Genomic DNA, 115,343 nt, shown 5'->3' on the forward strand with positions numbered 1-115,343 from the left:
GATCAGGCTGCCGCGCGAGGCCGCCGGGCCGATCGCGCCGCTCGCGCACCAGATCGCCGTCACCGAGCTGCTGCTGGTCGCCGTGGCGGCCCGCCTCGCTCCCGCCGGACGCCTGGCCGACCTCGACGCGCTCACCGAGATGTTGTGAACCGCTTGTAGAAGAAGGGCGAGGCTGATCGTCGCGACCAGGGCGCCGCCGACGTCGCGGCCCCTCAGACCATCAGCCCGTCCCGGCGACCACCGCGGCCTGCTCGCGCCACCAGCCGGCCGCCTCCTCCAGCCCGAACGGCTCCACGAACCCCCACCGAGGCCCGCTCGGCACTTCCATCCGGTCACAGCACTAGCGTCGGGCTTTCGCCGGGGCGATGGACGATCTGGCGCTCGTAGGGGTTGGTTCGTCGCCGCTGTTGTGGGTGCGTTGGGTGATGGCGCGTTCGAGGCCGTCGAGGAGGGCGAGGAGGCCGAATTCGCGGGTGGTGGTGGTTGAGGGGATGGCCACGGTGGTGGCCAGCAGCGGGAAGCGGCTGGCGTTGAGGAGTAGCAGGTCACGCATGATGGGGGCGGCGCTGCCGTCCGTCCAGGTCTGAGTGCCTTGGGTGGCGGCCGGGTGGGTGGCGCGGATGTGGTGGGACACCATCATGACGGCGTCGAGTCGTTCGCGTTCGGTCAGGGGGGTGTCGGTGAGGGCGCTGAGGGCTGTTTCGGTCCATGCGGTCTCACGTGGGCCCATGACGCGGTCGCCCACGGTGATCGACGGCAGCCAGGGGTGGCGCCGCCAGACGGTGGACAGTCCGCGGGCGTACTCCTCCAGCCTGGCCCGCCAGCCGGCCGCCCCGCTCAGGTCGGGGGGTGTGCCGACCGCCGCCTCGATCATGATGGCCATCAGCTCCGCCTTGCCGTTGACGTAGCGGTACAGGGCCATCTTGGTGAGGCCGAGCTCGGCGGCGATGCGGTGCATGGAGACCGCCTCCAGGCCCTCGGCATCGGCGACCTTGACGGCGGTGTCGGCCAGCCGGGCGAGGTCGAAGGCGGGCCTGGGGCCTCTGTTGCGCGGCCTGCGCAGGCCCCACAACAGTTCGGCCAGTGTCCTCGGATCCTCGTTGACCGCCACGTCGCCTCCCGCTTGCCATCCGCCAAAACTGTCTCTACCGTACACAGTGTTCTGGGGACACAGTTAACTCCGGCCCCGGGCGCAGGCTGTGGCCGAGGGGCCACGCCGTGAACCAAGGAGTGGGCCATGTCCAAATCAGTGCTCGACATGTCGATGTCCCTCGACGGGTACATCGCCGATCCCAACGACTTCCTCGGCGGCGACGATGGCGAGCGGCTGCACAAGTGGGCCGACTCGGACCAGCATCCCGGGCCGGTCAAGCAGTTCCAGGACGAATGGAACGGGGCTGGTGCGATCCTCGCGGGACGGCGGACCGCTGAGCTCATGGACCACTGGGGCGGCTCTCACGGCGGTCTGCCGATCTTCGTCCCCAGCCACCGGCCGCCCGGCCCGGCCGCCAGGTGGGGCTATCCGCTGGTGACCTACGTGAACGACGGGATCGAAAGCGCGATGGCGCAGGCGAAGGCCGCCGCCGGGGAACGGGACGTCCAGATTCGTGGCGGCGCGTACACGGTGCAGCAGGCCCTCCAGGCCGGGGTGCTGGATGAAGTGCAGATCCATCACATCCCAGTACTCCTGGGCGCAGGGCGCCGGTTGTTCGACCTCCTGCCGTCGGAGATCGAGTTGGAGATCATTCAGGTGATCGACACCCCAGAGGCCACCCACATCCGCTACCGCGTCCGCCGTTGAGCCGATCGGCCACGGACCGGGCTCATGGAGATCTGGGTGGCGTTGTATGTGTCGGATCCGGGTCGACGTAGACCACAGACCGGACCGGCGGCGGCCGCCCAGGTTGCGGCCCGCCTGGGTTTCGCCCGTCTGACCCAGCATCGTGGCCACGCCTTTGGTCGGAGTGGATGTGTCCTGCACCCCGGCCCATGCCGTAGGCGTTCTGCGGCACGAACCTGACCGGGCAGGGCAGGACACGGGTGGCGGGTCCCAGTGGGGGTTGTCGGGCACGTCGCCCTTGCCGTCATGCGGGGCGGTGGTCGCGATCGCGTGCACCTCGCCGCCCAGGAGTCGGACAGGACGGGCCGCGCGGCCACCCCCGTCGCGGCGGCCGAGCCCCATGGGTCAGCCGCCAGGTAAGACAGACGTGACATTTCATGCGGGCGGCGCTTCAATGGCTCGATTATGGACGATGCCGAAATGGCGGCGGAGCGGGTGATCTCGCCCGTCCTCGTCGGCCGGGACGCGGAGCTGCGGCGGCTGCGGGCGGCGGTGCGGCGTCCTCCGGCCGTCGTCATGATCGAGGGCGAGGCCGGCATCGGCAAGACGCGGCTGGTCAGCGAACTGGCCGCCGAACTGCGTGACCGGCCGCCGCCCGCCGCCGAGCCGCCTGATCGGCCGCCGCTCGTCGGCGGGTGCCCGCAGATTCGGGAGCCGTTCCCGCTCGGGCCCGTGATCGAGGCGTTGCGCGGCGCGGCCGGGAGGTTGCCCGAGGGCGGCCTGTCGCCGGTGACCGGCGCGCTGCGCCCGCTGCTGCCCGAGCTCGCCGCCGTCCTCCCGGTCGAGCCCGGCCCGCTGGACGACCCCGCCGGGCTGCGGCATCGCGTGTTCCGCGGGCTCGCGGAGCTACTCGCCGCGCTCGGCCGGGTCGTCCTGGTGCTGGAGGATCTGCACTGGGCCGACGAGCAGACGGTCGAGTTCCTCGGCTACCTGCTCGCCGACCCGCCGCCCGGGCTCGTCCTCGTGCTCACGTTCCGCGGCGAGGAGGCTGGTCCCGGTCTGCGGGCGCTCACCGCGCGGTTACGTCCTGAGCTCGCCCATGCCCACCTCGTGCTGGCCCCGCTGGACGCCGCCCGGACGAACGAGCTGACGGCCTCGATCCTGGGCACCGCGCAGGTGTCGGACGAGTTCGCCGCCTACCTGTGCGAGCGTACGTCGGGCCTGCCGTACGCCATCCAGGAGCTGGTCGCGCTGCTGCGGACCCGCGGCGTTCTGGTCCAGCGCGGTACCAGGTGGGCGCGCAAGACGCTCGACGAGCTCGGCGTACCGGCCGGGGTGCGGGACTCCGTACTGGAACGGTTGCGCGGCCTGAGCGCGAACGCGCAGGCGGTGGCGGAGGCCGCGGCGGTGCTGCGGGTGGCCGTGCCGGTGCCCGATCTCGTGGCCACCTGCCGCGTGCCGGAGCAGGACGCCCACGAGGGCCTGGACGAGCTCCTCGACCGCGGCCTGTTCGCCGAGCACGCCGGCACGGCGGGCTTCAGGCACGCGCTGGCCGTCCAGGCGGTGTACGGGAGCATCCCGCTGCCCAGGCGCCAGGACCTGCACGCCCGCGCGGCCAAGGCGGTGGCGCGGCAGAATCCCACGCCGCTCGGCCAGATCGCCCACCACCACCGTCACGCCGGCCGGCACGACGCGTGGGTGGACGCCGCGGAGAAGGCGGCCGACCAGGCCGTGGCCCTCGCCAACGACGCGGAGGCCGAACGCCTGCTGGAGGCGGTCCTGCGGCACGCGCCCCTCGACCCGGAACGCGAGGGCAGGCTCGCGGCGAAACTGGGCTGGGCGGGCGGTTACGCGCTGGGCGCCGACGAGCTCATCGGCCTGCTGCGCGCCGCCGCCGCCCGCCAGCCGCCCGGACCGGTGCGCGGCGAGCTGAACTACCTCATCGGGCTGAAGCTGGAGGCCGGGGGCGCCGCGCCGGAGCTCACCCGCGGGGCCATGATCGAGGCGGTCGCCGATCTCGCCGACCGCCCGGTGCTGGCCGCCTACGCGATGGTGGGCCTGGGCATGCCGAGAACCCCTGGTGTCCCGCTCGCCGAGCACCTGCGCTGGCTCGACCTGGCGCTCGAACGGCTGCCCGAGATCGCGGAGCCCGAGCGGCGCATCTCCGTGCTCGGCAAGGTCGCCATGGTGCTGACCCTCGTCGGCGACCCGCGCGGGGCGAGCCTGACCGCGCAGGTCGTGGCGCGGACCGGCGGCCGTCCGACGAACCGGTGGGAGGTGGTGGCCTACGACTCGATCGGCGAGGTCGCCTGCCTGGCCGGGCATCACGACACCGCGTACCGCCTGCTGGACGCCGCGCTGGCCGAGGCGGCCGAGCACGACGTCACCGGCCTGATCGAGTCCAGGTGCCGGTTGAACCTGGCGGCTCTGGCGTACTGTCGGGGTTCCTGGGACGGCGTGGCGGACGAGCTCGAAGCGTTGCGGGTGCGTTTCGCCGACCTGCCCAGTTACCGGCTCACCGCGGACACCGTGTCCGGCTGCCTGGCCCTCGCGCGCGGGCGGGCCGACGCCGCGCGGCTCGACGACCTGGTGCGCGCGAACCTGGAGACGGGCGCGGCCGACGTGCTCGCACTGCCGGTGAGCGCGCTGCTGCGGCTGGCCGTCGCACAGGACCGGGCCGGGGAGGCCGTGGCGCGTACCGGCGAGGCGTTCTCGTTGTGGGCGGCCAAGGGGTTGTGGCCGGTGGCCGTTCGGGCGGTTCCCGCGCTGGTCGAAGCCCTGGTGGGGCTGGGCAGGGTCGAGGAGGCCGGGGAGCTGGTGTCACGTCTCGAAGGCGAGCTCGCCGCGCTGGACGCGCCGCTCGCGCGGGCGGCGCTCGGCCATGCGTGGGGCTTCCTGTCCGCCGACGCCGTGCGCTTCATGGACGCGGCGGCGTCGTACGAACGGCTGGGGGCGCCGTACGAGGCGGCGCAGGCGCGCGAGCACGCGGCCGGGCTGCTGCTCACCGCCGGTGACGAGCGGGGGGCGTCGATGCTGGAGGCCGCCCTGCACGCGTACGGCGGGCTCGGCGCCGCCTGGGACCTCGACCGGGCGGGCCGGCTGAGCAGGCGCTGGGGCCTGCCCGTACCGGCCCGGCATCGCGGCGGCCCGCGCGGTTACGGGTCCGCGCTCTCCCCCAGGGAGGACGCGGTGGCCAGGCTGGCCGCCACCGGCCTGACCAACAAGGAGATCGCCAAGGAGCTGTTCCTGTCGGCCAAGACCGTGGACAAGCACCTGGGGTCGGCCATGCGCAAGCTGGGCCTGCGCTCCCGCGCGGGGCTGGCGCACCGCCTCGACGCCTGACTATTGGGGTGTTTGCCCCATAGGTAGCCATCTGTCGCTCCTGTGACGCTAGGCGCATGCCCGAAGAGCCCGATCCGAAGGACGAGCAGGACACACCCGAGCCCGAGGCCGAACCCGAGGCCGAACTCGAAGAGGGCTGGGTCGACGCATGAGGAGAGAGGCAGAACCCCCGATGCCAACCACCAGGAGGCGGCCGTGGCCGCGCGTGTCAGCGGGCGCGGCCGTAGCGGCACTGGCCACGGGCCTGCTCACCCCGGCGACGGCCCTCGCCGCGCCTGATGAGGGCGGCCCAGGCGTCGTCACGCTCCCCGGCGCCGCGGGCGGCGAATGGAACCTCACCCTGATCACCGGCGACACCGTCCGCCTCACCAGGGACGGCGACGGACGCTACACCGCGACCCCCGAGGCCGTCCGCCGCCCCGACGGTCACACCCCGTTGTTCCGCAGCGAGGCCGGCCCGGAGGGGATCTTCGTGATCCCGGACGACGCCCAGCCCGCCCTCGACGCGGGCGTCCTGGACCTCAAACTGTTCGACGTCCGCTACCTGGCCGAGAACGGCTACGCCGACGGCACGGCCGACCGCCTGCCGCTGATCGTCCAGTACCAGGGCGCCCAGAAGAGCACCGCCCGCGCCCTGCCCGACAGCACCGCCACCCGGTCGCTGCCGAGCATCCACGGCGCCGCGCTCACGGTCGACAAGGCGAAGGCGGACGACTTCTGGGCCACCCTGCGCGACTCGGCCAGTGGCAGGACGAAGCTGGCCGGCGGCGTCGGCAAGGTCTGGCTGGACGCCAAGGTCAAGGCGGACCTGGCCGAGAGCGTGCCGCTGATCGGCGCCCCCGAGGCGTGGCAGGCCGGCTTCGACGGCTCGGGCACGACGGTCGCCGTGCTGGACACCGGCGTCGACGCCACCCACCCCGACCTGGCCGGCCGGATCGCCGACAGCCGCAGCTTCGTCGAGGGCCAGGAGGTGACCGACCACCACGGCCACGGCACCCACGTCGCCGCGACCGTGGGGGGCTCGGGCGCGGGCTCGGACGGCACGCGCAAGGGCGTCGCCCCCGGCGCCCGGCTCGTCATCGGCAAGGTGCTGGGCGACTCGGGCTCGGGCGACACCTCCGACATCATCGCCGGCATGGAGTGGGCCGCCACCGAGAAGAAGGCGAAGATCGTCTCGATGAGCCTCGGCGGCAACCCCACCGACGGCACCGACCCGCTGTCCCAGTCCGTCAACGACCTGAGCGCCTCGACGGGCGCGCTGTTCGTGGTCGCCGCGGGCAACGACGGCCCCGGCAAGGAGACGATCGGCGCGCCCGGCGCCGCCGCGTCCGCGCTGACGGTCGCCGCCACCGACAAGTCCGACCGGCTCGCGAGCTTCTCCAGCCGCGGGCCGAGGGCCGTGGACGGCGCGCTCAAGCCGGACATCGCCGCCCCGGGCGTGGGCATCGTCGCCGCCCGCGCCGCCGGGACCTCGCTGGGCACCCCGGTCGACGCCCTCTACACCAGCCTGAACGGCACCTCGATGGCGACCCCGCACGTCGCGGGCGCGGCCGCGCTGCTGGCCCAGGCACATCCGTCCTGGGACGGCCGGCGGCTCAAGGCGGCGCTGATGTCGACCGCCAAGGACGCCGGATACTCCGCCTACGAGCAGGGCGCCGGCCGCGTCGACGTGGCCAGGGCCGTCTCCCAGACCGTCGTCTCCACCACCCCGAACCTGGACTACGGCGTCATCCCCGTAGACGTGAACGACACCGTGGACAAGACCGTCACCTACGCCAACGACGGCGCCGCCGAGGTGACGCTGACCCTCGCCGCCGCACTGGGCGAGGCCAAGGACGCGTTGACGTTCAGCGCCCCGTCGGTCACCGTCCCGGCGGGCGGCACCGCGTCCGTCACCGTCACCCTGCGCCCGGACGGCCTGCCCAAGGGCGGCCACACCGGCGCCGTGGTCGCCACGGGCCCGTCCGGTACGCACGTCACGACCCCGGTCGGACTGCGCCGAGGGCCCAAGAAGGTGCCGCTGACCGTGCACCTCATCGACAGGTACGGCAACCCGCCCTCGCCGATGGTGACCTGGGTGGCCGCGAGCGCGGTCGACGTCCCCGACACCTACGGCGTCAGCTCGGGCGAATTCGTCAGCGACGGCGTCTACCGCTACATGGTCGAGCCGGGCACCTACAGCGTCCAGGCCGGCGTCCAGCACAACACGACCGACAGCGGGCCTCCCCCGGTCGCCCAGCTGTACGACCCCGAGGTGGTCGTGCCGGAGGAGGGCGCCGAGATCACCCTCGACGCCCGCGAAGCCGTGCTGCTGCGCGTCAGGACGCCCAAGCCGATCGACTGGCGGCACGCCAGAGGCACCATCTCCTTCCTGCGCACAGCCTGGGACGGCACCTCGCTGTCGTCCGGGAGCATGGGCGCCCTGGGCATGAACGACTGGTACATCAGCCCCACCAAGAAGGTCACCAAGGGGAAGCTGCTGTTCTCGATGCAGGCCACGGCCGCCAACCCGCAACTGGCCGTGCGCGCCGTGTCCCCGCGGAAGTACGCGATCGACGCCAGAACCTATGAGTACTTCGACCGTGGGCTGAGCCTCGACCTCGGCTGGGACATCCCGTTCCCGGCCGGCACCCGCCGCTACGACCTCGCGTACGTCGGCGGTGGCGCGAACCCGCAGGGCGACCTGCGCGGCAAGCTCGCGCTGATGACGATCGACCCCGATGACACCTGCCTCATCGAACTCGAGCGCCTCCAGGCGCTGAAGGCCGCGGGCGCCGCCGGGGTCGTGCTCTTCGCCAACCGCGTGTACCCCGGCTGCTCGATCCCCACCTGGCCCGGCGGGGACGAAAAGCCGGAACTGCCGGTGGTCCAGATCTTCAAGGCCGTCGGCGACCGGCTCCGCGCCCAGCTCGCGGACGGCCCGGTCACGCTGGAGATCGCCAGCCACCCGATCATCGACTACACCTACCAGCTCCTGGAGTACGCGGACGGCAGGGTTCCCGACCCCGACTACCGCTTCACCGACAGCCGCCTGCGGGCCGTGGACACCGCGTACCACACGCCGATGAGCCTCGACGACCAGATGGAGATCTGGCACAGCCGCAAGCCGCTGGAGCGGGTCACGTTCTCGACGGCCTTCCACTTCGCCGCCCCCTCCAGGCGGATCGAGTACTTCAGCCTGTCCGGCGCGGACACGCTGCGCGAGGGGACCGTCAGCGGCACCGGCACGAAGACCTGGGGACTGGCGACGACGATCGAGAAGCCCGGCAGGGAGACCAGGCGCTGGGGCACCGGCCCGGCCACCCCGGGCGGCATGGTGATCCCGGAGGTCCCCGGCGTCGAGCAGAAGGTCTTGTGCGTGATGTGCCGGCGCGGCGACACGTTCCTGCCCGCCTACACCTTCGTGACCGGCGACGGGCGGCTGGCCATGACCGGCGGCAGCGTCAACACCAACGCGAAGCTGTTCAGGGACGGCAAGGAGGTCCCGCGCGTCGCCGGCGCCGCGTTCCCGATGTTCACGTTGCCCAAGGAGGAGGGCGTCTACCGGCTCGAACAGAGCGGCTCGGGCTCCGTCAACGCCTGGACCTTCCGCTCCAGGGCCCGCGACGAGGACACCGTCCCGCCCACGACCGCCTGCCACCCGACCATGGGCTCGTCCGGTTCGTGCAACCCGCAGCCGCTGGTGTTCGTCGGCTACGACCTGCGTGACACCCAGGCCCTGGACACCTCCGTACGGGCCGGTGGCCGGCACACGTTCCAGATCGACGTGACCCACTCCCCGTCGGCCGAGCGGATGCCGTCCGTCGCGGGGCTGAAGCTGGCCTACAGCACAGACGACGGCCAGACCTGGAAGGACGCCAAGGTCCGCCGGGTACGTTCCGGCGTCTACACCACCACACTCACCTACCCCGCCCTCGCGGATACGAAGGGCGCCGTAACCCTCAAGGCCGAAGCCTGGGACACCGAAGGCAACAAGGTCGAACAGACCACCACCCGCGCTTTCCCCCTGCGCTGACACCTGGACCCGAATCCGTGCCCGCCACCCACCCAGGGCGGCGGGCACCCGCCTGACTGCAGCCGATACGGGTCGTTACTCTTCGCGGCAGACAGTAGTCATATGCCGCAGGACATCGCATCTCGTACCGGAGCGGCGGGTGACGCGGACCTCGGTCCTCAACGACTTCGACCTTCCACACCACCCGAGCAAGATCTGCTCGCGCGGCCTGATCGGCCACAGCGGGACGGCGGGACAGGCTCGCCGGCGTCCTCCACGAGTACCCACACGCCGCTTGACCAGCACGGATGGAGATATCGGCGGGCGGCGATTCTGAGCTGGTCTTGCGCAAGCCTGGCGCCGAGGACGATCGGGTGAGACCAGGCCGGGCGCTCATGCCCGAAGGTCGAGCGTTGACCGTGTCCAGAGGCTGAGATCGCTGCTGGTGGCAACGGCGAGGGTGAGGCCGGACGGCGAGAATCCGGCGGCGCGGAAGATGGAGTAGTCGGCATGGAAGATGTGCCACCAGCCTTGTCCCGGCGGATCCCTGTAGATGTCGCCGCCCGCGGAGAGCAGGACGCGGGCGTTCGGCCATTCGGGGCTGACGACGTCGAGGCACCAGCCGTCCGGGGTGGTGCTGTGCAGGCCGCCGCCGAAGAGGCCGGCAATGTGCACCCGGCTGCCCGCGACAGGCCCGAGACCGGGGCAGGTGAGGTCCGGGGAGGCGTCAGGGGTGCTGTTGTCGGGGTCGGGATCACGGTCCCGCGAGACCTTCTCGCCGGTGACCGCGTCGAAGAGCCCGTGGCCGTCGCTGGAGACGACCATGACCAGATCTCGTCTGCTCTCCGGATGGACGGCGAAGCCGATGCCCAGCAGGCCGCCGATGGGGGTCCTGTCGCCCGACACTGGCCGCCAGGGGGCCGGGGCCTGAACGACAGGAGCAGCCAGAACTTGGTCGCGCAGCTGTTGCTGATACTTCGAGATCACCGCAGGCGCGCTTCAGGTGTTGGCGGCGCCTTGGTGGAGGGTGCCGGTGGCCGGTCGGCCAGGGTGGTCCGGCAGAGGGCGCGCAGGTCGCCGAAGGCCTGCAGGAGGTGCGCGTCCAGGCTCTGCGAGGAATCGTCGATCCAGGCCTGGGCCGCTTGGTGGAAGGTGGCCCACCCGATCTGAGCGGCCAGGCGGGCCGACCGGTCGGCGACACCGCGCTGCCGCAGCGCTTCGGCCACGGCTTCGGCGATCGACGCGGCCTTGGCCAGGTCCCGCTCGCGCAGTGCCGGCGTCGCCGCGATGACCTGCAGGCGTGGTTCGGCGAAGGAGCGGTTGCCCTCAAGGAGGTGCTCGACCTTGCGGAAGGCGTGGAGCAGCAGGTCGAGCGGCTGGAGACCGTCGGGCGCCTCCGCCACCGCCTGCACCAGGGACGCGCGCAGGTCGGCTTCGCCGTCGAAGAGCACCTCGCGTTTGTCGGGGAAGTGCCGGAAGAACGTGCGTTCGTTGAGGCCGGCCCGGGCGGCGATCTCGGCCGTGGTGGTCCGGTCGAACCCGCGTTCCCGGTACAGCTCCAGAGCCGCCTGCTGCAGGCGGCGGCGCGCTTCTGCTCCGCTGCGTGGCACGCTCCGCAGGATACCGCATACGTCAGTGACTGACGCTACTTGACGCCAGTCACTGGCGCTACCTACAGTCAACGGCTGGCGCTACGTAGTGCCAGTAACTGGCGTTAAGGGAGAGGGTCTCATGCATGTCTTCGTCACCGGCGGTTCCGGCCAGACCGGCCCCGCCGTCGTCACCGAGCTCATCGCGGCCGGTCACACCGTCACCGCTCTGGCGCGCTCGGACGCCGCGGCCGCCCGGCTGGCCTCGCTCGGGGCCACCCCCCACCGCGGCTCCCTGGACGACCTCGACAGCCTGCGCAGCGGCGCCGCGGCCGCCGACGGAGTCCTGCACATGGCCTACGGCGGCGACTTCTCCGATCTCGACGACATGATGAGGCGCGACCGGACGGCGATCGAGACGCTCGGCCGGCCGCTGGAACACTCGGGCAGGCCGCTCGTCGTCACCTCGGGCACCCTGGTCATGCCCGCCGGCCGGGAGAGCACCGAGCAGGACGAGCCCGACGCCGCCGGGATCGCCGCCTTCCGCCTCGCTGGGGAGCGCGCCTGCCTGGACTTCGCCACCAGGCAAGTACGCGCCGCCGTGGTGCGCCTGGCTCCCACCGTCCACGGTCCCGAAGATCATGGATTCATCCCCATGCTCATCGCCACCGCGCGGAAGACCGGCGTATCCGCCTACGTGGGAGACGGCACCAACCGGTGGCCCGCGGTGCACCGGCTCGACGCGGCGGTCCTGTTCCGCCTGGCGCTGGAGCAGGCGCCCGCGGGCAGCGTCCTGCACGGGGTGGCCGAAAGCGGCGTCACCTTGCGGAGCATCGCCGAGGTGATCGCCCGGGGCCTGGGGGTGCCTGCGGTCTCGCTGACGCCCGCCGAGGCCGCCACGCACTTCGTCAGCCCGTTCATGGCCCTCGCGTACGGGTTCGACGGGCCTGTCTCCAGTTTCCGCACGCAGGAGCTGCTCGGCTGGTCACCCGTACACCCGACCCTGCTCGAAGACCTGGAGCACGGCGACTACCTGAGGTCCCCGCAACACTGAGGAGATCGCTGCGGCACGGCACCCGCTGGAACGGCGCGCGCCCGGTGTCATGGTCGCGCCACAGAACGGACCGGCAGGTCAGGGCGTCGGGCCGGGCCTCGCGGCGGGGCCGTGCACGGTCCTCCCGGTCATCACCCAGGGCGCCAAGCAGGCGCGGCATTGGCGGAGTCACTGACCTGGAAGAACCCCGTTGTGCGTGTCTGGATTCGCGCAAGGCTCTGACGCTGGGGGCTTCTTGCCTGCTTGCCTCTACGAGATTGGGTTCACACGGAATGGACCTGCCTCTACTGTGAACGAGGTGGGCGAGGATGTGAACGAGGCGCTTGGTGTGTTGGCGCTCCTCGGGGGTGTGCTGCTGCTTGTTCTGCTGGTGTCCGGTGACTCCGAAGCCAAGCCGGGCGCTAACGAAGTCGACCCGGCCGTGAAGCGGCGGCGGTGGGAAGTGCGGGTCCAGGGGGCACGCCGCCTCCTGGAGGTCTGCCTCAACAACGCCGCCCACGGGGAAAAGCACTACCAGGAGGCTGAGAGGCGCCTTGCCACTCCTGGTTCGGAGAGCCTCGCGGCCATGGAGATCGAAAAGGCCTGCATCTACAGGCACTGGCGGGCGCTGCTGCACCTGGCGGTGATCCGCGCCATGGAGATGAAGGCTCAAGAGGCGATATGGGCGTTCGACAAGGCCGTCCTGATGGTGAACCCCGCGGGGATCGAGCCCGACGACTTCCGGCCCAAGATGGTGGGGATGGCTCTGGTCTGGCTGGAGGTCCGCCCGGGGCTGGCCAAGGTGTGGGAGGACTCTGTTGGGCGGAGACATCCTGGCCTGTCCGGCTCGCAGCTGCGCGCCAAAGCCGTCGAAGAGATCATCGAGACGGTCCCGCCCTTGAAACCATGACGCCCTCGCAGGGCTGCCCGCAGGCCGGGCGGGTTCTTGCCGCTGCCCGGCGCCGCTCACTACGTCGCGTCCAAGGCCGTCCTCGAACAACTCACCCGCAGCTGGGGCGCTGGAACTGGCCGGCGACGGCATCCGCGTCAACGCCCCGGGCCCACCGAGAGCCAGGCTCTGACGCCGCCGACCTACCCGACACCGTCGTCAAGAACCGCGGCGTCGGCGATGCGCTGACGGTGGTTGCGACGGGCTGCACTTGTTGCGCGCCTCGTTGCGGTATGCCGCCCGCCAGCACCGGGACGCCCTCGCCACAGCGCTCAAGCCGGTCTACACCGCGCCAACCGAGGCGGCTGCGCGCGCCCAAGTGCGTCTGTATGGCGATCACGAGCCTGGACCCGACCGGCAAGGGGCGCAAACGCTGGATCCCCCGCTGGAAAAGCCGGCCTGAACGCCTTCGCCATCACCTTCGACGGCCGCCTGCCCTCACGCTCTACTCTCCGTGTGCTCGATCCAGCCCGTGTTCCGGCCTGACAGATGGCACTTGATCATCTCGGCATATCGCTCAATAATGATCGTTTTCCCGCGCGATCGGAGAGCGACCATGGAGACCCCCGCCGCGGGTGGCAAGGACGCGCAGCGTCGCCGTTCAGTACTGACCGGAGCCGCGCTACTCGCGCTGGGTATCGCTGCGGGCGTCGCCCTGAGCACGGCGGGTCTCGTGCCTGCGGTGCTCCGGCCCAAGCCGGCCGCGCCAACCTCCTCGTCCAGCGGCTCGCCCCGCCCCGCGACCAGCGAGGCGCGCCTGAGCCTGCCCGCCGTTCGTGGCGCCACGGCAATCACGCTTCCTGATCAGGTTGAGGGCATGACGCTGCGTCACATGTTCGACGACACCGTCGAGGACGGCTTCGCCGTCTTCCTCCAGGGCCTGAGGAACAGAGGCTACGCGGTCAGCAAATCGGTCAGCGGCCTCTACGTTCTCCCCCGCCCCTCGTCCGGGCAGCCTCCGCTCACCTCCCCGGTGAGCCTCTTGGCGGCCGAATCCAAGGATTTGAACCCGGACGCGATCTTCAAAGAGTGGTTGATGCCGTCGTTCGGCAAGACCGCCAGGAAGTCGGAGACGCTCAATCCTTGGCCCTACGAGGGACAGACGATGTGCTGGCTCACCACGACGTACTTCTGCGCCTGGGCCGACCGGACATCATTCGGCGTGGTTATCTTCAACGCGACGGCAGAAATGACCACGCGAGCCCATGAGCACTTCGCCGCGATCCGAGCCGCCATCGAGCGACCGGTGCATCCGCAGTGAGCCGGTGAACTACAGCGATCAACGGCAAACCCGTGGCCCGAACCCCGGTCGCCCCAGCAGAGGGAAGCGTGTACGGGGAGATGATCCGCTGTTCTCCTTCCCCTGGCGCGCCTCACCATACGAACGCGTTCGCCGTACTGCGGTTGCTCCCCGTGGGCCTCGACGAGGAAGGACACTCCTGCGTGGCAGATCACCGTCCTCGAACGTCGGCTCGGCGCTGACACCGACGCAGCCCGCCGAAGCGCCTGCTCACCCTCGAAAGACCAGCCCCGCTGGTGCTTCCGAGGGCGCAGCCGTCACCAACAGCAACCACGCAAGCACCTCGGCGCAACCATCGTGCCTGCGGCAAGCACCTCAGCCCGAGCTCTGCATGATCACGCAGCCATGCGAAACCAGGTCTGTCCCCACATGGTCCCCAGGAGAACGCGGAAAGGCCGCGCCGACCGTGTTCAGGAGCTTCTGGATCTCCGAGCCGCTGACGTGGCCGGGTGACGCGGTGAGGGCGTCGCCGGCCACCAGGGCCTGCGATCATGAAGCACTGCGGTCCGGGTCAGGAGACCATGTCAAGGTCGTGGACGTGCCGTCGGGGAAGCCGATGACGACCTCGCGGGCGGAGACGTCCACGGTGATCGCGTCGCGGAGGGCGGCCGGGTGCACGGCGTCGCCGGAGAGCACGACCAGCGAGACGTGCAGGCCGGGCTCGTCGGCGTGCAGGCACGGGACGGCAGAGTGCGGGCCGAACGCGTTGGACTCGACCTCGCGCTCGACGCTCGCCCGCCGCCAGCCGTACAGGGCGACGATCGCGGAGGTGAGGCCGTCCGCGCGGCGCGCCATCGCCCATCCGCGCCCGGTCGCCACGGTCGGCGGCACGTCCCCGGCCACGGCGAACCCACCTTCACGCACGCCGCCCTCGCCGCTGCCCTCGCCGCCGGCGATCTCGTGGACGCGGAGCTCCCAGGGGCCGCGGACGACCGAGGTGCTGGTGACGAGCGCGCCGCCCGCGGTCCGATGGGAGGAGGAGGCGGTGGCGTCCGCGCACGTCAGCGGCGTGATCGCGGTACGGCGCGAGGGGATGCCGCCGGGCCCGACCAGCGCGAGGTGGTTGTCGAGATCGCGGGCCCAGGCGTGCTCGGCCGCCTCGGGGGCGGTGCGGGTGGAGTAGGCGAGCTTGGCGTAGTGCGGGTCGTCGGGCGGCGCGCCGTGGTCGCTGCCGTGGTTGAGCAGGCGGACGATCCCGTCGTGCCGGGTGCCGTGCAGGAGCAGCCCGGCGGCGGGGACGGCCGCGACGACGTCGTGCTCGTCGATGGGCAGCGGCTGCTCGCGCTCGGTCCACACCGGGTGGTCCGGCGGCAGCAACAGCCCGAGGAACCCCTTCGACGCCCAGTACGGCGACGCGGGCCCCGAGTACGCCTGCGTCACCGGCAGGAACGGCTCGTACCAGCCGAGGGAGAGCAGCCCGTCGGGGCCCGGCACGCCGCGCTCGGCGAAGTGGCGCGCCACGGAGGAGGCGAGCTTCCTGGTCTGGCCCGGCGCGAGCGGGGTGGCGCCGGTGAGCGCGCCCAGCCAGACGGGCGCGAGGGCGGCGAAGCGGTAGGTGAGCGAGCGGCCGTGATGGACGGGCGCGCCGTCCGCACCGAAGAAATGCTGATATGTCGTGAGGAATTCGTGCAGGCGGCTCGTGTACACGCCGGCCCGCTCCGCGTCGCCCGACATGCGGGTCCACAGCAGCGGGTACAGGTGCAGCGCCCAGCCGCAGTAGTAGTCGAAGTTGCGCGAGCCGCCGTCGGTGTACCAGCCGTCGCCGGCGTACCAGTCCTCGATGCGGTCCAGGCCGCGGTCGATCTCCCGCTGCTCGTACGGCCCGCCCACCGACTTCAGGAACTCCTCCGTCACCGTCTGGAACAACATCCAGTTGTTGTCCCAGGTGCGCTTGCCGACGAAGCCGCCGAGCCAGTGGGCGACCCGGTCCCGTACGCCGTCGTCGAGCCGGTCCCACAGCCACGGCCGGGTCTCGTGCAGCGCGACCGCGATCGAGGCGGCCTCCACCATCTGCTGCGAGCAGTCGGTCAGCTCGGGCCACGCCTCGCCGCTGCCGGGGTCGGTGCCCGCCGCGAGGCCCCTGGCGTACCGCTCGGCGAGGTCGGGGACGTCGCCCGCCGCGCCCGCGAGGCGGAACGCGGCGAGCAGGAACGTGCGCGCGAACCCCTCCAGCCCGTCGAGCGCCACGCCCGACCAGCTCGCCCGGCCCGGCAGCCGGATCTGCGCGAAACCTGGGGAGGCGTACGGCGTCACCGCCCCGAGCAGCCGGTCGGCGAGAGCCTCCCAGTGCGCGCGGGTCCAGCCGGTGCGCGAGGAGAGCACGCGGTCGGTCGGCGGCAGCGACAGGTACGGAGGGATCAACGCTCAGCCTTTCTTGCCGACGGCGAGGACGGCGGTGTGGGACCGGCCTCGGGAGCCGGCCAGATCGACGGTGACGGAGGGCCGCTCGCCCGTCGTGACCGAGACGGTGTCGTCGGCCCTGACCAGGGCGTGCGCGGGATGGGGAAGCACGAGCGTCACCGCCGCCACGGTACGCCCCGGGTCGGAGACCGCCACGGTCGTCCGTCCCGCCGCCCGCCGGACCAGGACCGCGCAGGGAGCCGAGGCCGACACCCCACCCGCCTCCCCCGCCGCCCAGAACGTGGCCGCGAACAGCTCGCCGCCGCCCGCCGAGCGCCCGTGCGCGCGCACCGCCTGCACGGTCGTGGTGTTGGCCAGGATCTCGGCCCGGTCGAAGTCGCGCGTCCGATCGGGCGTGGCGCCCGGGAGCATGACCCAGGCGTAGTCCGCGCCGGACGGGCTGATCCCGTGGTCGAGCCAGAGGGTGGTGTAGTCGCAGGTCACGGTGGCGTCCGTGCCCTGCGTGCTCGCGCCGTCGTTGATCGACCGCCAGGTGTCGGTACGGCGCTCGGTGAGCGAGCGCGGCCGGTGGCCGGACGGGAAGACGTACCCGGCGACGCCTTCGAGGTGCGCCCAGCCGTCGCCGGTGGTGAGCGGGGCGGAGGTGCGCCGGTTCTCCACGACCGTCTCGATCACCCGGCCGTCGGCGCTGGTGATCCCGGCGCCGAGACAGACGACGGCGTCGTCGAGGCACACCCAGGTCTTGCGGGCGGTGAGCGTGGTCCCCACGGCCATCAGGTCGAGCGCGGCGACGCCGTACCCGTCCGCGGTGGCGCCGCCCGCCCAGGCGTTCTTCGGGCGGAACGTGCCGGTGCCGCCGGAGGAGACGGCCGGGTCGCGCGGGCGGGTGTCGACGGTGGTCCCGGCGAGCCGGTGGGAGTCGACCGTGGGCCAGTAGCCGTCGCTGTAGTGGCCGGCGTCGAGGTAGAGGTACGTCGCGCCGTCGCCCTGGTACCAGGCCCGGTAGTTCTCGCCGTTGCCGCACTCGTACAGGGCGATCCGCTTCGACGACAGGCTGATCGCGTACGACCAGCCGGGACGGCGGTGCACGACGCGGTCCATGTCGGCGAACACGTGGTGGCCGCTCGGCCGGGGCGCGGCGGCGACCGCGTCGTCGGCGAGCACGGCGACGGCCCTCGCGGTGGCCGCGACGTCCGCGCCCTCCAGGAACCGGCCGCGCGCGATCCACCCCTTGGCCAGCTCGCGGAACCGCGCCGCGGACGGCTCTCCCGCGCCGGCCGCCAGGCGCAGGATCGCGTCCACGGTGTCGCGGCCCGAGTCGTGGTCCCGGTTGAACTGCCGCGACACCGCCCGCCCGCGCACGCTGTCCATCATCAGCCCGTCGTGGATCCACGGCGCGTACGTGCGCTCCACCGCGTCCAGCACGACCCGCACCGCCGGATCGTCCACCTGCCAGGCGCTCCCGCCGAGCAGGCCGAGGATCGCGCTCACCGACTGGAGCAGGACGACGCCGTACGAGCCGGTGTAGGCCACGACGTCGTGCTGGACGAACGAGCCGTCCTCGTAGTAGCCGTCGCCGGAGGTGACGTAGCCGAACAGGGTGTGCCTGCCGCCGTCGCGCCGGTCGGACAGGCCGTCGCGGGCGAGCGCGATCTTGTCCGAGCTCTCGCCGACGATGCCGCGCAGGGCCACGATGAGCGCCTTGTCGGCCCGGTTCGCGCCGGTCTCGGCGAAGTTCGTGAGGTTCGTCCGGCGGTCGGGGTTCGGGCAGAAGCGGTCCACGGCGCGGATCCAGGCGGCCCGCCGTCCCGCGTCGACGGCGTCGTGCATGAGCACGCAGGTGTCCATCAGCGCGCGCGGGGCGCCGATCTCCCAGTGCCACCAGTTGCCGGTCTCGCGCTTGCCCTCGTTGTAGGCGCGCTCGTAGAGGAAGTCCAGGCCGCCGATGATCTGCGCGGCCAGGGTCTCGTCGGCGTACAGGGCCGAGCCGCGGCTCGCCCAGGCGGTGGCGAGCGCGCGCAGGCGCTGGTGGCTGGTCGCGATGTCGCCGGACACGCCGGTCAGCGGGAGGTCCGGCCACAGGTGCGTACGTCCGGGAGCCAGGTTCATCGACGTCCGGTACGCCGAGGCGGCCGCGTCCAGGCGGGCCAGCGGCGCGGCGAAGGCCGGGTCGCGGGGGTCGAGGTCGCCGCCCGTGATCAGCTCGGCCGCCTTGGCCCGGAGCGCGGCGAAGTCGGCGGGACCCGCCGGTACGTCCGCCCCCGAGGCCGCTGTGCGGCGGACGGTTCCGGCCCAGGCCGGGGTCGCGGTGAGCAGGGGCGCGGCGGCGACGGCGCCGAGGAAGGCGCGGCGGCTGGTCATCGCTCGCTCAGCCGGGTCAGGTCGGCGTCCGGCGCGGGCAGGCCGAGCGCGGCCAGTTCGGCGTACCCGCTCTCCGGGATCGGGAACGCCCACGCGCGCAGGAACCCGGACAGGTCGCGTCCGGCGACGCGGCTGAAGTACAGGGCCATCAGCGTGAAGCGCCGCGCCGAGTCCCCCGAGGACGACGGCGGCGTCTCCTCCCTGACCAGCCGGTGCACCCTGGGGTAGAAGTCGTCGCCGAACCCGAGTTCGAGCTGCCGGAACGGCACCAGCTTCTCGAACGCCCCGAGCCCGGCGTAGTCGGCGACCGGCAGCTTGGCGAGCGCCGTCTCGTAGGCGTTGTTGGTCACCAGGTTGGACGGCATGCCGAAGTGCCGCTGCACGGCCAGGCTGTAGATGTTGACCGTGACCTCGGTGAGCTCGCCCGGCCGCCAGGCCATCTGCTGGTGCTGGTGGCCGAGCTCGTGGTAGACGCCCCAGCCGGTGGTCCGCACCTTGTCGGGCAGGAGCAGGCGGGTCGTGGCGTACGCGTCGTAGTAGGCGGTGTAGGCGTGGGTGGCGTACGCGGTGGACTTGGGGCCGTATTCGGGGCGTACGTTGACCAGGTGCCGGCCGAGCGGGGTCGGGGCGTGCAGCGGGGCGGAGCCGTCCAGGCCGGAGATCGCCGCCTCGACGTCCTCGACCTGCTCCAGCAGGGTCATGAGCTGGGCGTGGTCCTGGTCGCGCACCTGGAGGAAGGTCTCGCGCCGGACGGTCACGATCATCTGCGGCGAGACCAGCTCGACGAAGGGCGCCTGGGTGAACGCGTCCACCTGCGCCTGGAACTCGGCCTCCGTGGTGCCCTCGGGCGCGAACACGGGCGCGGCGAAGGCCGGGCGGCCCTGCCACGCCGCCCGCGTCGCCAGCGCGGGGTCGCCGCAGCCGCTGCTCGGCGCCAGCACGTACGTCGGCGCCGGGACGCCCTCCGGCCCGAACCGCACGACCGCGTTCGCCCTGCGGTCACCGGTGAACGACAGATACACCATGCCGCCGCCCGCGTCGGTGACCGTGTTGACGCCCTCGGTGAGCGGGTGGGCGCGCGGGTACCGGTAGGCGGTGTCGGGGTTGGTGTCGGGGGCGCCGACGTGCAGGGTGGGCCGGGGGCCGTCGGGGGCGCGTACCTCCAGGGTGAGGGGGCGTCCGGGCGGCAGGTACAGGCCGGTCGGCACGAACTCGGTCGTACGGAAGACGGTCTGCATGCGCAGCCGCTCCGCCTCCGCCGCCGGCCGCCCCCGCAGCACCACGGCCCTACGCGCCCCGGGCACCGCGACCCGCCGCACCTCGGCGGCCGCGCCCTGGGGGGCGCCCAGCAACGCCACACCCCCAGCCGCGGCCAACCCCACGACCACGCCCCTGCGGGAAAGCCCCCCAGCGGGGAACGGGCCGGAAGCCCGCCCGGGGGCCGCCGGGGCAGGGCGGGCGGACGTGCCGTCGGGGTTCGCCGGGGCGAGGCGAGCGGGCGTCCCATCGAGGGACGCGGCGACGGGACCGGCGCAGGCCCGGTCAAGGGGCGCCGGGGCAGGACGGGCGGAACCCCCGTCGAAGGACGGCGAGGCGGGACGGGCGGAGGTCCCGTCAGGGGGTGTGGGGGTGGGGCGGGCAGAGGACATGGGGGGCTCCTAGTCGGTGAGCGTCGAGGGGTCGGCGGCGGGGGCCGGGAGGCCGAGGGCGGCGACCCGGGCCAGGTACTCGGCGGTCAGCGGCGCGCCCCAGCGGGTCCAGAAACCCGACAGGTCGGCCCCCGCGATCCGCGAGGTGTAGATCGCGAGGTAGCCCCACCGCTTGGCGGACTCGGTGTAGTCGGAGGCCGGGCGTTCCGCGCGGACCAGCCGGTGCAGGCGCGGGTGGAAGTCCTCGCCGAAGGCCAGTTCGAGCTGCCGGAACGGCACGAGCTTCTCGTACGCCCCCAGCTTCCGGAAGTCGGCCGCGGGCAGCTTGGCCAGCGCGCTCTGGTACGGCGTGAGCCCCGTCCTGGCGTCGGGCCTGGTGAGGTTGGACGGCTGCGCCAGCGTGCGCTGCGCGGCCAGCGCGTAGACGTTGACCGTCACCTCGGTCAGGTCCTCCGGCTTGTAGGCCATCTGCTGGTGCTGGTGCCCGAGCTCGTGGTAGACGCCCCAGCCCCGGGTGCGCAGCCCGTCCACGGCGATGAGCCGGTCGAGGTAGGTGCGCGGGTAGGCGGTCCAGCCGTGGGTGGCGTACGCGCCGGCGCCCGTGGGCATGCGCGGGGCCTCGACGAGGTGGAAGGGCAGCGGGGAACGTTCGGCGGCGGACAGGCCGGAGATCGCGGCGTGCGAGGCGATGACCGTCTCCAGGAGCCGGAGCAGTTCCCCGTGGTCCTGGTCGCGCCAGGCGAGCATGCCGTCGCGGGTGATCGTGACGATGGCGTGCGGCGAGACCAGCTCGGCCTGCGGTGCGGCGGTCAGCGTGTCGAGCTGGGACTGGAACTCGGCCTCGGTGCTCTCCCCCAGCGTGAACGTCGGCACGCGCACCCCGCCCGACAGGAACTTGACCCTGGCGCGCTGCCCGTCGCCGGTCAGCGCCAGGTAGACGAGCCCGCCGCCGGGGTCGGTCACGGTGGTGACGCCCTCGGTGAGCCGGTAGGCGCGCGGGTTCTTGTACGCGACGTCGGCGTGGGTGTCGGGTGCGCCGACGTACAGGGTGGGCAGCACCCCGTCGGGGGCGGTCACCTCGACGGCCATCGGGGTGCCGGCGGGCAGGTGGACGCGGGTGGGGTGGAACTCGGTGGTCCTGAGCGCCTGCTGGAGCCGGAGGCGTTCGCCCTCGGCCGCGGGCCTGGCCCTGAGCGTCACGGTGTGCCGCGCCTCCTGGCCGGCCGTGCGCGCCAGGGCCGGGCGGGAGCCGAGCAGGGCCGCGCCCGTCACCGCTCCGGCCGCGCCGAGGGAGGTGCCGAGAAAGGTTCTGCGTGTGAGGGGGGTCATGGCAGGGATTGTGTAAGCGCTTACTATGCCGGTCAAGGGCTTACTAGAGCTTTCTGCGGCTTTCTATCCCTGCTCCACGCCACAATCCGAAGCCATGATCAGTAAGCGCTTCCTACGGCAGCGGCGCGACCGAGGCCCTGACCACGATGCTCGTGCCGACCTTGGCCATCGTCTGCACGGGCGAGAGGTAGTCGTCGTCGTCCCCGACGTCGAGGCCGAGGCGTACGGCCTGGCGGCCCAGCTCCTCCAGCGGGATGCGCACGGTCGTCAGCTGCGGCCGCAGCTCCTGCGCGATCGGCACGTCGTCGTAGCCCACCACCGAGACCGCCTCCGGCACCGGCACGCCCGCGAGCTCCAGCCCCTGCATCGCGCCCGCCGCGACCGTGTCGTTGGCGCAGAACAGCGCCGTGAAGTCGAGCTTGTCGGCCAGCAGCGCGCGGATCCTGTCGTAGCCGAACCTGCGGTTGAGCTGCCCGAGGTGGATCAGCCCCTTGTCGTAGGGCAGGCCGCGGAAGGCGAGCGCGCGCCGGTGGCCGGCGAGCCGCGCGACGGTCGTGGACAGGCTCGGCGGCCCGCCCAGGAAGGCGATCTTCCGGTGCCCCTGCGTGATGAGGTGGTCCGTGATCGCGAAGGCGCCGCCCTCGTTGTCGTACTCGACGACCCGGGTCGGCACGTCGTCGCCGAGCGACGGCCGGCCGCACAGCACCAGCGTGGAGCCGCTGGCATGCAGCGCGCGGGCCCGGCGGGCGACCTGGGCGGCGTAGGCGCGGTCCTCGTACGCGCCGCCGACCAGGATGACGGCGTCGGCCCGCTGCTCGTGCAGCAGGTCGATGAGCGCGAGCTCCTTCTCGTGGCTGCCGTGGGTGCAGCAGACCATGCACAGGCGGCCGTGCCTGGTGGCCTCGCGCTCGACCCCCCGGGCGATGTAGGCGTAGAAGGGGTCGATCACGTCGTTGATGATGATCCCGACGGTCCTGTTGGTGGCTCCGGCCAGGGCGCGGGCGTGGGCGTTGGCGACGTAGCCCAGCTCGGCGATGGCCCGCTCGACCCGCTGGCGCGTGACCGCCGAGACCGGGTAGTTGCCGTTGATCACCCGGGACACGGTCGCGCTGGAGACGCCCGCGCGCTTCGCCACGTCGGCCATCGTCGCCAGGCTCGGCTCGGTCACCGGCACCTCCTCGCTGTCGATCATGCCATTCGGTCGAGCTCGCCGCGATCGATCTCGTGCAGCAGCGGCAGCCCGGCGGCGTAGCGGGCGATCTCCCCGAGCGTGGACTCGGCCAGCCTGCCGAGCTCGTTGCCCTGCGCGCCCGCCAGATGGGGGGTCACGAACGCGTTGGGCAGGTCGAACAGCGGATGGCCGGCCGGGAGCGGCTCGGGGTCGCTGACGTCAAGTATCGCGTCGAGCCGGCCGCTGCGTACCTCCTTGACCAGCGCGTCGGTGTCGACCAGGCCGCCGCGGGCGGTGTTGACGACGACGGCGCCGTCGCGGAGCATCGACAGCCGCCTGGCGTCGAGCATGCGGCGGGTCTCGCGGGTCTCGGGGGCGTGCAGGCTGACCACGTGCGACCGCCTGACCAGGGTGTCGAGGTCGACGGCCGTGCCGCCGAGCTCGGCGATCCCGGCGGGGTCGGCGTACGGGTCGTAGACCAGCACGTCGGCGTCGAGGCCGCCGAGGAGCCCCATGACGCGCCGGCCGATCCTGGACAGCCCGACCAGGCCGACCGTGATGCCGCGGGTGCCGAGCCAGGGCAGGCCGGAGAAGTCGCGCCGGGTGCCGCGCTCCCGGTAGCGGCGGGCCAGGGTGAAGGCCCGCTTGGCGCCGAAGACGATGGCGGCGAAGGTGAACTCGGCGACGGGCACCGCGTTGGCGTCGGCCGCGCTGCAGACCCGGACGCCGCGTTCCAGGACGGCCGGGTCGAGGAAGGTCTTGACCGTGCCCGCCGCGTGCGCGACGAGGCGCAGGCCGGGGGCGCGATCGAGCAGCCCGGCGTCGATCTTCGGGCAGCCCCAGCCGGTCACCAGGACCTCGGCCCCGGCCAGCGCGCGCAGGGCGTCCGGCGAGCCGACCTCGTGCAGCACCTGGTCGTGGAGCTCGGTCAGCTCACCGAGGCGGCGCAGGGCCCCGTGCCCGAACACCTCCTCGCGCACCCCAGGCGCCATCGCCAGCACGGCGCGCGGTCTCGGCCGGGTGTGCGGAGGTCTCACCGGCGCCTCTTGTCTGCCCACGTCCATCTCCCGATAGTAAGCGCGTTCTACGCACTGCTGCGGCACGCTAGGGCTTCACCTGCGCAAAGGTCAAGGAGTCTGGCGGAGAACGGCACGACTTCCAGCCAGGGGCTTGACGAAGCATGAAAGCGCTTACTAGCTTCCTCGCCAACTGGAAGGACCCAGCGCATGACCGCTACCCTCGACGCCCCCCGTGCCGGGACAGCGTCGTCGTCCGGCGAGAGGCCGCGCAGGCTCTCGCTGTGGCGGCGCCTCCGGCGCGACCGGGTGATGCTCCTGCTGACGCTGCCCGGGCTGATCTATTTCCTGGTCTTCCACTACGGGCCGCTGTTCGGCTACGTGGTCGCGTTCAAGGACTATCAGCCCTACATCGGCTTCATCGACAGCGCCTGGGTGGGGCTGCGGAACTTCGCCACCGTCTTCGGCGACCCCGGCGTCTGGAACGCCCTCGGCAACACCCTCAAGATCACCCTCACCCAGCTCGTGCTCTTCTTCCCCGCACCGATCGCCCTCGCACTGCTGCTCAACAGCGTGGTCAGCGACAGGGTGCGCAGGTTCGTGCAGAGCGTGGTCTACCTGCCGCACTTCATCGGCTGGGTGATCATCGTCTCGGTGTTCCAGCAGATCCTCGGCGGCGCGGGCGCGCTGCCGAACTTCCTGCAGAGCGCCGGCCTGCCGCGCTACGACATGATGACCGATCCCGACGTCTTCCCGCTGCTGGTGACGTTGCAGGTGATCTGGAAGGACGCCGGCTGGGCGACGATCATCTTCCTCGCCGCCCTGCTCGCCATCAACCAGGACCTGTACGAGGCCGCCGCCATGGACGGCGCGGGCCGCTGGCGCCGCCTGTGGCACGTCACGCTGCCCGGCATCACGCCGATCATCGTCCTGCTGCTGATCCTCAACCTCGGCAGCATCCTGTCCGTCGGCTTCGAGCAGATCCTGCTCCAGCGCGACAACGTCGGCCCCGAGGCGGGCGAGGTGCTGGACACGTTCGTCTACTTCAACGGCGTCAAGGACGGCCAGTGGGGGCCCGCGGCCGCGGTCGGCCTGGTCAAGACCATCGTCGGCACCGCGATGGTGCTCGGCGCGAACAAGGTGGCCCACCTGTTCGGCCACGAGGGGGTGTACCGCGGTGGCGACAAGTAGCCGGCCGGCCTGGATGGAGCGGCCCTCCACGCCCGGCCTGATCCTCAAGGGCGCGATCCTCACCGCGGTCGTCCTGCTGGTGGCCTACCCCTTCGTCGGTGTCATCGGCACCAGCCTGTCGGCCGAGTCCGACATCGCGCGGGCGGGCGGGTTCGTGCTGGTCCCGTCCGCGCCGAGCCTGGCGGCGTACTCGACGATCCTCAGCGGCGGGGTGGTGACGCGGGCGCTGCTGGTCAGCGTGCTGGTGACGGCCGTCGGCACGCTCGCCAGCATGCTCGCCACCATCGGCATGGCGTACGGGCTGAGCCGCCGCGAGGTGACCGGCTCGCGCTGGATCCTGATGGTCGCCCTGCTGACCATGCTCTTCAACCCGGGCCTGATCGCCAACTTCCTGCTGGTCAAGCAGGTCGGCCTGATCGACTCGTTCGGCGCGCTGATCCTGCCGAGCCTGGTGAGCGCGTTCAACCTGGTCGTGCTGCGCTCGTTCTTCATGGGGCTGCCGCGCGAGCTGCTGGAGAGCGCCCGCATCGACGGCGCGGGCGACTTCGGCATCCTCGTACGGATCGTGCTGCCGCTGTCGAAGGCGGTGCTCGCGGTGATCTCGCTGTTCTACGCCGTCGGCTACTGGAACGCCTTCTTCAACGCCCTGCTCTACCTCGACGACTCCGACAAGTTCCCGCTCCCGCTGATCCTGCGCACGTTCGTCCTGCAGGGCCGTTCGATGGAGACCGTGACGGCCGCCGAGGCGCCGGCGCCCGTGCAGGCGGTCCAGATGGCCGTGCTCGTGGTGGCGATCGTGCCCATCCTGCTCGTCTACCCCTTCCTGCAGCGCTACTTCACCAAGGGCGTGCTCACCGGCGCCGTCAAAGGCTGACCCCCCAACCCCCCAAGGAAGATCCCATGAGAGAAAGCGTCTCGCGCCGAGGTTTCCTCCGGCTCGGCGCCGCCACGGCGGCGGGTGTCGTCGCCTCCTCCGCCCTCGCGGCCTGCGGTGGCGGGTCCGCCGCGCCCGCCGCCAAGGCGCAGGGGCTGACCATCAAGCTGCCGACGTACACCCCGCCGGCCGGCACGCTCACCCCCGACCTGCCCGGCAGCCCCACGGGCGTGCCCGAGGGCTACTTCACCTATCCGGACAAGCTGTTCAGGGCCGTCGCCAAGCCGCCGATGTCGGGCGGGACCGTGAAGATCGCGGTGCAGACGTTCCTGCCGCCGCCGCCCGGCCGCGCGGAGAACCCGGCGTGGCAGGAGGTGGAGAAGCGGCTCGGCGGGACGGCCGACGTGCAGGCGGTCTCGTCCGACGACTGGCCGACGAAGTTCAACACGATGGTCGCGGGCGGCACGTTGCCCGACATGTTCACCTACATCCAGTCGCAGGGGGTGAACAACCTGCCCGCGTTCGCGGCCAGCCAGTGCACCGACCTGACGGCGCTGCTCGGCGGGGACGCGGTCAAGGAGTACCCGAACCTGGCGGCGATCCCGCAGGTGTTCTGGAAGCAGGGCATCGTCGGCGGCAAGCTGTACGGCATCCCCATCCCGCGCAACATGGTCGGCGGGCTCGGCTTCTACCGGGCCGACATGTTCGCGAAGGCGGGCGTCACCGACCTGGCGCAGGTCTCCGACATGGACCGCCTGTTCGAGCTGCTCAAGGAGGTGACCAGGCCCAAGGACAACCAATGGGGCGTGCTCACCATGGTCGGCGGCGTGTACGGCCTGTCCATCTTCTCGCAGCTGTTCGGCGCCCCCAACGGCTGGCGGCTGGAGAACGGCAGGCTCGTCCACGCCATCGAGACCGAGGAGTACAAGGCGGCCGTCGAGTACGTCCGCAAGCTCCGCGAGGCGGGCGTCATCTACCCCGGCTCGGAGGGCTTCGACGGCCTCAAGCGCAAGAACGAGTTCAACTCCGGCCACGCCGCGATGGTCTACGACGGCCTGCCCGCCTACCTCGGGCCCACCGGCTACCTGCAGACGTCCAAGAAGATCTACCCGGCGGCCGATCCGCGGCCGCTCACGCCGGTCGGCCCGAAGGCCAAGGCGTTCCTCAACAACATCGTCGTCTCGATCACCATGCTGAAGAAGAGCGACGAGCAGCGGGCCAAGGAGCTGCTGCGGGTGGCCGACTTCTTCGCCTCGCCGTTCGGCAGCGAGGAGTACACGCTGTTCAACTACGGCCTGGAGGGCACCGACCACACGCGCGACGCCAAGGGCGCGCCGGTGCTGACCGAGCAGGGCGGGCGGGACACCGCCGTGCCGTGGAAGTTCGTCGCCGCGCCGACGCAGGCGCTGTTCGACTCCTCCTCGAAGGAGGCCGTGAAGATCATGCACGACGCGATCGGCAAGATGATCGCCGTGGGCGTGGAGGACCCGACGGTCGGGTTGTACTCCCCCGCCAACGAGAACAAGTACGAGTCGCTGTACACCATGCGCACCGACCGGGTGACCTCCATCGTGGCCGGGCGGGCGCCGCTGAGCGACCTGGACAAGCTGGTCAAGGACTGGCGGGCGCAGGGCGGCGACCAGGCCCGCGCCGAGTTCGAGGAAGCACTCAAGCAGTCACCGAAGGCGGGCTGACCATGAAGCGGACCGTCATCGCCCTCGTCGCGGCCGCGCTGCTCGGCACCGCCGCCGCCGTACCTCCGTCGCCGGGCTCGCCCGGGGTCGGCGACCCGCTCTTCCCGACGCTCGGCAACGGCGGCTACGACGTGCGCCACTACGACGTCTCCTTCGACTTCACCCCGGTCACCTACGACTTCTCCGGCGTCGTACGGTTCACCGCGAAGGCCACCCAGGCCCTGTCGTCCTTCAACCTCGACACCGACGGGCACGCGATCGACGCCGTCACCGTCGACGGCGAGCCCGCCACCTGGGCGCTCTCCCCCGGGCAGAGCGGTCAGGAGCTGACCGTCACGCCCGCCGAGCCGCTGCGCGAGCACGTCCCGTTCGAGGCCGAGGTGCGCTTCCACGGCAACGGCAAGGCGCCGCGCGCGGGCCTGACCGGCTGGCGCTTCGGCCCCGACGGCGGGTTCGCCGCCGCCGCGCAGTCCAGCAGGGCCGACACGTTCTTCCCCGTCAACGACCACCCGTCGGACAAGGCCACCTGGACCTTCCGCGTCACCGCCCCCGAGGGGTACGTCGCCACCGCCAACGGCGAGTTGACCGGCCGCGACGGCGGCACGTGGACGTTCGAGGAGCGCGAGCCGATGGCCTCGGAGCTGATCGGCCTCGCCGTGGTCAAGGGCACGTACGTCTACGGCACCGGCCCGCACGCGCTCCCCCTGCGGCACGTCGTCCCGCAGGGCCAGGAGGCCAGGTACGCGCCGATCGCCGCCGAGACCGGCGCCCAGATCGCCTGGGCGGAGGCCAGGTTCGGCCGGTTCCCGTTCTCCACGTACGGGGTGCACATCTACCCGGGGTACAGCGACGCGCTGGAGAACCAGACGCTGTCGCTGTTCGGCACCGGGTGGTTCGACCGGCCCACGTACTCCAACACGATGGTGCACGAGCTCGTCCACCAGTGGTTCGGCGACTCGGTGACCCCCGCCACCTGGCAGGACGCCTGGCTGAACGAGGGCCCGGCCGTCTACTACGCGGCCGTGTGGGCGCAGGAGCACGGCGGCCAGCCGCTGGCCGACAGGATGCGCGGCGTGTACGCCAAGCTCGACGAGGTCCGTGCCAAGGACGGCCCGCCCGGCAGGCCGAAGGGCCTCGGCGGCTACAACATCTACGACGGCGGCGCCCTCGTCCTGTACGCCCTGCGCACCGAGGTCGGCGAGGAGACGTTCGACCGGATCATGCGCCGGTGGGTGCAGCGCAACAAGGACGGCAACGCCTCCACCGAGGACTTCATCACCCACGCCGCCGCCACCGCCCACCGTCCCGCCCTGGACGGCTTCCTGCGCGCCTGGCTCTTCGGCACCCAGAACCCCCCGCTGGAGGGAATGTGAACGCCGCGATCGCCCTCGCCCTGACCCTCTCCCTGACCCCCGCGACGCCCCCCGCGACCGGCCCGGCCCCGAAGGTCTTCCACGTCGCCCCGGACGGCCGGTCCGCGGCCTGCAACCAGGTCAACCCGTGCTCCCTGGAGACCGCGCGGGACAAGGTCCGCGAGGCCCTGGCCGACGGCATGGACCGCGACGTCCAGGTCCGCCTGGCGGGCGGCGTCTACCGGATGGCCGCGCCGCTCGTCCTGGACCGGCGCGACTCCGGCCCCGACGGGCACACGGTGACCTGGACTGCCGCCCCCGGCGCTCGTCCGGTGCTGTCCGGCGGCGTGCCGATCACCGGCTGGCGGCAGGAGGGACGCCTCCAGGTCGCGCCCGTTCCCGAGGGCCTGTCGCCCCGGCAGCTGTTCGTCGGCGGCGTACGCGCGGTCCGGGCCCGCGGCGGGTCGTGCCCGGCCGCGACCTGCGACGCGACGAAGACGGGCATGACCGGCGCGGTGAAGAGCGGGGTCGCGGGCTGGGCCGACCCGGCGAACGCCGAGGCGGTCATCAAGGTCAGGTGGCGGAACTACCGCTGCAGGATCGACCGCGTGAACGGCGACGTGATCACCTTCGTCCAGCCGTGCTGGACGAACTCCGCGAGCGGCACCGGCCGCACCGGGCCCGCGTGGGACTCGACGACGGTCGACTCCTCCCGGTACTCCAGGGTGTCCTTCTTCGAGAACGCCGCCGAGCTGCTCGACGAGCCGGGCGAGTTCGTCTTCGACCGGACCGCCCGTACCGTCTCCTACCTGCCGCGGCCGGGCGAGCGACTGGACGACGTGATCGCACCCGCCACCGAGACATTGCTGCGTCTGGAGGGCGCGAGCCGGGTCAGGATCGCCGGGCTGGGCTTCGAGCACGCCGCCTACCGGCAGCCGGACACCGCCGAGGGGTACGCGGGCACGCAGGGCGGCCTCACCCTCACCGGCGCGACCGGCCCCGAGGACCACGCCGGCCGCTTCTACACCAAGCCGGCCGCGGCCGTCGTCGTGCGCGGCGGCCGGGACGTGACCGTCGACGGCGCCGCGTTCGCGCGCCTCGGCGGCGCCGGCGTGATCCTGGAGGGCGGCACCAAGGACTCGGCGGTCACCGGCTCGGCGTTCACCGACCTGTCGTCGGGCGCCGTCTACGTCGGCGACACCGAGCCCAATCCCCCGGCCGAGCTGCGCGGCGAGCGCAACACGGTGGCCCGCAACACCATCACCTGGACCGGCCGCGAGTTCACCGACGCGGTGGGCGTCTGGGCGGGCTACGAGTCCGGGCTGCGCGTGGACCACAACACGCTGGAGAAGCTGCCGTACTCGGGCGTGTCGGTCGGGTGGGGCTGGAACCAGCCAGTGGCCCAGAACCCGGACATGCGCGACAACCGGATCACCGGCAACAGGATCGTGGACGCCATGATGGTCGCCGAGGACCAGCACGACGGCGGCGCGATCTACACCCAGGGCCCGCAGCCCGGCACGGTGATCTCCGGCAACTACCTCAACCGGTCGGCGTACGGCAACACCGAGCGCGACGGCAACGGCGTCTACCTCGACGAGCAGAGCTCCCACATCACGGTCGAAGGCAACGTGATCACCCGCGTCGGCTACAAGTGGATCTCCAACTGGGCCGGGTACGGCATCGACAACCTCGCGACCGGCAACTGGACCGACACCACCGCGCCGGAGCTGTCCGGCCGCTGCTCGCGGCAGGTGGACAACCACACCGCCCTGGAACGGCTGCCCGACGCGGCGCTCGCCGTCGCCGCGGCGGCGGGCGCGAGCCCCGGCCCGGTCGAGCAGCTCGAACCCGACCTGGCCAGGACGGGCAGCGCCACCCAGTCCGCCACCGAGGGCGCCGCGGCGGCCGCCGACGCCCTCGACGGCTCCACGGTGACCGACACCAGGACGACGTCCGCGCCCGGCTCCTGGTGGCAGGTCGACCTGGGCGGCCTGCACCGGATCGGCACGGTGGAGATCTGGAACGACGCCTCCATGACCACGGCCGACGCCGAGCTGCTGGTCTCGGCCACGCCCGACTTCGAGCGGGCCACGCGGGTGCCGCTGCCGGGCCGGGCGCTGCGCCCGTCCGTGATCGCGGTGGACGCCGAGGGCCGGTACGTGCGGATCCAGCGGACCGGCACCGGCAGGATCGGCCTGTCGGCCGTCATGGTGCACCCATGAGCTGGTTCACGCAGGCCCGGTTCGGCCTGTTCATCCACTGGGGCATCTACGCGGCGGCCGCCCGCCACGAGTGGGTGCAGTCGTACGAGAAGATGGACGACGAGCGCTACCGCCGCTACTTCGACCACTTCGACCCCGACCTCTACGACCCGGCCGCCTGGGCCGACGAGGCCGTCAACGCCGGGATGAAGTACCTGGTCGTGACGGGCAAGCACCACGACGGCTTCTGCCTGTGGGACTCCGCGCTGACCGATTTCAAGGCCCGGCGCGACCTGCTCGCCCCCATGCTCGACGCCTTCAGGGAGCGCGGCCTGCGTACCGGCCTGTACTACTCCCTGCTCGACTGGCACCACCCCGACTTCCCCAACGACCTCTACCACCCCCGCCGCGACGAGGACCTCGGCGAACGTGACGTCGCCAAGTACGCCGACTACCTGCACGGCCAGGTGCGCGAGCTGCTGACCCGCTACGGCCGCATCGACACGATGTGGTTCGACTTCTCCTACGCCGGGCGCGGCTTCGGCGCCAAGGGCCCCGACGAGTGGCGTTCGGCGGAGCTGGAGCGGATGGTCCGCGAGCTGCAGCCGGGCATCCTCGTCAACAACCGGCTCGGGCTCGGCGGCGGCGACTTCACCACGCCCGAGCAGGTCATGCCGCCCGGCGGCGTGCCCGGCCACCGGCCGTGGGAGGCGTGCCAGACGCTCAACGGCAGCTGGGGACACCACCGCGACAACCAGGACTGGAAGCCGGTCGAGCTGCTGGTGAAGATGCTGGTCGACACCGTGTCCAAGGGCGGCAACATGCTGCTGAACGTCGGCCCGAACGCCCGGGGCGAGTTCGAGCCGCGCGCCCTGGAACGGCTGCGCGGGATCGGCGCGTGGATGCGCCTGCACGCCCGGTCCATCCACGGGGCGGGGCCCGCGGAGTTCGAGGCCCCGCCCGACTGCCGCTACACCCGACGCGGCGACCGGCTCTACCTGCACCTGCTGTCGTGGCCGATGCAGCACGTGCACCTGCCCGGCCTCGGCGGCCGGGTGGCCTACGCCCAGTTCCTGCACGACGCCTCGGAGGTGCCGTTCGTCGAGATCGACCCGAAGGAGCCGTTCCACCACTACCTGCGCGGCCTGCCGGAGGACACCCTGACCCTGCGGCTGCCGATCACCCGTCCCGACGTGACGATCCCGGTCGTCGAGCTGTTCCTGAGGCCCTAGCCCGTACTCCTGTGACACTCGCGATCACGAATGCCCCCGCGTGAACGCGCGGGGGCCGCTGGACAATCGCAGTGGGCGCGTTGACCGATTCCTTGCGTCGTCCAACGATTGGCAGGATGTCCGGGCGGAAATAACCGCGGCGGCATGGAGCGGAAATTCTAGGAACGGCAGTCCGTCATGAATTCAAAGCGCGATCACCTGCTCGAACACGTCGAGCAGGTGCACAACAAATACCACGAGCTGGTGGCGCGGGCCTGGGACGACCCGGAGTTCAAGGAAAGGCTGCTCAACGATTCCGACACGCTGTTCCGCGACAACGGGATCCAGCTCCCCGACGGGGTCTCCGTACAGGTGCACGAGAACACCGAAGGGGCGTGGCACTTCGTCCTTCCGGCGCACTGCGAGGACCTGTCGGACGAGGAGCTGGAGTCGGGAGAGATGGCGTCGACGTGCACGTGCACGTGCTGCTGCGGCTACACCATGGCACTTGAACAGCGGCTCGACCAGGGCCCCGGGTCGGATCACTGACGGAGGCCGGAGCCTGCCTTGGTCGTCAAGCCCGCCCTGCGGCCCGCGTTCCACGCCCAGATCGTGGCGGAGGAGGGCGTGTTCCTGCTCTCCGAGCGGGACCAGTTCGTCCTGACCGGGAGGCTCTACCGCCTCCTCGCGCCCTTCCTCGACGGCAGCCGCGACGTGGCGGAGATCGTCCATTCGCTGGCCGGGGAGGCGACGGCCGTCGAGGTCCACTACGCCCTGCGCCTGCTGGAACGCAAGGGCTACATCGTGGAGGGCGCCGACGTCCGCCCACCGGGCGGCGGGCCGGCTGACCGGATCGCGTTCTGGCACGGCCTCGGCGTGCCCAGCGGCCCGGCCGAGCGCCGCCTCTCCGAGGTGGAGGTCGTGGTCACCGCCCTCGGCTCCGTGGACGCCGGGCCGCTGGAGCGCGCGCTCGCCGAGGCGGGAGTGCGTCTCGCGCGGCCCACCGCCGGAAGCCCTCCCGGCACGGGGTCAGGCCGGTTCGCCGTCGTCGCCACGGACGACTATCTGCGCGACGAGCTGGCCGCGGTCAACGCGGAGGCGACGGCGGCCGGCCGGCCGTGGCTGCTGGTGAAACCCGCGGGCACGATCCTGTGGATCGGTCCGGTGTTCCATCCGGGACGGACGGCATGCTGGGAATGCCTGTCCCAGCGGCTGCGCGGCAATCGCCGGGTCGAGTCCTACCTGCGGCTCCGGTCCGGCGCCCCGGTCATCCCGCCGGGCGGCCTCACCGGTGGCATGGTCACCGAGGCGGGAGCCCGGCTGGCGGCCGTCGAGACGGTGAAGGTGATCGGCCGCGGCCTCAACCTGGCGCCGGACGCCTCGCTCGTCACGTTCGACCTGGCCGATCTCCAGGCCGAGACGCATCGCGTCGCCCGGCTGCCGCAATGCCCGGCGTGCGGCGACGCCCGTGCGCGCGACGTCCTGCCGGCGCCTCCGGCACTACGCAGCCGGACGAAGGCGTACACGCTCGATGGCGGTCACCGCGCCGTCACCCCGGACGAGACGCTGGCCGCCTACCAGCATCACGTCAGCCCGCTCACCGGCGCCGTCATGCCGCCCCGCAGCGTGCCGGTCGCCGGGGACGGCCTGATCCGCTTCTACGCCGCCGCGCACCACTCCCCGCTGGTCGCCCACGACCTGACGGAACTGCGCGGTCTGCTCCAGGACGTGAGCGCGGGCAAGGGCGTGTCCGACACGCAGGCCAGGGCCAGCGTCCTCGCCGAAGCCCTGGAAAGATACTCGGGCTATTTCTGGGGGGACGAGCCGCGCGAGCGGGCCAGCCGCCGCGAACTCGGCGACGCGGCGATCCTGCCCGGCACGTGCATGCTTTTCAGCGACCGCCAGTACGCCCGGCGCGCGGAGCACAACAAAACCGGCTCCCTTTACGAAGTGGTGCCGGCGCCTTTCGACGAGGACGCCAAAATAGAATGGACGCCGGTCTGGTCGTTGACGGCCGGCGCCCACAAATTCCTGCCCACCGAGTATTGCTACGGCTATTTCGTGGACCCCGCCCAGGAGGTCGACCGGTACTGCCTGGCGGACTCCAACGGGAATGCCGCGGGAAACACCCTCGAAGAGGCGATCCTGCAGGGTTTCATGGAACTGGTCGAGCGGGACGGCGTGGCCTTGTGGTGGTACAACCGGCTGCGGCGTCCGGCCGTCGAACTGGGCGGCCTCCGCGACGGCACTGTCCAGGAGCTGTGCCGTCGCCACCGCGCACTCGGCCGCGACGTATGGGTGCTCGATCTCACCAATGACCTGGAAATCCCGGTCTTCGCGGCGGTCTCCCAGCGGACGGACGGCGGGCCCGGCGAGATCGTGTGGGGGTTCGGCGCCCATTTCGACGCGCGGATCGCGGCGCTGCGGGCTCTGACAGAGGTGAGCCAGAGCATTCCCCGGGCGTCGTCGCGGAACGACGTGCACGACGCGCGCCTCGACCCGCGGGTCCGCGAGTGGTACCGCACCGCGACGCTGGCCGACCACCCCTACCTGGCGCCCGCCGACGCCCCACCCCGGGACTACGGCCACACCGTCGGTACGGTGGGCGATGACCTGTACGACGACGTCCGGCGATGCCAGGAGATCGTGGAGCGGCACGGGATGGAGCTGCTCGTCCTCGACCAGACGCGGCCGGAGATCGGCCTCCCGGTCGTCAAGGTCGTCGTCCCGGGCCTGCGGCACTTCCGGCCACGGCTGGCCCCCGGACGGCTGTACGACGTCCCGGTGAGGCTCGGCTGGCTCGACGCGCCTCTGGGCGAGGCGGAGCTCAACCCGCTCCCCTACGTGTTCCCGTGACCGCCGCCGCGCGGGAGGTCCCGCTCGTCGTCGCCTTCCGTCCCGAGGTGTCCGTACGGCATGCCTCGCCGAACCAGGTGACCCTGTCCGGAGGAGGCGGCGTGATCACCCTCCGGCAGGTGAGCCGGGGGGTGGCGGCGGCGCTGGGCGTCATGGCCTCGGCAGGGGCGACGAAGCACGAGCTGACCCGGCTGGTCCGCGACGGCGACGGTGACTTCGCCCTGCCCCGTTTCGCCTACCGGCTGCGCCAGTGGTCCAAACTGGGCCTGCTTCGCCACTCGCTGGTCGTGGACGGCAGCCCCGTCGCCGTCGTGATGCCGAAGGCCGCCGAATTCGAGCCGCGGGCCCACATGGTCGGCCCGCACACCCGTCTGCGCCTGTCGCGCTTCGCCTACTGCCGGCGGGACGGGGACGCCGTGGTCGTCGAGTCGCCGTTGTCGTCGGCCCGGACGATGCTGCCCGGCAGCGGCGGGCTCGCGCTGGTGGGCGCGCTGGCACGACCACGATCGATCGACGAGCTCGGTGCCGTGTGCGCGGACTGGGCGCCGGAGACCGTACGGACGCTGGCCGGGCTGCTCGTGGCCACAGCCGTCCTGACCGTGCTGGACGAGGACGACGCCTGCGCAGAAGACGCCGACGCCGCACTGGCGGCCTGGGAGTTCCACGACCTCGTCTTCCACTGCCGCAGCCGCCGCGGACGGCACGACCAACCGGTGGGCGCGACGTACCGCGGCGCCCGGACGACCGACCCGCCGCCTGCCGTCAAACCGGCGATGACCAGCGACGGCATCGCCTTGTACAGGCCCGCTTCCAGCCGCCTGGCCGACGACGGTCCCGCGTTCACCGAGGTGCTGGAACGGCGGAGCTCGCGCCGCGAACACGGCGCCCGGCCCATCAACGCGCGGCAGGTGGGCGAGTTCCTGTGGCGGGTGGCGAGGGTCCGCGGTTCCACCACTGTCCCCGTCACGGCGGGCAGATCCTACGAGGTCACCAGCAGGCCGTACCCGAGCGGGGGCGGCGCCTACGATCTGGAGCTCTACCTGGTCGTGGGCCGGTGCGCCGGCCTGGCGGCGGGCGTCTATCACTACGATCCGGCGAACCACCGGCTGCACCGGCTGACCGGTCGCGACGACCCGAACGCCCGGGCGCTGCTGCGGGAGGCCAGAGCGGCCGCGGGGATGTCCGCCGATCCGCAGATCCTCATCACCTTGGCGTCGCGGTTCGGGCGGTTGTCCTGGAAGTACAGCGGCCTGGCCTACGCCTTGGCGCTGAAGAACGTCGGAGCGCTCGTCCAGACCATGTATCTCGTCGCGACCGCCATGGACCTGGCCGGCTGCGCGCTCGGAGGCGGGGACACGGCGCTGTTCGCGGCGGCGACCGGCGCCGACCCGTTCTCGGAGCCGTCGGTGGGCGAGTTCGTCCTGGGCGCGAGTCGATCCGGCGGCCGGCGCGCAACGTAGCTCTGGGTAACGACCGACCTTGATGCGCTCCAGAACGGCGCGGAACCGCGGGCTGTCTCCGGCCTGGCCGGCGGCCAGGACGAAGGACAGCGGACGGCATCGACCATCGGCCGCCAGAGCTCACCGTCCAGGACCATCCCGGCGGCATGATGGTGGCCTGCATCAGTTGCTCGAACACGCCGTCCCGCGCCCAGGTGCGGAACCGGTCGTAGGCGGTGGACCCTGGCCCGTACTCCTCCGGCAGGTCACGCCGACGGAACTGCCCGCCGTCATGAGCCGATCCTCGAAGCCGCGAGCGCCTGCGGCCTCCACCCGCACATTGTCCAGGGAGCCTGTCGCGGTGAGGAGACTGTCGTCACCCACAACGGACAACCCCTGTGCGATGCACTTCATCGCACGCTGGGTCTCCACGCTCCAGCTCTCCCTGTACGCGGCCGCAAGGGCTGGACCTGACCCACCCCTCCCCCGCCGATCCTGCGGCCGTGCGCCGGCGGTTGTCCGGCCGTTGCGGCGGAGAGTCCGGCGCCCGTCAGGGCTGCGGCAGCGGGATGATCTTGCGGTACTTCCCTCCGGCCGACTGCTCCGGCGGCTCCTCCGCGCGCTCGATCGTCACGTGACCGGCCTTGTGCTCGGCGAGCAGATGGACGGCCCGGTCGTGGGCGGCCTGCCAGACGCGGTCCGCGTCGGCGCCGCCGGCGGCCCGCAGGCGTACCCGCAGGACGGTGGGCGCGGTCTGGACGAGCTGGAACTGCTCCATGCCGGGTACGGCCAGCGCGGTGCTGAAGGACATGGGCGAGATGCCGACGCGCTCGCCGGACCCGGTGGGAAAGGTGAGCAGATCGGCCGCACGCCCCTGCACCTGGACGGCCGGGAGCGGATTGCCGCACGGGCAGGGGTCAGGACGCATCAGGACGCTGTCGCCGAGGTCGTAGCGCAGGATCGGCTGGACCCGGTTGGCGAGGTTGCTGATCAGGACGGTGTGTGAGAGCCGCCCGGGCGGCACCGGCCGGTGGTCGGCGTCGACCGGCTCCAGGACGACCCAGTCACTGTTGACGTGGTACCAGCCCTCCCGGCAGCCGGCGGTGAGGAAGCCGCACTCGCCACAGGCGTAGGCGGCGCGGACCTTCGCCCCGAACGCGGCGGCCAGGCGTTCCCGGGTCTGCGGGCTCAGCGTCTCGCCGCCGGGGATGACGAGCGCCGGGCGGATGCGCAACCGGCCGGCCTCCTGTTCCCCTGCCAGCAGCGTGAGCAGCCCGACGAAACCGGCGACGCTGGCCGGATCGAACCGGTTGAGCTCGTCGACCATCTCCTCCATCGACTGGTCGGTCCGGATGATCCGCATCAACCGGCCCAGCCACGGCCGTTCCAGAGCCGCCCGTGCCGGCCCGGCGAGGGTGGCGAAGTGGCCCCCGGGCGCCGTGACGATGGCGGTGCGGCCGGCGCGGGCGAGCGTGCGCAGGACGTCGCGGGCCGACAGCCCGGCGCCGGTGCGCAACCCGGTGGCGGTGTGCACGGCCAGGCACCGATCGTCCTGCACGAACAGGCCGCGCTGCCCGCTGGTGCCGGTGGTCGTGGTGACCAGATAACGGCCCAGGAACCGGTGGCCCACCAGATCGGGATCGGCCACGAACTCCTCGACTCGCTCCCGGGTCACCTCACGGTCGGTGACCCAGTCGTCGAAGCGGGCCATCAGTGTCCTCTTGTCGGTGACCGGGAGCAGCTGCGGGTCGTCGGCCCCTTCCGGCAGGTCATGGTAGAGCTCGCGGTAGAGGGGCGAGTGAGCGCGGGCATGGGCCACCAGCTCGGCCAGGCGACCCCGCCGCCGCCGCGCGATCGCCTCCGGGCCTTCCCGTACGGCGCGCCGCATGTCGCGGGCGAGCCGCCGGACGCTTTCCTCCATGATCGTCGCTCCTGTCTGCGGTGATGCGTCAAGGGTTCGGGGTGGACGGCGGCACCGAGCGCAGACCACGCATGGCGATCTCGACGCCGTGCCGGGCGGCCTCCCACAACTCCTCCTGGGACCGGCCGAGCTGGACGCTGGCCAGGCCCGCCTGCTGGACGGCGCCCATCAGGGCCCCGATCATCGCGGCCGCGGTGATCGGGTCGAGGCCGGGGAAAGCCTTCAGCAGCTCTCCGACGACGCGCTGCTGAAGGTCGAGCAGCAGGTAGAGCCCCTTGGCCTGGAGCGCCGGCGTGGTCAGGGCCAGCCGGGTCACGCCGGACAGCTCCGCGGCCTCCTTGGCGGGGATCTTGGGGCGGCGGTGGGCGGCGTACCGCTCGACCGCCCTGGCCAGCACCTCGCCGGGGCCCTCCTCGGGGCGGCGGTCCGCGATGGCTCCGACCAGCACGTCGAAGTCCCGCTCCATGTCGACGAAGAGCACTTCGTCCTTGGTGCGGAAGTAGTTGAAGAACGTCTTGGGATCGACGTCCGCCGCCGCGGCGATCTGCGTCACGGTGGTCTGCTCATAGCCCTGTTCTTCGAACAGAGCCATGGCCGCCGACACGATGCGCTGCCGGGTCTCCCGCTTCTTCCGCTCCCGCCGCGACTCTTGCATGCGAGCGAATATACTCGTACTAGAATTTTCCAGCAACTAGAAGTTTGTCACGCCCGACCCAGAGCTGCCACGGCCGGTCTCGCGGCGCGCAGCACAGCGCCCGAAGGGGCCGGCGCGCCGTCCTTCTTGCGTGTGCCCGAGGGATCGTCTACCTTAATTCCCACTAAACCAGTCGCTTATTGTGGAATAGAGGCGGAGACGGTGATCCGTGGGGTCGGGCTGCGGGTGGCGGGGGTGGTCCTGCTGGCCGCGATCTGGTGGGCGGTCGCGGCCTCCCACCTGTGGCCCGAGGTGTTCGTCCCCAGCCCGGGGTCGGTGTGGGAGCAGCTCTTCCTGACCTCCTCCGTGCACGACGGCCGGCGCGGCTACGGCGGCTACCTGCTGTCGGAGCATCTGCTGGCCAGCCTGCGCCGCATCCTGCTCGGCAGCCTGTACGGCATCGCCGGCGGGATCGCGCTGGGCCTGGTCGTCGGCCTGGTGCCCACCGTGCGTGCCCTGCTCAACCCGCTCATCACGTTCGTGCGGACGCTGCCGCCACTGGCCTACTTCAGCCTGCTGATCATCTGGCTGGGCATCGACGAGCCGCCCAAGATCTCGTTGTTGTTCGTGGCCGCGCTGCCACCCGTCGCCGTGGCCACCGCCGACGCGGTACGCGGGGTGCACGAGGACTACCTGTACGCGGCCAGGTCGCTGGGGGCCGGGCGGTGGCAGCTTCCGTACCGGATCGTGCTGCCCTCGGCGCTGCCCGAGGTGATCACCGGCGTCCGGGTCGCGGTCGGGGTGGCCTACACCACGGTCGTGGCCGCCGAGACCGTCAACGGAGTGCCGGGCATCGGCGGGATGATCCGCGACGCCCAGCGCTACAACCAGACCGACGTCGTCGTGCTCGGGCTGCTCGTCATCGGCGCGTCCGGCCTGCTCATCGACACGCTCCTGCAACTCACCGAGCGCCTGCTCGTGCCCTGGCGCGGCAAGGCCTGACCCCCTGCGAAGGCATCAGCCATGAAACATCGCCTCATCCCCGCGCTGGCGCTCGCACTGTGCCTGGCGGCCTGCTCCACCGGCACCGGAGCCGCCACCGGCGCCGCCCCCGCCGCCGACGGCAGCCCCAAGGAACTGCGCATCGGCTACCAGCTCATCCCCAACGGCGACCTCATCGTCAAGGACCAGCGCTGGCTGGAGAGCGCGCTGCCGAACACGAGGATCAGCTGGATCAAGTTCGACTCGGGCGGCGACGTGAACACCGCGATGGTCGCGGGCAGCATCGACATCGGCCTGGCCGGCAGCAGCCCGGTCACCCGCGGCCTGTCCGCGCCGCTGAACATCCCGTACCAGGTGCCGTGGATCTTCGACGTCATCGGCGAGAACGAGGCGCTCGTGGCCCGCCAGGCGGGCTCGGTGGCCGAGCTGAAGGGCCGGAAGATCGCGACGCCGTTCTCCTCGACCTCGCACTACAGCCTGCTGGCCGCGCTCCAGGAGGCCGGGCTGAGCGAGTCCGACGTCACCGTCGTCGACCTGGAGCCGCCGGACATCCAGGCCGCCTGGACGCGCGGCGACATCGACGCCGCCTACGTCTGGACGCCCGTGCTCGGCGAGCTGCGCAAGGGCGGCAAGGTGCTGGTCACCAGCAAGGAGCTGGCCGCCAAGGGCAAGCTGACGGCCGACCTGGCCGTCGTCCGCACCCAGTTCGCCACCTCCTACCCCCAGGCGCTGCGCACCTGGCTCACGCAGCAGGACCGGGCGGTCAAGCTCGTACGCACCGACAAGCGGGCCGCGGCGGCGGCCGTCGGACGCCAGCTCAACCTGAGCCCCGACGAGGCCGCCGGGCAGATCGACGAGCTGATCCTGCTGGACGCCAAGGAGCAGGCCGGCTCCGCCTACCTGGGCACCCCGGACAAGCCGGGCGCGCTGGCCGAGAACCTGCGCAGCGCCGCCGAGTTCCTCAAGGCCCAGAACAAGCTGCCCGAGGTGCCCGCCCTGGAGGTCTTCCAGAAGGGCCTGGACACCAAGGACCTGCGCGATGCCTTCACCAGCTGACACGCTCACCGCGGCGGCGGTGCGGCTGGAGGGCGTCTCGCTCACCTACCGGCCGCGCTCCCGCTGGTCGAAGGCGGAGCCTGTGGAGGCGCTGCGCGGGATCGGGGCCGACGTCGGCGCGGGCGAGTTCGTGACGATCGTCGGGCCCTCGGGCTGTGGGAAGAGCACGCTGCTCAGGCTCGTCGCCGGGTTCGCCGCGCCCACCTCCGGGACGGTCACCGTGGGCGGCGAGCCCGTGGCGGGGCCGGGGCCCGACCGGGGCGTGGTGTTCCAGCAGCCGCGGCTGTTCCCCTGGCTGAACGTCCGGCGTAACGTCGAGTTCGGACTGCGCATGACAGGGGTGCCGAAGCGGGTCAGGACGGCCAGGGCCGACGAACTGCTCACGCTCGTGGGGCTGGGCGAGGTGGCGGGGCGGCGTCCGTACGAGTTGTCCGGCGGCATGCAGCAGCGCGCCGCCATCGCCCGGGCGCTCGCGCCCGACCCCGCGATCCTGCTGATGGACGAGCCGTTCGCCGCGCTCGACGCGCTCACCAGGGAGCGGCTCCAGGAGGAGCTGCGACGGCTGTGGCAGGCCACGGGCAAGACCGTGCTGTTCGTCACGCACAGCGTCGACGAGGCCGTCTACCTGGGCACCCGCCTGCTGGTGATGAGCCGCGGGCCGGGCACGATCGTGCTCGACCAGCCCTCGGAGCTGCCGCGCGCGGCCGATCCGCGCACCCATCCCGACTTCCCGTCCGTACGCGAGACCGTGGCCGCAGCCGTCCGGCGGGCCGCTTCGTCCGACCCCGAGGTTTCCTGATGCGTTTCCACTGGTTCCTGCCCACGACCGGTGACGGTCACGACGTACGCTCGGCCATCACCACCACCGACGCCTACCGCCCCTCCGCCCGCCCGGCCACCGTCGCGTACCTGACGCAGGTGGCCAGGGCGGCCGAGCAGGCGGGGTTCGAGGCCGCGCTCACCCCCGTCGGCGCGGGCTGCCCCGACCCATGGATCGTGTGCGCGGCCCTGGCCCAGCACACCGAGCGGCTGCGGCTGCTGGTCGCCTTCCGCACCGGGTACGCGCTGCCCACCCTGCTCGCCCAGCAGGCCCAGTCCTTCCAGGAGATCTCCGGCGGCCGGCTGCTGCTGAACGTCGTGACCGGGGGCGACCCCGTCGAGCAGCGCGCGTACGGAGACTTCCTCGACCACGACGCCCGCTACGCCAGGACCGGCGAGTTCCTGCACGTGCTCCGCCGCGCCTGGGACGGCGCGCCGTTCGACCACCACGGCGAGCACTACCGGGTCGAGAGCGGCGGCCTGCCCGCGCCGCTCGACCCGAGGCCGCCGCTCTACTTCGGCGGCGCGTCACCGGCCGCCGAGCAGGTCGCCGCCCGCCACGCCGACGTCGTGCTCATGTGGGGCGAGCCGCCGCAGGCGGTCGCCGAGCGGGTGGCCAGGCTGCGCACGCTCAGCGCCGCGCACGGCCGCACCCTCGGGTACGGCCTGCGCGTGCACGTCATCGCCCGCGACACGAACGAAGCCGCCTGGGCCGAGGCCGACCGGCTGCTCACGGGCATGGACCCGGGCCGCATCGCCGAGGCCCAACGCCGCTTCGCCCGCTACGACTCCGTCGGCCAGCGCCGCATGGTGGACCTGCACGCCGGCGGCACCCGTGAGCTGGAGATCCACCCGGGGCTGTGGGCCGGGGTGGGGCTGGTGCGCGAGGGCGCCGGCACCGCCCTGGTCGGCTCGTACGACGAGGTCGCGGCGATGTTCCACGAATACGCGGCGGCAGGGGTGGAGGAGTTCGTGCTGTCCGGGTGGCCGCATCTGGAGGAGGCGTACCGGGTCGGCGAGCACGTCCTGCCGCGCGTGCCACGGACGGCGGCCCTTCCGGCCTGAGCCCCCATGGGAGGCGGGTCGGTCGCCGCGGCGCTCGTCGACGAGCTTGCGCGCGATCTGCGCCGGCTCGGCCGCGGTGAGCCTGCCGTCCTCGTTCAGCCACAGGCCGATGAGCACGCACGCCACCATCCTCGGCTCGACGACATCACGGTCCCGGGGTTGGCCGTACGCCGCGCCTCGCTCGATCCTCTTTGGCGTCGGGGTCGATTCAGCAGTCGCAGTGCGAGCCTGCCTGACGGCGAAGCTCCTGATCAGCTCCCACCTTCTCCGGTCGGCCGGAGGATCGCCGCCTCGCCCTGCACGCAGTTCGGAGATCTGCGCACCCCGCGCGGAGCGGAGGCGGCCGTCTCAGGGGGGCTGCTGCCCGGCTGCCGCACCAGCAGCCCGCCGCGACGAGCAGACAGCCTCACCGCCTTGCTGACCAAACCGCCTGCTTCTGCGGACCTGTTCGACAACCTCATCCGGGACCTCGACCACACCCGGCGGTCGTTCGGCTTCGACCACGCCTTCGAGGCCCGCAGGCCGCCGGCCAAGCGCCGCTTCGGCCACTACGTCACCCCGCTGCTGCCGGAACCCGCCTGGTCGGACGGGCTGACCTCATGCGCGACGGCCCCGTTCTGCGCACCCTGGCGATGCACCATGAACCCGGCCCGTCCGCCGGGCCACGACTTGGTCCTGCAGGCGGGCCGACGCCTGGTCGAGCACGTCGGCCGGCGCGGCACCGGCAGTGAGGCCGCCCGATCTCGAAATCCCTGCTACGGCGCCGCCGCCGCTCACCCCACGAAGGGGGACTCGAAGGAGAACTGCTCCCGCCTGACCAGGTCTGTGACCTGGGCGGAGCCCAGGGCACGGTCGAACTGGAAGGGGTTGTTGTCGGGCACGCTGCGAGTGCCGCAGAACGCCGTCTGCCCGTTCTGGAGGTTGATGTTGACGCAGCGGGCGTCCGCGGGAAGAGACTCCAGGCGGGCGGTGAGGTTCTCGACCTCCACCGAGAAGCCCGTGCCGTTGAAGACCTCCGTCTGAGCCTGCTTCCAGGCGGCACCGGTCCCCCAGATACAAGCTCGGGCCGACAGACCGGGGAAGACGAGACTGGACGTCCAGCTTCCGCATGTCGGGTCGGCCGCGGCCGAGGCGCCGCTCGTGCCGGTCAGGCCCGGCGCCATCGTCACAGTAGCCGCCACCACCGCTGCGATCAGGGCACGGGACAGGGCCTTCGCCCATCGGTTGCTCATCGTGGTCGTCCCTTCGTGACAGCCTGATCGCCGCCGCCGGACGTAGGTGTCGCGTCGACGGTGGTCGGACGCTGGATCTTCGGGCCGGAGCGCCTGCTGTCCGATCGCTCGATCTTCGGACCGTCGCTGGTTGTAACCGCCCCTCGACAGGGTCCATGTTGTTGGTGGAAACGGCGACGGGCAATCTTCGGTCCACTCAGTGGACCGGCGGAAGCAGCCGCTCCCGCGGGAGACAGAGCGGCCAACACCCGGATCGGTCAACTCCAAGCCGAGCGCATGCATCCAGTCGACCCGGGCACGCACCACCCGACATGCAAGATCGACAGCAGCCGCACGCGACGCCACCGAAGATGTCGTTCCCACTCCAACACGACAGAGAGCGGCCCCGCGATCTCACTGGTGATCACGGGGCCGCTTCGTCCCTTGCTCAATTCGCCGACAATGTCGCCATCGAGGATGCGGGGCTGTCGTGAGGTTGGTCGCGCCTTCTAGTCGGGCAGGCGGTCCAGGAGCCAGGTGGCGCCCTCTTCCGTGATCTCGGTGTGGCCGCGGTTGTCGCCGGCGCACAGGAAGTCGTCGAAGTCGCTCTCGTCCGGGGACAGCGCGTCGATGTCGGTGTACAGGTCGGCGTCGGTGACGTCGCGGACGGAGACGGCGCTGATGGACGGGACGAAGCAGTGCCCGGCGATCGGGTTGTCGACGTCCAGGCCGAGACCTGTGGCTTCGGCGATGGCGTTCAGCGCGTCGGCGAGGATCTTGAAGCCGGTCAGGATGCCGCCGGGCGCGCCGTCCACGCACGGGACTCCCGGCGCCTGCACCTCGATGACGTCGGGCGTCACCAGGCGAAGCAGGCCGGCCAGGGTCTCGGGCGCCTTGGGCTGCGTGCGCAGGTCGGTACCGGTGATGAGGTCGCCGGTGCCCAGCAGCGCGCTCTCCCCGGCGCCGGTGCCGTTGCCCGCACCGTTGCCCGCACCGTCGGCCACGGCGAGCAGGCGCGGGATGCGCGGCCACCCACCGACGGACTCCAGCTCGCGCAGGAACTGGGTACGTAGCGGGTCGACACCGGGCACGCCGTCGGTGCCAGGCAGGTGCCAGGCCAGCAGCTGGCGGGCGGCGGGGCTGTTGAACAGGTCGGAGAAGCGCGAGTCGTAGGCGTTGATGTGGTGCGCGAACGCCTGAAGCGAGATCGGCACGTAGGCGCCGCGGTGCGGGGTGTCCCAGGAGAAGTACACGCCGACCTGGTGGTCGATGCGCTGCCTCTCCATCCGGGCCAGGGCGTAGCGGGTGACCAGGCCGCCCATGCTGAACCCGCCGGCCAGCAGGCGGGCGCCGCCGACCCGCTCGGCGGCGGCGCGCTGAATCGCCGCGGTGGCGGTCTGCGCGTTGTCGAGGATGGAGGCGCCGCGGTCGTCGTAGCCGATGATGACGACGTCGCGGCCGCGCCGGCGCAGCTCGCTGATCAGCGGGAAGGCACGCCTCTCCAGGCCGTCGTAGAGCTCGTCGATGTCGCTGGCCCCGGATCCGAAGCCGTCGGCCAGGAGCACCGGCCGGGTCAGGGCCTGGTTGCGTTCGCCGTAGTACACCCACGCGGTGCCGCCGGGCAGCGGCCAGCGGTCGCTCCACTCCGCGGCGGGCGGAGCGGTGGTGGTGGTGGTGGTGGCGGCCGCCCTTGAGCTGGCGCTGGATGACAGGACGACCGGCGGCGCGGCGCTCAGAGCGCTCGCGATCTGCTGTTTGTTGATCACCCCAGAGTTATCACCATTAGTGGCCACACGAACACCTAAAGCTATGATCTCGGCCGGCTCCTGGTTTGGTTCGCACAGGACCGCAGCAGGAAGTCCAACGTTCCGAACTCGCCGTACGAGGACACCGTGGCCACGTAGGCCCCCGGTTCGATCAGGGCGAGGCGCCCTCGTGCCGCACCGCGGGCGCTGCCGCTGTCCCGGTACACCCACTCGGCGGCACCGCCCTTGCAGCGGACGTGAGTGCGGCGGTCTCGTAGAGCATCCGCCACAGCCTCTTCTTGCGCAGCGGGATACCACAGGCGCGACAGCAGCCGGTGGATGGTGGTCCTGGCCACAGCGCGGGCCTCGTCGGCACTTTCCCTGCGGCGTTCGGCCTCAGCCGGGACCGATGGGGCGGCCCAGTGTTTCCTGGTGTGGCGCCAGGTGAGCCAGCAGGTGGTGGCGGTTGCGGTTTCAGGTCGCTGCAATCACGCCCTGCGCCGCCTGGAGTAGAAGGGAGGCGGGCGCCTCGGCTCTGCGCTGCTCGCCTCCCTCACCTCCGCTTCGGCCGCCGGCCGCGCCCACCCCGTGACTCGGCCGGCAGCATTCCGCCCCGGGCCGAGGTCCTGAGACAGCGCCAGCCGCGCCGTCCCACTACCCCTGCGACAACCACTCCACCACCTGACCATCGAACGGTGCCGCCGGGTGGCGCCCTGGGCCGTAGTCCCAACACACGAGGAGGACGCCGGCCCCTGGCCCGTAGCGCCAGGGCGAAGGTGGGCATGTCCTCATCGATCATCTTCGGCCCGGCCGCCGTGGTGGCCGGGCGCGGCGGCGGCCTGCCGGCCTCCAGGGCCCCTTGTCGCGGATGTGGTCGTGGTCGCGCTGGGCGGAGACGGCCAGCACCGCCAAATGAGTCACGATCTCAGGTGAGCAGTGAGACGACCGGCCCGTTGCCGGGGCCATCGGATCCTATTCCCAGCTGACGCCGACCTGCCGGAAGCGCCACAGCTGGTTGTTGCCGGATCCGGGCCCGCCGCAGGTGCCCTGAATGACGTTGGCGCCGTGCTCAAGGCGAGCGTTGGCCACGTCCAGACACTTTCCGCTGTGCCGGGCGCGGATGCGGGCGGTGCCGTCGGTCTTCACGTACTCGATGCGCCATTGCTGGTTGTAGGCGGCCGGTCCGCCGCAGACGCCTTGAATGACGTTCGCGCCGTGTTTGGTGCTGGCATAGGCGACATCGAGGCACAGGCCGCTGTGCCGGGCGATGAGGCGGATGTAGTTGCCGGAGGCGCCGCTGTCGACGATGCGCCACTGCTGGTTGTAGCCGCTGCCGCGGGGGGCGCAGGTGCCCTGGATGACGTTGGCGGCGTGCCCGGTTCTGGCGTACGCCACGTCCAGGCACTTTCCGCTGTGCTGAGCCACGACCTGGTACCAGGACACCGGACCGGCCGACGACGCCGACGCCACCGCCGAGGCTGGCACGCAGAGCGTGCCGGCCAGCAGGCCGGCTGACGCAACGGCTACGGCGAGTCGCCTACCACTCATGATCTCTCCTGTGCTTCCTCGGTGACACGGGCTGAACTCCCCCACCATCACCGGCCCAGGCGAGATCGGTCATGAGTAACCCCATACTCGGATTTCGACCCGCGGGGGCCTTCAGGGAGGAGAGGAGCGGACCGGATTGGTGCTGCGCCGTCCGGAGCTCGCGTTCGGGTCGAGGAATCGATGGTCATCTTGGGTTCTCAAGCGATGGCGAGAGCCGTGGGCCGGGGAAGATCCAGCGTGCCGTTGACGAACTGCTGGAGTCTGCGCGGACAGTCGAGCCATGGCCGGTGCACATGTCGGCCATCGGGCTCGCGTCTCGCCCCGCCCCGGAAGTTCAGATGAGTGACGGACTGGACGGACATGTTCGGCTCCTTCATTGTTGCCCGGCTGTTGTGGCCGCCACCGGAACAGGATGAGTACGGGTTACTCATGACGGCACGAGCGCGAGCGCCGACACTCGGCCCATGCTTATCCGCCGCGTGATCGTGCCGCTCGTCCTGTTCGTCGTCGCCGCCCTGCTCGGCGCCCCCGCGGGGCACGCCGACGCCGCGGTGCACGGTGAGTGCGAGTTCCTCGGGACCTCCCCCCTGTCGCTCGCGGAGGGCGAGCGGCCCCGTGCCCGTATCACCTTCCTCAACGACAGTCAGGAGAGCGGCTGGTTCACCGCCACGGTGGAGGCCGGGTTCCACTACTGGCACGCCACGCCGTTCCACCGGCAGTTGTTATCCGCCGAGACGGGGCTGGTGCAGGGGGAGTTCGACCTGCCGCCGGCGTACGCGGAGGGCCTCGGTGACGCGAGCGGCCTGCGGATCGACATCACCTCGACGCTGTCGGGCGACACGACGATCGGCACCTGCTCCACCACCCTGAAGGTGCACACCGGCCGTGACACCGACCAGGACGGGCTGCTGGACGACTGGGAGACCAACGGCATCGACTACGACCAGGACGGCACGGTCGATCTCGCGCTGAACCAGCCCCCGTACAGCGCCGACCCGAACAAGAAGGACATCTTCGTCGAGCTGGACGCGATGTTCTGCCTGGCGTCGTACTGCCGGCGCTCCAGGGAGTTCGACCCGAACGCCATCAGCCAGGTGGTGACCGCCTTCGCGGCGCACGGCATCACCCTGCACGTCCATACCGGGGAGCGGGCCGGCGAGGCGGAGCGGATCACGTTCGACACCAAGAGCCCCGGTAGCTGGGACGACTTCGACGATGTCAAGTTCGGCGACTCCGCCATCGCCTGCGACGGGAACTTCGGCGACGTGCTCGACCGGATCTCACGCAACTGCGAGAACATCCTGGGCGCCAAGCGGCTGGCGTTCCGCTACGCCGTGTCGGTGCACGGGCTGACCGGCCTCGGCACCACGTCGGGCCAGGCCGAGGCGGGCGACGACACCCAGCAGCACGTCGACCTGGCCCACCTGGCCCGCGTCGCCCTGCCGGGCGGCAACGACTTCGTCATCTCGCTCGGCGCGTGGGACAACACGCGGATCACCGCCAACGGCGGCCAGACCGCGGCGGAGGCGGGCACGTTCATGCACGAGCTCGGCCACACGCTAGGGCTGCAGCACGGCGGCCTGGACAGCGTCAACTGCAAGCCGAACTACCTGAGCGTCATGAACTACTCCTACCAGTTCCCCACGGCGTCCACCGCGTCCCGTCCCCTGGACTACCAGCCCCAGGAGCGCGCCCCCATGAACGAGGACCAGGGGCTCGACGAGGTGGGCGACGCCCTGCCGGGAGCGGGTAGCGCGACGGTCGTGTACGGGACGGTGGTGGCCGGGAAACCCGGAGTCGCGCTGACCACGCCGGCCGACAAGCCGGTCGACTGGAATGGCGACGGCACCAGTGCGACGAACCAGTCCGGGGACGTCAACCACATCATCATGGGCCCCGACACCACGTCCTGCCCGGTCTCCCCCAAGCAGACCCTCACCTCCTGGAACGACTGGGACCACCTGAACCTCAACTTCCGCGAGAGCCCCTGGTTCGAGGACGGCGCGCACAAGGGCGTGCTCGGCCTGGGCAGCGCCGAGATCACCGCCGAGGCCGCCGCGAGTCTCAACCCGCCGATCGACCTCACCGCCGCCAAGACCGTGGACAGGCAGGACGCCTCCCCCGGCGACCGGCTCACCTACACCGTGGCCGTGGGCAACAAGGGACCCGCCACCGCCACGGCGGTGAAGATCGACGACACGATGCCCGGCGGCGACGTCGTCCACCGCACGACGTCCGACGTGCCGGCGGGCGGCTCCGCGCGGGAGACGTTCACCTACGACATCCCCTGTGCGACCACGGACGGGACGGTCCTGACGAACAAGGCGGCCGTGTCGGGGACCAATGAGCGCGGATACGCCGAGACCGGCACCCTGTCCGACAACACCGCAGAGGTGTCCACCACGGTGCACCGGTCGCTGATCGGCGTGGCGGCCACCGCGCCCGCCACCGTCCACGCCGGCGAGGCCGCCGCCTACACCCTGACCTACCGCAACACCGGCGGGGCGGCGGCCTCCGGCGCCACGCTCACCGCCACGCTGCCCGCCGGCCTCTACTACAGCGCCGCGCTCGACCAGGGCGCCGGGCCCCGCCCCGGCTCCGTGAGCAGGAACACCGACGGCACCACCACGCTGCGCTGGGCCATCGGCACGCTGCCCGCCGGCACGGGGACCGGCACGATCGCCTTCACCGCGCGGCCGAGCCTGCTGCTCCTGGACGCGGCGACGGTCACCGTGCCGGTCTCGCTGAGCGCCGACGGCTCCGGCCCGTGCCCCACCAGCCCCGCCGCCGCGACGGCGGAAACGCGGATCACGACCGTCTCCCCCAGCCGCGCCCCGGGGCCGGTCACGTTCTGGGCGCTGCGGCCCGACCTGCGCACCGCCGAGGCGCTCGCCCGCGTCCAGGCCACCGACGACCGCTTCGACGGCGCCGACGGCTCGGCCGCGAACGGGGCGCTCTCCCTGCGGGAGTCCACCGCCGTCCTCACCCTGCCGCTGACGCAGCCGCACACACTGCGGGCCGAACTGCTGGCCACCACGCTCAACCTGGCCGGCCGCCGGATCAACGCCGGCACCGCCGTGGACGGCCTCACCGCGCGGGCCCTGGGGGTGCGGACGGTGGGCGAGGCCGTCCGCCACGCCCAGGCCACCCTCGCGCAGCCGCCCACGCTGGACAACCTCGTCCGCTACACGAAGGCGACCCAGCTGCTCGCCGAGATCAACTCGGGTCTGGCGAGCTAGCCAGTCGAGGTGATGGACCACGCGCCGGCCACGTTGAGCCACCGCGAACACAAGGTCCTGATGATCATCGCGCTGATCAGCAAGGGCGCACTCCGCCGCGTCAGCACCGGGCGCCACGGCCGCCGGGCGGTCTTCGAGATCCCGCACCTGGCCCCCGCCACCGACGCTGACGCCGTGACCGGCACCGCGCCTGCCCCCAGGCCAACGCCGGCACCGCAGAGGGTCCGGGAAAGGCCCTCCGCTCCTGAAACTGGTCCCAGCCCCAAAGCAGGACGGACTGGCCAAGACCGCGCAGGTGCGGGGCCTGCCCGATGGTGAGCCGCCTTCTCCTCTGTCTCCCCAACCCCGACAGACAGGTGACCATTCACACCAGCGAGCCCGGCATCGATTCTGATGCCGGCTACACCGTGGGCTACGGATGTTTGAAACGCTTGTTTGCGGCGTTGGTAGGATCATCACGTGGGAGTTCCTGAGGATTTGCTGGCCGCGACCAAGCAGTGTCTGTCCGAGCGCGGATATGCCCGCACGACGGTGCGCGACATCATCGCCGTCTCCGGCAGCAACCTCGCCGCGATCAACTACCACTTCCGCTCCAAGGACGCGCTGCTCACCCAGGCCATGATCGAGGTGACCGGCGAGGCGGTCGCGGAGATCCTCAAGGCTTTTCCCGACGACTCCAAGGAATGGTTCGAGGCCTTCTGGGGTGAGCTGATCGAGTCCTTCCGCACCAACCCGACCGTCTGGCGGGCCAATGTCGAGACGCTCGCGCAGGCCTCTCACCTGCCTGATGTGCGGGCCCGGCTGGCCGAGGGGCAGGCGCTGGCCCAGCGGGAGCTGAGCGCGCGCCTCCCCGGGCACGACGAGGCGGGGGCCCAGGTGCTGCTGACGCTGTTCATCGGGCTGCTGGTGCGCTGGCAGATCGACCCCGACAACGCCCCGGGGGCCCACGATCTGGCCACCGGCCTCCGCGCGGTCGCCCAGGCGGCGGGCCACGGGGAATCAGCACCCGCCTGACCGCTCGGCCCCACTCCAGCCGCCCCACTCCAGGCTCCTCGCCCCGGCGGCCCTGTTCCGCCCTCCTCGTTCCGACCCGCCCCCTTCCGCCTGCCGTGGCAAGCGGCCTCTTCAACGCATCGCGTGGCGGCCGGCGTGCCGGTCCTCAGGTGGCGGCGGGGTGCCCTTCGCCTGCCGTACGGCACGCAGCAGGACGGGAGCGAGCACCGCCATCACGCACAACGCGGCGGCCGCGGCGAGCATGGCGTAGTGCTGACCCTGTGTGAAGGCCTCGCGGGCGGCGGCGGCCAGCGTGGTCGCGGCCGGTTCCGTCAGGTGCCGCGCCGACTCCAGGGCGCCGCCCAGAGTGTCGAGTGCCGCTGACGGAGCGCCCGTCTCGGCGAGGTGTCCCCGGTAGACGGCGGTGCCGATGCTGCCCAGCAGGGAGATGCCGAGCGCGCCGCCGAACTCGGTGGCCACCTGTGACAGCCCGGCGACCGATCCCGCGCGCTCCGGCGGAGCGGTGGCGATGATCAGATCGGAGGAGACCGTCAGGACGAGCGTGACGCCACCGGCCATCAGCATGATCCCGGCGATCAGCAGACCGCTCTGCCCCGTCACGTCCAGCCGGGACAGCAGCATGAACCCGCTCGCGCCGACGAGCAGCCCGGCGCAGACCACCAGGCCCGGCCTGACCTTGCGGGCGAGCACCGGCGCCAGCCCGGCGGCCAGCATCGCCATGCCCGCCGACGGCAGCGCGTACAGCCCGGCGATGAGCGGCCTGGCGCCCATGACCATCTGCAGGTACTGGGTCGTGAACAGGCTGGAGCCGACCATCGCGAAGACCCCGAGGGTGTTGGCGCCGATCGAGACGGTGAAGGCGCGGCTGCCCAACAGGCGCACGTCCAGCATCGGATCGGCCATCGAGCGCTGGCGCCGGACGAAGGCGGCCCCCAGCGTCAGCCCGGCGACGATGGCCAGCGCCGGCGCCCAGCCGAGGCCGTCCTGGGCGATGTGCTGGATCCCGTAGATCGTCGGCAGGATGGCGCCCAGCGACAACGCCACTCCGGGCAGATCGAACCTGCCCGGACGCGGGTCACGCGACTCGGCCAGCAGCAGCGGCGCAAGGACCAGCAGCAGCGCCATGACCGGCAGGTTGACCAGGAACACCGACCCCCACCAGAAGTGCTCGAGCAACGCGCCGCCCATCAGCGGGCCCAGCATCGCGCCGCCGGCGAACGCGCCGGTCCAGATGGCGATCGCCACGCGGCGCTGGCCGTCATCGTGGAACATGTTGCGAAGCAGCGACAACGTCGAGGGCATCAACGTGGCGCCACCCACCCCGAGCAGGGCACGGGTGACGATCAGCAGGTCGGCACTGGGAGAGAACGCGGCGACCGCGGAGGCGGCACCGAACGCGGCGGCCCCCGCCATCAGCAGCCGCCGCCGCCCGACCCGGTCACCGAGCGTGCCCATCGGCAGCAGCAGCCCGGCGAGCATGAACGGATAGATGTCGATGATCCACAGCAGCTGGGCACCGCTCGGCGCCAGGGAGGCGCTGATGAACGGCAGCGCGTAGGACAGGACGTGCAGGTCGACGGAGATCAGGAGTACGGGCAGGACCAGGACGGCCAGCCCGATCCACTGCTTGCGTCCGGCCTTCATGAGCGGCCCTTCTCTCGGAGCGGAGCACCGGCCTGGTGCAGGTGACGCAGCGCCTCCACGTGCGAGGCGACGAAACTGACTTCGTGGTACGGCAGGCGCAATTGCCGGCAGTGGGCCTGCACGATGGGTTGCGCCAGGCGCAGGTTGGGGGTGGGCATGTTGGGGAACAGGTGGTGTTCGATCTGGTAGTTGAGCCCGCCCATGGCGATGTCGGTGAACCGGCCGCCGCGCACGTTGCGGGTGGTGAGCACCTGCTTGCGTAGAAAGTCGAGCTTGGCCTCCCCCGTGAGGGTCGGCATTCCCTTGTGGCCGGGGGCGAACACGCAGCCCATGTAGACGCCGAACAGCCCCTGGTGGACGGCGAGGAAGACCAGTGCCTTGCCCGGTGACAGGGTCCAAGCCAGCACGCCCAGGTAACAGGCGAAGTGCGCGAACAGCAGCGCGCCCTCCAGGAAGCGCTGTTTCATCCAGGGCTGCCGCAGTGCCCGCACACCGCTGACGTGCAGGTTGAGCCCTTCGAGCAGGAGCAGCGGGTAGAGGAGGAACGCCTGCCGGCCGCCGATGAGCCGGGCCAGGCCGCGCGCGTCGCGTGCCTGTTCCTGTGACCACACGAGGACGTCGGGTGTGACGTCCGGATCGAGTTGCTCGTGGTTGGGATTGGCGTGGTGGCGGGTGTGCTTGTTCATCCACCAGCCGTAGCCGAGGCCGATGGCGAGGTTGCCGCCAAGCCGCCCGAGGATCTCGCTCGGGCGCCGATCGCTGAAGACCTGCCGGTGAGCCAGATCGTGCAGAACCAGGGCGACCTGCGCGAAGACGATCGCGAAGTAGGCGGCCGGCAGGAGCTGGAGCCAGGAGTCGCCCAGCCAGAGGAACGCTGCCGCTCCTGCAAGGTAGGCGGCTGCGACGGCGGTGATCCGGACCAGGTAGTAGCGGGGGCGCCGGTCGAGGAGCCCGGCCTGCCGGATGAGTCTGGACAGGCGGCTGAAGTCGCTCGCGGCCGTAACCGCTGCGGTTGCTTGTGCCATGCCGACGACCATACACACGTTTGAAACGTTCGTGCAAAACATATGTTTGTGACGCTTGTTTGGATAGGGTGGCGGAATGAAGGAGCGAGACAAGCTGATCGAGGGCGCCAAGCGCTGCCTGCAGGAACGCGGCTACGCGCACACCACGGCACGCGACATCGCCAGGACTTCCGGCGCCAACCTGGCCTCCATCGGCTACCACTTCGGATCGAAGGACGCGCTGCTGGCCGACGCCATGGTCGAGGCGACCGCCGAGTGGGCCGACAAGCTGCGCCAGGCCATGGCGGGCGAAGTGCCACGCGAGGGGGATGGGAGGTTGTGGCAGCAGGCGATCGAGCTGCTCGACCTCCACCGCCCAGTCTTCGTGGCCGGCATCGAAGTCTTCGCTCAGGCCGAGCGCAGGCCACAGCTGCGCCAAGCATTGGCCGACGCTCAGGAGGCCGCACGCCTGGAATTGACCTGCTGGCTCGCTGAAGGGACGTCGCCTCCAGCGACGCAGCGGGCGGTCGGCGCCTTCTACCTGACCTTGCTGACGGGGCTGATCCTGCAACGTCTCATCGACCCGGAACGCGCCCCCACCGCCGAATCACTGACGGAGGCGCTGCGTGCCGTGCGTGCACGTGCCGGCGCATGACGGCGATACCTTCACTCACCCTGCGTCAAGCTCTGCTGGTCGTGGACGCGGTGAACGGCATGCACTCCACCGACCGCCTGGCCAGCACGCGCCTGCTGGCACAGGAAGTGGAGGCGGTGATCGCGTTGGGCGCGGCAGCGGTATGGGCGGAGGAAGGGCGCGCCCTGTTGGACATGATCAAGGCATGGACGACCTGCGAGCGCCTGGCGGTCATCGCCGCCGCCGAGCGATTCTGGGCATGTTCCGAGGGTGGCTATGAAGAGGGGCTGCGAGCAGTAGGACTGCTGCCCGAACCATGAGTCCGGCTTGAACCTGCGGACAGCCGTTGGCGGTGCCCGCGAGCAACTTAGCCGGACGCACCTCTGCAAGCTGGGCGCCAGCGCGGGCGGGCGACCGCGGTAGCCGCCTTCGGCTTCGGCGGCGGCGATCCCTTCGACGGTCAGCTCGTTCTGCATTCGGACTGGGGTCTCGACAGGACGCGCAGGGCGACGCCACGGGCCTGGCACCAGTCGCGTACGGCGTGGATGTCGACCGCTAGAGCACCTCGCCCAGCAACCGCCGCACCTCGTCCCCCTCGACGACCGCCGACGCCTCAGGCCGCCCGCGGAACCGGAGCCGCGTGAGCACCCACAGCTCCGCGCGCCCGAGCTCCACCCGGACCTCCTCCAGGCCCGGCGGCAGGTCGTCCGGTCCGGCGGCCCGGTAGGCGACGAACAGATCCGGCACGGTCAGCCCCCGCCCGTCCGGGGCGAACCGCTCCGAGATCGTCGGCCAGCCCGGTCCGCTCCCGCCCGGACAGCACATGCGCCGACAGCGCGTACTCCAGAAACTCCCCGATGACGCCATCGGGATCGTCGGTGACCCGGATGACCGGCCCGTCACGCAGGATGGCACGCATGACCGGCCAGCCTGACGCGCGCCCGCACAGGAGCGGCTCGGCGATCACGGGCGCGGCGGCCGAGCCCGATCACGTCAGGGCGTTCGCGACGACGGCCAGCTGGCCGTACAGGGCCTCCTCCGACAGGGTGCCGCCGTGGAGCGCGGGCTGCCGGCCGAAGCGGAACACCGGCACGGCGGTCACCTCCCGAGCCCACGGCACGGCGACCGTCTCATCCCATCGCACGCCCTGCTCCGCAGCCAGGGCACGCAGCACGCCGAGGCTGCCGATGTGGGCGCCGTCCACGAAGTGGGCCTGGAACAGCCGCGCGGTCATGGCCTCGCCCAGCCCCTGGTCGGCGGCCATGGCGATGAGCTGGTGGGCGTGCCGGGTGTCGGCCGTCAACGCCTTGGCGAAGTCCAGCGGAATGCCCTCGGCCGCCGCGAGGGCGTCGACCCGCGCCACCCCGCTCTCGCCGAACCTGGCCAGGCTCTGCGCGAGCTTGGACTCGCCGCCCACCGCGCCGGGCTCCACCTGCCAGGACCGGATCGTCAGGTCGACGTGCCCGCCCTCGGCTCGGAAGCGGGCGGCGGCTCGCCGGTATCGGGTGAAGGCCAGGTAGGACCAGATGCAGCTGACGTCGAGGGTGATGTCCACGGGTACGGTGTTCTTCATGGTGTCCAGGCTCGCCCCCGCCCCCACCCGCGGCAACGCCGGATTTCGCAACGATCGCTAACGTACGGGTTATGGAACGGCGTGACATCGAGATCTTCCTGACCTTGGCCGAGGAGCTGCACTTCGGTCGTACGGCGGAGCGGCTGGGCGTCAGCGGGGCCCGGGTGAGCCAGACGATCAAGCAGCTGGAGCGCCGGTTCGGTGTCGCGTTGTTCCAGCGGACCAGCCGCCACGTGACGCTCACCCCGGTGGGCAGTCAGCTCCGCAACGACGTGCAGGCGGGCTACCAGCGCATTCAGGAAGGCATCGCCAAGGCCGTCGCCGCCGGCCGGGGGTTCGCCGGGACCCTTCGGGTGGGCTTTTCCAGCCCCCTGGTGGGCGAGGCCATCATGGCCGCCGCGCAGGCGTTCCGCGCCCGCCATCCGGACTGCGAGGTGCGCATCCGCGAGGTGCACCTGTCGGACGCCTTCCGTGCGCTGCGGGGCGACGAACTCGACCTGCAGATCACCGAGCTGCCCGTCCGGGAGAGCGACCTGTCGAGCGGGCCCGCCCTGCTGCGCGACCCCCGCCTGCTGGCCGTCTCCGCGCGGCACCCCTTCGCCCGGCGCGCCGCCGTCACGGTGGAGGACCTGGCCAGGGACCTGGTGCTGGTCCCCGCCGACGCGCCCGCCTACCTGCTCGACGCCCTCATCCCGGCGCAGACCCCCAGCGGCCGCCCCATCCGGCGGGAGCAGGTGCTGACCTCGCGGCAGGAACTGCTCACCCTGGTCAGCGGCGGCGCGGGCATGGCCGTCGTGGGCGGGCAGGCCACGCGGTACCACTCCCGGCCGGATCTCGCCTACGTGCCTATCGCCGACCTACCGCCGATCGAGTACGGCCCGGTCTGGCCGGTCGGCGGCCAGACCAGCAGGGTGCGCTCCTTCCTCAAGCTCCTGCAGGCAGAGCTCGATCGCTAACCCAGGGGTTGAGGATCGTTTCGGATCTCGTCGTTGTTGCAGGTCAGTGCGGCGCCCAGGGTGGAGGCATGGCAACGACGAAGGAGCACACCATGACGAACCCCATCCCCGAGGAGTACAAGGGCGGCGTCCCCTACCTCAACGTGCACGACGCCAAGGCGGCGATCGCCTTCTACCGGGAGGCCTTCGGCGCGGACGTGCGCATCGAGATCCCCCGCCAGGGCGACAAGATCGCGCACGCCGAGTTCCGCATCGGCGACGCCGTCTTCATGCTGCGCGACGAGTACCCCGAGTACCGTTTCCACAGCCCGAAGACGATCGGCGGCACCCCGGTCAACCTGATGGTCTTCGTCGCGGACGTCGAGACGTTCGCGACGCGCGCCATCGCGGCCGGAGCGCACGTGATCCGGCCGGTGGAGATGCAGTTCCACGGCGATCTGCAGGTCGAGCTGGAGGACCCCTTCGGGCACTCCTGGTTCTTCACCAGCCGGGTGGCCCACATGGACGAGGCGGAGCTGAAGGAGACCGCCTCGGCGGTGAACCTCTGATCCGGCCGAGCCCTCTGCGGGCGGCGTCCGCCCGCAGCGCTACCGGCAACGGTCCGGTCCGTCAGCGCGGCGATGGCCGCGCTGACGGTGGTACGCCCCCGGTTCAGCTCCGCTGCGATCGCCTCGCCCACGCCCAGCACCGCGCCTGCGATGACTACAGGTCATTGCTTTGCGAGGGCTTTCGCTGCAACGTACGCGAGTTCCGGTCAGCCGGGAGACGGAAACGCGTACGGCAGGATGATCCGCTGTGCTGCTCCGCCTGGCCTACCTGACCGTCACGAACGCCTTCGCCGCGCTGCGACTGCTGCCCATGAGCGAACGGGACAAGGACCTGGAAATTCTCGTTCTGCGTCACCAGATCGCCGTCCTCCAACGCCAACTCGGCGCTGACACGAGAACGCGATCCGCACCCGAGGACCGGGCCCTTCTCGCCGCTCTCCTCACCCCGCGCAGGCCAGCTGGGCCTCGAAGAGGCCCGTGTCACGCCACTACCGGAAGCGGTTGCAGACGGTCGGCCAGGCACCGGCAGCTCCCGCCACTGTCCGCCGGTCCTGAACCGCCAGATCACCCCCTCGAACTGCTGCCGTAACCGCTCGGGAAGCTCTACCGACCCAGGCCCCGCCCCGAGAGCGAATCCCACAGATTGATCAAGGGTCCGGACCTCGCAGTGCCTGATCCGTCCGGTCTCCGGCGCTGGTTGCCCTCGTGGGCATCGGTGGAGCTTGCCTACTGTGTCCGTGTGAGTGACGTGACGAGCGGGCGTACGGGACGGGTGGTCGTGCTGGTGCTGCCCGAGGTGAACCTGCTGGATCTCGGCGGCCCGGTCCAGGTCTTCTCTGCGGCAGCCCACTTGGGCGGCTGCTACTGGCTGGAGTACGTCGCCGAGACCGGTGGGGTGCGCTCGGCGCAGGGGCTGGAGCTCGCTGGGCTCCAGGCGCTCGCGGCGACGCAGGCGGGACCGGGTGATCTGGTGCTGGTGCCGGGGCCACGACTGACCGGATCCGACCGACTGGTGTCGAGCGCCGCAGTGCGATGGCTGCGGGAGGCTTATGACGCGGGGGCGCGGGTGGCATCGGTGTGCAGCGGCGCCGCGGCCCTGGGAGAGGCGGGGCTGCTGGATGGCCGGGCGTGCACGACGCACTGGTCGCTGACCGGAGCGATGCGCGAGCGGTATCCGGCAGCCCGGGTCCGCGAGGCGGCCCTTTACGTCCACGACGGGCGCATCAGTACCAGCGCGGGCATCTCCTCCGGGATCGACCTTGCACTGTCCCTCGTCGAACGCGACCACGGCCCGGAATTGGCCGCCGCCGTCGCCCGTGAGCTGGTGCTCTATCTACGGCGGGACGGCGATGCTGCCCAGATCAGCCCGTTCCTGCGCTACCGCGACCATCTGCAGCCCGCCGTGCACCGGGTGCAGGACCACCTGGCTCAGAACCTGGACGCCCCGCACTCCCTCGACGAGCTCGCCGCCGTTGCCCATCTGTCGCCGCGCGGTCTGACGCGGGCCTTCACCACGGCCACCGGGATCACCCCGCTGGCCTACCAGCGCCGGCTGCGCCTGGAACGGGCCCGTGCCCTGCTGACGGACACCGACCTGACGGTGGAGACGATCGCCGCCCGTTGCGGCTTCCGTGACGCACGGCAGTTGCGCCGCCTGGTCACCGCGAGCTTCGGCATTTCGCCGTCCCGACTCCGCACGCAGCTGCGCCCCGCCGGCTGAAACGCCCGCTGGGAACGGCTCCTGACGCCTTCCCTCGGCCACTTCCTTTCTTGTTCTCCCCATGGGGCGGTTGCGTGTGCCGCACCCCCATCAATCGTCCGCTTTATGGAGGTATGTCGTGTCAAGATTGAACAGGGGGCGCTGGGTGGTCCGCCGTGCGGGCTGGGTGCTCATGGGCACGGCGCTGTCGGTGGCGTCGTTCGCCGGGATCGCCTTCGCGGGGGTGAGCATGTCGATGGCGGACAGTTTCGCCCCCGCACCGACCGCATCGGACGCGCGGGCGTGGCCGACCGCGCGGGCCGTGCCGACCGGCCGGATCACGGTGGCCGTGGTGGTCAGCAACGAGGGGTCTGTGGCCACCGACGTGATGGCGCCGTACCGGGTGTTCGCCGAGTCGGAGAAGTTCTTCGTCTACACCGTGGCGGCCGAGCGCCGCGTCTCCCCGCTGTCCGGCGGAGCCCATCTCCTGCCCGACCACACGTTGGCCGAGGTGGGCAGCGGAGTGATCCCTGAGCCCGATGTGGTGGTCGTGCCCGCGGTGACCGAACCGGCCGACGCCAAGGAGGCGCGGCTGCGGGAGTGGATCGTGGAGCGGCACCGCAAGGGCGCGCGTGTTCTGGGAGTATGCGCGGGCTCGGAGCTGCTGGCGGCCTCCGGCCTGCTGGACGACCGGGACGCGACCTCCTTCTGGTCCAACATCAGCTCCTTGCAGCGCGATTACCCCCGGGTGCACTGGAAGCGCGGCCAGCGGTATGTGGAGGACGGCCGGGTCACCACCACCGCCGGCATCACCTCCGGTACGGTCGGAGCCCTAAGGGTCGTGGAGGAACTGGCAGGCAACGGCGAAGCCGCCCGAATCGGGAAGGGCCTGTCGTATCCGGGCTGGACTCTGGACGGGCCGACCACGATCCCGGCCAACCACCTCACACTCGGCGACCTGCCGTACGCCCTGAACGCCGCGTTCCCCTGGCTGCGCTCCACGGTGGGGATCGGCCTGGTCGACGGCGTCGATGAGATCGACGCCGCAGCCGCCTTCGAAGCGTACGGCGGGGTGTCCTTCAGCGCACGTACGGTGGTCCTCGGCAGCCGTGGCACAGTCACCACTCGTCACGGCCTCGTCCTGATCGCCCAGCCGACAGGTTCCAGCTCCCACGGAGTGGACCGCTTCGTGGTGCCGGGCGTCGCGGATGTGTCGGCCGTCGACACGTCGCTGCGCACCTGGGCGCAGCGCGACAAGCTGGCCGTCGAACTGCCCGGCGGGGGACGGCATGCCGGTGAGTTCGGCTTTGATCCGGTCCTGCGTGACGTCGCCCGCCACAGCGACCGCTCCACGGCCCGGGTCACGGCGAAGTTCTCGGAGTACCCCTCCGCCCACCTGACGCTCACCGGGGCGGCCTGGCCCTGGCGGTCGACCCTGCTGGCCGTCGCGGCGGCCGCGGTCAGCGTCGGTGCGGGGTTCCTTCCGACGGCGATCCGGCGGGCTGTGCGGCGCCGGCGGGCGGCATGACAGCGCGTCGCACCCCGCGGGGTGCTCTCCCGGCCCACAGCCGCTTGTAGGTGTCCACCCCGCGGCCGGCCACCTTGCGCAGACAGGTCATGCGCTGGTCGTAGGTGGAGGCAGGGCTGCAGCCGATGGTGGCGACGGAAGACAGCCGCAATGGGGGTGCCGTCGGAGATACGGCAGAAACGGGCCGTGCGAGCACGTCGCCGCAGGCAGTGGAGAAGCCTCGCGGCGGTCAGACGGCTTGCACCGGGACCCCGATTCCCGTCATTGAAGGGATCATGGACGCGTGAGGGCGGAGATGCTTGCGAATCTGTCGGCAGCCGATCCGGGCATGCGGGCCGAGGCGCTGCGGTGGTTCACGGCGCACGGGGACTCCGGCGACGCGGCGGTCGTGGCACTTCTCGTGCGGGATCCGGGCGAGTTCGATGATCGGAATCATGACGATCCACCCGAGTCGGCGCGAACGCCCGTCCGGATGGTCGCCCTCGAAGCGCTCGCCCGGCTGCGGGCGCCGGGGATGTTCGCCGGGGTGTTCGACGACGCGCTTCAGGACGGCGATCTCCGGGTGCGGGCGCGGGCCGCGCTGGGTGCTTCGGCCGGGGCGCTGCTGGCGCGGCTCGCCGTTGAGGGCGATCAGGGGGTGCGGTACCGGATCGCGGTCGGGCTGCTCGCCGGTGACGTCGGCCGCGACCAGGCGGTTACGGCCCTCGAACGGCTGCGCGGCGGCGACGATCCGGCAGCGGCCGCCGCCGCCTCCGTCCTCGGCGCGGTGGCGTGCCTACCGGATGCGGCCCGTTCCTGCCGCATTCCGGCGGCACCCCCAGAAGATCTTGGCCGGTAGCCGGGGTCGATGAGCGGCGTGGTGGTGAAGGAGACCCGCGCGACAACTGTGACAGGCCGGGGTGAAACCCCCTTCCTCGCCTTCGGGGTCGGGATCGGGAACCGCGATGGAGTCCTCCAGCTTCGAAGGCCGCGCACCTGTCGTGCCGGAATTCACGTAAACGCGACTTGACCTTGCCCCTAAGGTCAAGGGTGACGCTGGTGGCATGACGAACTCGAACGCTGCCCACCTGGGGTGGAAGGGCCTGTTGCCGGTGGAGGACACCGCACTGGCCGTGACCGACACCGGCGGGTCAGGCATCCCCGTGGTCTACCTGAACGGTTCCTACGCGAGCCAGCGGCACTGGCGGCCCGTCATCAACGCCCTGGGGCCGGGGTGGCGGCACATCACCTACGACGAGCGGGCTCGCGGCAAATCGAAGAAGTCGGCGGACTACTCCTTCGAGGCCTGCGTCCGGGATCTCGACGCCGTCCTGAAAGCCAGGCGGGTGGAGCGACCGCTCTTGGTGGGCTGGTCCTACGGCGCCTTGCTCGGGGTCCACTGGGCCGCCCGGCATCCGGGCCGCGTCGCCGGCGTGGTCGGGGTCGACGGCCCCTTTCCGTCCGGGTGGACCGACGAGGCCGGCCACGAACGCATCCGGCGGCTGTTCCACAAGGCCCGATGGGCGTTGCCGATGGCGCGCCTCATCGGCAACGCCGCGCGGATGAGTGCCGCACAGCATGCCGAGATCAACATCGAGGCCCACATCCTGCACGCCGCCCTCGAACCGGTCCTCGACAGCCTGACGGTCCCGGTCCGGTATGTGGTCGGCTCGGGGGAAGCCCTGGGAAGCAAGAATGACGAGCAGGAGCAGATGCGCACTACTCTCAACCCTGTGCTCGCCCGCAACCCGAACCTCACGATAGGCGCGAAGGTCGCCGGCAACCACGGCACGATCGTGCGCAAGGATTTCCGCGCCATCGCCGAGGTCACACGCGAGCTCGCCGCCCTCACCCGCGAAAGTCGCTGATGACCATGACCGGCGGCGTCACGATCGGCCAGGCGGCGGCCTTCGCCGGCGTCACGATCAAGACCGTCCGCCACTACCACCGGCTGGGCCTGGTCGACGAACCGCGCCGGGACGCTTCCGGCTATCGCCGCTACGGGTCGTCCGACCTGCTGCGGCTGGTCCAGGCCCGGACACTGGCCGAGTCCGGCGTACCGCTGTCCGAGATCGCTGCCCTGCTCGATGCCGATCCGGAGCGGTTCGCCGTCCGTCTGGCCGAGGTCAAACGGCGGCTGACCGAGCGGATCGAGGAGCTGATCGCGCGCGGCGACTCGCTGGACCGGCTCGCCAACAGTGACCGGGCCCTGTTGCCCGACCGGGCCTGCGCGCTGCTGGACCGGGCCGCCGACCTCGGCTTCACCCCGGATGAGGTGGCGGCCTACCGCGAGGGCATGGTGCTGGCCAGGGCCCTGGTCCCCGACGGCTTCGACGACTATCTCACCAAGGCCGAGCACGTCCTCGACGACGCTCGGTTCGTCGCCTTGAACAAGGAATGCTGGGCCGCCAAGGACCTGGCGCCCGACGAGCCCCGCATCGAGGAACTCGCGACCGCCGTGGCCGACCGCTTCCTCGCCAACCCCGCGCTGCTCGCGATCTCGAGCGGCTTCCAGGCCCGCACCGACGTCACCCGATACGGCCTGCTCAACCATCACGGCGAAGACCAGGGGTCGGCCATGGCCCAGCTGACCACGCTGGTCGAGGCGAAACTGCGCTCCGCCGGCGTGGACATCCCCCACCAATAGACGCCGCTCACCGTCCACAGTCCAGGCGCGGTGAGCCGACCACCACACGGTGGCCGGTCGGCTGACGGGTCCGCAGCCGCGTGCTTACAGCCCAGCCCGTCCCCGCTCGGCGAGCTCTTCGCCACCGGCGACATCGACATCTGTCGCGTCAGGGAACTCCCGAACGCCGACCGGAACCGGCTCTACGAGGCGCCCGGTCCCCCAGGCGTGCGCCTCGACCAGCCGGCCCGGCCACAGCCCGCGGGCCGGCGTGATCTTCCCGGCGCCGGACGCGCCGACGAGCAGGCCGACGTCCCACCGTCCTTCCCCGACGGGCAGGCACGAGGATCCTTCCAGGGGTCACGATCACGTCACTCGGCGTCCATTGAGCCCGGTTCCGGCCGCATCATCGGGCCCATGGCGAAGAAGTCCATTTCGATCGTGATCCCCATGATCGGTGGTGCACTGGTGGCGTCGATCGTCTGGATGCTGGGCCCAGGGACGCGCTGGATACTTGAGAACATCGACGGGGTGACCATCGGCGGGCCGACAGGACTGACCGGTAAGGATCTGGCGGCGGCTCTGGACGCGGTCCGAGGCAGGGTGTTGGCCGTGGCCACCGGGCTGGCTGCTCTGCTGGCGGTGTTCTACACCGCGCGCAACGCCGACACTGCCCGCCGTTCCTTCCAACTCGGCGAGCGCGGCCACGTGACCGACCGCTACAGCAAGGCCGTCGAGCAGCTCGGCAGCCCCCAGGCCCCAGTCCGCCTGGGGGGACTGTACGCGCTGGAGCAGCTCGCCCAGGGCACGCCTGATCCCGAGTTCCGGCAGACGATCGTGGACGTGATCTGCGCCTACCTGCGCATGCCGTTCACTCCGCCCACAGAGGGAACCACTTCGGAGCCCGCCGGCCGTGACCCCCAGGAGGAGCGGCAGGTCCGCCTGGCCGCCCAGCGCATCCTTGCCCATCATCTGCGCCATCACTCTCCGACCGCACGTCCTTGGCGGCGGATTCGCCCCGCTGACCTCAACGCCCGTCACTGGCCGGACGTCCGCATCGACCTCTCCGGCGCAACACTCATTGACCTCGACCTCCGTAACTGCCATATCAGCGAAGCCAGGTTCGCCGAGAGCATCTTCATGGGTGACAGCACGTTCGCTGGGTCGATCTTCGTCGGCGATGCCATGTTTGACGGGACCGTTTTCAACGGAGCCGCCCGGTTCGGCGGAACGACCTTCGATGGTGCCGCCTGGTTCGAGCGAGCGACCTTCACCGGAGCCGCCACTTTTGCGGGGGCCACCTTCACCATCGCCGCTCAGTTCGAGGGAGCGACGTTCAACCGCGCTGCTCGGTTCACCGGGGCGGCCTTCGTCGGTGCCGCCTGGTTTGGTGGCGCGACTTTCGCTGGTGCCTGGTTCGCAGGAGCGACCTTCGACAGCGATGCCTGGTTTGGTGGGGCGACCTTCACTGACAGTGCCTTGTTCGAGAGGGCAGTGGGACTGGAGACCGCAGCGTTAGGCGGCGTGCGACTGGCGCCGGTGGCCAAGGACGTGGTGAGGATATGGCCGACGACCTGGAAGGAGGCGTCGGATGGCACGGGAGGGCGGACGCTTCGATTGGCGCAGCCGCCCGCCGAAGGCGCCGATGAAGCCAGAGAGCCAGGCGAGTCCAGCGCTACCTGAGGGCCCGGACGGTGCGGCCTTCGGCGGCCAGGAGCGGGACCTCGGCCTCGCCGAGGTGGCCGGCGGCGCTGTGGCGCAGCTGGTGCAGGTCGAACCCGGCGTACTTCTCCAGCAGGACGCGGGCCGGTCGTAGCCGAGTATGCTGCCTACGCCGGAACAGGCGTTTTCCCCCACATTTTTGGGCACGGAGGCGGCATGTTGGATCAGGCGTTGATCGCCTTGGCTTCGGCGGCCGGGGTAGCAGTGGCTCAGGCGGCCGGCACGGACGCCTGGCAGGGCTTCCGGGAGCGGGCGGCCCGTGTCTTCGGCCGTGGCCCTGCGGCGGATGCCGCTCAGGAAGCAGCCCTGGACAGGCTGGACCGTACGGCAGCCGAACTGGAGAGCGCCGATTCCGGCGCGGCCGAGCAGGTGCGGGACGCCGCGGTGACCGCCTGGCGCACCCGCTTCCAGGATCTGCTGGAGGAGTTGGACGAGGGCGGCCGTGAGCAAGTGGCAGCCCAGATACGTGAGCTGGTGGCCCTGGCTCAGCAGGCCGGCGGCGGTGTGTCGGCCGCGGACGACGGCATCGCCATCGGCGGCGACGTGCACATCGAGGCCCGGAACCACGCGGCAGCGGCTGTGAAGATGGGCGACGTGACCTTCGGAAACCCCTTGTCGCCGGGTCCGGACGGGAGCTGACCGCGCCCGGCGCTCGGCACGCTCCGCACATCACCGCGCACCTGTCGATCCACGCGGATTCGGGTGGGCTCGCCGCCGGGTACATCGAGCGGCTCGACTATCACGCCCCGCCGCGCCCTCCGGTCGTCTGGCCGGTGGTGGTGGGCGATGTGCCGCTCTTGGCCTCCGCCTTCCAACCGCGCCCCGGCCTGCGCGACCGGATCGACCGGGCATGGGCCGGACGCACCTCTCTGGTGCTCTCCGGCGGCGGCGGTGTGGGCAAGTCCCAGCTCGCGGCCGCCCGGGCACAGCAGGCCCTGGCCGCCGGCACCGAACTGGTGGTGTGGGTGAACGCCGTTGACACAGCGCAGGTCGTCACCGGCTACGCCGCCGCCGCCCTCCGCGTCCGGGCAGAGGGCGCGCAGGGGCAGGACGTCGAGAGTGATGCGCGGGCCTTTCTGGAGTGGCTGGCCGCCACCTCCCGCTCGTGGCTGGTCGTACTCGACGACGTCGCCGACACGGAGAGCATCAAGCGGTGGTGGCCGCCGTCATCGTCCAACTGGGACGGCCGGGTGCTGGCCACGTCCCGGCGCCGCGACGCTCTGATGTCCGGCGGCGGCCGGGCCGTCGTCGATGTCGGTACCTACGCCCCGGACGAAGCCATCGCCTACCTGCGTCACCGGTTCACCGACACGGACATGTCCCGACTGCTGGACGCGCAGGCCACGGATCTGCTGCGCGAGCTGGGACACCTGCCGCTGGCCTTGTCACACGCGGCCGCCTACATGATCAACGAGGATGTGCCCTGCGCGTCCTATCTTCGGCTGTTCGTCGACCAGCGGACCCGTCTGGAGGCGATGCTGCCTCCCGAGGCAGACACCGAGGGCTATGGCCGGCCGGTCGCGGCCGCCCTGCTGCTGGCGCTGGACGCCGTCCGGCGCCGCGACCCGTCGGGCGTGGCTGCGCCGGCCCTGTGCCTGACAGCTCACCTGGACCCGGTCGGTCACCCCTTGAGTCTGTGGGCCGGTGCAGCGGTCATCAGCTTCCTGAGCGCCCACCGCAGCTTGCCCTCCGGTCATGCGGACGCCCTTGAGCCCGCAGAGGTCACCGCCGAACAGGCCCGGTCCGTGCTGTGGCTGCTGCACCACTACAGCCTGATCACCTTCGGCTCCCAGGACGGCGCCCGCGCGGTGAGCATGCACGCGCTGACCGCCCGTGCCGCCCGCGAGAACGCCCCCGCGCCCGTGCTCGCCGCGGCCATGAGCGCCGCCGCGGACGCCCTCGCGGCGATCTGGCCCGAGGAGGACCACACCGATCGCGACCTGGCCACTGTGTTGAGGGCCAACACCGACACCCTGACCGTCCTGGCCGGCGACCTGCTGTGGCAGCCCGACCTCCACCCGGTTCTGTACCGGGCCGGGATGAGTCTGCTGGACGCCGGCGCACACGCCGCCGCGGTGACCCACTGGCAGCGGCTTGCCGTCGACGCCGAGCGGCTGCTGGGCGACGAGCATCCCGACACCCTGACCTCCCGCAGCTTCCTGGCCGACTCGTACCGCCGGGCGGGGCGCACCGCGGAAGCGATCGCCCTTGGAGAGCAGGTCGCCGCCGACTCCGAACGGTTGCTGGGCGACGATCACCCCGACACCCTGACCTCCCGCAGCATCCTGGCCAACTCCTATTTGGTGGCGGGGCGCACCGCCGCGGCGATAGCCCTCGGGGAGCGCGTCGTCGCCGACCGCGAGCGGCTCTGGGGCCAGGACGCCCCGGCCACCGTCCTGGCCCGCAGCAACCTGGCCGCCTACTACTCACTGGCGGGGCGCACCGCTGAGGCGATCACCCTCGGGGAGCGCGTCCTCGCCGACCGCGAGCGGGTCCTGGAACCGGATCACCCCGACACCCTGGCCTCCCGCAGCATCCTGGCCGGCTCCTACTCAGAGGCGGGGCGCACCGCTGAGGCGATCGCCCTCGGGGAGCGCATCGTCGCCGACCGGGAGCGGATCCTGGGCGAGGGCCATCCCACCACCGTGGAGAGCCGAGCGAACCTCGTCGGCTACTACCACGCAGCGGGCCGCACCGGAGAAGCGATCGACCTGGCGGAACGGGCCATCACCGACGCCGAGCGGCTGCTGGGCGATGACGATCCTGTCACCCTCGTGGCCCGCGGCAACCTGGCCGCGCTGCACTTCGAGGCAGGGCACGTCGACGAAGCAATCGTTCTCGGGGAGCGGCTCGTCGCCGACGCCGAGCGCATCCTCGGTACCGGTCACCCGTACACCCGCAAGTTTCGGGACACCCTGGCCGACACCTACCGAGCGTCGGGGCGTCCGGACCACGCGATCGACGTGGCGCAGCTCAACGTCACCGAGGCCGAACGGCTGCTGGGTGAGGACCACCCCGACACCGTCATGGCCCGCATGGAGCTGGCCGCCTGCTACTGGGATGCGGGCCGTACGGAGGAAGCGATGGTCCTGGCGCGGCGGCTCGTGGACCCGGACAACCCCGACGGCTTGTCTGCCTACGCCGGCCTGGTGCGGTTCTACGAGACGACGGGGCAGGCCGAGGAAGCGCATGCTCTACGGCGCGTGGTGGCCGACGTCGGGCGGGTTCTGGGCGAGGACCAGTCCGATGCCGTCGGAGTGGACGAGAAGGTCGCGCTGCTGGAGCGGGCCGCAGCCGACCTCGGGCGGATTCTGGGCGAAGACCATTCCCACACTGTCACCATCCGCGGCGGCATGGGTTTCGTCCTCCTGGAGGCGGGACGCTCAAAGGAAGCGATTCCCCTGCTGGAGCGGGTTGCTGCCGACACGGAGCGGCTGTTCGGCCTTCAGGACGCCATCGAGGGATTCATCAACCTGGGGATCGCCTACTCAAGGGTGGATCGCTGGGGAGACGCGATCACGTTGCTGAAGAGAGTCGTCGCCGACGCCGACCGGATGCTCGGTCCTCACCACCCCGGCACGCAGGAGGCTCGCGCGGCCCTGGGCCGATGCTACGGCGCGGCGTTCCGGGCGCGGTTGGGCAGGCTGCGCCCGTGGCGGCGCAGGCAGAAGCCGCGAGAGTGACGGCCGTCCGAAGACCATGGAGTATCGGCATGCGGCTTCACCTGGCCGGAGGATTGATCGGCACCCGCACGGTCAGGTGTCCGGCCAGGGGGTTCGCGGGCGGACGGAAGTCGGCGATGATCAGCCGGAGCCGAGCCCGGCATCCCGCGCCCGGGCAACCGCCGCCGAACGGTCGGAGACGTGCAGCTTGGCGAAGATGTTGGACACGTGGTTGCGCACGGTCTTCTCGCTCAGCACGAGCCGCCGCGCGATCGCCTGGTTGTTCAGACCGACCGCGACCAGGTCGAGGATCTCCACCTCGCGGTCGGTCAGCTCGGGCAGCGGGCGCGGGCGTGCCGCGGTCGTGGCGAGCACCGACAGCAGGCGTTCGCCCGTAGAGGCGCCGAACACCACCTGCCCGGCCGCGACCGCCCGCACCGAGCGTACGATGTCCTCGCCGGTCGACTCCTTCAGCAGGTAGCCGCGGGCCCCGGCGCGGATCGCGGCGAGCACGCTCTCGTCGTCGGTGAGCATCGTCAGCGCCAGCACGACCGTCTCCGGCCGGTCGGCGAGGATGCGGGCGGTCGCCTCCACGCCGCTGATGCCCGGCAGGTGCAGGTCCATGAGCACCACCTCCGGCGCGACCCGTCCGGCGAGGTCGACGGCGGCCTCGCCGGTGCTCGCGACGCCCACGACGTCGATCTCCGGCGCGTCGCCGAGGAGCGCGACCAGGCCCTCGGCGAACACCGGGTGGTCCTCCACCACCATGACCTTGATCATCAGGCCGCCAGCGGGAGTCTGACGAGCAGGAGCGTGCCCGGTCCCGAGCCGGTGACCAGCTCGAACGTGCCGTTCAGCTCCTCGGACCTGCGCCGCATCGAGGCCAGGCCGAACCCGCGCCGGACGGGCGCGCCGACGCCCACGCCGTCGTCCTGCACGCGCAGCTCCAGGGTGTCGGTGGCGCGCAGCGTGACCGTGCAGCGGGAGGCCATGGCATGCCGTACGGCGTTCGTCAGCGCCTCGGCGGCGATCCGGTAAGCGGCGAGCTCGACCGGCGGCGGCAGCACGGGCAGGTCGGGCGGCACCTCCACGTCGACCGCGAGGTCGCCGGCGAAGCCCCTGCCGAGCTCGGCCAGCGCGCCGGCCAGGCCCAGGTCGTCCAGGGGCGGCGGCCGCAGGTCGTTGACGATCGTGCGGACGTCCTCGACGGTGGCGCGGATGCGCCTGGACAGCTCGTCCATCACCCCCTTGGCCTTGGCGGGGTCGGTGTCCACGAGGCGGCGGGCGCGGTCGGTCTGGAGCGCGAGCGCGGCCAGGTTGGGGCCGAGGCCGTCGTGCAGCTCGTACAGCAGGCGGTCGCGTTCCTCCTGGCGGGCGGCGAGCATACGGCCGTGCGAGCGCTCCAGGTCGGCGCCGAGGCGGTGGGCGTGCACGGTCACCGCGACGTGCGGGGCGAGCTCGCCCACCAGCTTGTGGTCCTTCGGGCGCAGCCGTTCGCCGAGCAGCAGCGCGCCGACCGGCTCGCCCCGGTGCAGCAGCGGCACGCTCTCGGCGACCGCGCCCGGACGGCCCCAGGAGGCGACGACCGCGCCGGACTCCTCGACCGCGACGTAGTGGACGCGCAACACCCTGCCGACCTCCGCGGCCATCTGGTCGAGCAACTCGCCCGGCACGCCGGCGCCGGACAGACGGGTGCCGAGCATGCGCAGCGCGCGGGCCGGGTTGTCGCGGTCGCCGTACACCAGGCGGTTGGCGGCGGCGAGGACCCGGGCGTACAGGGGATGCACGACGAACGCCACGAGCACCGCCGACACGCCCGCGCCGACGATGCCACCGAGGGTGAACGCGACCAGCGCGTACATGATCAGCAGCCCGACGCTGAGCGCGCCGAAGGCGAGCGCGCGCGACAGCAGGAGGTCCAGGTCCCACAGGCGGTGGGCGACGATCGCGACCGAGACCGCCACCGGCAGCGGCACCGCTGCCAGCACGAGCGCGCCCGCTCCCCAGGACGCGACGAGCGCCACCCCGGCCAGCGCGACCGTGATCAGCGCGGCGGCCACCACCCACTGGAGCCGCCTGCGCACCTCCTCGCCCGACGACCGGTAGCGGACGGCGAGCGAGGCCACCGCGGCGGCCACGGCCCCCGCCGTGCACGCGACGACCGGCCCGTCCAGCACGTCGGGCAGGCCGCGCAGACCGGCCAGCACGCCCGCGTACCCGTCGGGGAACAGGCCGGGCACGTTCTCGTACGGCACCGGCCGCAGCATCCAGTCCAGCGTGTTGGCCCCGATCGCGACGAGCGCCGCCACCAGCGCGGGCCGCCAGCGGCGCGAGGGCAGCCGCCCGTCCGGGAAGATCAGCAGGAAGACCGTCGGCACGACGAGGTAAGCCGGCATCCACAACCAGTTGGACGCCCACATCGCCCAGTCGTCACCCGGCAGCCGCCCGCCCCCGACGCCGCCCTCGACGCCCTGGTTGATGCCGAGCAGCCCGTACGTGCCGAGCGCCAGCCCCACCGCCTGGGCCGCCCCGGTGAACACCATCACCCAGCCCACCCGGCCCGCCGGCCCGCCCGGCCGCTGCGACACCACGAAGAGCCCCGGCACGCCGAACGACAGCGCCGCCACACCGCGGAAGGCGTCGAACCGCTCGACGATCCCCGTGACGCCGAGCGCCCGCAACCGCGGCTCGACCGCCAGCGAGCCGACCACGAGGGCGACGAGCACCCCGCCGACCAGCGCAGCACGCCGTACCGATCTGTCCTTCATGGAGTGAATCGTGCCACCCGGTTGTCCCACCGTCACGGGACGAGAAGTCCCCTCCAGGTCGGGACATGAGGCTCATGACGCCCGGCGGCCGCCCCGCACATCCTTGAGGCCGTTCCCCACGACCTCAGGAGAAGAACATGTCCGTCTCCACCACGACCACCACCGACCGGCCGCTGAAGGTCTCGCTGCTCGCCGGGGTCGGGCTGCTGCTCGCACTGGACCTGGCCGGCGCGGTCATCTCGCTGTCGGCCGGGCTGAACGCCACGTTCCTGGACGCGCTCGGCTCCCAGGCGCGCCTGTCGGCGCCGATCCCGATGATGGTCGCGCAGGTCATCCTGGTCGCGGGGGCAACCACCCGCCGCCGGGCGATCGCCGCACCCGCCGCCGGGCTGCTGGTCGTGGCGGGGATGCTGGCGTTCATGTCCGGCTTCTACGACGGAGGCTACGCGGCCGACCTCACCGGCGGGCAGCGGATCTTCCAGATCGTCCTGGTGTGCGCGCATCTGGGGGTGGGCGTGCTGGCCGCGATCCGCCTGGTCGGGCTGCTGCGCCGCCGTAAGCCACTTTCGTGAGCAGGAGAACGTCGATCGCCGGAGCCGGCGGCGCTACTGCATCCGGCCCCGCACGACTGGATCGATCCGGCGCGCGAGGTCGTATTCCGCTGGGCACCCGGTCTGTGTCAAGCCGCGGGCCGCAGGTGCTGCAGAGCCCATTCCTCGAAGCTGGTGAGCGGAAGGCCGAGGTCCCTGGCGTACTGCGGGCGGGCCGGCTGGCCGGCTATGTTCATCCACTCGTGTGAGGCGCCCATCGCCGGCATTCCGGCGGCGAGTGCCTGCTCCTCGGTCATGTCCGGCGCGGGCAGGTGCGTGCCCAGCGCGCGGGAGAGAACCTCGGCGACCTCCGTCATGGACAGATAGTCACTGGCCAGCTCCAGCTCGACCCCGTGGAACCGCTCCGGCTCGGCGATGGCTGCGGCGGCTGCCCTGCCGATGTCGTCCACCGCGGCGAGGGACAGGCGGGTGTCCGGCTTCACGACGCTCACCAAACCGCCTTCCACACCTCGCGGGAACAGGAAAGCCATGGACGGCAGGAAGTTCTCCATGAAGAAACCCGGCTTGAGGATCGTCCAGCGGGAGAAGCCGGCCGCACGAACCCGGTCCTGGATCGTGCTCTTGGCTCCCAGGCTGGCGTCCAAGGAGCCCCAGCGGCCTGCGATCCAGCCAGGAGCCTCGGTGTGCTGACCGGCGCCACTGGTGGACGTGTGGACGAACTGCGGCACTCCCGCAGCCTGCGCGCCCTCGATGAGGTTGACGGCCTGGGCCACCTCTCCGTCGAAATCGAAACCTTCGGCGGCCAGGGCGGGCATCTGGACAGAGAAGACGGCGCGGACACCCGTGGCGGCCCGCACCACCGAATCGCGATCGTGGAGATCACCGGTGACCAGATCGGCGCCCAGCGCCTCGACGGCCTTGGCTCGTTCGGTGTCGGGGTGACGCACCAGAGCGCGTACGGGTACGCCTGCGGCGAGCAGGGCTCGGGCGGTGGCGCCGCCCTGCCTGCCGGTGGCGCCGGTGACCAGGACGGGTGCGGAATGTGCAGTCATCGGGCTCCTCAGGGCTATAAACGGCGGGGGCCGCCGCTTTCTGTGCGATAAGATATGGCGGGCCCCGCCATTTAGCAACCCTGGAGATGACGCCCATGCCCGACCGCCAGCGCGCAGACGCCCGGCGCAACTATGCGCGCATCCTCGCCGTGGCCGAGGAGGAGGTCGCCGCACACGGAGCCGGCGCCTCCCTGGAACAGATCGCGCGCATCGCGGGGGTCGGCTCGGCCACCGTGCGCCGCCACTTCCCGACCCGCCGGGCGCTGCTGGAGGCGGTCTCCCATCAACGCATCGAGGCCCTGGCCACCCGCGCCCGCGAGCTGACAGGCAAGGGCGACAGCCGTGACGCGCTTCTGCAGTGGCTCAGTGACGTCGTCGCCTACTGCGTCGCGGCCCGAGGGCTGGCGGCGGCACTGGCCTACGACGGGGCCGAGACCGACCCCGTACACGAGAACACCTGCGCGGCGATGATGACAGAGGCGGGAAACCCCCTGCTGCAGCGCGCCATGCAGGACGGGGCGGTGGCGGAAGGCGTCACCGTCGCCGACCTGATCGCGCTGATCGTCGGCGTCGTCCTCGCGACGGAGCACCACCCTGACCCGGCGGCCCGCGCGGACCGGCTGTTCCGGCTGGCCGTGGCGGGCCTGAGCCCACAGGGGTGAGAAGCCTGCTCGAAAGAGCGTCCGGCTTCCGGGACTGTTCACTGTGAGTGGTCATTGGGGGCGTAGCGGTTCCAGGTGGCGCCTGCGTCAGCGGCCACTCGGGTGGTGGTCTTGTCGTGGAAGCCGAGGGCCCTGGCGATGACCGCTGCGGGCGCCTGGAGGACGAGTTGGCGTAGTGCTGCTGGTCGTGCGGTGCCGGTGAGGAATCCAGCGAGACGTAGACGTTCGCGAAGGTTGGCGGGTTGGTCGGCTCGGCGGCCGGGATGGAGCCAGCGGGCAGCGGGGTTGGTGGCGGTGTTCAGATGGGGCCGTCCGGGCCGTCCAGCCGGTCCGCTGCTCTCCCCGTGATCCGCCCGGCGAGAGGCTGCCGATGACGCCAAGGGCCTGGCCGATAAACCATGAAGTCACGACGCAGGGCGCAGGTCTATTGTTTGACCATGGCCTTCGGGGGTGAGATCCGCGACGGCGCTGGCGACGGCGGGCAGCCTGAACAGGTCTGGATCCCTGTCGGGCTCGTGCTGCTGGTCGGGCCGCCGGCCTCGGGCAAGAGCTCTTTCATTCAGGCGCTGATCGACCAAGACAAGATCGATCCTGAGGCCGTCGTGTCCAGCGACGCCATCGCCGAGCACTACCGCAACACTTCTGTTGACCGTGAATCAGCCGACCCCCAGATCTTCCAGGAGCGAGATCGCCGAGTCACTGCGCGACTTGCGTCCGGCCGCACCACGATCGCCGAGTCAACCAACGTGCTCCCTCACGCGCGCGCCAGACTGCTCGCCATAGCCGACCGGCTTCAGATGCCGGTCACCGCACTACGCTTCATCCAGCCCGAGAAGGTCCTGCTGGAGCAGAACCAGGAACGGAGGAATGCCGAGCCTGCTGCCGAGGTCTCCCGCTACGCGGCGCTCATGGCCAAGCATGCCAGCACCGGTCAGCTCTACGCAGAAGGCATGTCATTGGTGCAGGACGTACCCGGACGCGCGCAACACCGCACCCCCTCCCAGGCTGCGCGGCTCTTCGAATTCCGCACGGCCAGATGAAGACCCGGGCGATGCTCGGCCTGGCCGTGGATCGCGGCGCCTACATCTTCTGCGTGCTGGAGCAGTTTTGCCGTCATCTCAAGCACCGCGAGATCTACGCCGAGGCCTCCACCCGTCACCGCAACCCGCAGGCCCGGCTGCTGGAGGGCGCGATGTGGGAGGCGGTCAAGGACGATGTGCTGACCACGCTGAGCCTGCCCGAAGCCCCTGACGCGCTGCCGGCGTCAACGGCCACTACCTCGCCATGGTCGAAGACCTCACTCATCGTCGGTGTTCCCCAGTCCCGCGCCGTTCCAGTTCGGCGCGGCCCGCGTCGGTGAGCACCGTCTCGCGCGCCGTGCCGTGATGACCGCTCGGCTCCCCGACGTCGATGAAGCCGAGGGCGGCCAGCGCGTCCACGTCGGGCTGGTTCAGCCCGTACTCCGGGATGTCTTCGTACCAGTCGTACAGGACCAGGCTGCCGTGCTCGGCCAGCTTGCTCATGAACTCCAGCCGGCGCGGGGTGAGCCGACGCCCGATCGCCCTCGCACGCTTGACTTCCGCGATCTGGTCGAGCACTGCCCGGCCCGCGTCGGTGACGTGCCAGCGGTAACCATTCGCAAGATCGTCCCGCTCGTCGCGAATCAGCCCCCGTTCGGCCAACCGCTTGAAGTCAGCGCGCTTTGTCCAGTCGCCCCACAAGGTGTTCACGTCGCCAGTGATCACTGTGGAGTCCCGGATGCGAATCAAGAGCTTGCGTTGCCCCTCGGTGAGGTCGATCGGCGTGGTGTTCATCGCTGACCTCGGCGTCGCGTCTCGGACCAGATGCGGAGCTTCACGGTGTCGCTCATGAGGCATCATCGCCCTCGGCGCCGACGCTGATCAAGTTCGCATCGGCGATGGGCACCCCGGCCTGCGGGTGCTGTCCGAAGAACACCTCGCGCTCGCACCGGAGTACCCAGACGTTGTGGGAGCGCCTCAGGGCCCTCCGCTCGGGTCCGCGCGATGAGTTCCGAAGTAGAGCGTCGCCGTGGCGGGTGGCCCGGGGCGTGCTCGCCGTGGTGGCGGCCGTCGCGGTGGCTCTCGCTCTCCTGGCTCTGTACGTCTCGGCCCGCCGCTTCACTTCCACCCCCGTACCCATGGAAACTCCGGCCCGGACGGCGAGCCAATGAGCGCCCCCGGCCTTCGACGCGGTCTTCGCCGACGCCGGCCTGCGCGTCATCAAGAGCCACAGGATTCCGCATGGACCGATTCCTTGCCTTGTCACGGCGTCGCCGACGCAGCCGATGTCCCGGTCACCGTCACAAGGCCATGCGCAACGTCGGCCTGGAGCTGCGCTCATCCGCTTCCGTCCGCACCCGAAGCCAGGGATGCGGCCGCGAACACCCGCGCCGCTTCGGCCGGCCATCCGCTTCGTCCTCGGCCTCGGCCGCCGGAAGCCGTCCGTCGTCGAGTAGAAGTCCGAGAAAGGGACGGGCCGGAAAGGGTGTTTTGTGGTATTTGTGATCTAGGCATTGGGTCGAGCAGGGAACAGACGTGATCCATAAGCGGCTGATGATCTCGCCGACACTCGTCGGCCGCGCCGGTGAGCTGGCCCAGCTGACCGAGACCGTCTCCAACGCCCCAGCGGTCGCCGTGGTCGAGGGCGAGGCGGGCATCGGCAAGACCCGCCTGGTGGCCGAGCTGTCCCGGACCGGTCTCCGCATCCTGACCGGCGGCTGCGCCAGGATCAGGGAGCCGTTCCCCCTCGGCCCGATCGTCGAGGCGCTGCGCGAGGTGCCCGATGACCTGACCGGCCTGTCGGCGGTCGCGGGCGCGCTGCGCCCGCTCCTGCCCGAGCTGGCCGAACGCCTGCCGGAGCCCCCCGACCCCCTGGACGACCGCGCGGGCGAGCGCCACCGGGTGTTCCGCGGCCTGAGTGAGCTCCTGCGCGCGCTGGGCAAGGCCGTGCTGGTCGTGGAGGACTTGCACTGGGCCGACGAGCAGACCGTGGAGTTCCTCGGCTACCTGCTGTCCGATCCGCCCCGGGACCTGGCCGTGGTGCTGACCTACCGCGCCGACGAGGCCTCCGCCGACCTGCGTGCGGTGACGGCCCGCCTGCCGCGCGCCGTCACCCACGCCCGCGTACGGCTGACGCCGATGGACGTGGCCCAGACCAGGGCGCTGGCGGCGGCGATTCTGGACACCGAGGAGATCTCGCTCGACTTCGCCGAGCACCTGTGCGAGCGGGCCTCCGGCGTCCCGCTGGCGGTGCAGGAACTGGTGGCGCTGCTGCGCCAGCGCGGGACGCTCATGCACCGGGGCGGGGAGTGGGCGCGCAGGACCATCGCCAGGCTGGACGTGCCGGTGGGCGTGCGCGACCCGGTGCTGGAGCGGGTGGGCCGCCTGTCGCCGCAGGCCGAGGCGGTGGTGAGGGCGGCCTCGGTGTTGCAGGAGCCGATGCCGGTCGAGGTGCTGGCGGCCACCGCCCGCCTGCCGTACGAGAGCGCGCTGGACGGGTTGGACGAGGCGGTGGAGCACGGCCTGCTGACCGCGCGCGGTGACACGGCGGCGTTCCGGCACGTGCTGGCGGCGCAGGCGGTGTACGAGGACATTCCGGCGGCCAGGCGGCGCGACCTGCATGCCAGGGCCGCCGCCGCGGTGGAGGCGATGCCGTCGGTGCCGCTGGGGCAACTGGCCCACCACCACCGGCGCGCCGGGCACATGGCGGCCTGGGTGGAGGCCGCCGAACGAGCCGCCGACCAGGCGCTGCGGCTGGGCGACGACGCCGAGGTGGTCAGGATCCTGGAGGCGGTCCTGCGGCACGCTCCCCTGGAGGCGGAGCACCGCGGGCGGCTGACGGTCAAGCTCGGCTGGGCGGCCGAGGGGCTGCTGCACATTCCCGACGTCATCGACCTGCTGGCCCTGGCCTTGGACCAGGGCCCCTCGCCGGTGCTGCGCGCCGAGCTGACCCTGCTGTTGATCTATCTGAAGGACGCGACGGGACAGGGGCCCGGCCCCTGGTTCGAGGCGCTGACCTCGGCCGTGGCGGACCTGGACATCGAGGCCCAGCCCGAGCTGGCGGTGCGGATGATGACCGTCCTGAGCATGGGGCGGGACGCCAGAACCGCCGACCGGCACTGGATGGGCAGGACGCTGGCCGTCCTGCCCGCGGTCAAGAACGCGGCCCTGCAGATCTTCGTGCTCGGCAAGATCACCAGCAGTATGGTGCTGATGGGCGACCCGCGCTGGGCCGAGCTGATCGAGGAGGTGCGCGGGAGCCTCGGGCACCGGTCCTGGCACCGGGCGAAGGTCAACGCCTACTACTCGATCGGCTCGGCGCTGGCCTTCGTCGGTGACCACGTCCAGGCGCAGACGATATTACGGGTGGCCCTGGAGGGCGCGGCCTCCCTGGTCGAGGTGAGCGGCGGGGACATGATCGACCGGTGCCGTTCCGCGCTGGCGGTGGCCGACTACTGCGCGGGTTCCTGGGACGGGCTGACCACCGAGACGGCCATGCTGGCCGAGCGGCTCAGCGAGCGGCCCAAGGACAGGTACGCGGCGGCGACCGTGACCGCCTGCCTGGCACTGGCCCGCACCGACGCGGCCGGCGCCGAGTTCGGCATCCGCCAGGTGATGACCGAGGTCCCGGGCACCATGGACGAGACGGCGCTGCTGATCACCGCGCTGCTGCGCCAGGCCGTCGCGCGCGGCGAGCCGGACCGGGCGGTGGCGGAGGTCCTGCCGCTGATCGAGTCGTGGTTCGAGCGCGGCCTGCGGCCCTCGGAGGTGCGGACCGTGCCCGCGCTGGCCGAGGCGATGGTGGCGGCCGGGCGCGCCGCGGAGGCCGCGGACCTGGTGAACCGCTCCGAACGGGCGATGGCGGGCCTGCACGCGCCGCTTGCTCCCGCCGCGCTGCGCCACGCCCGCGGCGTCCTCGACCCCTCCGGCGGTCACTTCACCGCGGCGGCCGAGCTCTACGAGGCCATCCAGTGCCCGTACGAGGCGGCCCAGGCCAGGGAGCAGGCCGGGACCGATGAGCAGCTCAGGCGGGCCATCGAGACCTACGAGGCGCTCGGCGCCCGCTGGGACCTGGACCGCGCGGCCCGCCTGGCGCGCGAGCGCGGCCTGTCGCTGCCCGCCAGGCACCGGGGCGGCACCCGCGGCTATGGCGACGCCCTGTCACCCCGCGAGCGGGACGTCGCGCGGCTGGCCGCCTCCGGGCTGACCAACAAGGAGATCGCGCAGGAGCTGTTCCTGTCGGCCAAGACGGTGGAGCGGCATCTCAGCGCCGTCCTGCGCAAGCTGAACCTGCGCTCGCGGATCGAGCTGGCCCTCATGGGGGACGCCGCCACGGCGGAATGAGGGATCTCCCGCATAGCTAGCTGAATGTCCTATTCGTCACGATCTTCGCATGTCCGACGTACACGAGGCCGAGGACGAGCCCGTCGAGGATGAGCTCACCGAGGACGAAGGCGTGGAGATCGCGCCTGAAGAAGGCGGAAGCGAAGACGACAAGGACGGCTGGGTCAAGGCATGAACAAGTCAACCTCCCGGCTGGGCGCGGCCTGCCTCGCGCTCACGCTGGTCACCGGGCTCGGCACCGCCGAGGCCACGACAGAACCCCCGCCGAAGGCCGCGACCGGGCCCGGCGCCACGGTCACGCTGGTGACCGGTGACAAGGTGCAGGTGGACCCCACCGGCAGCGCCACCGTCATCGACCCGGGCAACGGCGTGTTCGCCCAGCTCACCCTGAACGGCGACGAGTACGTCATCCCCGCCGAGGCCGCCCCCTTCTTGGGCAGCACCCTGGACGTCCGCCTGTTCAACGTCAGCTACCTGGTGCGCGCCGGGCTGGACGACGCGCACGCCGACGCCCTGCCGGTCAAGGTCGAGTCGGGCGGCGTGGCCACGCTCGGCCCGCAGTCCAGGACCCTGGCCAAGAAGGACGCCGAAGGCTTCGGCCAGGAGCTGGCCGGCAAGTGGAAGGCCGGGCAGAAGCCGGGCGCCGGCCGCATCACGCTGGCCCAGCCCGAAGGCGCCCCGGCCCTGCCCGCCGATCCGATGGCGGCGCCGGCCGACTGTCCCGAGTACCACACGGTCACCGTCGACTCCATCGACCGCACCGGCAAGCCCGGCGTCATGCTCGGCTCCATCCACAGCCTGGACGACCCGACGTTCACGCTGTTCCAGGTGGGCGACGGCGTGGAGGGCACCTCCCAGGCCGTCTTCAGCGTGCCGGCGGGCCACTACAGCATCGAGGCCAGCGTCCTGACCGGACCGGTCCTGGACATGGGCTCCACCGGCGCCCTGGTGATCGAGCCGGAGTTCTCCGTCACCGAGGACATGTCGCTCACGCTGGACGCACGCAAGGCCGTGCCGTACGAGACGACGATCGAGGGCGTGTCCGAGACCGCCGACACGCAGTACGACCTCATCACCTACAACCGCACCACCGTCCAGGGCGACCAGGTCGGCAACCCGCCCTTCGGCAACTCGGTCACGGCGCTGTTCCTCATGCGCCTGGTCTCCGGAGGGGACTTCGGGGTCCACACCCTGTACGCCACGCCGACCAGGCGCGTGACCAAGGGCAGCCTGGACTTCCTGGCCATGACCTCGATCGGCGGTCCCACCGGGGCCGATCCCACGTACAAGGTGGTCTTCCACGAGCCCGGCGGCGTGCCGGCCTCGCTCACCCGCACGGTCAGGCGCTCGGACCTGACGACCGTGGACTCCACGATCCACAACACTCCGGGAGCCACCTCCCAGCACCCGGAGCTCCTGAGCACGGTCTACCTGCCGTGGACGCAGACCACCTTCGGCGTCACCGCCCCCCTGGACGGCGGCAGGCGCACCGACTACTGGTACAGCAACGCCCCCGGCAAGGTCTCCTGGGAGCCCATCCTGCGACCGGACCTTGGGCTGCGCCTGTTGGGGGAGCGCCGGCTGATCCGGCCGGGCCAGCACCTCACCGAGACCTGGAACAAGGGGCCGCAGGTGCCCTCCAGCAGTGCACCGTACGTGCAGGAGGCCCTGATCGGGATCCAGGACACCCCTGACACGAACGTCACCAGCGCGCTGCAGCAGGTGTGCGTGGCCTGCCGGCAGGGCGATCTGGGCCTGCTGTACCTCAATCCGTACGCCGACTCCACCGCCGGCCACTACCGCTCGGCCCTCGACGGACTCGCGAAGGTGGAGTTCTACCGCGACGGCGCGCTCGCCTTCACCTCGGCGACCCGGGGCGACGGCACACGTCTCACGCAGCTGCTGGACCTGCCGCTGCTGCCGCGGCCCGCCGAATACCGGCTGAAGGTGACCGGCGACAACCCTGGTGTGGGGGACGCGACCAGCACCACCGACTGGACCTTCCGCACCACGAACCGCGACCGGTCGGCCGATCTGCCCGACCAGGCGATGTGCGCGCCCGACCCCGCCCGCCGCTGCTCGTTCCTGCCCCTGCTGTTCGTACGGCCCGACCTGCCGCTGGACATCGACAACGCCACCCCCGCCGGCGAGCCGTTCGAGGTGGCCTTCACGGTGCGGCACCAGCAGTACCAGGACGACCCCAGCAGGGTGAACGCCACCGTCTCCGTCTCCTACGACGGCGGCACGACGTGGTCGGAGCCCCGGACCGCGAACCGGGGACGCGACGGCCGCTTCACCACGACCCTCACCAGCCCCGGCAGCGGCGGGTACGCCGCCCTGCGGATCAAGGCCACAGACCGCGACGGCAACGCCGTCGAGCAGACCAACCTCCGCGCCTACCGGCTCGCACCGAAGGACCAGTGACCGTGATCATCTCCCGGCTGCTCCCCGCGATCGTGCTCGGCCTGACCCTGCTGGTGCCGGCGTCGGCTCAGGCCGCCAGCGACTGCTCCACCCCCGACTGCCTGCTGAAGGTCACCTCCAAGTCCGACGCGAACGTCAGCGACGGGCTCAAGGCGGCCGACCTGCAGGACGCCTACAAGCTGCCCTCGTCCTGGCTGGGCGGCGGCCAGACCCTCGCGGTCGTGGTCCCGTACGGCCATCCCAGCGCCGAGCGCGACCTGAACGAGTATCGCAAGGGCAACGACCTGCCGCTGTGCGATGAGATGTTCCCCTGCTTCCGTCACGTGGACCAGCGCGGCGGCACCACCAGGCCACCGACCCACAACGGCTACGCGCTGCACACCGCGGCCGGGCTCGACCTGGGCTCGGCAGCCTGCCCCAACTGCAGGCTGCTGCTGGTCGAGGCCGACGACGAGACGCCGGCCAGCATAGGCGCCGCGGTCGACCAGGCGGTCGTCCAGGGCGCCGACGCGGTCTCGGTGATGACCGGCTTCTACGAGTACGCCGGCCAGCGGGCCGACGCGGCGCACTACGACCACCCCGGCGTCCCGATCGTCGCGGGCGGCGGCAGCGGGTTCGGCAACGGCGTGGGCAGGCAGATGGTCCCGGCCGCCTACGGATCGGTGATCGCGGTGGGCGCGACCACCCTGTGGCGTGACCCGGGCAACGCGCGCGGCTGGAGCGAGATGGCCTCCTCGGGGTCCGGCTCGGGCTGCTCGGTGTACGAGGCGCGCCCGGCCTGGCAGCCGAAGGGGCAGTGCGGCGCCAAGCGCACGGTCGCCGACGTGGCCGCGGTGGGCGATGCCCGCTCCCCCGTACAGCTCTACGAGAGCACCTCCTGGGGCGGCTGGATCGGCGTCAGCGGCACCCCGATCAGCGTCGCGCTGATCGGCGGCGTGTACGCGCTGGGCGACAACGGCCAGGAGATCGTGCCCGGCCAGAAGCTCTACGGCTCCGGCCAGTACCTGTTCGACATCACCACCGGCGCCAACGGGTCCTGCGGCGGCTCGCCGCTGTGCACCGCCAGGCGCGGACACGACGGGCCCACCGGCATGGGCGTACCCAACGGCATCGGCGCCTTCTGAGGAGCATTCGTGCGCAGCATACGCAGAACCGCGGTCGCCCTTGCGGCGACGGCATTGACCACCGCGCTCACGACCGGCGCGGCGACGGCGGCCTCGGCCGCCGCCTGCACCCCCACCTGGAAGTTGCTCGACGTGCCCGCCATCCCCGACGGCGGCGTCTCGGTGGCCCACGCGTCGTCCGTCTCATCCGAGCAGGCGGTGTTCACCACCGAGGGCGACCGCACCTCCGCCACCCTGACCTCGGACGGCAGGTCGGTCAAGCTCCTGCCCAAGCAGATCCCGCACGCGGCCATGGCCCCCGGCGGCGCCTGGGAGACGACCTTCGACTCGACGTCCAGCGGGTGGGCGCGCTACCAGTTCCGCTACGGCGACACCTACGGCAGCGGCGTCCCGGTCTTCGCGCGCCTGAACGGCGGGCGGTGGACCTTCGTGCCCACCGCGATCTCCCCCGACCCCACCGCGACCAGGCCCAATCTTCAGTCCATCGACTCGGTCTCGTCCTCGGTCGCCTGGACCGTCGGTGAGTACACCACACAGAGCGCGGACTCCGCCGGCGCCGCCATCCAGCAGTGGAACGGCAGAGTCTGGAAGAACGTCGACCACCCGGCGATGACCCGGGCGAACGCAACCCTGCGCGCTGTGCACGCGCGGTCCCGTGACGACGTCTGGGCGGTCGGCAGGCAGTACACCGACCCCGCCCGGATCGAGTCGCTGATCCTGCACTACGACGGGAAGGCGTGGAGGGAAATGCCCGGCGTGCCCGGGCTGCTCGCCGAGCTCGTCTCCGTCAGCGCTCGTGCCTCCGACGACGTCTGGGCGGTCGGCTACGAGCGGAAGCCGGGCACCTTCGCCCCCGTGGCGCTGCACTGGGACGGCAGGTCCTGGAGTGCCGCGCCCACGCCGTCGGCGGCCTGGACCTTACCCTTCTCTGTCTACGCCGCGGGCCCCGACGACGTGTGGATCACCGCGACGTCGCCGGCCGACGGCTCGTCGCAGCCCCCGCTGCAGCACTGGGACGGCAAGTCCTGGACGGACGTGCGGCCCGAGGGCGTCCAGGCGCCCGGCTCGGCCTACATCTACACCGCACTGACCGGCTCCGGGCCCAAGGACGTCTGGGCGAGCGGCCAGATTCTCAACGGCACCGGCTGGGAGAGCACTTCACAGCCACTCGTCGCGCACCTGAGCTGCGAAGGACGCTGACATGAAAATCATCACTTTAGCGGTGGGCGCGCTCATGGCCGCCTCCCTCCTGGCCCCCGCCCCCGCGGCGGCCGCCGCGCCGGCTGATCCGCGTCCGCTGGGCGGGGAAGTGCTCGCGGCCTACGCCGCCAAGGACCGCACCGACCTGTGGGTGCTGCTGTCCGACAAGGCCGACACCAAGAGCGCCGAGCGGGCCAGGACCCGCACCGCGCGCGGGGAGCAGGTCGTGCGCGCCCTGCGCGACACGGCCGACCGTTCGCAGGCCCCGCTGCGCAAGCTGCTGAAGGCCGAGGGCCGCAAGAGCGAGACGTTCTGGGCGGCCAACGCCGTGTACGTCCGCGACGTGCCCCTGAAGCTGGCCGAAAAGCTGGCGAAGCTGGACGGGGTGAGCGAGGTCCGGGCGCCCAGAACCTACCCGGTGGCCCTGCCGGTGGAGACCAAGGGCGCCGCCGCGACGGCCGCCGCCGTGGAGTGGGGCATCGCCAACATCAAGGCCGACCAGGTGTGGCAGCAGTACGGCGTGCGCGGCGAGGACATCGTCGTGGCCAACGTCGACACCGGTGTGGAGTACACCCACCCGGCGCTGATCGGCTCCTACCGGGGCAACAACGGCGACGGCACCTTCACCCACGACTACAACTGGTACGACGCGGCCGGGAACTGCGACGAGCCCGGCCCGTGCGACGGCCACAACCACGGCTCGCACACCATGGGCACCATGGTGGGCGACGACGGCAAGGGCAACCAGATCGGTGTCGCGCCCAAGGCCAAGTGGATCGCCGCCAGCGGCTGCCAGGCCGGCGGCTGCAGCGACCTGGACCTGATGCGGGCCAGCCAGTGGATGCTGGCGCCCACCGACGCGGCCGGGCAGAACCCCGACCCGGCCAAGCGCCCGCACATCGTCAACAACTCCTGGGGCAGCGACCTGCCCTCCAACGAGCCGATGTTCGAGGAGATCCAGGCGGCCTGGGCGGCGTCCGGCATCTTCGGCATGTGGGCCAACGGCAACGAAGGGCCCGAGTGCCGGACCTCGGGCACCCCGGGCAGCCGTACGCTCAACTACTCCGTGGGCGCCTACGACGGCAACAACAAGATCGCCAGCTTCTCCAGCCGGGGGGACGGCCAGGACGGGCAGATCAAGCCCGACATCTCGGCTCCCGGCGTGGACGTCCGCTCCTCCGTCAAGGGCGGAGGCTACCTCTTGATGTCGGGCACCTCGATGGCCACGCCGCACGCGTCGGGCGCGGTGGCCCTGCTCTGGTCGGCCAACCCGTCGCTGGCCCGCGACATCGAGGGCACCCGCACGCTGCTGGACCTGACCGCCGTCGACACCGCCGACCCGCAGTGCGGCGGCGACGCGGCCAACAACAACGTCTACGGCGAGGGCCGCCTGGACGCGCTGACGCTGGTGCAGGCGGGCGCCCAGGGCCTGGGCACGCTTTCGGGCACCGTCACCGACGCCGCCACCGGCGAGCCGCTCAAGGACGCCACCGTGTCGCTGAGCGGGCAGCTCAACCGCCGGTCCACCTCCGGCGAGGACGGCGCGTACACCTTCAAGCTGCTGGCCGGTGACTACGAGCTCAAGGTGAGCGCCTACGGCTACCAGGACGCCACCTTGGCGATCAAGGTGACCAAGGACGGCTCGATCAAGCAGGACGTCCCGCTCACCCCGACCCAGCGCAAGACCCTGTCCGGCACGCTCACCGACGGCTCCGGCCACGGCTGGCCGCTGGGCGCCAAGGTGACCGCCGACGACGGCAAGGGCCACACGTGGGACGCCACCGCAGACGCGATCACCGGCCGCTACTCCCTGTCCCTGCTGCCCGCCACCGACTACACGCTGCGCATCACCCCGGGCGCACCCGGCTACGACCCGGTCACCAGGAAGGTCAGTCTGGGGGCGGAGGACCAGACCGTGGACGCCGCCCTGCCTGCCGCCCTCGCGTGCGTGGCCCCCGGCTACCTGGCGAGCAGGGCGGGCACGCCCGAGCCGTTCAGCTCGGGCAAGCCCACCGGGTGGCAGGTCACCAACGTCGATCCCGGCTTCCCCGGGTTCGACCACCAGCCGGGCTGGGTCTTCGACAACCCCGGCGCCCGGGAGAACCGGACCGGCGGGAGCGGCAGGTTCGCCATCGTCGACTCCGACCACTCCGGCAAGGGGCATGTCCAGGACACCTACCTGACCAGTCCGGTGCTGAACCTGGCCAAGCACACCAGCCCTGTGCTGGAGTTCGCGGGCGACCTCAAGCCCGGCGTCAACGCCATCGCCTGGGCCGACCTCAGCCTGGACGGCGGGCGTACCTGGACGACGGTGTGGACCCGTAAGGGCTTCCCCGGCGCTTCCGGCCCGGCCGCGCAGGTGGTGGCGATGCCGCAGGCGGCGGGCAAGACCAAGGCCCAGGTCCGCTTCCACTACCGGGGCAACCGCTCGGGCTGGTGGGCGATCGACGACGTCTACGTCAGTGACCGCACCTGCCAGAAGGTCACGGGCGGCCTGGTGACCGGCACGGTCACCGATGCCGCCACCGGCAAGCCCGTGCAGGGAGCGGCGGTCGCCTCCGACGGGCGAACGGCCACCACCGACGCCTCCGGCGCCTACTGGCTGTTCTCCGCCCAGGCCGGCGATCGGGAGGTCACGGTCACCAAGAGCGGCTACGCCGCCACGACCGCCACCGCCGCCGTCGCCACCGACCGAGTCACCGGGCTCGATGTGAAGCTCGAGTCATCCTGATCCCCCGCGCCCCCGGCAGCCCTCTGCCGGGGGCGCGGCGCGCCGCACCAGCAGGCGGCGGGCCGCCTCGACCCGCAGGCTCTCCACGAGCCCCACCGCTCGGGTCGGCACGAGGGAGCGAACGAGACAGAGGGCGGCATGGCCACTCCCGATCCCACCTCCGGGCCTCAGCCGCCGAACTGATGACGAGCCCGGCGATCAGCGTCCCCCGAGGCGTCCGCCGTCTCGGCCGCCCGCCTGATGGACGTCGGGGTTGAGCAACAGGCAGCCGCAGCCAGTCCTTGTGGGCGGGGGCGCGATTCCAGAGCCGTGACCAATCGGTAAGTCGGCCTGCGAACATTTCGAGAAGACGGAACAATCCTTGCGCCTCGTCACGGGAGGGGTAAAGCTCTTCGGGGCGAGCCGCCGCCGGGTCGCTCTCGAACTCCTCATCCTTCAGCGAGGGCAATGAGTAATGGAGAACCTGAGTGACGAACTGCGGCTGCGACGCGAACAGGCCGGCCTGACCCAGCAGGAACTCGCCGCCCGGTCCGGGGTGAGCGTCGCCGTGATCCGTGACGTCGAGCAGGGCCGCACGCGCCGCCCACGTGCCGAAACCCTGCGCCGCCTGTCGGACGTCCTCCCGCTGGTCATGTCCGGATCGGGCGATCCCTTTCGCGGTCCGGCGTCGGCGGCGGTCTGGCTGCGGATATTGGGCCCGCTCGAAGTGCGGGAGCACGGATCGTTCGTCGCGTTGGGCGGTGAACGGCAGAGAGGCGTTCTCGGATTGCTCGCGTTGTCCGCGAACCAGGTCGTGCCGATGGAATCCATCGCCGACGCATTATGGGGTGACGCGGCCGGCGACGGTTGTGTGCGAGCGGTGCACGGCCATGTCAGCAAGCTTCGCCGCACATTGCATCACGGGGCCCGGAACAAGAAACTCATCATTTGCCGTCAGCACGGCTATCAGCTGTCCGTGGCGGACGGCGACGTGGACGTCCTGACCTTCCGGCGGCTTCTTCGCCAGGCGCGCGAACATCGTGACAGGGCCGAGCTCGACGCGGCCGCGGTGTCGTTCGGGCAGGCGATGGACCTGTGGCGGGACAGCCCGCTGCTGGACGTCCCCGCGCTGCACAACCATCCGAAGGTGTCCGCGTTGAGCGCGGAGCGGGTGACGGCCGCGCTGGAGTTCGCGGAGGTGGCCGAGTCGCTCGGCCGGCACGAGCTCGTCCTGTCGCCGCTGCGCGCGATCACGCAGGTGGAACGGCTGCACGAACGGGCGCACGCGCGGCTGATGATCGCGCTGGCCGGCTGCGGCGAGCAGGCCGCCGCGCTGGAGGTGTTCGGCGGGATCAGCCGGCGGCTGGTCGACGACCTGGGGGTGTCCCCCGGCCCGGAACTCGTGGACGCGCAGCTCCACGTGCTCCGGCAGGGAGTGGACGGCGCCGTGGAGATCCGGACGTCCGGCGCGCCGGCGGAGCCCGGCACCGGCGCGCCGACCGCTCCCCGCGAGCTGCCGCCCGTGGTGCCGGGTTTCGTCGGACGGACGGGGCTGATCGACGCGCTCGTGCGCGACGTGGTCGGCAGGCGTCCGCAGCCGATCCTGATCTCCGGCTGCGGCGGCATCGGCAAGTCGGCGCTGGCGGTCAAGGCCGCCTGGCAGGCCGCCCACCATTTTCCCGACGGGCAGTTCTACCTCAACCTGCACGGCTCGACGCCCGACCTCGAACCGCTGGACCCCCTGCGGTCCCTCGGTCGGCTGCTGCGGTCGCTCGGCGTGGACCGGGCCGCCGTCCCCACGGACGTCGACGAGGCCGCCGCCCAGTTCCGGTCCCGCACCGCCGGACGCCGCATGCTGTTCGTGTTCGACAACGTGCTGGACGTCAGACAGGTACGCGCGCTGCTCCCGGCGAGCCCTACCTGCGGTGTCATCGTGACCAGCCGCAGGACGCTCGCCGCGCTGGAGGGCCGCGTCCCGTACGAGCTGGAGGTGCTGCCCGAGGAGGACTGCCGCGCCCTGCTGACCCGCCACGCCGCCGATCCCGCCACCGGTCCCGCCACCGGTCCCGCCACTGGGCCGGACGACATCGAGGCCCAGAACGCCGTCGCCCGGCAGTGCGCCTACCTTCCGCTGGCGCTCTCGATCGCGGCCGCCCGGCTGTCGGTGCGGCCCGCCTGGACCTGGCGGACGCTGGCGGACAGGCTGGCCGAGGAGGGGCGGCGTCTCACGGAGCTGGAGCTGGAGGACCGCGCGGTCAGAGCCAGTCTCATGGTCGGCTACCGGGATCTCGACCCGGCGCAGGCCCGCATGTTCCGGTGCATGAGCCTGCTCGGCGTCACGGAGCTCGGCGTGGACACCGCCGCGGCCCTCGCCGGCCTCCCGGCCACGACCGCCGAGGACCTGCTCGACCAGCTCACCGAGGCGCATCTGGTGCAGACCGCCGCCCCCGGACGCTATTGCGTGCACGACCTGGCCCGGCTCTTCGCCCGGGAGCTCGCCGCGGAGCACGACCCGCCGGAGGAGCGGCGGCGTGCCGTCCTGCGCGCGCTGCACAACGGGCTGGCCGTCGCCAGAGACGCGAGCAGGCAGGTGATCCCCGTCGCCGTGTGGCGGACGACGCTGGGTCCGGAGACGACGCCCGGCGCGGGGCCGGGCTTCCGCGACCGGCAGGAGGTGTACGCGTGGGTCGACGCGGAGGCCGCGCAGCTTCCGGCGGTGCTGGGCAGCGCGGCGGCGCTGGGCGCCGACGACCTGGTCACCGCCCTGTCGGCGGCGCTGTTCTTCCCGCTGTACGAACGAGGGCGGTGGCGGGAGCTGTGGGAGGTCAGCGAGACGGGCGCCGCCGCGGCCGACCGCCTGGGCGAGCCCCACCACCGGGCGGTGACCCACGGCGACCTCGGATACGTGCTGGCCGACCTCGGCCGGCTGGACGACGCGCTGGTCCACCTGAAGGTGTCACTCGCACAACACCGGCAGACCGGCAACCGCCGGGGAGAGGCCGCCCAGCTCGACCGTCTGGGGGTCGTCCACAGCAGGCTGGGCCGGTTCGCGGAGGCCGTCGGCCACTTCCGCCTCTCGATCGACCTGGAGAGCGGCCAGGGCAACCGGTACGGCGAGGCGATCACCCTCACCAACCTCGGGCTCACCTACCTGCGCGGCGGCGACCCGGAGGCGGCCGTCACGGCCTTGTGCGACGCCCTGTCCGGCACCCGGGAGATCGAGGACCTGGTGGGCACGGCCATCGCGCTCGGCTACCTCGCCGAGGCACATCGGCGCATGGGCCGCCACCGGGAGTCCGAGCGTTACTTCCGGATGGCGCTGGACGCCGACCGCGCGGCCGACGACCTGGGCAGTTGCACGGAGGCGCGCCACTGGTGGGGCCTGGGCCTGGTCCATCGTGCGCTCGGGGCGGAGGATCGCGCCCGGGAGTGCCGGCGCAACGCCGTGACGATCCTGCACGACCTCCGGCTCATCAGCGCCGGCGAACGGTCCCGCATCGAGGCCGGCGACGACCCGGGCACGCCGGACGTCATCCTCAGGAACCTGTGAGCGCGACGGCCGTACTCCTTCCCGTACCGGGAGCCGCATTATGCCCCCGGGCCGCCGTCGTCCCAGGTCACCGCGCCTGCGGGGTGCGGGAATCCGCGTACCGGCGATCGCCACAAAATCGCAAGATCCGCCGTTCACGATGGAGTGGTCCATCGAGGAACGGCACGCCCGGGCCTCGCTGACGACCAGTTGGTGAAGGAGAGCGGAACCATGATCGCGACGATCACGAGAATCAGCGACCGCCTGCTGGAGCGGGTCGCGCCCAAGGCCGACGCGTCGGCGACCGCGGCCGGCTGCACGTGGCGGTACATGTGCTGCACCATGGGCGGCCAGGTCGTCTACGGCAAGAGGCTGTACGACCTCGTCCACGGCACGAACTGCGGCGCGTGCACGGTCATCTCCAGCTACTGCTAGCCGTTGAGCGCTTGTCCGCCCGGCCGGGGCGGGCAAGCGCGCTTTGAGCTCCGTATCGAGGAAATCCGGTGGAGTTTGTCGCTTTGGGCGGCCAGTGTCTGATCGGTGTCGTCTTCGCGATGTCGGCACTGAGCAAGATCCGCGGCCGCACGGCCTACGCCGAGTTCGTACGGGCGACCGGAGCCCTGCTCACCGCCCTGCTGGGACACGGCACGGGCCCGCGGACCGCCCGCTGGGCGGCGGCCGTGGTCGTCGTGGCCGAGTCGGCCGTCCCGGTGCTGATCGCCGCGCAGGTCCTTCATCCGCTCGCGTCCGTTGTGGGGTCGGCCGCCGCCGCCGTCCTGCTCGGCCTGTTCAGCGTGGCGATCGTCCGCGCCCTGCGTCGCGGCGTGCGCACGTCCTGCCGGTGCTTCGGGACGTCGCAGGCCCCTCTGGGACGACGCCATCCGGCCCGCAACCTCGGCCTCCTGGCGGTGGCCCTGACCTGCGGAGTCGTCCTCCCGCAGGCATGGTCACAGGCGTGGTCGCAGGCATGGTCGCAGCCGGCCGGCACGGCGGTCGCGGGCGGCGCGGGACTGGTGCTGGCCGTGCTCGTCAGCCGGTTGGACGACCTGGTCGAACTGTTCGTGTCCCCGGCGGCGAACGCCGGACCGGCGCCGAAAGGAGAACGTCATGTCGATGCTCGTCACCGGGATGATCCTGGTGGGGGCGCTGTGCCTCTTCGACCTGGTGCTGACGCTGGGAGTGGTCAGACGGCTGCGGGAGCACACCGATCAGCTGCGGAGCCTCCTGGCCCACGGTGACCGTCCGCCGGGGAGGCTCCGCGGGAGCGTCGGCGACTTCCTGGCCACCACCGTTGACGGTGAGCCGGTCTCCCGCGACCTGCTGACGGGTGAGACCCTGGTCGCCTTCTTCAGCCCCGGCTGCACGACATGCCGGGAGACGCTGCCGGAGTTCGTCGAGTTCGCCCGCGGCCTGCCGGGCGGGCGGCGGCAGGTCCTCGCCGTCCTGGCCGGTGACCAGGAGGACAGCGACGAGATGGTCCGCACGCTCACACCGGTGGCCCGCGTGACCGTGGAGGAGTTCGACGGCGAGCTCAGCCGGGCCTTCGCGGTCGACGGGTTCCCCGCGCACTACGTCGTCGACGGCACCGGCGCGCTGCTCGCCACCGCGCCCGACGTCGCCCTGCTGCGGGTCATGAGGGCTGCGTGAGCCGGGAGCCCCGGACATCCCCCGGCGCGTTCGCGGCCACCGCGGCGCGGGTCGTGGCGCTGACGTTCCGTTCGGCGCCCCTGCACGGCCTGGCGTACCTGGTGTGCACGGCGGCGGTCGCGGTGATCCCGATCGCGGTGGCCTGGCTGACGAAGGCCGTCCTGGACCGGTTGACGTCCGCGCCGGGCTCGCCGTCCGGGCTGGTGGGGCCCGCGGCCGGGCTCGCGGCGGCGGGGATCGCGCTCGGGGTCGTGCCGCGCGTCGCCCAGTACCTGCGGGCCGAGATGGACCGCAGGGCCGCCCTCCGCGGGCACGACGAGCTGTTCGCCGCGGTCGAGCAGGTGGCGGGGATCGCCAGGTTCGAGGATCCGCACTTCCAGGACCGGCTCCGGCTGGCCCAGCAGAGCGCGTCCGCGCCGGCCAGGACCGCCGACGCGGTGTTCGAGGTGGTACGCGGGGCGCTCACCCTGGCCGGGTTCCTCGGCTCGCTGACCGTGATCAGCACGGGGTTCACCGTCGTCGTGCTGGCCGCCGCCGTCCCCACGGTGATCCTGGAGCTGCAGCTGTCCCGGCGGCGCGCCGCGATGATGTGGCGGATCGGTCCGACGGAACGGCGGCAGATGTTGTACGGCGACCTGCTCGCCAGCGCGGCGGCGGCCAAGGAGATCCGGCTGTTCGGCCTCGGCCCCTATCTCCGCGGTCGGCTGGTCGCCGAGCGGCGCGCCGCCGACGAGGCCCGGCGGCGGACGGACCGGCGGGAGGTCGTCGTCCAGGGGGCGCTGGCGGCGCTGTCGGCGGTCATCGCCGGTGGCGGGCTGGTGTGGGTCGTCGTGGCCGCCGGGCGGGGGCAGGTGACGGTGGGCGACGTGTCGATGTTCGTGGCCGTGGTCGCCGGTCTGCAGGGGGCGCTCGGCGGGCTGATCACGTCGATGGCCGGGGCGCACCACCAAGTGCTCCTGTTCGGCCACTACGTCGCGGTGGTCGACGCCGGGCCGGACCTGCCCCCGCCGGACGACCCGGCGCCGCTGCCCGCGCTTCGCCGCGGCATCGAACTGCGCGACGTCTGGTTCCGCTACAGCGACGACCATCCGTGGGCGCTGCGCGGCGTCACCCTCTTCCTCCCCCACGGCGCCTCGACGGCGCTGGTCGGCCATAACGGCGCGGGCAAGAGCACGCTGGTCAAGCTGCTGTGCCGGTTCTACGACCCCACCCGGGGGGCGATCCTCTGGGACGGGGTGGACCTGCGCGACGTGCCCGTGGAGGAGTTACGCCGCCGCGTCGGCGCGGTGCTCCAGGACTTCATGACCTACGACTTCAGCGCGGCCGACAACATCGCCATGGGCGACCTGACGGCGCTCGGCGACCTGGACCGCATCCGCGGCGCGGCCGTCCGGGCCGGGATCGACGGCACCCTGTCCCGCCTGCCCCACGGCTACGGGACGCTGCTGACCCGCCTGTTCTTCGCCGACGACGAGGCCGACGACCCCGGGAACGGGGTGATGTTGTCCGGCGGCCAGTGGCAGCGGGTGGCCCTCGCGCGGGCCTTCCTCCGCGAGGACCGGGACCTGATGATCCTCGACGAGCCGAACGCGGGCCTGGACCCCGAGGCCGAGCACGAGGTGCACGAGCGGCTGCGGAGGATGCGCGACGGCCGCAGCAGCCTGCTCATCTCCCACCGCCTCAACACGATCCGGGACGCCGACCTCATCGTCGTCCTGTCCGGCGGGCTGGTCGTCGAACAGGGGCGGCACGCCGACCTGCTCGCCGCCCGGGGCACGTACGCCCGGCTGTTCAGCGTTCAGGCGGCCGGTTACGCCGAGGAGCCCGTCGAGCCGGTGACGCGATGAGTGGAGGGGAACGCCGTTGAGACCCGTCCTGGCACTGCTGGCGGCGGCGGGGTGCGTCCTCGGGGCGTCGGCCGCGGTCGCCGTCCGGCTGCGCCGTCGCTACCTCGTCATCACGGTGGCGGGCGTGAGCATGGAGCCGGCGTTCCGCGACGGCGACCGGGTGCTGGTCCGGCGGGCGTCCCTGGACGCGGTCCGGCGCGGCCAGGTGGTGCTGCTCGTCGGCAGCCTCACGGAGATGTGGCCGGAGATGGCGGCCGAGGCCGCGCTCACCACCGACCCCCGTGCGCCGTCGGGCCGACCGGTGAACGGCCGGCAGCCGGCCGGAAGGCCCGTCGCGGCGCGGGAACCCGCGGACGAGCCGTTCCGGGTGGTCAAGCGCGTGACCGCCGTGCCTGGTGACCCGGTTCCCCGCGAGATCGCCTCCTTGCCGCACGCTCCCGGCCGGGTCGTGCCCGACGGATGCCTGGTCGTGCTCGGCGACAACGCGGCGGCCTCGCGCGACTCGCGGCACTTCGGCTACGTGCCGGCGGAATGGCTGCTCGGCGTGGTGGTACGGCGCATCGCCCCGGCGCCCGAGGTCAGGCAGGAGGACGGCGGACGCGGGGCACGGGCCGGCACGCCTCGGCCGCCGGCCGCTTCCTGAGCATCCGGCCCTGCTCGAACAACGAGCGGCCGCGCTCGCGGCGGTCGCCCGGCAGGCTCCAGTCGTCCAGCGTCCGCTCGACCCGTACGCTCAGCCGGCCGCCCGCTCCTGCCGCGCTCCCCACCAGCACCACGTTCTCCTGCCACTCCATGACCGGGCCGTGCCCGCGGTTGAGGAACCGGTGGACAGCCGCCGGCACTGAGAAGGATCTTGAGTGCAGAGAGCTGAAGCTCGTTGATGAGTTCGGTGGTGGCGGGCGCGGGCCAGATGGAGCTTGAGCAGGGTGACGTAGCCGCGGTCGTCCAGCAGGACGGTGCGCACGCTGCCGCCCTCGCCGTGGATGCGGACGTGTCCGTCGTCCATGCGCAGGTCGAGATCCTCATCGAGCAACAACGCCAAGTCGTCAAGATGGCGGGCGATCGTGTGCTCTCCCTCCCAGCACGAGCCACCGGTACCGCGCTGGTCGTAGCGGCGGACCAGGCACAGGTCGTCGATGACGCCGGCGACCGGGGCGAGACAGTCGGGGACTCCGGGCCCGCCGTGGACCATGACCACGGGAAACCTCTGCGAAATCGCCGACGGCACATCATTCAGTCGCTCGGTGGGTGGTGACGGGTGCGGCCGGGAATCACTTGATCTCCCGGTGCCCTGGCAAGCGGACGGGAATCCCATGGATCCGGACGGCGCGCTCCCCGCTCGATCCGGACAAGGTCGCAAACTGCTTCGATCGGTTCAGAGCCGAGAGCGAGAGCGAAGGCCGGTCGGAGGCGGCCCGGCGCCTCGAACGGAGGGGAAATGCAGGGGGGCGGGAGCCGGCCATGAGCGCGTCGGTGTGCGTCCGGAATCTGAATTGATGGTCATAGGGGTGACCGCCCGGCGCGTGCGATAAGCCGGGCCGGGGTCAATCGGGCCATGCTCAGGTGGCCCGGAAACGTCCGGCGGTGGTCCTGGTGCGGCGGTTCCGCATGTCTGCAATCTTACGGGGCGACTTTGTCCGGGCTTTTTCGTATGCATGAAAACGGAGAGGGCCGTGGCATGAATGTCACAGAACAACGCTGGCATGTCCTGATGGCATACCGGCCGCGACTGCTGGCCTTGGCGTTACGCATGGGGGCGGGGGCGGACGCGGAGGACGTCGTCCAGGACGCATTGCTGCGTACCGCCACCTTCGCCGGCCTGGAGGAGGAACGGGCGTGGGCCTTCCTCGCCACCGTCACGGCGCGACTCGTGGTCGACCACCACCGCCGGACGGCTCGCGAACTGGTGTTACGCCGCCACGCGGCACTCATGCCACGCCCCCACGGCTTCGAGGACGCCGTGGCCGACGGGGACGAGGCCAGGCGTGCGGCACCCTTGATCGCACTGCTCGACCCCGAGATCCGCCATGTGCTCCGCCTGCGAATGGAAGGCGCCACCTGGGGACAGATCGGTGTCGCGCGCGGCGAATCGGCCGCCGCCGTCGAGATGCGGTATCGCCGTGCGACAGCTCCCGTGCGGCGGGCCATGAACCGCCCGGCCGGAAATCGGCGATGAATTCTGTCGAGCTCGCCGGCCAGGAACGTACTACCGGTGAAGGGTTCGTTCGTTCAGGCCGATATGCGATTCTTGGGAATCGCGGAAAAGGACAGCCATGAGAAGCTCGCGAAGGCGTATTCCGCCCGTACGGCATGCGTTTGTCGTGCTGCTGGCGGCGGCGCTCGCCTGCTTGATGTTCGCGCCCGTGGCGGGAGCGGAGAGCAGGACGTCCCAGAAGGTCTCGTCGTCTCTTACGGATCCCGACACCGAACTGGCCACCACGGAGAACGGCGAGGAACCGCTGGACTCCATCTCCAGCGAGGATTATCTCGCGAAGCTCGCCCAGAACGATGTCACCGTCTCGGCGGAGGAACGGACCCAGATCATGGTGAGTTCCTGCTGGATCTACACCGGCTACCGGGGCGGCAAGAACCGCGTCGGCCAATGGCTCTGGAAGTATTTCCAGAGAATGGACTACTGCCGCGACGGCTCCCGGATCACCAGTGCCCACTTCTACACCAGGTGGGCCGAGGTCTACATGGTGGGCTGGTCGTTCAAGGGTCACGAGTCGCTCGTGAGCAACGGCGGCCGGGGAGCGACCCAATGGCGCAAGCGGACCCAGGGCGTCTTCTGCCTGGTCCCGTACGTCTCCTGCATACAGGAATCGCACCCCTGGGTGGACATGACCGTCTACGGTAACGGCGCGAGGTCCTTCAGCGCCGGCGGCTGACACACGAGAGCGCCGGTCCGGGAACCCCCCCGGGCCGGGGCTCTGTGCCGTCGGCGGCGAACGGAAGCGTCATGATCTCCTGCAGAAACGCGACGGCGAACCCCGGCCCACGCCACGAACGCCCGCCGCGAGGACTCGGCGGAGGAGAGCCCGCACCGCCGGGCGATGGCCGCGACCGGCTCACGAGTGCCGGTGAGCAACTGGACGGCCGCTTCGAGCCGCGTCTCGCGCACCGGCCGCGAGGGAGTCCGGCCGACGCACTCGACGAACAGCCTGCTCAGATGCCGCTCGCTCACCCCGGCGAGCGCGGCCGGACGGGCGACACCGAGGTCCTCGTCCAGATGGCTGACCACGTGGTCGACGACCCGCCGGACCAGCACCTGGCCGGCGTGCGCAACCCGGTTGCACATGCTCACCTGCGCCTGGTCCCCCGGCCTTTCCAGGTACGTGACCATGCCGTCCCGTACGAAGACCGGAGCGGGGTCGACCCGTACGTGCGGGAATCGGGCGGCCAGCACTGTCGCCCCCGTGCGCACGGACGCGACCCGCCGCGACAGCCCGGCGAGCCGCATGACCTGACTCACGAACCGAGGGTTGGCGGCGGCGGTCTCATGCCCCTGGCCGCCCGACACGATCGGGGTGTCCATGGGGCCGCGGGCGCTGGCAGGGGCCGTCGCGGAGTACGCCGCGTACCGTGTCGAGCCGTACACCCGGGTCGAACTCCGTCAGCCACCAGGTCGCGCCGGCGGCGGCGTACGGCAGCGGGTCGACGCCGGCGGGCAGGCTGACGGCGATGTCGTACGAGCCCATGTCACCGTGTCGCAGCTCGGTGAGGGCGCCGGCGACCTCGGCGAGCTGGTCGGGGTGCTCAAGGTTGATCGGAAAGAAGCCGTCGAGCCGGGCGGCCCGGCGGATCGGCTTGACGTTGCCGGGGAATCCGGCGGCCCATACCGGCACCCCTGGCCGCTGAACCGGCTGCGGCAGGAACGTGATGTCGTCGACGGTGTAGTGCTCGCCGCGGTGGCGCACCGGCTCTCCGGACCACGCGGCGGTCAGGATGGCCAAGGACTCGTCGAGCATCCGCCCCCGTTGCCGGTCGTCGAGCTGCTCGCCGGTCCTGGACAGCTCACCGCCGAACCGATCGCTGCCGAGTCCGACGCCCAGGGTGAGGCGGCCGTCGCTCAGCTGGTCCAGTGTCGCGGTCTCCCGCGCCACCTTGGCCGGCCGCCGGCGGGCCAGCGTCGCCACCATCGGACCGAGCCGCAGCCGCTCGGTGGCGGTCGCGATCGCCGCCAGCGTGGTCCACGAGTCGGCGACCTGCTGGACCGGCTCCCGCCAGGACAGGTGATCCCACACGAAGCAGCCGTCCCACCCGGCCTCCTCCGCGTCGGCGGCCAGGTTCGCCACCGCCCGCGGGTCGGCGAGCTCGTCGAAGAGCGGCAGCCAGAGTGCCGATCGCAACCGGCTCACGGGCGCTCTCCGCCGGAGACCGAAAGGATCTCTGGGATCGCGACGTCCCAGAGCTCCGGCGGCGGCATCTGGTGCCCCATGCCCTTGAGCGGGACCAGCCGGGCTCCCGGGATCTCTCGCGCCAGCGCCTCGCCGTGCCCGTACGGGAGCAGCGGGTCCGCGGTGCCGTGCAACACCAGCGTGGGCGCCGCGATCTCGCCGAGGCGGGCGCGGACGGGCTCGCCGCCGTCGAGCTGCCAGTGGTTCTGCGCCGAGGCAGGGGACGGGCTGCGGTCCCAGACGCGGCCGGCGATGCTGCGCATCCGCTCCTCGTCGACGGGAATGGTGCCCGCGAAGGTGCGCTCGCCGTCGGTGTAGTACGCGATGACGGCCTCGCGGTCGGACCAGTCGGGCGTCTGGTCGCCGCCCTCGGCGAACCGCTTCGCCAGTTCGGCGCTCATCGGCGGCAGGTCATGGCGGTCGGAGCCGCCGGGGCCGCCCGGGCTGGTGGCGATGAGCGTCAGGGAGGCGACCCGGCCGGGGTGGCGCACGGCCAGGTGCTGGGCGATTCCGCCGCCCATGGAGACGCCGACGATGTGGGCGGCCGCGATGCCGAGTTCGTCGAGCAGGCCGACGGCGTCGTCGAGCAGGGCGTCGTTTCCGTACAGCGGCGCGCCGGGCGGGAAGGTCGTGGAGCGGCCGGTGTCCCGGGTGTCGTACCGGATGACGTGCCGGCCGCCGGCGGCGAGGCGCTCGCAGAACTCGTCGTCCCACCAGTCCATCGACGCCTCGGCACCGCCGATGAGCAGCAGGGCGGGCGCGGCCGGGTCGCCGAACGTCTGGACGCAGAGCTTTATGCCGTTGACGTCGAGGAGCCGCTCAGGGTGATCTTGGTTGGCGTTCATGTCCGGCACGCTAAGCCTGGCTACCTCATCGCGAAAAGCTATGATTTTCGATCGAGTCGATCGCCTACAGCGATATACCGTGGTCCATCTGGCCGGCCAGTTCGGCGGCGGCCGCGACGGCGAGGTCGATGGCCCGGGCCGCCAGTGGCGACCGGGTGCGCCCGGCCGGCCGGCACAGGTACCACGTACAGGTGGGCGGCGGTTCCAGCCGATGGATGCGGAGCCGGTCGTCGGACCAGACGTCCGACCCCAGGAGGGCGAGCCAGGGCAACACCGCCGAGCCCAGGCCCACCCGCACCATCGACACGACGCTTTCATGGCCGGACGTGCGGAACACGATCCGCGGCCGGGCGCCCGCGCCGGCGAGCTCCCGTTCCAGCCATCTTTGGTGGACGGTGGGCGGCCAGGCGACCATGGGAGTGTCGTCGAGCAGCTCGACCGGCACCGGACCGTCGGGGAACGCGCCCGCGGCGGCCACCAGGAGGTGAGGCTCGTCCAGCAGCTCGACGTGTTCGACGTCGCCGTCGATGCGGTCGTAGTGGAACAACAGGTCGAGATCTCCGATGTTCGGGTTCTCCGGTGCCACTTCCGACAGCCTGACGTCGCAGCCGGGGTGCTCGCTCAGCAACCCGCGCACCACTGCCGGCAGGATCAGCCGGGTCGCGCCCTGGAAGGTGCCGATGTCGATCCGGCCGTGCCCCGCCTTGAACCGATCGACGGCGTCGGTCAGCGCCTCCGACCTCGCGAGCAGATCACGCCCGTGGGCCAGGACCAGCTCGCCGAGAGGAGTGGCGCGCACCGGCCTGGGACCTCCCGGCCGGTCGAAGACGGCCCCGCCGACGGCCTTCTCCAGCGCGGCGATCTGCTGGCTCACCGACGACTGGGTGTAGCCGAGGCGAACCGCCGCCCGGCCGAATGTCCCCTCCTCGGCGATGGCGGCCATCGTCCTCAGGTGGCGCAGCTCCACGTCAACCATGGCACCAGAATATCGTTGAGAGCGATTGATGCAGCAGGAATCAATCGCTTTTATTGATAAGTGCGGGTTCCTGGGGTCATCGGCATGACAACCCGTCCTGGCCTTCGGGGGCGCGCTGCTGCCTGTGCTCCTGCGCGACCGGCTGGGCCGCAGCCCTGCATGGCCTCGCCGTCTGCTACCTCCGCACCACCCGGCCCCCTGCGCGCTCACCTCTGTGAGAACAGCGTGACCAGTTCCTTCCTCATGACATCGTCCAGGGTGTGGCAGCCGAAGGCCCGGGCCAGTTCGCCGACGAGGTTGCGGGCACGCGTCTCGCGTTGCCGGAGCACGGCGCCGACGTCTGCGAGAGGCGGCGCGGTGACAGAAACCGCGCTTTCGGGCGGTTGCGCAGCCTGCCGCTCACGCGTCGACCCAGAACTCACTCCCACAGACACTTACCACTTGACCTGCAGAAACAGGATCACGTGAAGGTCGATTCATACACCACGTCCGTGGACGTGACCCCCAGAGGGCAGGTAACCACATGGTGTGGCCGCATCCAGCTGTGGCTTGACCCAGGAGTTGGCGCGATAATCCCCTCAGGGCCAGGATCTCGGGGAAGAGGGACCACCCAAGCCGGCCACAGCTCGGCGAACACTGATCGCTCCGGAGCACGGACGCAATGGGTGCTCGCGACTGAGTCGGCGCGGGTACTGCCGCCATCGGCACAGATGTGATGGAGGACTCCATGCCGAACGCATCGTTTCCCGTTGCCGGGCTGATCGGCGAGCGCTGGCAGGAACTGCTGGCGGAGAATGGCCCTCTTGGCGCTCCCGTCAGCGTTGAAATGGATCTCAACGACGGTCAGCGCGGACGACGGCAGAGTTTCGAGCACGGCGTGATCGCATGGATGCCCGATCAGGAGATGGTGCTTACTGTCTTCCGTCTCGGCGGTGAGATGGTCTTCGACTGGTCGGTGACACGCGAGTCGCAGCTGCACTACGACTACTTCCGCATCGACGTCCTGTACAGGCGGGATGGATCGCAGCCCTTCACCGGTGCAGGTCATGCAAACCTGGAACTGAGTGGGTTCAAACTTCCGGAGCTGCCTGGCGTGCGGCGCGGAACGTACTTTGTGCGACTCCACGATTTCGGTGAATACGCGTTCAAGGTGAAGGGTGTCGATGCCCCGGGCCTGTTCGGTGGCGAGTCCAGTGTTCAGGGGTGGACCCCGCTGATTCGTTTCACGATCGATCCGGCCGCTGTTCCAGCTGAGGCTGCGGTTCCCGATGATCCACTCATCGCTGAGCGTTGGCATGTTTTCGGCGCAGGCGATGGGGTGTTCGGGGCGCCGGTCGGACCCTCGGTCGCAGCAGACGGCGGTGGCCGCAGCCAAACCTTCGAGCGAGGCGTAATCGCCACCTTCCCGCAGTACGGGCCCAGAGCTACGCTCGCCGGCTATCGAGACGCCCGCGCGGTGCACATCTATTGGGGTTACACCGATGTTGCCGCACCTCTTGGGACATTCGACAACACTGTTGAAGCATTCAACCTGGATGTCGGCCAAGGCGCGGAACACTCCCAGACCATCAATTCGAACGAGATCGAGTGGCTGAAATGGGCGCAGAACGGATACAGCTCCGGCTATGCTCGTTTCTATCCCGTGCGTAACGCAGGCGTTCCGTGGGACACGGAGTCATCGAGGAATTACCTGATCAAGGTCACAGATTTCACCGGGCAGCAATTCGCTGCGAAACTGAAGTTCTGGCACCAGCCGATCAGTCCGCATCTGGACCGGCCCGCTCTCGATGGCAGCCCCGAGCACGCAGCGGCGAGCCACCGAGACCGAATCAACGCGGTCGCCGAACACTACATCCGCACCCAACCCTTCGATCTACGCAATATGCCCAGCGACGGTGAGGACGTGACGTTCCAACTGATCGCGCACCTGCACATGATGCGGCAGCAGAGTGACTATCGCAGCGAGGGGCAGCCGCGAAGCTCCGTTCAAGTGGCCGTGGCGCTACGTCAGATGAATCCCAAGTCTCCCATGGGCACCGACGGCGAATACGACATGACCATCAAAGGTTTGATGACCATCATGCTGCGTTACCGCCAACAGCTGACCGAGTCACTCATTACCTGGATGATGTCAAAATTGATTCCACTGGAGCTGCATGGCGGTCACGACGAAGACATCGAAAGTTACACAGCCGTGCCCGTCATCGGTGTCGGGCCGGAAACTGAGAACCATGTACTCATGATCGAGTCGTCACGATTCCTTGCCAATCAGATCTACTTCGAACTCACTCAGGACGACCAGTACGACAATCTGAAAAATGGGCTCGCCGACTGGCTGATGAACATGCTGCAGGTCTGGGCCAAATACGATCTGCTAGAGTTCAATTCACGCCCCTACAACCGACCGACGGTGCACTCGCTGCTCAACCTCTACGAATTCTCTACCGACCCACCGCTGCGCACCGCCGCGCGCCATGTACTGGACTATCTGGCCGTCAAATTCGCAGTCTCCAGTTGCCGGCACAGACATGCCGGCCCCTTCCGTCGCCGCCGTGAACACGTCAACGCGGCCACGGGCGAACTCAATGGCCTGATGTGGAAAGACGGTCACCCGTTGACCGGTTTCTCGTTGGCGTACTTCGGGCCGACCGCACCCGATGGCACTCCGTCGATGTGGTTCGACGACAACTGGCTGCCCGAGGCACTGTTATTCGCGGCCGGCAGCTATCGCCCGCCCGCGGCCGCATACATTCTGTCGCTCACCGAGCAAGCGGCCTATCAACACACCTTCTACCACGGCACCCGTCCCATCCCGCCGCACGGCGAGCAACCCGACGGGGGTGTCGAAATCTACTACAAGTCACCATCTTTCCTGCTTACGGCCGGAGGAACGTTCCTCAACAGCGGAAGTGGCAGCGACAACGTGGTCATGTCGAGAACGGGAACCAACGGATGCGCCGTACCTCAGGCCACGACCCTCCTGCCACGGCACGCCGATCCGTTCTTCGCCGACCTCATCCGATTCGATCCCTATACCGAACGCGGCGTCAACACCTGCGTGCACCTCGGCTTCGCGTGCGGCGGAAATCTCAGGTTGCCAGGGTTTCCCGCGGGCCAGCGCGGCTGGTTCTTCATCGACCATGGCGATCTGGGCTACTACGTCGCCGCGTATCGAACCCCGCCCGGCGGGGCCCAGCTGGTGGAGCCGCTGGACAGCCTCGGCTTCATCTATGTCCTCGAACTGCGGACCCCGGGCGATCCGGACGCTCCCGCCCCGATGACATTCGCCGAATTCAAAGAGCAGACCCTGGACCGCAATCAGCTTCCTGACCCGCTCGACTACGCCACCGACTACCTGTTCAACGCGGCGGACGGTCACAGCTTCCTATTCCGGACGTGGGCCGAAGGGGAAAAGTACCGTCCGCGCATCCTCAGGATGGACGGTCAGCTCCTCCCCGAATCCTTCGGCACCACACACCTGGTGGAAGGCCCTTACCTCAACGCGCCCAACGGCCACGACGGCTATCTGGAAATCCGCCACCCGCAGTGCGACACGCCCCTCGTCCTAGATTTCCGCAACCACCTCGTACCCCACCGCGGCGACAACTCAGCCGCGTGCCCCCAATGGCACCACGCCGTCATTGACGCCACCTATCAGCGCGCAAAAGCCTTCTTCGGCGCGGGCAAATACCTCGACGCTCGCGCCGCCACCCTGCAAGGCCTCGACGAATTCCGGCGGGCACGGTTGGACAATCCCGGCCTGGGCGACGATCAGCTCCGCGACCTCGCCGGTCAATGGCACAGCACCGCCCGAAGCGCCCACCCGGACAACGTGCCCGTCCAGCTCGCGGCAGCGCACAACGCATGGGACATCTACCAGTTCCTCGCGTCCGAAGAAGAAGACGAACTCGTGATCCTCGCGTCCCAGATCGTCGATCTGATGGGCTACCTCGCTTTCGGCTCTCCCATCAGCGCCGACGCGTCTGACGCCGCAAGCCTGGCCCGCGACCTCTACGCCCGGTCTCCCGGAGACCACTCGGTGGACATCGCCGGAGTATGGACCAACGAAGCGCAAGTCCACCACCTGACCTCCTTCGTCGTCGCGGCCTGGCCCGGCGACGCAGTCGAGCAACTCCATCAGCGCGAAGCCGCCGCCGAAGCGCTCTCGATCTTGGACCCGATCGTACGGTCCCTGCCGTCCTCCGAGGTCTCGGAGGAGGACCTGGGACGCATCGCGGGCATGTTGAACATGCTGATCGGGTTCGCGAGCTTCGGCTCGGCCGACTCGGCGCCCAGCGACCACGCCGGTGAGCTGGTGCACATCGTCTATGCGAACATGCACGACCGCGACCACCGGGTCGACCTCGCGCAGGCCTACACAGCCCTCGCCATGCGCCATCACGAGACCGGCTACTGGTTCGGCCACTGGGCCGGCAACCCGGATCTCGGCAACGCCGAACTTGCGAAGCAGCGCGAGGTAGCACAACGCGCGGCAGCGATCGCCGAGCCCATGGCCGAAGCACTTCCCGACCCAGATCTTGGGTCCGACGACCTACTCGGCCTTGCCGGACTCCTGCGGAAACTCATCGGACTCCTCACCCATGGGTCATCGAACACAGAGCCGGGAGTCAGAGCTGCCGAGCTCGCCCGCCGGGCCTACAAATACCTGGAAGGCGACCACCGGGTCGATGTTGCCCGGGTTTGGGCGGACCTCGCGATGCGCCATCACGAGACCTCCTTTGTCGCGGGCTGTCCCGACCCCGAAGCCGAGCGTCATCACCAGCGTGAAGCCGCCGCCGAAGCGACCCGACTCCTGCTGGCCATCGGCGATCAGCTACAGACCTACCCCCAGCTCGATCGCCGAGACGCTGCCGACATGCTGGACAAGCTGACCGGTCTGCTCGTCTTCGGCGCGCCCCCGCCCCCCGATCCCGAAACGATCTCGATGCAGAACCTCGCCGAATCAGCCGGGCAGCTTCGCGACCGCATCCGCTCCACCTTGTGATGCCAGCCGATATCTTGGGTTGCTCTCAGCAGTGCGCCAAGCACTTCAAGTAGCGTGAGCGGCTACTTGGCGCACAGTATCTGAGGGTCTGTACGGCATGTTGGAACGGGTCAGGTGCGTACTCCGTGCCGCTGGGCAAGGCCATGTCGTACGGGGTCGCCTGCGAGGTGTTCTTCCGCCTGGCCAGGCGAATCGGATTCCGGGCCAGACCGCCAGCTCGATGCCGTGGGCCGCCGAAGGAGGCCTGCGGTGCCGATCACCCCGGTCTGCAAGACCAGAGACCCTAGATGAGAGAAGATCAGGCGTTTCACCTCCGCGGCTACGGAAGGTAATCCAAAGAGACTGGCTCCAAGGCGGGATCGCCAGGGATGAGGGCTGCTGGGCCCATGAGGGCCAACTGGTTCCCTGGTCATGAGCTAGAGAGTGTCTGACAAATGATCTAGGTGCACGGTTGAACGGTTGTCGTGGTGCGACGCGGCGAGGTGACCGACAGGGCGTGGGCGCGGATCGAGCCGTTGCTGCCGGTGACCGATGGACAGGACGTCCCTGGCGCGGTCATCGGCAGGTGATCGACGGGATCTTGTGGCGGTTACGGACCCGCGGAAATGCTCGCGGTCACCACCACGACGAAGATCGACATCTGCATGGCACAGGATGCCAGGCGGAGCGCCCGCTTTTCGCGGACCAGACCTTCTGGATCACGAGGAAGCAGCAGCAAGGAAACGAGTCACCGCAGCCAGCCACGCCCCGGGCTGATCGACGTGCGCCATATGCCCCGCCTCATCCAGAACGACCGCATCCGTGCACGGCGTCAACGCCACCAACGAAGCCGGAAACGTCATGTCATACCGTCCTTGGAGCAAGAAGAGCGGTATCCCCGACAAGCGCTCGACAGCGTCGGGGTGACGGGCCGAAGGAAGACGGCCCTCCCGCCAGGCTCGCAGGTAGCTGCTGGTAAAGGTCACCTGCTCCAGACGCCTGACATACTCGGCCAGCGACTCCTGCCGCCAGACGTTCAACGGAGCCGTCGCGAACGCCTCAGCCCGCGTGAGCTCGGCTCCTTCCAGCGGCGACGTGTCCCAGATCGATGGGTACGCGGCGTAGCGGCGCTCGTACTCCTCCCACCCCTCGAACGCATCGGCCGGCACCGGAAGCACGCTGCTGGAGGCGACAATCAGACGGCGGACCAGGTGAGGGGCCTGAATCGCCAACCGCTGCGCGATCAGACCGCCGTAGGAGAAGCCGAGGACATCCACCTGCGAGGCGCCGATGAGCTCGACGAGATTGGCCACCATCGCGTCGGGAGTTAGCGGCTCGGCTGCGGCGGAGCGGCCGCAACCACGCAGATCGGGAAACAGCAGGCGATGCTCACCAGCCAACATCCTCAGCGGCTCCACCAGATAACTATGATCCCAATCTGGGCCACCGTGGATGACCAGCAACGTGCGATCCGAGGACCCGTCGAACTCTCGCACATAAAGACGCATGGCGGGATGCTAGCCATGGGACAGACAGCCTGGGAAACGATCAACGTCGGCCCGGGAAACGATCACGGGACCTCCGGATACACCCAGCTCAGCCGTACACGTGAACACCCCGTACGCAGGGGATCAGGCATGCCTGAGCTTATGGCGAGTCGACTGGCGTACGACCTGGAGCACCCGCTGTGGGATCGGGTGCTGCACCGAGAGCTGGTGCGCGCCGTCAAGCGATTCATGGTGGGCAAGACACCGGCCAACGTGTTCGCCTTCGAACGGATCGCCGCCTGCTGGGGGTGTTCACGGGTACCTATGAGCTGGACCGATACGGGCCAACTGAAGATCGCTTCCCGCCTCACCGGGGATCGTTTCGCGCCGCCTCGGCTCTTGAGGCTCGCCACCGTACGCGCAGGAAGCAGGCAAACACGAGGCCGACAGTCACAGCGGCCGCCGTCCACACGACCCACTGCCCGATGTTCCTGAGCACATCGTTCCTGCCCGGTGGCAGCACGGCCATCTGGACGGCCGCGCCCACCGGCACGGTCAGCCGGGCGAGCACACCGATCGCTCCCGGATGCCCAGCGCAGGCTCCGATGGCACCGAGTACCGGACCGAACAAGGCGCTCGCCACCCACCAGTAGACCGTGTCATCGACGTAGGAGCCGGACGAGACGTCGTGGACGATCGTGTCGGCGATGTAGTAGGCAGCGGTGGCGGCGAGCAAGGCCACCACGCCGACGACGGCGCCCCGCGCCAACCGGCGGCCCGTGAGGACACCCCCCATGCCACGGGTGGCCCACCATCCCGCCAGCACCCCCAGTCCCGCCCACGCCCAGCCGGCGTCCAGCAGGATGCTGACGATCTCCATGATCGACCACCCTCGGGTGGTGGCCTCGGTGCTTTCCACATCCACGGTCGTAGTGGCCGCCGCGTTGGCCAGCGAGGTGGCGGCGCCGAACACCCCGCCGAATACCGCGCCGACGGCCAGGGCGCTCAGCAGGGAGATGAAGCTGGGCCGCGGGATGGTGGTCATGGGCGGCTTTCTACCAGATTGGGCGGCCGGCCCGCGGAGCCGCGCTCAAGCGCCCGCTGTCGTGAGGTCACGGAGGGCTCTTAAGGACGGCTGAGCAGCGGCATTGCGGAGGGCAGGAGCACCACACCCGCCAAGCCGCTCAGAAGCTCAAGGCGGGCGCGGCATGGCAAGATCCCGACCTGGTGTTCTGCACGAGCGTCGGCACCCGACTGGACGCATCGAACGCGCGGCGGGCCGCCGTCAGGCGGACCGTCACGACGACCGGTGCCGGCATCGCCGTGCCGGCGCCCGAGCCGCCCGTCACCGGGCCCGCGGGGGCCCGGCCGACCTCGGCATGCCCCTCGCGGGGTACGCCGTCCAGGGTGATCCGCACGGGCGCGCCGCCCTCGAGGTTGCGCCACCACAGCCGCGACGGCCTGCTCGTCACCGTGAGCGTGTCGCCGTGCCGTTCGTACTGGGCGGGCAGCCGGATGGCGGCCCCGCTCCTGCGGCCCGTGACCGTCAGCAGCATGACCCGCCTCGACAGCAGGTCCTGCAACGGCGTGCGGAGCAGCCATCCGACGATGGGGTTCACCGGTCGGGTCTGGAAACCGTCCAGCAGCTTCCACGCCGAGATCATGACCGGCGACGCCGTCCCCACAGGAGGTAGGCGAGGGGGCCGACCGGCTGCACGAAGATCGCCGGCCACCACAGCCCCTTGCGCCCCCGTACGTCCGCCCGTGGCCGGAACCAGAGATCCACCGCCGCGGCCGTCGTGGCCGCGAACTCCGCGGACGCCAGCACCAGCAGCCAGCTCCGCTGCTTCTGCGACATCTCGTCCCATCGCATCGACGGGCTCCTCTCTCTCAGGCCTTCGGCATCAGGATGAGGGCGTACGCGCCCGAGTACCCGAGCACGAAGTCGCGATTCCGCGGGACTTTCGCCCCTGTCACCTCTGGCGATGGCGGAGTGGGCTGAAGGTGCCAGCTCCGCCGATGAGGAGGCCGTCATGGAATGGAGCCTGGCGATCAGTCGTCGTGGTCGGCGGCCACCTCGGAGACGACCTCGACGACGCCCTCGACGGAGCGGACCGCTTCCGCCAGCGCGAGGATCTGCGACGTCCAGCGCACTCGGCCGCTGATCCGCACCACGCCTCCGTCCGCCTCGACGGAGAACGAGCCGGCGTCCTTGAGCACCGCCCTGACGTCCGTCTCCAGTTCGGCGGCGGAGCGGGTGAAGACCCGCAGCACGTCATGCTGATGGACGGCGCCGATGACGCCCCTCTCACCGGATCGATCACGAGCAGTTGCTCGATGCGCTCACCCGGCCCAGCAGGGTCGTCGTCGACATCGCCACGCCCTACCGGACCGTGCCGGTGCGCGACTACTTCCTCGACTCCGCCGATCACATGAGGTACGCGAGGGCCGTGACACGCCCGGTGAGGCCGCCGGCGACCGCCTACGGCGCGTTGCAGCGGCTGTTCGCCGGTCCGCCCCAGGCCGAGCGGGCGCACGGGCTGCGCTTCGTCGGCTCCAAGGCCACCGGTTTCAGCAAGCTGACCGTCAGGCACGGGATCGCCAGGGTCCACTTGGCCGGTCCGCTCGCCGGTGGAGGCTCCGCCTTCACCATCGCCTATGAGATCACGCCGACGCTTGAGCAGTTCCCGTCGATCAAGTGGGTCAGATCTACGACTCGGCGGGGCGCACCGAGCGGCCTGCCGAGCCGTCGGACTCGGCCCCCCGGCCGCCGGAGCCGTGAACGGCCTCAGGCGACCTGGAGCGGGGGCTCCGGCGGGCGGACGACCGCGACGGGGCAGCGCGCGTGGTGCGGCACGCCGTGGCCGACCGAGCCGAGCACCGCCGAGGAGAAGCCGCCACGGCCCCGCGAGCCGACCACGACGAGGTCCGCCGCCCCGGCCGCCTCGGTGAGCGCCGCCACGGGACGCCCGGACACCTGCTCGTCGGTGATCGCGACGTCGGGGTTCGCCTCCCGCCCCGGGACCTCCCGGGCGCGGGCGGTGCGCGCCTCCTCCTGGGTGGAGTCAGCCAGCAGATGACTGTAGGCCGACCAGTACGGCGACCACCCAGGCTGTGGCGACGGCCCGTTCCCCCGCGGCGGGCGCTGACGCGGAGCCGTCGACGCCGGCCACGATCGGTTCGCGCATCACCCTCCGCCCCCGCTGGCCCTCGACCGCCACCTTCCCGAAACCGACATCGAGCCACAAGTAACCACAAATCACTCAGCACGATCGTGGTCGGCCCCTTGCCCAACCCTGACCCTCGCCGGGGTGTGGCGGCTAGGACCAGGGGTGCATGTAGAGGAACGTGGGTGCTCACAGCTGGTTCGACGCGTTCCGCGCCCTGGCGGACCGTCGCGGCCGTCCCGGGGTTCGGCTGCTCGACGCCCTCACCGAGGCCGCCGTGGCCGGACACGCATCCGCCGAGACCTGGGCCCCTGAAACGGCCAGGCGGTTCGGGCTGCCCGCGGCCTCGGCGTTCGGGCCGGCCACCTTCTACGCCGACCTGGCCGCCCCGCACGGCCGGCGCCACGTACGGGTCTGCACCGCGGCGGCCTGCTTCGCCGCTCGGGCGGGCCGGCACGTCCGCGAGGTCGAAGAGGTTCTGGGTGTCGGCGTCGATCAGGTCTCCGCGGATGGGGAGGTCTCCCTGCAGGGTGTCCGGTGCCTCGGCTACTGCTACGCCGGCCCCGCCTGTCTCGACGGCGACACACCGTGCACGGGCCCGGCGCTCGCCGCCCAGCTCTCCGGCCGCGCGCTCCCCCACGCCCCGCCGATCCCCGCCACCGACGTCACGGGCGCTCCCGTCGTGCTGGCGGGCGTCGTCCAGGGGCAAGACGCCTGGCAGGTGTGGCCGGACGTGCTGCGGGCCGGCGCACCGGAACGGGTCCTGCGCGAGGTGGCGGCCTCCGGGCTGCGCGGGCGCGGCGGAGCGGGGTTCCCCGTCGCCGCCAAATGGGCCGCCGCCGGACGTTCGCCCGGCACGGTGGTGGTCGCCAACGGCGACGAGGGCGATCCCGGCTCCTACGCCGACCGGCTGCTGATGGAGGCGGATCCGGAGCGGGTGCTGGAGGGGCTCGCGCTGGCCTGCTTCGCCTGCGGAAGCAGCCGTGGCGTGGTGCTGGTCCGATCGGAGTACCCACACGCGCTGGCCACCATGCGGATGGCGGTCGAGCAGGCCCGTGCGGACGGACATCTGGGACGGCGGCTGCACGGCACCGACGTCGATCTCGACATCGAGGTGGCCGAAGGGTCGGGCTCCTACGTCGCCGGCGAGGAGACCGCCCTCATCTCAGGGCTCGAAGGCGGGCGCGGCTGCGCCCGGCCGCGCCCGCCGTACCCGACACAGCACGGTCTCTGGGACGCCCCCACCGTCGTGAACAACGTCGAGACGCTGGCCGCGATCCCCTGGATCGTCGAGCACAGCGGGAACGCCTACGCCGCGCGCGGCACACCGTCGGAGACCGGCACCAAGCTGGTCTGCCTGTCCGAACGGTTCGCCCGTCCCGGCTGCTACGAGGTCGAGATCGGCACACCGGTGCGCAGGATCGTCGACGAGCTCGGCGGCGGCCTGCGCGAAGGCGCGGAACTGGCCGTCGTCCAGGTCGGCGGCCCTCTCGGAGGTTTCCTCGCCGCGGACCAGCTCGACGTGCCGCTGTCGGAGACGGATCTGGCCGCGCGCGGGGCGGCGCTCGGACACGCCGGGCTGGTCGCCTTCGACCAGCGGATCGACCCCGCGGACGTGCTGCGCCACGTGTGGGAGTTCGCCGCCGCCGAGAGCTGCGGCGCCTGCTCGCCCTGCCGCGTCGGGTCCCGCCGCGGCCTGGAGATCGTCCGGGCCGGGCAGCCGGGCGAGGAATACGAGCGGCTGCTCCGCGTCATGGGTGAGGCCAGTCTGTGCGCCTTCGGGCGGCGCGTCCCGGCGGCCGTGCGCAGCCTCGTCCGCGCCTTCGGCGACCGGCTGGCGGGGTGGGACGGGTGAGAGTACGGGTCGGCGGGACGACCGCGCACGTGGCCGAGGGCGCCTCGGTTCTCGACGCCGTGCGCGCGGCCGGGATCGGTCTCCCCACGCTGTGCCACGACGACCGCCTGACGCCGGCCGGCTCCTGCCGCGCCTGCCTGGTGAGAGCCGGCGGCAAGGTGGTCGCCGCGTGCGTGACACCGGCCGCTGAGGACGCTCCGATCGAGGTCGACGCGGATGACCTGCGCGTCCTGCGCCGCGAGGCCGTGGAGGTCATCGTCTCGGTCCTGCCGCCGCACGCCCTGGACGGCGAGCACGGCGGCAGCGAGCTGGCCAGGGTCTGCCACGACCTCGGCATCGCGCCGGACACGGCCCGGGGAACCGGCGGCCGGGGCCGCGACGACAGCCATCCGTACGTCCGCCTCGACCGGGACCTGTGCATCGCCTGCGGCCGGTGCGTGCGCATGTGCGCCGAGGTCCAGGGCACCTTCGCCCTCACCCTGGCCGGACGGGGCTCCGACACGGTGGTCGCGCCCGGCACGGGAGGGCCGTGGGCGGAGTCCGACTGCGTCGCGTGCGGCGGCTGCGTCGACACCTGCCCCACCGGCGCGCTCACCGAGCCCGGCCTGCCCGGCGGCGACCGGGCGCCGGAACTGCCGTGTACCCGCACCACCTGCGGCTACTGCGGGGTCGGCTGCTCCCTGGACGTGCTCACCAGCGGCGATTCGGTGACCGCCGTGCTGCCCGCCCGCGACGGCCCCGTCAACCGGGGCCACGCCTGCGTCAAGGGCCGCTTCGCCCACGGGTTCCTCCGCTCGCCCGACCGGCTCACCCGGCCGCTGCTGCGCCGCGACGGCCGCCTGGAACCGGTGAGCTGGGAAGAAGCCCTCCAGCACGTGGCCCGAGGGCTTCGCGCGGCGGTCGCGGCGGGCGGCCCCGGCGCGGTGGCTGCGATCTCCTCGGCCAGGGCCACCAACGAGGAGAACTACCTGCTGCAGAAGTTCATGCGGACGGTGATCGGCACCAACAACGTCGACAACTGCTCACGGCTGTGCCACGCCCCGTCGGCGGCCGGCCTGACGGCGGCGTTCGGCCTGCCGGGCGGGACCGACCCCTTCGAGGACGTGGAGAGCGCCGACTGCCTGCTGCTCGTGGGCGCGAACCCGGTCGAGGCGCACCCCGTGGTCGGCGCGCGACTCCTCCAGCGCGTGCTGCGCGGGACGCGGCTCGTCGTCGCCGACCCGCGCGCGGTGGGCCTGGCCCGCCATGCCGACGTCCACCTGCGCCCCCGTCCCGGCGCCAACGTCGCCCTCTTCCACGCGATCGCCCACGTGATGCTGGCCGAGGGCCTGATCGACGACGAGTTCCTGCGCGAGCGGTCGGCCGGCCTGCCCGAGCTCACCGCGCTGCTCGCCGACTACTCCCCCGACCGTACGGCCGCCGTCACCGGCGTGCCCGCCTCCGACGTCGTCGCCGCCGCGCGGCTGTTCGGCCTGGCGGAGAGACCGGCGATCGTCTACGGGCTGGGCGTCACCGAGCACCTGCACGGCACGGACGGCGTACGCGCCCTGGCCAACCTCGCGATCCTGCGCGGAGCGGTCGGCACCGGACGCGGGTTCGGCGTGAACCCGCTGCGCGGCCAGAACAACGTCCAGGGCGCGTCCGACATGGGCGCGCTGCCGGACCTCCTGCCCGGGTACGCCAAGGTGACCGACGCCGACGCCCGCCTCCGCGCGGAACGCGTGTGGGGCGTGCCCGTCCCGCCCCGGCCCGGCCTGCGGATCCCGGAGATGTTCGCCGCCGCCCGCTCCGGAGAACTGCGCGCCCTGTGGATCCTCGGCGAGGACGTGTGCGCCACCGATCCCGACAGCAACCAGGTCGTCCAGGCCCTGGAGAGGTGCCCGCTGGTGATCTGCGACGAGCTGTTCCTGTCCGAGACCGCACGCAGGGCCGACGTCGTGTTCCCCGCCGCGTCCTGGCTGGAGAAGGACGGCACTTTCGTCAACTTCGACCGCCGCTTCCAGCGGGTGCGGGCCGCGCTCGCCCCGCCGGGAGCCGCGCGGCCCGACTTCCAGATCATCCACGCGGTCGCCGCGGTGCTCGGCGCCGACCTCGGATGCGCCACGCCCGCCCAGGCCCTGGCCGAGTGCGGCCGGCTGGCCCCCGTCTTCGCGGGTCTGTCGCACGAACGGCTCGACCGGGAAGGGGCCGTCCCCTGGCCGTGCCGTCATCCCGACCGGCCCGGCGAGTCCTCGCTCTACCGGGAACGGTTCGCCACCCCGGACGGGCTGGCGCACCTCGGCGCCGTGCCGTACCTGCCGCCCGGCGAGGAGCCCGACGATCGGTTCCCGCTGGTTCTGGTCACAGGGCGGCGCTGGGCGCACTACAACTCCGGCGGCATGACCCGGCGTACGGACAACCTCCTGCTCGACCCCACCGACCGGCTCGACGTCCATCCCGCCGACGCGGCCCGCCACCGCCTGGGCGACGGCGACCGCGTCACGGTGCGCAGCCGCTACGGAGAAGCGCACCTGACCGTCCAGGTCAGCGATGACGTGACACCCGGCCAGGTGTTCTGCGCCTTCCACTTCCCCGCCAGCGGAGTCAATGCCCTCACCTCGGATCGCGGCGACGCCGCGACGTCATGCCCCGAGTACAAGGTCACGGCGGTGCGACTGGAGCCCGTTGGCGGAAAAGCCAGGACAAGCGAGACGGACCAAGAGTTTCCCGGCCGGTGAGGCTCATCCGGCAGGAGCGGCGGGAAGGCTCATCCGGCAGGACCATTCCTCGTCCGGGCGGCGGCAGTGCACGCTGACCAGGCCGACCAGCCCATCCTGGTCGGCTACGACGACTCGCCCGAGAGCCGTGACGCGCTGCGCCGGGCGGTCGAGGAGGCACGGCTGCGGATGGTGTCCGTGCTGGTCTGCCACGCCCTGCACTGGCCTTACGCGCCGAGGCCGGTCGCGGAGGAGGTCCTCACGCAGATCGAGCAGGTCGCCCTCGCCGTCGTCGACGAGGGCGTGCGCCGCGCCAAGGAGCTGGCCCCGGAGGTGGACGTCCAGCCGGTCCTGGGGAAGGGCACGCCCGCCGCGGTGCTGCTGGAGGTCGCGAGCGGGGCGGTGTTCACCGAGTTCGTGACCGAACGCCCCAACGCGTCCTGGTCGGCTCGACAAAGGACGCCACGCTCCTCGTCCTCGGCAACCGGGGGAACGGATCTCCCGCCTGCCTGCTGCTCGGCCCGGTCACCCAGAC

88 protein-coding genes and 4 pseudogenes (1 of these 92 running past the window's edge) are annotated in these 115,343 nt (G+C 71.3%); 58 read left to right on the forward strand and 34 right to left on the reverse strand.

Features of this window, described 5'->3' with window-relative positions:
* Window positions 1-340: 340 nt before the first annotated feature.
* A complete protein-coding gene (locus ACWEJ6_RS31240) occupies window positions 341-1,111 on the reverse strand; it encodes a TetR/AcrR family transcriptional regulator (RefSeq protein WP_452428386.1) in 771 nt (256 codons plus the stop codon).
* A 147-nt stretch (window positions 1,112-1,258) separates the two neighbouring features.
* On the opposite strand from ACWEJ6_RS31240, the gene ACWEJ6_RS31245 reads away from it, so the two are divergent.
* From ACWEJ6_RS31245 to ACWEJ6_RS31255, 3 genes are all read left to right on the forward strand, one after another.
* Window positions 1,259-1,801, forward strand: coding sequence for a dihydrofolate reductase family protein (locus ACWEJ6_RS31245; RefSeq protein ID WP_452428576.1), 543 nt, complete (start codon window positions 1,259-1,261; stop codon window positions 1,799-1,801).
* A gap of 444 nt (window positions 1,802-2,245) precedes the next feature.
* Window positions 2,246-5,122 carry a helix-turn-helix transcriptional regulator gene (locus ACWEJ6_RS31250; protein WP_452428388.1) on the forward strand — a complete coding sequence of 959 codons (2,877 nt, stop codon included), beginning with the start codon at window positions 2,246-2,248 and terminating at the stop codon, window positions 5,120-5,122.
* 172 nt (window positions 5,123-5,294) lie between these two features.
* Window positions 5,295-9,137, forward strand: a complete 3,843-nt coding sequence (locus ACWEJ6_RS31255; RefSeq protein WP_452428390.1) for a S8 family peptidase — start codon at window positions 5,295-5,297, stop codon at window positions 9,135-9,137.
* Window positions 9,138-9,509: 372 nt separating this feature from the next.
* Here the strand turns inward: ACWEJ6_RS31255 and ACWEJ6_RS31260 are convergent, their stop codons facing one another.
* A complete protein-coding gene (locus ACWEJ6_RS31260; RefSeq protein ID WP_452428392.1) occupies window positions 9,510-10,022 on the reverse strand; it encodes a hypothetical protein in 513 nt (170 codons plus the stop codon).
* Between the two features lie 77 nt (window positions 10,023-10,099).
* Window positions 10,100-10,726 (reverse strand): TetR family transcriptional regulator, encoded by a 627-nt coding sequence (locus tag ACWEJ6_RS31265; RefSeq protein WP_452428394.1) that lies wholly within the window; start codon window positions 10,724-10,726, stop codon window positions 10,100-10,102.
* A gap of 121 nt (window positions 10,727-10,847) precedes the next feature.
* Here ACWEJ6_RS31265 and ACWEJ6_RS31270 point away from each other — a divergent pair, with 121 nt between their 5' ends.
* The 4 genes and pseudogenes from ACWEJ6_RS31270 to ACWEJ6_RS31285 all read left to right on the forward strand — a co-directional run bounded on the left by ACWEJ6_RS31270 (window position 10,848) and on the right by ACWEJ6_RS31285 (window position 13,948).
* Entirely contained in the window at window positions 10,848-11,759 is a 912-nt protein-coding gene (locus tag ACWEJ6_RS31270) for an SDR family oxidoreductase (RefSeq protein WP_452428396.1), read from the forward strand.
* A gap of 298 nt (window positions 11,760-12,057) precedes the next feature.
* Window positions 12,058-12,648, forward strand: a complete 591-nt coding sequence (locus tag ACWEJ6_RS31275) for a hypothetical protein (protein ID WP_452428398.1) — start codon at window positions 12,058-12,060, stop codon at window positions 12,646-12,648.
* A gap of 191 nt (window positions 12,649-12,839) precedes the next feature.
* Window positions 12,840-13,173, forward strand: a pseudogene (locus tag ACWEJ6_RS31280) (hypothetical protein); the annotation flags it as partial.
* Window positions 13,174-13,243: 70 nt separating this feature from the next.
* Window positions 13,244-13,948 (forward strand): hypothetical protein, encoded by a 705-nt coding sequence (locus ACWEJ6_RS31285; RefSeq protein ID WP_452428400.1) that lies wholly within the window; start codon window positions 13,244-13,246, stop codon window positions 13,946-13,948.
* Between the two features lie 528 nt (window positions 13,949-14,476).
* Here ACWEJ6_RS31285 and ACWEJ6_RS31290 read toward each other — a convergent pair.
* The 6 genes from ACWEJ6_RS31290 to ACWEJ6_RS31315 all read right to left on the reverse strand — a co-directional run bounded on the left by ACWEJ6_RS31290 (window position 14,477) and on the right by ACWEJ6_RS31315 (window position 23,916).
* Window positions 14,477-16,348 carry a DUF2264 domain-containing protein gene (locus ACWEJ6_RS31290; protein WP_452428402.1) on the reverse strand — a complete coding sequence of 624 codons (1,872 nt, stop codon included), beginning with the start codon at window positions 16,346-16,348 and terminating at the stop codon, window positions 14,477-14,479.
* Window positions 16,349-16,351: 3 nt separating this feature from the next.
* Window positions 16,352-18,709, reverse strand: a complete 2,358-nt coding sequence (locus ACWEJ6_RS31295) for a polysaccharide lyase 8 family protein (protein WP_452428404.1) — start codon at window positions 18,707-18,709, stop codon at window positions 16,352-16,354.
* Window positions 18,706-20,061 carry a M60 family metallopeptidase gene (locus ACWEJ6_RS31300; protein WP_452428406.1) on the reverse strand — a complete coding sequence of 452 codons (1,356 nt, stop codon included), beginning with the start codon at window positions 20,059-20,061 and terminating at the stop codon, window positions 18,706-18,708. The genes ACWEJ6_RS31295 and ACWEJ6_RS31300 overlap by 4 nt, the downstream gene beginning before the upstream one ends.
* 306 nt (window positions 20,062-20,367) lie before the next feature.
* The gene (locus ACWEJ6_RS31305) at window positions 20,368-21,687 is read right to left on the reverse strand and encodes a M60 family metallopeptidase (RefSeq protein ID WP_452428408.1); all 1,320 of its coding nucleotides are present in this window, start codon (window positions 21,685-21,687) and stop codon (window positions 20,368-20,370) included.
* A gap of 112 nt (window positions 21,688-21,799) precedes the next feature.
* The gene (locus tag ACWEJ6_RS31310; protein ID WP_452428410.1) at window positions 21,800-22,879 is read right to left on the reverse strand and encodes a LacI family DNA-binding transcriptional regulator; all 1,080 of its coding nucleotides are present in this window, start codon (window positions 22,877-22,879) and stop codon (window positions 21,800-21,802) included.
* Window positions 22,876-23,916 carry a hydroxyacid dehydrogenase gene (locus tag ACWEJ6_RS31315; protein WP_387667224.1) on the reverse strand — a complete coding sequence of 347 codons (1,041 nt, stop codon included), beginning with the start codon at window positions 23,914-23,916 and terminating at the stop codon, window positions 22,876-22,878. The genes ACWEJ6_RS31310 and ACWEJ6_RS31315 overlap by 4 nt, the downstream gene beginning before the upstream one ends.
* A gap of 168 nt (window positions 23,917-24,084) precedes the next feature.
* Between ACWEJ6_RS31315 and ACWEJ6_RS31320 the strand changes: the two genes are divergently transcribed.
* The 9 genes from ACWEJ6_RS31320 to ACWEJ6_RS31360 all read left to right on the forward strand — a co-directional run bounded on the left by ACWEJ6_RS31320 (window position 24,085) and on the right by ACWEJ6_RS31360 (window position 36,716).
* Entirely contained in the window at window positions 24,085-25,065 is a 981-nt protein-coding gene (locus ACWEJ6_RS31320; protein WP_449914950.1) for an ABC transporter permease, read from the forward strand.
* Window positions 25,052-25,939 (forward strand): carbohydrate ABC transporter permease, encoded by an 888-nt coding sequence (locus tag ACWEJ6_RS31325; RefSeq protein WP_357985905.1) that lies wholly within the window; start codon window positions 25,052-25,054, stop codon window positions 25,937-25,939. Before ACWEJ6_RS31320 ends, ACWEJ6_RS31325 begins: the two co-directional genes overlap by 14 nt.
* Window positions 25,940-25,965: 26 nt before the next feature.
* Window positions 25,966-27,633 (forward strand): extracellular solute-binding protein, encoded by a 1,668-nt coding sequence (locus ACWEJ6_RS31330; RefSeq protein WP_452428413.1) that lies wholly within the window; start codon window positions 25,966-25,968, stop codon window positions 27,631-27,633.
* A gap of 2 nt (window positions 27,634-27,635) precedes the next feature.
* Window positions 27,636-29,006, forward strand: coding sequence for a M1 family metallopeptidase (locus ACWEJ6_RS31335; protein ID WP_452428415.1), 1,371 nt, complete (start codon window positions 27,636-27,638; stop codon window positions 29,004-29,006).
* Window positions 29,003-31,210, forward strand: a complete 2,208-nt coding sequence (locus ACWEJ6_RS31340) for a right-handed parallel beta-helix repeat-containing protein (RefSeq protein WP_452428417.1) — start codon at window positions 29,003-29,005, stop codon at window positions 31,208-31,210. Before ACWEJ6_RS31335 ends, ACWEJ6_RS31340 begins: the two co-directional genes overlap by 4 nt.
* On the forward strand, window positions 31,207-32,421 hold the full coding sequence (locus ACWEJ6_RS31345) for an alpha-L-fucosidase (protein WP_452428419.1): 1,215 nt from the start codon (window positions 31,207-31,209) through the stop codon (window positions 32,419-32,421). The genes ACWEJ6_RS31340 and ACWEJ6_RS31345 overlap by 4 nt, the downstream gene beginning before the upstream one ends.
* A gap of 177 nt (window positions 32,422-32,598) precedes the next feature.
* Entirely contained in the window at window positions 32,599-32,949 is a 351-nt protein-coding gene (locus ACWEJ6_RS31350) for an NHLP leader peptide family RiPP precursor (RefSeq protein ID WP_452428421.1), read from the forward strand.
* A gap of 18 nt (window positions 32,950-32,967) precedes the next feature.
* Window positions 32,968-35,256 (forward strand): TOMM precursor leader peptide-binding protein, encoded by a 2,289-nt coding sequence (locus tag ACWEJ6_RS31355; protein WP_452428423.1) that lies wholly within the window; start codon window positions 32,968-32,970, stop codon window positions 35,254-35,256.
* Entirely contained in the window at window positions 35,253-36,716 is a 1,464-nt protein-coding gene (locus ACWEJ6_RS31360) for a SagB family peptide dehydrogenase (protein ID WP_452428425.1), read from the forward strand. Before ACWEJ6_RS31355 ends, ACWEJ6_RS31360 begins: the two co-directional genes overlap by 4 nt.
* Window positions 36,717-36,888: 172 nt before the next feature.
* On the opposite strand, the pseudogene ACWEJ6_RS31365 reads toward ACWEJ6_RS31360, so the two are convergent.
* The 3 genes and pseudogenes from ACWEJ6_RS31365 to ACWEJ6_RS31375 all read right to left on the reverse strand — a co-directional run.
* Window positions 36,889-36,960, reverse strand: a pseudogene (locus tag ACWEJ6_RS31365) (hypothetical protein); the annotation flags it as partial.
* Between the two features lie 285 nt (window positions 36,961-37,245).
* Window positions 37,246-38,616, reverse strand: a complete 1,371-nt coding sequence (locus tag ACWEJ6_RS31370) for a hypothetical protein (protein WP_452428427.1) — start codon at window positions 38,614-38,616, stop codon at window positions 37,246-37,248.
* Between the two features lie 28 nt (window positions 38,617-38,644).
* Entirely contained in the window at window positions 38,645-39,271 is a 627-nt protein-coding gene (locus ACWEJ6_RS31375; protein ID WP_452428429.1) for a TetR/AcrR family transcriptional regulator, read from the reverse strand.
* Between the two features lie 201 nt (window positions 39,272-39,472).
* Here ACWEJ6_RS31375 and ACWEJ6_RS31380 point away from each other — a divergent pair, with 201 nt between their 5' ends.
* From ACWEJ6_RS31380 to ACWEJ6_RS31395, 4 genes are read left to right on the forward strand one after another with little or no spacing between them, the layout of a single operon-like run.
* Entirely contained in the window at window positions 39,473-40,252 is a 780-nt protein-coding gene (locus tag ACWEJ6_RS31380) for an ABC transporter permease (RefSeq protein ID WP_452428431.1), read from the forward strand.
* Window positions 40,253-40,273: 21 nt separating this feature from the next.
* Complete coding sequence (locus tag ACWEJ6_RS31385; protein WP_452428433.1) at window positions 40,274-41,308, forward strand: taurine ABC transporter substrate-binding protein; 1,035 nt, start codon at window positions 40,274-40,276, stop codon at window positions 41,306-41,308.
* Window positions 41,292-42,107 carry an ABC transporter ATP-binding protein gene (locus ACWEJ6_RS31390; RefSeq protein ID WP_452428435.1) on the forward strand — a complete coding sequence of 272 codons (816 nt, stop codon included), beginning with the start codon at window positions 41,292-41,294 and terminating at the stop codon, window positions 42,105-42,107. Before ACWEJ6_RS31385 ends, ACWEJ6_RS31390 begins: the two co-directional genes overlap by 17 nt.
* Entirely contained in the window at window positions 42,107-43,192 is a 1,086-nt protein-coding gene (locus tag ACWEJ6_RS31395) for an LLM class flavin-dependent oxidoreductase (RefSeq protein WP_452428437.1), read from the forward strand. Before ACWEJ6_RS31390 ends, ACWEJ6_RS31395 begins: the two co-directional genes overlap by 1 nt.
* A gap of 773 nt (window positions 43,193-43,965) precedes the next feature.
* Here the strand turns inward: ACWEJ6_RS31395 and ACWEJ6_RS31400 are convergent.
* The 3 genes from ACWEJ6_RS31400 to ACWEJ6_RS31410 form a co-directional block, all read right to left on the reverse strand.
* Window positions 43,966-44,424: a hypothetical protein gene (locus ACWEJ6_RS31400; protein ID WP_387667196.1), complete on the reverse strand. Its 459-nt coding sequence runs from the start codon at window positions 44,422-44,424 to the stop codon at window positions 43,966-43,968.
* A gap of 488 nt (window positions 44,425-44,912) precedes the next feature.
* Complete coding sequence (locus ACWEJ6_RS31405; protein ID WP_452428439.1) at window positions 44,913-46,169, reverse strand: esterase/lipase family protein; 1,257 nt, start codon at window positions 46,167-46,169, stop codon at window positions 44,913-44,915.
* A 951-nt stretch (window positions 46,170-47,120) separates the two neighbouring features.
* Complete coding sequence (locus ACWEJ6_RS31410) at window positions 47,121-47,696, reverse strand: RICIN domain-containing protein (protein ID WP_452428441.1); 576 nt, start codon at window positions 47,694-47,696, stop codon at window positions 47,121-47,123.
* Between the two features lie 464 nt (window positions 47,697-48,160).
* Between ACWEJ6_RS31410 and ACWEJ6_RS31415 the strand changes: the two genes are divergently transcribed.
* Both ACWEJ6_RS31415 and ACWEJ6_RS31420 read left to right on the forward strand, forming a co-directional pair.
* Window positions 48,161-50,935: a DUF7507 domain-containing protein gene (locus tag ACWEJ6_RS31415; RefSeq protein ID WP_452428443.1), complete on the forward strand. Its 2,775-nt coding sequence runs from the start codon at window positions 48,161-48,163 to the stop codon at window positions 50,933-50,935.
* 459 nt (window positions 50,936-51,394) lie between these two features.
* On the forward strand, window positions 51,395-51,949 hold the full coding sequence (locus ACWEJ6_RS31420) for a TetR/AcrR family transcriptional regulator (protein ID WP_452428445.1): 555 nt from the start codon (window positions 51,395-51,397) through the stop codon (window positions 51,947-51,949).
* 111 nt (window positions 51,950-52,060) lie between these two features.
* Here ACWEJ6_RS31420 and ACWEJ6_RS31425 read toward each other — a convergent pair whose 3' ends face one another.
* Window positions 52,061-53,593, reverse strand: a complete 1,533-nt coding sequence (locus ACWEJ6_RS31425; RefSeq protein ID WP_452428447.1) for an MFS transporter — start codon at window positions 53,591-53,593, stop codon at window positions 52,061-52,063.
* Window positions 53,590-54,618 (reverse strand): fatty acid desaturase family protein, encoded by a 1,029-nt coding sequence (locus tag ACWEJ6_RS31430; protein WP_452428449.1) that lies wholly within the window; start codon window positions 54,616-54,618, stop codon window positions 53,590-53,592. Before ACWEJ6_RS31430 ends, ACWEJ6_RS31425 begins: the two co-directional genes overlap by 4 nt.
* A 76-nt stretch (window positions 54,619-54,694) precedes the next feature.
* On the opposite strand from ACWEJ6_RS31430, the gene ACWEJ6_RS31435 reads away from it, so the two are divergent.
* Entirely contained in the window at window positions 54,695-55,252 is a 558-nt protein-coding gene (locus ACWEJ6_RS31435) for a TetR/AcrR family transcriptional regulator (RefSeq protein ID WP_452428451.1), read from the forward strand.
* Between the two features lie 41 nt (window positions 55,253-55,293).
* The gene (locus ACWEJ6_RS31440; protein ID WP_452428453.1) at window positions 55,294-55,551 is read left to right on the forward strand and encodes a hypothetical protein; all 258 of its coding nucleotides are present in this window, start codon (window positions 55,294-55,296) and stop codon (window positions 55,549-55,551) included.
* A gap of 235 nt (window positions 55,552-55,786) precedes the next feature.
* Here the strand turns inward: ACWEJ6_RS31440 and ACWEJ6_RS31445 are convergent, their stop codons facing one another.
* Both ACWEJ6_RS31445 and ACWEJ6_RS31450 read right to left on the reverse strand, forming a co-directional pair.
* Entirely contained in the window at window positions 55,787-55,978 is a 192-nt protein-coding gene (locus tag ACWEJ6_RS31445; protein ID WP_452428455.1) for a hypothetical protein, read from the reverse strand.
* Between the two features lie 241 nt (window positions 55,979-56,219).
* Complete coding sequence (locus tag ACWEJ6_RS31450) at window positions 56,220-56,804, reverse strand: DsbA family oxidoreductase (RefSeq protein ID WP_452428456.1); 585 nt, start codon at window positions 56,802-56,804, stop codon at window positions 56,220-56,222.
* Window positions 56,805-56,875: 71 nt separating this feature from the next.
* Here ACWEJ6_RS31450 and ACWEJ6_RS31455 point away from each other — a divergent pair, with 71 nt between their 5' ends.
* The 10 genes from ACWEJ6_RS31455 to fxsT all read left to right on the forward strand — a co-directional run bounded on the left by ACWEJ6_RS31455 (window position 56,876) and on the right by fxsT (window position 69,545).
* Window positions 56,876-57,760 (forward strand): LysR substrate-binding domain-containing protein, encoded by an 885-nt coding sequence (locus ACWEJ6_RS31455; protein ID WP_452428458.1) that lies wholly within the window; start codon window positions 56,876-56,878, stop codon window positions 57,758-57,760.
* 68 nt (window positions 57,761-57,828) lie between these two features.
* Window positions 57,829-58,308, forward strand: a complete 480-nt coding sequence (locus tag ACWEJ6_RS31460) for a VOC family protein (protein WP_452428460.1) — start codon at window positions 57,829-57,831, stop codon at window positions 58,306-58,308.
* A gap of 739 nt (window positions 58,309-59,047) precedes the next feature.
* Window positions 59,048-60,028, forward strand: coding sequence for a GlxA family transcriptional regulator (locus tag ACWEJ6_RS31465; RefSeq protein WP_452428462.1), 981 nt, complete (start codon window positions 59,048-59,050; stop codon window positions 60,026-60,028).
* 118 nt (window positions 60,029-60,146) lie between these two features.
* Window positions 60,147-61,535, forward strand: coding sequence for a DJ-1/PfpI family protein (locus ACWEJ6_RS31470; protein ID WP_452428464.1), 1,389 nt, complete (start codon window positions 60,147-60,149; stop codon window positions 61,533-61,535).
* Window positions 61,536-61,818: 283 nt separating this feature from the next.
* Complete coding sequence (locus ACWEJ6_RS31475; RefSeq protein ID WP_452428466.1) at window positions 61,819-62,373, forward strand: hypothetical protein; 555 nt, start codon at window positions 61,819-61,821, stop codon at window positions 62,371-62,373.
* A gap of 205 nt (window positions 62,374-62,578) precedes the next feature.
* On the forward strand, window positions 62,579-63,382 hold the full coding sequence (locus ACWEJ6_RS31480) for an alpha/beta fold hydrolase (RefSeq protein WP_387667163.1): 804 nt from the start codon (window positions 62,579-62,581) through the stop codon (window positions 63,380-63,382).
* The gene (locus ACWEJ6_RS31485) at window positions 63,382-64,161 is read left to right on the forward strand and encodes a MerR family transcriptional regulator (protein ID WP_452428469.1); all 780 of its coding nucleotides are present in this window, start codon (window positions 63,382-63,384) and stop codon (window positions 64,159-64,161) included. Before ACWEJ6_RS31480 ends, ACWEJ6_RS31485 begins: the two co-directional genes overlap by 1 nt.
* A 396-nt stretch (window positions 64,162-64,557) precedes the next feature.
* Entirely contained in the window at window positions 64,558-65,823 is a 1,266-nt protein-coding gene (locus ACWEJ6_RS31490) for a pentapeptide repeat-containing protein (RefSeq protein ID WP_452428471.1), read from the forward strand.
* Between the two features lie 195 nt (window positions 65,824-66,018).
* Window positions 66,019-66,501, forward strand: coding sequence for a hypothetical protein (locus ACWEJ6_RS31495; RefSeq protein WP_387667154.1), 483 nt, complete (start codon window positions 66,019-66,021; stop codon window positions 66,499-66,501).
* A 149-nt stretch (window positions 66,502-66,650) separates the two neighbouring features.
* Window positions 66,651-69,545: an FxSxx-COOH system tetratricopeptide repeat protein gene (gene fxsT, locus ACWEJ6_RS31500; protein ID WP_452428474.1), complete on the forward strand. Its 2,895-nt coding sequence runs from the start codon at window positions 66,651-66,653 to the stop codon at window positions 69,543-69,545.
* Window positions 69,546-69,665: 120 nt separating this feature from the next.
* On the opposite strand, the gene ACWEJ6_RS31505 is transcribed toward fxsT, so the two are convergent.
* The gene (locus ACWEJ6_RS31505) at window positions 69,666-70,304 is read right to left on the reverse strand and encodes a response regulator (RefSeq protein ID WP_452428476.1); all 639 of its coding nucleotides are present in this window, start codon (window positions 70,302-70,304) and stop codon (window positions 69,666-69,668) included.
* Window positions 70,304-72,292, reverse strand: a complete 1,989-nt coding sequence (locus ACWEJ6_RS31510) for a sensor histidine kinase (RefSeq protein ID WP_452428478.1) — start codon at window positions 72,290-72,292, stop codon at window positions 70,304-70,306. Before ACWEJ6_RS31510 ends, ACWEJ6_RS31505 begins: the two co-directional genes overlap by 1 nt.
* 137 nt (window positions 72,293-72,429) lie before the next feature.
* On the opposite strand from ACWEJ6_RS31510, the gene ACWEJ6_RS31515 reads away from it, so the two are divergent.
* A complete protein-coding gene (locus ACWEJ6_RS31515) occupies window positions 72,430-72,864 on the forward strand; it encodes a hypothetical protein (protein WP_452428480.1) in 435 nt (144 codons plus the stop codon).
* Window positions 72,865-72,971: 107 nt separating this feature from the next.
* On the opposite strand, the gene ACWEJ6_RS31520 is transcribed toward ACWEJ6_RS31515, so the two are convergent.
* Window positions 72,972-73,895: an NmrA family NAD(P)-binding protein gene (locus tag ACWEJ6_RS31520; RefSeq protein ID WP_452428482.1), complete on the reverse strand. Its 924-nt coding sequence runs from the start codon at window positions 73,893-73,895 to the stop codon at window positions 72,972-72,974.
* Window positions 73,896-73,990: 95 nt separating this feature from the next.
* Here ACWEJ6_RS31520 and ACWEJ6_RS31525 point away from each other — a divergent pair, with 95 nt between their 5' ends.
* The 3 genes from ACWEJ6_RS31525 to ACWEJ6_RS31535 all read left to right on the forward strand — a co-directional run bounded on the left by ACWEJ6_RS31525 (window position 73,991) and on the right by ACWEJ6_RS31535 (window position 75,917).
* Window positions 73,991-74,557 carry a TetR/AcrR family transcriptional regulator gene (locus ACWEJ6_RS31525; RefSeq protein ID WP_452428484.1) on the forward strand — a complete coding sequence of 189 codons (567 nt, stop codon included), beginning with the start codon at window positions 73,991-73,993 and terminating at the stop codon, window positions 74,555-74,557.
* Between the two features lie 437 nt (window positions 74,558-74,994).
* A complete protein-coding gene (locus ACWEJ6_RS31530) occupies window positions 74,995-75,597 on the forward strand; it encodes an AAA family ATPase (RefSeq protein WP_452428486.1) in 603 nt (200 codons plus the stop codon).
* Window positions 75,594-75,917 carry a hypothetical protein gene (locus ACWEJ6_RS31535; protein WP_452428488.1) on the forward strand — a complete coding sequence of 108 codons (324 nt, stop codon included), beginning with the start codon at window positions 75,594-75,596 and terminating at the stop codon, window positions 75,915-75,917. Before ACWEJ6_RS31530 ends, ACWEJ6_RS31535 begins: the two co-directional genes overlap by 4 nt.
* Here ACWEJ6_RS31535 and ACWEJ6_RS31540 read toward each other — a convergent pair.
* On the reverse strand, window positions 75,859-76,371 hold the full coding sequence (locus ACWEJ6_RS31540; protein WP_452428490.1) for a hypothetical protein: 513 nt from the start codon (window positions 76,369-76,371) through the stop codon (window positions 75,859-75,861). The genes ACWEJ6_RS31535 and ACWEJ6_RS31540 overlap by 59 nt on opposite strands.
* A gap of 741 nt (window positions 76,372-77,112) precedes the next feature.
* Between ACWEJ6_RS31540 and ACWEJ6_RS31545 the strand changes: the two genes are divergently transcribed.
* The 12 genes and pseudogenes from ACWEJ6_RS31545 to ACWEJ6_RS31600 all read left to right on the forward strand — a co-directional run bounded on the left by ACWEJ6_RS31545 (window position 77,113) and on the right by ACWEJ6_RS31600 (window position 95,044).
* Window positions 77,113-79,920 (forward strand): ATP-binding protein, encoded by a 2,808-nt coding sequence (locus tag ACWEJ6_RS31545; protein ID WP_452428492.1) that lies wholly within the window; start codon window positions 77,113-77,115, stop codon window positions 79,918-79,920.
* A gap of 49 nt (window positions 79,921-79,969) precedes the next feature.
* Complete coding sequence (locus tag ACWEJ6_RS31550; protein WP_387667137.1) at window positions 79,970-80,095, forward strand: hypothetical protein; 126 nt, start codon at window positions 79,970-79,972, stop codon at window positions 80,093-80,095.
* Window positions 80,092-82,344 (forward strand): hypothetical protein, encoded by a 2,253-nt coding sequence (locus tag ACWEJ6_RS31555; protein ID WP_452428494.1) that lies wholly within the window; start codon window positions 80,092-80,094, stop codon window positions 82,342-82,344. Before ACWEJ6_RS31550 ends, ACWEJ6_RS31555 begins: the two co-directional genes overlap by 4 nt.
* Window positions 82,341-83,468, forward strand: a complete 1,128-nt coding sequence (locus ACWEJ6_RS31560) for a hypothetical protein (protein ID WP_452428496.1) — start codon at window positions 82,341-82,343, stop codon at window positions 83,466-83,468. Before ACWEJ6_RS31555 ends, ACWEJ6_RS31560 begins: the two co-directional genes overlap by 4 nt.
* Window positions 83,469-83,477: 9 nt before the next feature.
* Complete coding sequence (locus ACWEJ6_RS31565) at window positions 83,478-84,668, forward strand: hypothetical protein (protein ID WP_452428498.1); 1,191 nt, start codon at window positions 83,478-83,480, stop codon at window positions 84,666-84,668.
* A gap of 1 nt (window position 84,669) precedes the next feature.
* Window positions 84,670-87,399 carry a S8 family serine peptidase gene (locus ACWEJ6_RS31570; protein ID WP_452428500.1) on the forward strand — a complete coding sequence of 910 codons (2,730 nt, stop codon included), beginning with the start codon at window positions 84,670-84,672 and terminating at the stop codon, window positions 87,397-87,399.
* Between the two features lie 454 nt (window positions 87,400-87,853).
* A complete protein-coding gene (locus ACWEJ6_RS31575) occupies window positions 87,854-90,928 on the forward strand; it encodes a BTAD domain-containing putative transcriptional regulator (RefSeq protein ID WP_452428502.1) in 3,075 nt (1,024 codons plus the stop codon).
* Window positions 90,929-91,138: 210 nt separating this feature from the next.
* Window positions 91,139-91,342 (forward strand): hypothetical protein, encoded by a 204-nt coding sequence (locus tag ACWEJ6_RS31580; RefSeq protein ID WP_352366027.1) that lies wholly within the window; start codon window positions 91,139-91,141, stop codon window positions 91,340-91,342.
* Between the two features lie 68 nt (window positions 91,343-91,410).
* A pseudogene (locus tag ACWEJ6_RS31585) lies at window positions 91,411-91,818 on the forward strand (MauE/DoxX family redox-associated membrane protein); the annotation flags it as partial.
* A 196-nt stretch (window positions 91,819-92,014) separates the two neighbouring features.
* The gene (locus tag ACWEJ6_RS31590; RefSeq protein WP_452428504.1) at window positions 92,015-92,554 is read left to right on the forward strand and encodes a TlpA disulfide reductase family protein; all 540 of its coding nucleotides are present in this window, start codon (window positions 92,015-92,017) and stop codon (window positions 92,552-92,554) included.
* The gene (locus tag ACWEJ6_RS31595) at window positions 92,551-94,401 is read left to right on the forward strand and encodes an ABC transporter ATP-binding protein (protein ID WP_452428506.1); all 1,851 of its coding nucleotides are present in this window, start codon (window positions 92,551-92,553) and stop codon (window positions 94,399-94,401) included. Before ACWEJ6_RS31590 ends, ACWEJ6_RS31595 begins: the two co-directional genes overlap by 4 nt.
* A gap of 16 nt (window positions 94,402-94,417) precedes the next feature.
* The gene (locus ACWEJ6_RS31600) at window positions 94,418-95,044 is read left to right on the forward strand and encodes a S26 family signal peptidase (RefSeq protein WP_452428508.1); all 627 of its coding nucleotides are present in this window, start codon (window positions 94,418-94,420) and stop codon (window positions 95,042-95,044) included.
* On the opposite strand, the gene ACWEJ6_RS31605 is transcribed toward ACWEJ6_RS31600, so the two are convergent.
* On the reverse strand, window positions 94,980-95,243 hold the full coding sequence (locus tag ACWEJ6_RS31605; RefSeq protein ID WP_452428510.1) for a hypothetical protein: 264 nt from the start codon (window positions 95,241-95,243) through the stop codon (window positions 94,980-94,982). The two genes, ACWEJ6_RS31600 and ACWEJ6_RS31605, sit on opposite strands and share 65 nt — an antisense overlap.
* A 38-nt stretch (window positions 95,244-95,281) precedes the next feature.
* Here ACWEJ6_RS31605 and ACWEJ6_RS31610 point away from each other — a divergent pair, with 38 nt between their 5' ends.
* The 3 genes from ACWEJ6_RS31610 to ACWEJ6_RS31620 all read left to right on the forward strand — a co-directional run bounded on the left by ACWEJ6_RS31610 (window position 95,282) and on the right by ACWEJ6_RS31620 (window position 97,289).
* On the forward strand, window positions 95,282-95,656 hold the full coding sequence (locus ACWEJ6_RS31610) for a hypothetical protein (RefSeq protein ID WP_452428512.1): 375 nt from the start codon (window positions 95,282-95,284) through the stop codon (window positions 95,654-95,656).
* Window positions 95,657-96,079: 423 nt separating this feature from the next.
* Window positions 96,080-96,577 carry an RNA polymerase sigma factor gene (locus tag ACWEJ6_RS31615; RefSeq protein WP_452428514.1) on the forward strand — a complete coding sequence of 166 codons (498 nt, stop codon included), beginning with the start codon at window positions 96,080-96,082 and terminating at the stop codon, window positions 96,575-96,577.
* Window positions 96,578-96,722: 145 nt separating this feature from the next.
* Window positions 96,723-97,289, forward strand: coding sequence for a hypothetical protein (locus tag ACWEJ6_RS31620; protein WP_452428516.1), 567 nt, complete (start codon window positions 96,723-96,725; stop codon window positions 97,287-97,289).
* On the opposite strand, the gene ACWEJ6_RS31625 is transcribed toward ACWEJ6_RS31620, so the two are convergent.
* From ACWEJ6_RS31625 to ACWEJ6_RS31640, 4 genes are all read right to left on the reverse strand, one after another.
* Window positions 97,250-97,873, reverse strand: a complete 624-nt coding sequence (locus ACWEJ6_RS31625; protein ID WP_452428518.1) for a helix-turn-helix domain-containing protein — start codon at window positions 97,871-97,873, stop codon at window positions 97,250-97,252. The genes ACWEJ6_RS31620 and ACWEJ6_RS31625 overlap by 40 nt on opposite strands.
* 25 nt (window positions 97,874-97,898) lie before the next feature.
* Window positions 97,899-98,759, reverse strand: coding sequence for an LLM class flavin-dependent oxidoreductase (locus tag ACWEJ6_RS31630; RefSeq protein WP_452428520.1), 861 nt, complete (start codon window positions 98,757-98,759; stop codon window positions 97,899-97,901).
* Complete coding sequence (locus ACWEJ6_RS31635; protein ID WP_452428522.1) at window positions 98,756-99,643, reverse strand: alpha/beta fold hydrolase; 888 nt, start codon at window positions 99,641-99,643, stop codon at window positions 98,756-98,758. The genes ACWEJ6_RS31630 and ACWEJ6_RS31635 overlap by 4 nt, the downstream gene beginning before the upstream one ends.
* 64 nt (window positions 99,644-99,707) lie before the next feature.
* Window positions 99,708-100,619: a LysR family transcriptional regulator gene (locus tag ACWEJ6_RS31640; RefSeq protein WP_452428524.1), complete on the reverse strand. Its 912-nt coding sequence runs from the start codon at window positions 100,617-100,619 to the stop codon at window positions 99,708-99,710.
* A gap of 727 nt (window positions 100,620-101,346) precedes the next feature.
* On the opposite strand from ACWEJ6_RS31640, the gene ACWEJ6_RS31645 reads away from it, so the two are divergent.
* Window positions 101,347-105,624 (forward strand): LGFP repeat-containing protein, encoded by a 4,278-nt coding sequence (locus tag ACWEJ6_RS31645; protein ID WP_452428526.1) that lies wholly within the window; start codon window positions 101,347-101,349, stop codon window positions 105,622-105,624.
* Between the two features lie 698 nt (window positions 105,625-106,322).
* On the opposite strand, the gene ACWEJ6_RS31650 is transcribed toward ACWEJ6_RS31645, so the two are convergent.
* The 6 genes from ACWEJ6_RS31650 to ACWEJ6_RS31675 all read right to left on the reverse strand — a co-directional run bounded on the left by ACWEJ6_RS31650 (window position 106,323) and on the right by ACWEJ6_RS31675 (window position 110,166).
* Window positions 106,323-107,111 (reverse strand): alpha/beta fold hydrolase, encoded by a 789-nt coding sequence (locus ACWEJ6_RS31650; protein WP_452428528.1) that lies wholly within the window; start codon window positions 107,109-107,111, stop codon window positions 106,323-106,325.
* Window positions 107,112-107,457: 346 nt separating this feature from the next.
* The gene (locus tag ACWEJ6_RS31655; RefSeq protein WP_452428530.1) at window positions 107,458-108,135 is read right to left on the reverse strand and encodes a hypothetical protein; all 678 of its coding nucleotides are present in this window, start codon (window positions 108,133-108,135) and stop codon (window positions 107,458-107,460) included.
* A gap of 139 nt (window positions 108,136-108,274) precedes the next feature.
* Window positions 108,275-108,775 (reverse strand): nitroreductase/quinone reductase family protein, encoded by a 501-nt coding sequence (locus tag ACWEJ6_RS31660; RefSeq protein ID WP_452428532.1) that lies wholly within the window; start codon window positions 108,773-108,775, stop codon window positions 108,275-108,277.
* A complete protein-coding gene (locus ACWEJ6_RS31665; RefSeq protein ID WP_452428534.1) occupies window positions 108,751-108,963 on the reverse strand; it encodes a PLDc N-terminal domain-containing protein in 213 nt (70 codons plus the stop codon). Before ACWEJ6_RS31665 ends, ACWEJ6_RS31660 begins: the two co-directional genes overlap by 25 nt.
* Window positions 108,964-109,142: 179 nt before the next feature.
* On the reverse strand, window positions 109,143-109,364 hold the full coding sequence (locus tag ACWEJ6_RS31670; RefSeq protein ID WP_452428536.1) for a BON domain-containing protein: 222 nt from the start codon (window positions 109,362-109,364) through the stop codon (window positions 109,143-109,145).
* A gap of 514 nt (window positions 109,365-109,878) precedes the next feature.
* Complete coding sequence (locus tag ACWEJ6_RS31675; RefSeq protein WP_452428578.1) at window positions 109,879-110,166, reverse strand: universal stress protein; 288 nt, start codon at window positions 110,164-110,166, stop codon at window positions 109,879-109,881.
* Between the two features lie 272 nt (window positions 110,167-110,438).
* Here ACWEJ6_RS31675 and ACWEJ6_RS31680 point away from each other — a divergent pair, with 272 nt between their 5' ends.
* The 4 genes and pseudogenes from ACWEJ6_RS31680 to ACWEJ6_RS31695 all read left to right on the forward strand — a co-directional run.
* Window positions 110,439-112,112 (forward strand): NAD(P)H-dependent oxidoreductase subunit E, encoded by a 1,674-nt coding sequence (locus tag ACWEJ6_RS31680; RefSeq protein ID WP_452428538.1) that lies wholly within the window; start codon window positions 110,439-110,441, stop codon window positions 112,110-112,112.
* Window positions 112,109-114,829, forward strand: a complete 2,721-nt coding sequence (gene fdhF, locus ACWEJ6_RS31685) for a formate dehydrogenase subunit alpha (protein WP_452428540.1) — start codon at window positions 112,109-112,111, stop codon at window positions 114,827-114,829. The genes ACWEJ6_RS31680 and fdhF overlap by 4 nt, the downstream gene beginning before the upstream one ends.
* Window positions 114,830-114,895: 66 nt before the next feature.
* Window positions 114,896-115,081: pseudogene (locus ACWEJ6_RS31690) on the forward strand (universal stress protein); the annotation flags it as partial.
* Window positions 115,082-115,248: 167 nt separating this feature from the next.
* Window positions 115,249-115,343, forward strand: the 5' portion of a protein-coding gene (locus ACWEJ6_RS31695) for a universal stress protein (RefSeq protein WP_452428580.1). 76 nt of this gene lie beyond the right edge of the window; only the first 95 of its 171 coding nucleotides appear in the window; the start codon lies at window positions 115,249-115,251; the stop codon falls past the right edge of the window.

The sequence above is a fragment of the Nonomuraea sp. NPDC004702 genome (assembly GCF_053601695.1).

Bases quoted from the DNA above. Each gene is read 5' to 3' on its own strand.
- ACWEJ6_RS31330 (WP_452428413.1), top strand. From the start codon at position 25,966: ATGAGAGAAAGCGTCTCGCGCCGAGGTTTCCTCCGGCTCGGCGCCGCC.
- ACWEJ6_RS31510 (WP_452428478.1), bottom strand. From the start codon at position 72,292: ATGAAGGACAGATCGGTACGGCGTGCTGCGCTGGTCGGCGGGGTGCTC.
- ACWEJ6_RS31305 (WP_452428408.1), bottom strand. From the start codon at position 21,687: ATGACCCCCCTCACACGCAGAACCTTTCTCGGCACCTCCCTCGGCGCG.
- ACWEJ6_RS31400 (WP_387667196.1), bottom strand. From the start codon at position 44,424: ATGAGCAACCGATGGGCGAAGGCCCTGTCCCGTGCCCTGATCGCAGCG.
- ACWEJ6_RS31480 (WP_387667163.1), top strand. From the start codon at position 62,579: ATGACGAACTCGAACGCTGCCCACCTGGGGTGGAAGGGCCTGTTGCCG.
- ACWEJ6_RS31575 (WP_452428502.1), top strand. From the start codon at position 87,854: ATGGAGAACCTGAGTGACGAACTGCGGCTGCGACGCGAACAGGCCGGC.
- ACWEJ6_RS31370 (WP_452428427.1), bottom strand. From the start codon at position 38,616: ATGGAGGAAAGCGTCCGGCGGCTCGCCCGCGACATGCGGCGCGCCGTA.
- ACWEJ6_RS31590 (WP_452428504.1), top strand. From the start codon at position 92,015: ATGTCGATGCTCGTCACCGGGATGATCCTGGTGGGGGCGCTGTGCCTC.
- ACWEJ6_RS31270 (WP_452428396.1), top strand. From the start codon at position 10,848: ATGCATGTCTTCGTCACCGGCGGTTCCGGCCAGACCGGCCCCGCCGTC.
- ACWEJ6_RS31645 (WP_452428526.1), top strand. From the start codon at position 101,347: ATGCCGAACGCATCGTTTCCCGTTGCCGGGCTGATCGGCGAGCGCTGG.
- ACWEJ6_RS31320 (WP_449914950.1), top strand. From the start codon at position 24,085: ATGACCGCTACCCTCGACGCCCCCCGTGCCGGGACAGCGTCGTCGTCC.
- ACWEJ6_RS31490 (WP_452428471.1), top strand. From the start codon at position 64,558: ATGGCGAAGAAGTCCATTTCGATCGTGATCCCCATGATCGGTGGTGCA.
- ACWEJ6_RS31640 (WP_452428524.1), bottom strand. From the start codon at position 100,619: ATGGTTGACGTGGAGCTGCGCCACCTGAGGACGATGGCCGCCATCGCC.
- ACWEJ6_RS31410 (WP_452428441.1), bottom strand. From the start codon at position 47,696: ATGAGTGGTAGGCGACTCGCCGTAGCCGTTGCGTCAGCCGGCCTGCTG.
- ACWEJ6_RS31255 (WP_452428390.1), top strand. From the start codon at position 5,295: ATGCCAACCACCAGGAGGCGGCCGTGGCCGCGCGTGTCAGCGGGCGCG.
- ACWEJ6_RS31485 (WP_452428469.1), top strand. From the start codon at position 63,382: ATGACCATGACCGGCGGCGTCACGATCGGCCAGGCGGCGGCCTTCGCC.
- ACWEJ6_RS31310 (WP_452428410.1), bottom strand. From the start codon at position 22,879: ATGATCGACAGCGAGGAGGTGCCGGTGACCGAGCCGAGCCTGGCGACG.
- ACWEJ6_RS31650 (WP_452428528.1), bottom strand. From the start codon at position 107,111: ATGCGTCTTTATGTGCGAGAGTTCGACGGGTCCTCGGATCGCACGTTG.
- ACWEJ6_RS31430 (WP_452428449.1), bottom strand. From the start codon at position 54,618: ATGGCACAAGCAACCGCAGCGGTTACGGCCGCGAGCGACTTCAGCCGC.
- ACWEJ6_RS31615 (WP_452428514.1), top strand. From the start codon at position 96,080: ATGAATGTCACAGAACAACGCTGGCATGTCCTGATGGCATACCGGCCG.
- ACWEJ6_RS31535 (WP_452428488.1), top strand. From the start codon at position 75,594: ATGAAGACCCGGGCGATGCTCGGCCTGGCCGTGGATCGCGGCGCCTAC.
- ACWEJ6_RS31515 (WP_452428480.1), top strand. From the start codon at position 72,430: ATGTCCGTCTCCACCACGACCACCACCGACCGGCCGCTGAAGGTCTCG.
- ACWEJ6_RS31530 (WP_452428486.1), top strand. From the start codon at position 74,995: ATGGCCTTCGGGGGTGAGATCCGCGACGGCGCTGGCGACGGCGGGCAG.
- ACWEJ6_RS31555 (WP_452428494.1), top strand. From the start codon at position 80,092: ATGAACAAGTCAACCTCCCGGCTGGGCGCGGCCTGCCTCGCGCTCACG.
- ACWEJ6_RS31505 (WP_452428476.1), bottom strand. From the start codon at position 70,304: ATGATCAAGGTCATGGTGGTGGAGGACCACCCGGTGTTCGCCGAGGGC.
- ACWEJ6_RS31455 (WP_452428458.1), top strand. From the start codon at position 56,876: ATGGAACGGCGTGACATCGAGATCTTCCTGACCTTGGCCGAGGAGCTG.
- ACWEJ6_RS31550 (WP_387667137.1), top strand. From the start codon at position 79,970: ATGTCCGACGTACACGAGGCCGAGGACGAGCCCGTCGAGGATGAGCTC.
- ACWEJ6_RS31375 (WP_452428429.1), bottom strand. From the start codon at position 39,271: ATGCAAGAGTCGCGGCGGGAGCGGAAGAAGCGGGAGACCCGGCAGCGC.
- ACWEJ6_RS31390 (WP_452428435.1), top strand. From the start codon at position 41,292: ATGCCTTCACCAGCTGACACGCTCACCGCGGCGGCGGTGCGGCTGGAG.
- ACWEJ6_RS31665 (WP_452428534.1), bottom strand. From the start codon at position 108,963: ATGCGATGGGACGAGATGTCGCAGAAGCAGCGGAGCTGGCTGCTGGTG.
- ACWEJ6_RS31495 (WP_387667154.1), top strand. From the start codon at position 66,019: ATGTTGGATCAGGCGTTGATCGCCTTGGCTTCGGCGGCCGGGGTAGCA.
- ACWEJ6_RS31345 (WP_452428419.1), top strand. From the start codon at position 31,207: ATGAGCTGGTTCACGCAGGCCCGGTTCGGCCTGTTCATCCACTGGGGC.
- ACWEJ6_RS31635 (WP_452428522.1), bottom strand. From the start codon at position 99,643: ATGAACGCCAACCAAGATCACCCTGAGCGGCTCCTCGACGTCAACGGC.
- ACWEJ6_RS31395 (WP_452428437.1), top strand. From the start codon at position 42,107: ATGCGTTTCCACTGGTTCCTGCCCACGACCGGTGACGGTCACGACGTA.
- ACWEJ6_RS31245 (WP_452428576.1), top strand. From the start codon at position 1,259: ATGTCGATGTCCCTCGACGGGTACATCGCCGATCCCAACGACTTCCTC.
- ACWEJ6_RS31580 (WP_352366027.1), top strand. From the start codon at position 91,139: ATGATCGCGACGATCACGAGAATCAGCGACCGCCTGCTGGAGCGGGTC.
- ACWEJ6_RS31295 (WP_452428404.1), bottom strand. From the start codon at position 18,709: ATGACCAGCCGCCGCGCCTTCCTCGGCGCCGTCGCCGCCGCGCCCCTG.
- ACWEJ6_RS31460 (WP_452428460.1), top strand. From the start codon at position 57,829: ATGGCAACGACGAAGGAGCACACCATGACGAACCCCATCCCCGAGGAG.
- ACWEJ6_RS31385 (WP_452428433.1), top strand. From the start codon at position 40,274: ATGAAACATCGCCTCATCCCCGCGCTGGCGCTCGCACTGTGCCTGGCG.
- ACWEJ6_RS31425 (WP_452428447.1), bottom strand. From the start codon at position 53,593: ATGAAGGCCGGACGCAAGCAGTGGATCGGGCTGGCCGTCCTGGTCCTG.
- ACWEJ6_RS31350 (WP_452428421.1), top strand. From the start codon at position 32,599: ATGAATTCAAAGCGCGATCACCTGCTCGAACACGTCGAGCAGGTGCAC.
- ACWEJ6_RS31285 (WP_452428400.1), top strand. From the start codon at position 13,244: ATGGAGACCCCCGCCGCGGGTGGCAAGGACGCGCAGCGTCGCCGTTCA.
- ACWEJ6_RS31415 (WP_452428443.1), top strand. From the start codon at position 48,161: ATGCTTATCCGCCGCGTGATCGTGCCGCTCGTCCTGTTCGTCGTCGCC.
- ACWEJ6_RS31525 (WP_452428484.1), top strand. From the start codon at position 73,991: ATGCCCGACCGCCAGCGCGCAGACGCCCGGCGCAACTATGCGCGCATC.
- ACWEJ6_RS31250 (WP_452428388.1), top strand. From the start codon at position 2,246: ATGGACGATGCCGAAATGGCGGCGGAGCGGGTGATCTCGCCCGTCCTC.
- ACWEJ6_RS31435 (WP_452428451.1), top strand. From the start codon at position 54,695: ATGAAGGAGCGAGACAAGCTGATCGAGGGCGCCAAGCGCTGCCTGCAG.
- ACWEJ6_RS31570 (WP_452428500.1), top strand. From the start codon at position 84,670: ATGAAAATCATCACTTTAGCGGTGGGCGCGCTCATGGCCGCCTCCCTC.
- ACWEJ6_RS31520 (WP_452428482.1), bottom strand. From the start codon at position 73,895: ATGACTGCACATTCCGCACCCGTCCTGGTCACCGGCGCCACCGGCAGG.
- ACWEJ6_RS31610 (WP_452428512.1), top strand. From the start codon at position 95,282: ATGAGTTCGGTGGTGGCGGGCGCGGGCCAGATGGAGCTTGAGCAGGGT.
- ACWEJ6_RS31655 (WP_452428530.1), bottom strand. From the start codon at position 108,135: ATGACCACCATCCCGCGGCCCAGCTTCATCTCCCTGCTGAGCGCCCTG.
- ACWEJ6_RS31540 (WP_452428490.1), bottom strand. From the start codon at position 76,371: ATGAACACCACGCCGATCGACCTCACCGAGGGGCAACGCAAGCTCTTG.
- ACWEJ6_RS31335 (WP_452428415.1), top strand. From the start codon at position 27,636: ATGAAGCGGACCGTCATCGCCCTCGTCGCGGCCGCGCTGCTCGGCACC.
- ACWEJ6_RS31450 (WP_452428456.1), bottom strand. From the start codon at position 56,804: ATGAAGAACACCGTACCCGTGGACATCACCCTCGACGTCAGCTGCATC.